Below are 91,334 nucleotides of genomic sequence, written 5' to 3'. Positions count from 1 at the left end.
GGAGTCTTTCCTACGGATACTTCTCTCTTAAAGATGGCTTATCTAGCAATAATAAATATAACAAAGAAATGGACAGTAAGAACCCTTGAATGGTCAAAGATCCTTACTCAACTTGTGATAAAGTATGAAAGATTAGCTAAGTACATAAGCTGATTCTTAAACCCATTACAAAAAAGGGGTTTACACAAAAAAAGAGACAGAACCTCTCGTGAGCGCAGCGAACGTCTCGACATTGCTCTTTCTCGATCGGATGGTCTTAGCGGTGAACGGGTACTTGTGCTTGGACGGCTGACGGAGGACCGCTCTTCCAGCGTACAGCTGCTCTTCTCGGGCGGTGGACGGCGAACCGTTGACGGACAACGTTGTCTTCGTCAGCGTTCAGCGGGTCCTTGTTCTTAAGCGTCCAGCGGTTCTTCCAGCGTTCAGCGGGTCCTTGATCTTAAGCGTACAGCGGCTCTTCCAGCGATCAGCGGGGCTTTCCAGACGACGATACGATGTAACGTCAACGATGGACCAATATCGCCTTTTGTCTTTGCCTTGTAAGGTACAATACAAAGGAGACATTCGGGGGGGTGAAAACTTTGCAGTTCAGGAAGATGAGGAGATCGGATAAGGAGCTGTCACTGAACGAAGCTAGTGAAATTCTGAAAAACGCTTCCTATGGGGTATTATCTACTGTAGGTATAGACGGGATGCCCTACGGGATCCCCGTGAACTACACGTACGAAAACAATTGCATTTTCTTTCACTGCGCCACCACCGGTCACAAGCTTGACAACCTTTCTCAAAACCCCAATGTTTCTTTCTGTGTTGTTGAGTCCTCTAAAGTGATTCCGGAGTCTTTTTCTACGATCTTTAGAAGCGCCATCGCCTTTGGAAGGGCCTCGATACTGGAAGACGATGGGGAGAAGACAGAGGCCTTAATGAAGCTCCTTTCAAAGTATGCGGCAGATTACGTTGAGGATGGAGTAGAGGAGATTAAAAACGCCTTGAAGGCCACCTGTGTTATCCGTATCGATATCCTTCATTTGACAGGAAAATCATCGATAAAGTAGTTCGCAGTCGTTCTCTGGTTTTTCTTGCTCAGTAAAATGGATTGATCGGGTTTGCCCGTATTAAGTATTCTGTCCATTCATCGGAAGCCTATCTAAAGGTTCAGGTATTTGATTTGAATACGTAAAGGCATCTCTTCTTGTTATAATTCCGATGAATGAACTAACTGGAGGCGATGGTTGATGAACAGGAACGCTCTTATGAGAACTATAATTGGAGCCATAATGATTCTGCTTGGGATCCTAATCATTTTTGTCAGATCGTTCACTTTCAATCTCTGGCTATTGTTTATCTGGATTCCTGGGATTTTCATGGAATACAGAGCATTCACTGGACGGGACAAGAATCTCTTTGTGCCTGCAGGCATTTTGCTAACGGTCGCTGTAATCCTGACTTTTAATGTTATTTTCCCGGGCTTCATAATGAGAGGCGGCTGGGTGCTATTCATAGCCGCTCCTGCTGTTGGCCTCTTTCAGTCGTATTTTGCCGGAGTTGAAAAGGATAATGGCGTTCTGGTTGCAGCATCGTTCTTATCGGCAATCTCCATGCTCTTTCTGCTCATAGCACTGGCGCCGAAAGTGCTTGGGATTTTCATAGGAATCTCGCTGCTTGCAGTTGGAGGGTTGGTAGTCTACAAAAATCTGAGATCTGTTAAGAGATAGGAGGAGTCTGGATGAAAGCCATGATTTTAGCAGCTGGCGCGGGGACGAGACTTAAACCGCTAACAAGCAGGCTGCCAAAACCGATGCTTCCCATTATTGAAAAGCCTGTAATCGAATTCATTGTCGAACTACTTGCAAAGTATGATGTGAAGGAGATAATGGTTAACGTCTCACACCTTGCCGGAGTCCTTCAGAGCTATATGAGAAGCGGCTACAGATTCGGTGTGAGAATAGGTTACTCCTTCGAAGGTCACTTTGAGAATGGCCAGCTCGTTCCGGAGCCCGTAGGTTCGGCAGGCGGACTGAAGAAGATTCAGGAAAAGTCTGGATTCTTCGATGAGACTTTTATTGTGCTATGCGGAGATGCTATTGTCGATTTCGATATCGCGAAAGCATACGAGTTTCATAAAGCGAGCAATTCTATGGCAACAATAATCTCAAAGGAAGTCGAGACGAAGAAGGTCTCGAATTACGGAATTATCGTTAGCGATTCTTCGGGAAGGGTTGAGTCCTTCCAGGAAAAGCCACCGATTGACAAAGCAAGGTCTAATCTGGCAAACACAGGTATATATATCTTTGAGCCTGAAGTCTTCGATTACATCCCAAGCAAACAGTTTTTCGACATCGGGGGAGAACTCTTGCCATTGCTTGTTCAGAAGAAGGAGCGGGTCTTCTCTCTGGACACGAAGATCGAATGGTACGATATAGGGCGGAATTCGGACTATCTTGAAATCCTTGGGATGGCTCTAAGAGGTCAAATAAGAGGTTTTGAGCCTTCTGGAAAGCAAGTTACCGAAGGTTTGTGGATAGGAACGGGTTCGGTTCTGGAGAAGTCTACGAAGATAATTACGCCCGTGTTTATAGGTGCGGGATCTCTCGTAGAGAAGAACGTGAAGCTTGAAGGGCCGGTAATGATTGGATCCAACTGCAAAATCCACAGCGGCGTTGAACTGAGTAACGTCTTTGTGGGAGACTATACGCGGATCAAACCCGGTTTCAAGGGAAAGAATTTATTGATCACATCTGAGTACTACGTGACAGTAGACGGGAGCGGGGGAAGTATCGCCGACTCGAATCTCAAGAATTACATTTCGGATGTGAGGTCTTTGGAAGGCAACTCCACTGTCCACTAGAGAGCTATCTTTAATCGTGCTACAATTGTCCATACGTTTTTTTGAGGAGTTGCCTTATGTTGAAGATAGTCAAAGTCAGGAGTCAGCGGGACAGGAAAGAATTCATAGATCTTGCCAAGAAGTTTTATTTTGATTTCCCGTTGTGGGTCCCTCCCCTAAGCCACGAGATTAAGGCGGTATTGAAGAGCAAAAGCTCACAGCTCCTTGCGAACGGTCCACACGATTTCTTCCTTGCCAAAGAAGGAAATATCGTTAAAGGAAGGATCGCAGTGGGCATCGAAGAGGTAATGAATAGTGCGAAATCTGTCGAGCATGCATACTTCACGCTCTTTGAGTCGGTAAACGATAGGGCCGTTGCCGACGCCTTGCTTAGGACTGCCGAAAGCTGGGCAAAGAGCAAGGGCATGAAGTATCTGAAGGGACCTGTTTCCCCTACTAACGGCGACGATTATAGAGGGCTACTGATAGATAACTTCGAAAATCCGCCTGCCGTTATGATGCCTTACAATCCCCCATACTATGTTGACTTTTTTGAAGACTTCGATATTTACTTGAAATATCTTGCCTTCAGATACGATCTTGAGCAAGTCATATCCGAGCGCGAGATAAAGTTTACCGAGATCGCAATGGATCGCTACGGGTTCCGCGTTGAAGAGGCCAATTTCAAGCGGCTAAAGGATGTCGCCGCGGATCTTCAGAAGATCATGGAAGAAGCTATTCCGAAGTGGGAAGAGGACGTTCTTCCTCCCACATATGAAGAACTGTGTGATATGGCCAAGACACTCAGGACGGTAGCCGATCAGAGAATGGTAATCATCGCGAAATCAGGAGAAAGGCCAATAGGGTACTTTGTTGCGCTGCCGGATTTCAGCCCGCTCATTCGCGAGATTGACGGCAAGCTATTTCCCTTTGGGTGGTACAAGCTGCTTAGTAAGAGAAAGTCTCTTGAACGGGTGAGGGCGGCGATACTCTTTGTCGTTCCCGATTTCAGAAACAAGGGCGTGCCTTCGGCCATGTTCTTGAGAGCGTACAGAAATATCCAGAATATGGGTTTCAAAGAGATCGAAGGATCATCCATCAGCTCAATGAACGCCAGGATGATCGCAAATGCCCGGCGCGCAGGAGGCCAGGAGTACAAACATTACATAGTCTACGGAAAGAGTCTGCTGAAGAGACCGCTTTCACTCAGTGAGATATACGGGATTGCTGCGAGCAAGTTTGTTCCAAAAGTCCAACAGACTCCTGAAACTCTTCTGCAAAGGATCTAAACTCGTTGGAAAGTTCCGATGTGCAGGGCTTCCGATCGTCTATGAATTCGAGAAAAACAAAGAGTTTCTTGTATCTGGTCAGGTACGTGAGATCCCTTTCGCTCTGAAAGTTATCTGCGCTGAACGCCGTAATGACTTCGTACATTAGAGTTGATGGCGAGTAGGGAGCCAGTCTATCGATCTGGAGAAAGGCAGCCATCTCTTCGAGCATTCCGGTAACGAGATGACAGGTTCTCGAGTAGGGCTGCTTCACAATGCTTTCCAGCCAGGGAATGAATTCCCGGTAGTAGTGGTATTCTGCCGTCTCGCCTTCGACACCTACAAGCCCCAGAAGTCTTAGCGCCTCAATTCTCGATTCTTCTTCTAGTGAAAGAAAATGGGCTCTCAAGGGATCCTCATCTCCTAGAATGAAATAGCTATCACCCCGCAGAACACCGAACTTCTTCATTGTATCGAGATAACCGCAAATAAGATACTTCTTCGAGACCTCAGGATCAAAGGTCATTACTGTCCCAAATTGCTCTGAAGGTTCTATCAACGTGACCTTCATTCCATCGGTGAAGATGTTTATAAAAGCGAGAGCTTCTCCAAAGTAGATTCCAATAAGGTCGACTGCGACAACCTCTTCGTGGCCTCTCTCCTTTGCCATGAAAAGAGGTAAGTTAGAATAGACGCCTCCGTCTATGAAAACCTCTCCGTTTATCTCTTCACGCGCGAAGGCGGGAAAGTTCGCGCTTGCCAGAACAAAATCGACCAGTTTTCCCTCCGGGATGAGGTCTTTGTACATTGCGTAAGGTCGCAAGCCACTGAGAGAGTAGAGAACGATTCCAAGTTCTATATTGCTTGCTCTCACCTTTTCCTCAACGATCATTTCTTTCATCTTGGTTCTCATGGGTTCTATGTCTATTCCATTTTCGGAGGTGAGAGTTCTCATTGCCGAAGCTAGCTCCATCGCATCGAGGCCCAGGAGATTTCCCTGGATCAGTTCGTACAAATGAGGAGAGGCATTCATAAGCTCTTGGTAATCTATGCTGCACCACACATCTCTCGCAGCCTCAAAGCCCTCACTGATAAGACCGGCCGCGTTGATTGCTCCGACAGAGGAGCCGTAAATGGCATCGATTTCCAAACCGAGATCAAGCATGGCTCCGTAAACACCGATTTCGTAAGCACCTCTACCTCCACCGCCAGAAAAAACCACAGCGACCGAGACAGCAGTGACCGCAAGTAGAACTACCGAGAAAACTAGAAGCGCTCTCCTCATTTCTCTTCCCCCAGATTTCTCCAAAGTTGTATGAAGAATTTGATGATATTATTATACATTGGAAAGGAAGAGACTCAGAATCCATATTTAATGAACCAATCACGAGTTCTCTCTCGAAATGGTGTATCATATTAAGTTAGTTTACCGGACTAGTGAGGCGATTGTTTTGATAAGAGACTTCCTGAAACACAACTGGCCAAGGTACCTTTATGGCGCTATTTTTCTTATTCTTGTCGATTTGCTAATGTTGATTACTCCAAGAGTGATTGGATTGATAGTAGATGAAATCAGAGGTGGTGCCCAGGACCTAGGTTTTGTCAGACTGCTTATATTTGCCGTTATCGGGGTTGCCTTCGGACTTTTTATAACGAGATTGTTCTGGCGGGTCTTCATAATGGGGGCGGCAAGAAAATTCGAGTACTACACTCGAAAGACTCTCTTCGAGAAGCTTCTGACGCTTCCACCAACCTTCTATGACAGGACGAGGGTCGGCGATCTTATGGCCAGATTTACGAACGACGTGAATGCCGTAAGAATGGCTATGGGTCCTGCGATTGTCATGATCATAGATGCCTTCTTTCTCGTAACTGTAACGATCTTTGCAATGGGGCTTTTCACGAACTGGAATCTGACATGGATCTCAATCGCTCCGCTTCCGGCGCTGGCTATCGTTTCAACCTTCTTTGGAAAGATGATTCATAAGAGATTCAAAATGGTCCAGGCATCCTTTTCCGATCTTACAGATACAATTGAAGAGTCCATCTCAGGAGTCCGGCTTATAAAGAGCTACGGAATCGAGGACCTTAGAAATGGAACGCTCTCCGATAAGTCAGATATGTATGTAGAGAAGAACATGGCTCTTGTAAGGGTCTGGGGAATGTTCTTCCCGTTGATTCAAACTCTCTCTATGCTTGGTACTGTGCTGGCGACATTGTTTGGAGGACGCATGGTAATACTGGGTCAGATAACTCTAGGAGAGTACATCACGTTCACTTCGTACCTGGGAATGCTGATCTGGCCGATGACGGCCTTTGGCTGGGTGATCAACATCATCCAGAGAGGACGCGCCTCTTACAGAAGGCTTATGGAAGTCCTTGAAGAAGATAACAACATAACTACCGATGACCCTGTAAAAATCGACGAATTTGAAGGTCATATAGTCATGAAGAACCTCACCTTCACCTACCCGACCGGAAGCAGACCTGCCCTTGAAAACATTGATTTCGAAGTCAGACCCGGCTCTAAGATAGCCATCGTCGGAACCACTGGCTCGGGAAAGTCGACGATTGCAAAATTGATCGCCAGGCTGTACCCCGTTGACGAAGGGATGCTGTTCATAGATGGAGTGGATATAAATAAACTGGAACCTAAGGCGATAAGAGAAAATGTTGCTTACGTTCCGCAGGAGACCTTTCTCTTCTCCGAGACCGTTGGAAACAACATTCGTTTCGGAGACATGGGAATATCCGACGAAGAAGTTAAAAAGTACGCGAGCATCGCCTCGATTCATGAGGATATCGAAGGCTTCAGCAATGGGTACAAAACCATTGTGGGTGAGAGAGGCGTGACCCTTTCGGGAGGTCAGAAACAGAGGATTTCTATAGCGAGGGCACTCATAAAGGAGGCACCGCTCGTTGTGCTCGATGATTGCCTTTCGGCCGTCGATACCGAGACTGAAACGGAGATTCTAAAATCCTTGAAGGACTCCGAGGACACCAGATCGATAATCGTCATCTCTCACAGGTTAAAGGCCGTGGTGGATTCCGACGAGATTTATGTGCTCCATGAAGGCAAGGTAGTCGAGAGGGGCGTACACTCCGATCTAGTTCAGGGCGGAGGCCTTTACCAGAGGATGTACGAGAGACAGATGTTAGAAGAAAAGCTCGAGGAGGAATAGCATGGCCGAAAACGTATACAGCGAAGTAGAAGAGAAACTTAAGGTTGAAGACTGGCGAGTCGTCTTCAGGCTGTGGAAGTATACGAAGCCCTATGTCGCTATTCTGATTCTCAGTTTGATTTTGATCGGAGCCTCTTCGGTGCTTGATCTCCTTCCACCACTCCTGATGAGAAGAGCAATAGACAACTACATGGACAATCAGTATTCGCTGGTCGTGGTTGAAGAAAACGGTTCCTTTAGCTTCGCTGAATCCGATGAAGGAGTTTTCTATCTCCAACAGGATGAGTCGGGTCTCTACAGTGTGACCGACGGTACGACAAGTTATCCGATAACCGAAGAACAACTCAGAGACTTGAGGGTGCAAGACCTTAACGGGATAGGTCAGATAGCAATCTTCATGATCCTGATCCTCGTTTCGCTTTTCTTCGTCAATTACGGGCAGGTCTATGCAACATCCTACATGGGACAGAAGATAACTCATGGTATCAGGGTGGACCTCTTCCGGCATCTTCTGAGAGTGCCGATGAGGTTTTTTGACACGAATCCCAGCGGAAGATTGGCGACTAGGGTTGCTAACGACACGCAGAATCTTGCCGAGTTCTTTACAAGCGTCATTACGTCGATGGTGAAAGACGTCCTCCTGCTGGGAGGAATCATCATAATAATGCTTAACCTATCTACTTACCTGGGATTGATCACAGTGGCCATTCTTCCGATCATTGCGGGAGCGATCTTCGTTTTCCGTTACTTCGACAGGATAGCCTATAGAAAGGTGAGAACGCGCCTTGCGATAATCAACGCCTTCCTTGCCGAGCATATCTCCGGCATGTCTATCACCCAGGTCTTCAATCAGGAAGTTAGGAAGAAGAGCGAGTTCGATTCGGTTAACAAGAGCCACCTAAAGAGCCTTATGGAACAGCTCTGGGTATTTGCCATTTTCAGACCGCTGTTGGATCTTCTTTATTATGTGACCATAGCTATCGTTATCTGGTTTGGCGTAAAAAGCATTCTGGGAAACACGCTGGCCTTCGGAGTGCTTGTTGCCTTCATTTCGTACATCGATATGTTCTTCCGACCGCTGCATGACATCGCAGAAAAGTACGACATTGTACAGAATGCGCTTGCCTCGGCCGAGAAGATCTTTAAGCTGATGGACGAGAACGAAGAGACATACAATCCCGATAAGGCTGCCACGAAGGCGCTCGAAGGAAGCGTTGAGTTTGAAAATGTGACCTTCGCGTATGACGGTGAGCACAAAGTGTTGAAGGACATCAGCTTTGGGGTGAAACCGAAGGAGAAGATCGCCTTCGTCGGCGAAACTGGAGCCGGCAAGACCTCGATCATCAGCATTCTCACCGGACTGTATAAGATTCAGGCCGGCCAGATAAGGATAGATGGCAAGAACATCTACGACTACAATCTCCAGAGTTTACGTAAGAAGGTTGGAGTTGTACTACAGGATGTCTTCCTCTTCTCAGGAAGTATTCTCGATAATATTCGTCTCTTCGACGAGACGATTTCGAGGGAGAAGGCTATAGAGGCTGCAAAGTACGTCTATGCTCATCACTTCATTGATCGCCTTCCAGATAAATACGATTCAGTAATCCTTGAAAGAGGGGGCACATTGTCTGCCGGAGAGCGACAGCTGATTGCGCTTGCCAGGGCCGTTGCCTTCAATACGGATATTCTTGTTCTCGACGAGGCGACTGCGAATGTCGACACAGAGACAGAGGCTCTAATTCAGAAGGCTATGGAGAGAATTTCAAAAGAGAAGACAATGATCACGATCGCTCACAGGCTCTCCACCATAAGAAATGCAGACAGAATAATGGTGATTCATAAAGGTATGCTTGTAGAGTCGGGAACTCACGATGAGCTCCTCTCAAAGGGAGGAATATACTCGGATCTCCACAGACTGCAGTACGAGCTTGGAGATATCGCTTAGGAGTCTGATCTCTTTTCCTGGTCAGCGCCGTCTTTGGGTTCTTCGGAAGTGTTCTCTTCGATGTCGCTTGTATCCTCCAGAGAGGCAGGCAGGTCGAGCTTCAAAGGCTCGTCCTCAGGTCTTCTCTTTTTAGGCCTGAGTTGAAGCATGGGGAATTCATACGGTCTCGTAGCCATTCTTCTTCCCACAGTAGACATGACGTTGAAGAAGACCTGAGGTACAGTCTTAATCTTTGTCGTCTGCACTCTCTTGAGAAGAAGAAACGCCATGAACCTGAAGAAGGAGCCCAGCAGGAAGATCACCTGAATGCCGTAGAAGTCTACTCCCAGTATCGTCATACTCTTTCCCTTCAAGTACGAAGCGACAAAACCTCCTAGGAGAGAGCCGGCCAAAGCACCCAGACCATTCAAGAATGCCTGAACGGCCACATAGGATTCCACCGAGTGACCCCTGATCATCCCCATCATCATGGTGAAGACACACAGGTTAATTGCACTCCAAACAACTCCCGTTACTACGGCATCGACAGGTATTAGTATAGCAGCCGTCTGAGGGGTGACAAAAATCCACATAAGAGCGAGAATCGTTGCTCCAAGTACTCCAAACTCCGCAACCGACTGGTGTCCTATCTGGTCGGATATCTTGCCCCAAACAACGTACATCATCATGGAGGCAAGTGAGGCGACTATACTCATAACACTCAGATACGAGTAGCTGATCTCGAGGTTCACAAGCTGGTGGTAGGCGTAGAAAGGTCCGGAGATAGTAATTGCAAAATTCCATACTACAGCGAACTTCAAGTACTGCCTGAATCTGAGATTGGCAAAAACTTCCTTGAATACTCTTCCCTGGCCAAACGTCTTCACTGGAGGAGCATAGTGGCTCTTGAGAAGAACAATCGTTATTACTGCAAATACACTTGCCATAGAAGTTACAATGACAAATCCCAAAGAACCCGTATAACGATCCAGTATAAACGAGTACAATGGAGTGATAAGCATTGTGCCCAGAGAGAGAATCAGATTACGTCTACCAAAATATTTGCCTGTCTTTTCGGGATCGATGACGTCTCCCATTATCGAAGCCCAGAAAGTGCCCACAAGAGAGTTACCAAACGCAACTGAAGAAAGGAGAATCAGCAGCAGCGATTGCGATTTGATCCCCAGGGCAAGTGTAACGGGAATAAAGGCAAGTGGTATCCTCCCGATAAGTGCGCTGAAAAGCATCGCCTTTTTCCTGTCCTTGAAAAACTTCATCACGAATGGCGCAAGCAGCTGAACTAGTTGAGCAAGCGTAGGGAGAACTCCAATTATGGCGATTAGCATCTCAGAAGCGCCGTATTCAAGAGCTAGACCGGTTACTATGAAGCCTTGAGTAACCAGAAAGGCCATGTTGAAGAACGACCCCTCGAAGATCGCACGTCTTCTAGTTCTTCTGTATTCCGGTTTGTTATAACCCAGGTAGTCGTCCATTGACTCTCCCGCCAGATCAAAATCAGCTGATTCACTTGAGAGTTTATCATTGAAAGCACCGCGTATGTGGCACTATCCCAAACTCTTTCGTTTCATTTTCTGTACACAGATAGTAAAGGGATGCAAGGCGCCGAGGAACATCGACGCACACAAGGCTGGCGAAGATCACACCGGGTCGCATTGCTGCCTTCGGCAGGAGGCGAGGCCCGAAAGAACATCCGGGGAAGTGATGCGGCGAAGAGCATCGCCGGAAGTGAGGCTCGCTAGCGCGAGGAAGTGATGCCCGGAGAAACGTCCGGGGAAGTGATGACGCTTCGCAGCAGGCCTCTCAGGTCAACCGTCAACGGTCCACCGTCCTCCGAGAAACGCATCAGTTGCAAGTTCCATGATGCAAGTTGAATAAGAAAGGTTATCCGTTATCGGTTCACCGTTCTCCGAGCAGAGCTTCAAGACCTATCAAGCTCTTTGGATGATGATCTTAAGTCCTCCCTTGAGGGAGTAGGGTCACGAAGTGGCGGAGGGTGTCTGTTTCAAAGAAGAGCATGGAGAGCACAAGAGGAGGAGAGAGTACGAGAAACAGGAGAGAGGGAGTTCTCGCCTTCTCGTGAGCGCAGCGAACGTCTCGACAGTGCTCTTTCCTTAAGAAAAAGGTTCTCGGGTTTGCTTTCAACAAAGTCGGCTCTAAACAGCGTTCAGCGGGTCCTTGATCTTAAGCGTATAGCGGCTCTTCACAGCGTTCAGCGGTCTCGGTCTTCTCGGAGGACGGCGGACCGTTGACGGACAACGTTGTTTTGAACAGCGTTCAGCGGGTCCTTGATCTTAAGCGTATAGCGGCTCTTCACAGCGTTCAGCGGGTTCACCGCTTTTAAGCGTTCAGCGGTCTTGGTCTTCTCGGAGGACGGCAGACCGTTGACGGACAACGTTGTTTTTAAGCGTATAGCGGATCTTCAGGGCGAGATCCCGTGCAGGTACCCTGAACAGGTGCACATCAGGGCAGGCTCTACGGGATGACTGTCCTTTCTTGCTTCAGGTCATCCTGGCAATGTTCAGGCCAGGATCTCGATCTTTGAAACAGTTGCAAGTTCCAAGATGCAAGTTGTGAGTTATAAGAACAAGAGCCAATAAACTCTATAAGTCTCTTGAAATGCTCTTCTTGGTCGGAGGACGGCGGACCGTTGACGGACAACGTTGTTTTGAACAGCATTCAGCGGGTCCTTGATCTTAAGCGTATAGCGGCTCTTCACAGCGTTCAGCGGGTTCACCGTTTTTAAGCGTATAGCGGATCTTCAGGGCGAGATCCCGTGCAGGTGCATCACGGGATGACTGTCCTTTCTTGCTTCAGGTCATCCTGGCAATGTTCAGGCCAGGATCTCGATCTTTGAAACAGTTGCAAGTTCCAAGATGCAAGTTGTGAGTTATAAGAACAAGAGCCAATAAACTCTATAAGTCTCTTGAAATGCTCTTCTTGGTCGGAAAACGGCGGACCGTTGACGGACAACGTTGTTTTGAACAGCGTTCAGCGGGTTCACCGCTTTTAAGCGTTCAGCGGTCTCGGTCTTCTCGGAGGACGGCTCTTAAAAGCGAAAAGCGGTTCTTCCAGCTCATAAGCTTCTTTGGCGAGCGATCTTACACAGAGGGTTTGGGGATAGGTTGACTCATGCGATGAATTATATGATCATTACCCACGGTCTATGAACCCGGAAGCTTTCGAACCTGACTTTTACCTTCGGGAAGTCTTCTCCGAGTGTTACAAACTCGGCCGTGCCGTCAGGATTAAGAAGTACGGTGTCTTCACTGAACAGACCGCCTATCCTTGGACAAAGGACATAGCTGGCAGGAGATCTCATCTCAATAGATGAGTTCGGAGCAAATGAAAATCTTTTCTGAATGTAACCTATGCTTCCCCCGGGGCTGAAGTATGTTATCTCATCTACCGCATTAAGAGCAATATATGCGTTTCTAATCTCTTCGTATACTTCGCCCATGCTCTTTGCCCTCATTATCGCAACAGCAGCCTTGGCGGCAACGCCGGAGGCTCTCTCGTGCTTCTCTTCAATTGAGTGAGGCACGGCTCCAAAGTGGAAGTATCTGCTGAGAGAAACGGAAAGTCCTTGCTTCCTTATTGTCGCCCTGAGCATCAAATAGCGGTCTATCTTTTTTGCTGTTGAAACCGGATAAGGAGACTTTGCAATTCTCTCATCGGAAGCTACGCACAGAGTTGGAGCTTCAAGTCCTGACTCGATGAAGATAGCCCTCAATACTTTTTCGATTTCCAGCTCCGCCATACCGGGCTGCAGTTCAGGTGCAAACTCGCACAAGATATTCTCAGTAAGTTTTCCAACTACTCTCAGACGCAATATCTCTCGATCGTCGAGAATCTGCATTTTCTCATAGAAGGATTTGTCCAAAGGAACATAGTTTGAACAGGAGAGGAAAAGTTCGCAATCTACTGCAGTCTTTCTGAACTTTTCACATATTTTGCTTATTGTCTCCCTGTAGTTTTTATATTCGTCGATAGCAAGTATCTCAATCCCCGCCGGAAGAATCTCGTCCTTGATTCTTTCAGCATCGTAACTTGGACTAAGTGCAACTACCATCGATTCCGTGACTAAAAGCCAGAAGGCTCCGAAGTCAGATGAGGTGTCTATTCTCGGATCGACCTCGCCTTTGAAGAACCACTGAATATTCGAGTTTCTTGTCAAGAGGACTGCTTCTACGGAAGCTTCCCCGATGTATTCTCTGACAACTTCGTGTCTAGTCAAACACACCCCTCCAGCTCACTTTAAACCTATTCTATCAGAGGGGACGAAGAATATTCAGCGAATATGCACTGATAGACTTTCATACTTTGGTTCCTTGTTCCGACGGAATTTGTAAGCATTCAAAATAGACTTCCGTTCTTAGTGATATGGTATAATTGCTGTGATTTCTATAGTTGTTGTATAGAGCAGTTCTGCAATGATTGCTATCGATTCCTTATATAGATTATCATGCGAGGAGGGGATAAAATGCAAATTGGTGAGTATGTTAAAAGCGCCGACTGGAAAAGCGAAAAACACGTGCCGGTTATTGACATCCCTGAAGCTATTAAGCCGGGTGAAGCCTTCAATGTAGAGATCACGGTGGGCAAAGAGATTTCTCACCCAAACACTATCGAGCATCACATCAAATGGTTCGATCTGTACGCAATCTATGATGATGGCCAGTTTCTGATTCATCTGGGTCACGTCGAGTTCACTCCTGTAACAACACAGCCTAAGGCAGTTTTCAATGTGAAACTGGAGAAGTCAGGTTCTCTAATCGCCACCTCTTACTGCAATATACATGGTCTCTGGGAGAGCAGTAAGAGAGTTGATTTCTGATTAAGGAGGTTGGCACGATGAAGTACAGATGCACTATCTGCGGTTATATTTACGATCCCGAAATTGGAGACCCCGATAACGGCGTAGATCCCGGGACCACTTTTGAGGATGTTCCAGAGGATTGGGTTTGTCCGCTTTGCGGAGCTAGCAAAGACGACTTCGAACCAGTCGACTGAGATGAGGCGGGAGAATCACTCCCGCTTTTCTTTACCTCAACGGGGGTGTTATTGTGAAAGATTATGTGATAGCCCTTTCCGGCGAAGCCGGGCAGGGGTTGAATACAATTGGCGATATGCTTGCACTAAGTCTCTTCAGAAATGGCTACTGCATCTTCACAGACAAAAGTTACCACTCAAGAATAAGGGGCGGAGAGTACGTCTACAGAATTCGGATCTCAGAGTCTCCTCTTCACTCGATGCGGCAGGAGTTCGATCTAGTAGTTTCTCTTAGCAAGAATACTACGCTTTCACAGCTCGAGTACTTCCACGATGGGACAACTCTTGTGTTCGATTCCGACTCAGATCGTGTAACACAGGAGGATGTCGATTTCAGGCTCAATGTGAAAGACTTTCCCTTCAAATCGATCGCCAAAGAGGCCGGGGAACCAAGAGCTCAGAATGTTGTTGCGCTGGGTGCTATCCTCAGCCTATTCAAAGTAAAAAAGGAGATTTCTTCTCGACTCATCGAAGAGGTCTTCTCCGGAAAGGAAGAGGTAATCAAACCAAATCTCGAAGCGTTGAAGAAAGGTTACGATCTTCCTCTGTCGATAGAGGTACCCGATTTTGACGTCCAGAAGCACGACTACTTTCTGATGAACGGAACTGAAGGCACAGGTTTGGGAGCGATAGCTGCCGGCTGCAGATTCCTCGCTGCATATCCCATGACACCAGGAACGGGAGTCATGACATTCCTTGCCGCAAACGCTGAGAAGCACGGAATTGTTGTTGAACAAGCCGAAGATGAGATTGCTGCAGTGAATATGGTTATCGGTGGCGCATTCGCGGGGGCTCGTTCTCTTGTCACGACTTCAGGAGGCGGTTTTGCGCTCATGCAAGAAGGTGTCTCACTTGCCGCGATGACTGAGACTCCTCTGGTTATAGTCGATGCTCAGCGTCCAGCTCCGGCAACTGGTCTGCCGACGAGGACGGCTCAAGAAGACCTCCTCTTTGTCGTAAACGCCGGACATGGAGAATTTCCGAAGTACGTTGTCGCACCAAGAACCCCCAAAGACGCCTTCGAGTTAACTGAAAAGGCGTTCTTCATTGCCGACAAATATCAGATTCCTGCGATCATTCTACTAACCGAATCGCTCGTAGACTCCTCGGCAACCGTAGAAGCACCTATACACAAAGACGAGTTGCTCGAGAGGTTCATTGTTGAAGGAGACGAAGGATACCGAAGATTTGAGATTACCGATGACGGCATCTCTCCAAGAGCAGTCCCCGGAGGTAAGGCTTTGGTTAGGGTAGACTCCGATGAACATGATGAATATGGATTCATAACCGAGGACCTCAATATAAGGAAGAAGATGGTCGAGAAGAGAATGAGAAAGATTGATACTCTGCTCGGTGAACTTGCCGCTCCCGCCAAGTTCAATCTCGATGCCCCCTTGATTCTAATAAGTTGGGGCGACAGCTGGGGAGCTATCGACGAGTTTACTGTTGGCAGAAAGGATATTGGTTACGTCCACTACACCGAAGTCTTTCCAATCGATCCCGAGATTAAGGAAGAACTGGAAGGGAAGAGACTTGTTTCCGTCGAAGGGAACTTCACGGGGCAGTTTGCCAGTTTACTGAGGTCGAAGACCGGTCTCCCTATTGAGCACATAGGTAGATACGACGGCCGTCCGATCAGCGCAAACTGGATAGAGAAGACGCTCAAAGAGGAGGGGATTATATGAGTTTTTTGAGAGAAGTTGACCCGGCATGGTGTCCCGGATGCGGGAACTTCCCCCTCAGAATGAATCTTGCGAGCACTCTCGAGGAGATGGGGGTAGATAAGTCTCATTTTGTGATGGTAACCGGAATAGGGCAAGCCGCCAAGATGCCTCACTATTTGGATATCAGTTTCTTCAACGGACTGCATGGAAGAAGCCTTCCAGTTGCCTTTGCAATAAAGGCAGTGAATCCGGAACTCACAGTTATTGCCGAGTCTGGAGACGGAGACATGTACGGTGAGGGTGGAAATCATTTCATTCATGGAATTCGAAGGAATTTCGACGTTACTGTTCTGATTCATGACAACCAGATTTATGGCCTCACAAAGGGGCAGGGATCTCCGACTACCGGTAAAGGCCAGAAGACAAGCTCTCAGCTGCAGGGTGTTATGAACGAGCCGTTGAATCCTCTCGCACTGGCGATAACGATGGACGCCGCCTTCGTAGGCAGAACTTTCACTGGTGACAAGGAACACTTCTTCAAGGTCGTTTCTGCTGCGCTCAATCACAAAGGTTTTTCCGTGGTCGATATAATGCAGCCCTGTGTGACTTTCAACAAAGTGAATACGCTCAAGTTTTACAAGGAAAGGCTTTACGACGTGAGTGAAGAGAACGGCAACTACGATCCCACCGATAAGCCAAACGCCTTAAAGAAGGCCCTAGAATGGGGCGAGAAGATTCCTATGGGAGTTTTGTACTTGAACGAAAAGGAGACGTATCACGAACTCCATCCTGTTCTCAAAAAGAAGATCGTTCTGGCAAATGAGAGAAAGCAGATTGATATTTCTGCTGAGATGGAAGCCTTCAGGTAAAGAGCATAGAGACCCAAGTAAATATCGGTGACAGAATCAGGGCCGGAAGAAAGTTTCCGACCTTGATTTCTTTTATTTCAAGCAGTCTGATTCCCAGCCCGAGAAGCATTAGTCCCCCAACACCGGAGAAATCTCCCATGTATTGAGGGGTCTGTAGAAAGCAAAGAACACCTGCAAGAGATACTAGCCCTCCCTGTACAAGGTATACTGCTGCTGCAGAGAGGAGCACACCCTTCCCGAGAGTCGCGGCAAGCATTACAGATGATATCCCGTCCATAAGGGATTTGATGTAAATAAGCTCATTCTCTCCCGAGAGACCTGCACGTAGCGATCCGATAACCGTCACCGGGCCTGCAACGAAGAGAACCGAAGCAGTTATGAATCCCTTGACGAAGTTTGCATCTTCGCTTCTCTTGCCCACAAGCCTCCCTATCTTCTCCTCAATATCAAAGAATTCTCCTACAGCCCCTCCGACAATAAGACTACCGAGCACGACGAGGACGCTGTTGGTATCGAGAAACATGCTAATTCCCAGACCCATTGTCAGGAGTCCTATTACTTGAAAGAAGACCTTTCTATAGCGCTCCTTCAGAAGTTTTCCACCGAAGAGTCCTAACAATGATCCGATGATTACAGCGACGGTATTGACAATGACAGAAATATTCAACATCTCTTATCTCTCCTAATGAATAGAATCAACTCTTCTTCGCTTTGAGGGAAGCGGCGGAAAAGTTTGTAGTAGTTTAGCAGATACCGCTCCTTCTCTTCAAGTCGCTCCCGATGAAGATTAAGGTCAACATAGTCAGCAACAGTAACAAAAAAGTCAATTCTTCCATCTTTGAGATTCATAACATGTGTCGCTAAGTCCATAACCTCTGCCGGCCAGTGGGTCGCCACTACGACCGTCTTGTTTTCACTCTTTTCTACGTTCAAAATCTGCCGTACGGTTGCGACCGCCTTTTCATCTAGGCCGGATGTCGGTTCATCCAACAAGATGATCTCTCTATCGAGCGCGATTATCGAGGCGATTGCGACAAGTCTCTGTTCGCCGCCGGAAAGAGATAGAGGTCTCCTCGTTCCGAACTCGGCAAGATCAAAGCCTATCGATTCGACTATTTCTTCCAGACGTCTGGAAGCATTTCTTCCCGATCTCCTGATACCGAACTCTATCTCCTCTTTCACCGTGGCGTTGAAAAAACAATCCTCGGGATACTGGAAGATCATCGAGGAGATCGAAGAGAGGTCGCGGGATTCGCAATCAATTGTTCCTTCATCGGGTTCGATGAGACCGCAGAGAAGCTGGAGAAGTGTAGTCTTACCGGCACCGGTCCTTCCAGTAAGTATCACGAAGTCTCCCCGCTTCAAATCAAACGAAATCTTCTCAAGAGCCGGAATCCTCGAGTCCTTGCCCGGTCCCCTATAGGCGAATGATGCTTTACGAACCTTCAGCATGACTGGACTATCTCAAAAGGAACCGACATCCCGGCTTCATAGAATACCGAAGGAGTCCTCTTGAGTTCTTCAATACCCCCGTCGAAGAGCTTTCTCCTGTTTCCGATTATCACGAAGCGATCAAAGCCCACGACTTCAGAGAACCTATTAGTTGCGAATAGTAAAGAAGTCTCTGAACCGACAATTTCTGAAACCGTTTGCAGTATACTCTCTCTATCTTGCCTATCCATCATAGAAAGAGGTTCATCAAGCAGCAGAATAGATGGTTCCGAAATCAAGGCGGCAGCAATGGATACGAGCTGACGCTGCCCACCCGAAAGCGTAAGGATGTCTCGATCCAAAATCTCCGTTAAGCCGAATTTCCTGGCAGATTGCTGGATTCTTTCGAAAATTCTGTTCCTGTCCAGTTGCAGAGATTGAAGCGGAAAGGCAAGATTCTCTTCCACGGTCGCGCCAAAAAGTGCAGACTCGGGATTCTGAAAGACCATTCCGATTCCGCCATCTAAAGTAATCTTCCCAGAACTGAATCTTTTCAGGCCGGCAATCGTTCTAAGAAGGGTTGTCTTCCCCGAACCATTTCGTCCAAGAAGCGCTACGCTTTCTGCCTTTGAAACATCGAAAGAAAAGCTTTCCAGGATCTTTCTTCCATCGGCATGCACGGTTACAGCTTCAAGAGACAGAAGAATATCACAGCTTTCTCGAGACATAGACTCTTATACCGCCTGATTTCGTCGTAGTAATAACATTTCCGAAAGTCGTTTTCATTATCCCTTCAAGTCTCGACCCGCCCTTATTATGATAGGCGACTATCTGAAGTCTTCCATTTTCAGTTAAGAATTTCGGCGCTTCACAAATCAGCTTTTCCCAAACCGCTTTACCCGCAGCCATGGGTGGATTAGAGAGAATCGAATCGAATCGAAAACCCTCCCATGGATCGTAGAGGTCGCCTTTGCGGATGTCAGCTAGCAGATTGAAGTCCCTCGCATTGATCTTCGAAAAAGTCACCGCCCTGGTATTAGTGTCACTCATGAAAAGCTTTAGGTCGGGGTTTTCAAGTTTGAGGGTTATTCCTATTGGCCCGTAGCCACAGCCCAAATCCAGAAGATTCTCTTGGCCGTCCAAAACGCAGTTTTCAATCAGTATAAGAGAGGCCCTATCGGCTTTTCCGAAGGCAAAGACGCCATCCGGACTCTTAAAGGAATACGAATGACCGTTCTTCAGCCTGAACGTGGCGGGTTTAACTCTTTCCGGAGCTTCCGTCTGGTCCGTATAATAGTGCCGAAAGTCTTCTCTCATCCAAGTCTGCCCAGCTTTCTTCCTCCGAGTATATGGAAGTGGAGATGCTCGACTTCCTGACCGGAATCGCTGCCTTGATTGACTATGAGCCTGTATCCGCTGCTTTTTATTCCTTTTGACTCGACGATCTCATTCACCAGTGAGAACAGACTCTTGACGGCTACTCCATCACATTCTGCCAGCTCTTCGAGTTTCGCGATATGCCTTCTTGGAACGATTAGAATATGGGCCGGAGCCGAAGGATTGATGTCGTCAAATGCCACGAAAGTTTCGTTCTCTGCAATGTAACTGCTCTTGATTTCTCCGTTGGCGATTTTGCAGAAGATGCAGTCCAATGATCTCACTCCCTATCAATATAGTGATTCTTCATTATCTCTACAAGTAGATCCGCGGACCTTCCCGAAAGATTCGCGAAGTTCCTGTCGAAGTCTCTATTGGACTGTTCGTCAGCTCTGTCGAGAATAGTCTTCAGGACGATAAATCCGCAACCGTTCTCGTAAGCGACTTTTGCGAATGGTGCCGAATCCATGTCAAGTGCAAGTCCTCCATATGAGGAGTGCACTTCATCTCTTATAGATGAGTTTGCAACTACTGCATCGCCGGATAGAATCTTTCCAAACTTTCCTGCCTTGAAATATACTCTGAGGAACCTCATAAGAAGACTGTCCGATGCCTTCATAACCATCTTACCTTCGCTGAGAGGAAAGACTGTGTCGTACTCCTCGAATTCAGTGCCGACTACAACGTCACCAATTTCCACGGACTCATCTATCCCAGCCGCACCCGAAGTAAGGACCGCAAGTCTTGGGCTGAATCGATCTATCATCCTTTGTGTGATCATTGAGACCTCGACTTTGCCCACAAACCCTCCGCAGGCCACGACTTCGTTATTGCCTATTACTCCTCTGCAGTAGTGCCTTCCAAGAATCTCGCCCGATTCGAGGACAAGCATACTGTCCATCACAGGTCTTACTTCTGGAAGAAAGACGCCGAGAGCAAGAATCATGTCAACACCTCCATAGAGGATTATAACAAATAGGGGACCTCCGGTCCCCTATTCTTCTTCGTCGTCCTCGTCCGATATCTCTTTCACGAGTTCAGCCCAGGATTTGTTCACCTCTTCGAACTCCTCATCTTCAACGGAATATAGGTAGGGATTCTCATCGTCATCGTATTCAACTCTAAAAACAATGTACCCATCTTCTTCTCCGGCCAGTGAGACATCCTGTCCTTCTTCATAGAACTCCTCGACGACCCAGTAAAGCTTTCCATCGCTCTCAAGCTCGGCAATTACGTCGAAATGATGTTCTACTCCTTCTTCATCTGTGACCGTAAATCTGTCAAACTCAGCATCCTCTCCATGATCATGATCACAGTCAGGATCTGTACATTCGTCGCAGTCATGCATTTCAAGTTCTTCTCTTTCTTCCATCATAAACCTCCATTATTTCGCGATTCGGTTCATACTAACATAGTAACGTTGAAGACGCAACTTGATGACCGATGAATAATCGTATACACTGTATCTGGAGTGTGAAGGCAGTGCTTGAAATCGAGAGAAAGTTCCTCTTTGGAAAAGATTTGCCAGTAGAAATTATCGAAGAGGCAGAAAGACACCAGTTGATTATTCAGTGGTATCTAGAGCATCCCGATAGGCGGAGAATAAGACTCGGAGTTGATGAATCTGAGATTTTTCTAATTGAGACCGTGAAATCTGGGAGCGGTCTCGTTAGAGAAGAGGAGGAAAAGTATCTCGATCCTGCCAAGATCACCGAGATAGCTGAACAACTCAAAACATCCAGGGCAGTTATTAAATCGAGGCATATTTTTGCTCGCATGCAAGTTGAGGGTGTAATTGACTGGTATCTTCTTCCCCAGATGGGGTATGTTTTTGAAGTTGAAACGTCCAGTCCATTTGTGAGACTTCCCGATCCATGGGAATACTGGATGCAGCCGCAAGAAGGGTTTAGAGAAGTCACCGAAGAACCATATTACACAGCTAGATCTCTCGCAGTGGTTGTTCACGACATTGAAAACATCTTTCCTATGAGTTTGCCACTGATTAGCAAAAAACAGATGAAAAAATTTGAGATGCTCCTGAAACTGATCTACTAGAGCCCTAGCCCTTATCTATTTGAAGTGCAGAAGTAAGCAGTTCCAGATAGCTCTTATCGCTGTTCATTGTACGGAGGGACAGATCCACGACGAAAACTCCATGCACTGAAATCTTCTTCCCCTTTGAATCTTTGTAGCCAGCTCCATCATGAATAGCGAAGAATCTCCCGTTGTCCTGACCGAGATAGATCAGCGTATGGCCCGGCATATACAGTGGATTTCCGGGTCTTAGGGACCGCAACTGAATCTTCCTTTCTTCTGAATTTCCCTCGAAGAGAATTTTGTTCTTGGATCCCAGCATTTCCTGAGCCCAAGCATCTCTGGGAAGTACGAGACCAAAAGAGGCGAAGATATCCTGAACGAATCTCGAACAGTCCCTCCTGTTGTAGAGGCCTCCCCAGCCGTAACGCTCGCCGAGCATCTTGAAGGCTTGATTTAATATCTCCCTGCCGGTGAGCTTCAAGTTCCCGATTCTTACATCTTCGCTCATTCTCACAAGGCCTTTTCGAAAACTCAGCGAGCCCAACCTCTCTCTTGCAGGAATCTTGACTGTGAAACAACCAAATGGTCCTTGCGCATGGAGATTCTCGCTTTCTTCGGGATCCTCAAGAGGGAGTTTGTCTCCCATTTGCAGAAACAAACCCGAAGAATTTAGTTCAAAGGGGTCAGGCTCGATCTCTACTCTGCTGCCAGTTGCAAGGAGGAAGTTACTCGACCGGTAGAAGTTCTGTACAGAGAGCCTGCTTTCCGTAACGGCAGAATCATTTGCCTTCAGCCAGCCTCTGTAACCTGGGGTTTGAACGAAAAGCCACGAAGTGTCCCTGCTGCGCGCTAGAACCACAAATGGTGTCCCAAGGCTTACAGAAGTCAACTGGAGGCGGTCATTGTCGATATACTCGTCGCAGGAAATGAAATCTGTGGGAAGCGCTCTCAGATGAGTCCTCCGAGTCACGATGCCAAACTTCTCGGCAATATCCTGATCAAGGATAGCGGTAGCATTGTCAACGATGTCTCCGCGAATTCCCGAAGGGACAATCTCTCCTTCATTGCTCAAAAGAGGAGTTTGCATGAAGTGCTCGGGAATTGAACCGTTGATCATTGCTCTTACTTCATCAAACACAAGTCTCAAAGGAAAGTTTTCGAGCTTACAGGCAAATGCAGCGCGACCAGAAGCTTCAGCGCGTGAGATAACCGATCCGTTGAAAGCATGAATCTCATCCTCACTCAGCCACTCTTCATCTGGATCTGTCATCTTCTCGCACCAGAAGTTCGATTGCTGCATCTCTTTTGAAACGTTCTCCGGAAAGACCATGTACCGCTCAGAAGCCTTCTTCATCTTCGAAAACACCCCTTCCCGCTGCCTATTTGATTGCTCCCACTGTAATTCCTTGCAGGAAGTACCTCTGGAAGGCAAGGAAAACAATGATCATAGGAATTGCCGAGTAAGTAGCACTGGCCATTAGATACGAATACTGCATTGGAACCTGTTCCTGCAAGAGAGAGAGTCCTGCCTGAAGAGTTCTCATCTCCGAAGTGTTAGTAACAATCAGCGGCCAGAGAAAACTGTTCCACTGCCCCATGAAAGTGAAAATCCCCAGCACCGCCATTGCAGGCTTTGAAATAGGCACGATTATCTTCGTGAATGTCCTGAATTCGCTTGCACCATCGATTCTCGCCGCCTCGATGATCTCGGTTGGAACAGAGACCATAAACTGTCTCATCAGAAATACTCCGAAAGGAGCAGCAATCGCAGGCAAGATCAGCGCCTGATATGTGTCTACCATACCCATTTTCGAGATCAGGATGTATAGAGGCACAAGTGTTACCTGCGTAGGTATCATCATCGATGCAATGTATATAGAGAAGATCACTTTGCTTCCTGGGAATTTCTTCTTTGCAAGGGCGTAACCGGCCATGGCACAAACAAAGATCTGAGCAAGTGTGACCGTACCCGCAACTATGAAGCTGTTCAGAGTCCATCTGAATATTATCTTCCTTTCGAAAAGGTCCTTGAAGTTCTGGAGAGTAGGATTCTTTGGTATGATATCCGGAGGGAACTTCATGGTCAAAGATGGCTGAGTAAAGGCAGTGGCCACCATCCAGTATAGAGGAATGAAGGCGAGGGAAGCGAGTACTCCGAGAATCACCAAAGAGATCGCCTTTTTTATATTAGTCTTGGTCTTTGCTTTCATAACCGATCACCTCAATACTCCACATTGGATCCCAGCCACTTGAACTGGATTATTCCAAGTACAACCAGGATTGCGAACATAACCATTGACATTGCAGAAGCAAGCCCAAGGTTATAGTTCTTGAAGGCAGTTTCATAAATCAAATAGGCAATTGTCGTTGTTGAGAACTCTGGACCACCGCTTGTCATAATGTAGATATTCGAAAAGGTCTGAAAGTTCGCGATCGTTCCCATAACGAGAGCATAGAGGATAGTTGGCTTCAACAAAGGCACCGTGATCTTTCTGAAGACCGTCCATGAGCCTGCGCCTTCCAGTGTGGCAGCCTCAAAGTAGTATTCGGGGATCGATGCCATCGCTGCCGAAAGAAGAACTATAGTCGAACCTCCCCCCATTATTACCTGCATAATTATCAGCGATGGCATTGCCGTCAAGGACCTTCCAAGCCATACTACCGGTTCCAGCCCGAGAACGGTCATAAAATAGTTCAGAAGTCCGAAGTTCGGATTGAAAACCCATAGCCAGATCATTGAAATGATGACGGTAGAAGTTACATGCGGCAGATAGAAGGCCGCTTTGAAAAAAGTTCTTATGCCTTTTCTGAACGGGTAGATGAGCACTGTAACAAGCAAAGCCTTTCCGAGCCATAGAGGAACAACACCGAATGTGTAAAAAAAGGTATTCTTAAGAGATTTCAGAAAGAGCCAATCGCTCAGAATGCGTTTATAGTTGTCGAACCAGATAAATGTCTGTGAGAAGACGTTGTACTTGAACATACTGAGGTACATGCCCCAGCCAACCGGTACAAGAAAGAATACTGCAAACAGGGCAAAATGCGGAAGAATGAAGAGATATCCCGATCTACCCCTCCACACGTCGTTCAAGGTAGTTTTCCGTCTTATTGGTTTAACTGGAATCTGCTCCAAATCGATCACCCCATTAAACGGGAACAGCCCCGTGCCCTCAGGGGCGGGGGGCTGTTCCCTTCAACTCATCTGCTCAAAAATAGTAAGAGAGCGCCCGGTTCGCCTCGGTCACAAAACTATCGAGGGCCTCCTGAGCGGTCTTTGTCTTACCAAAGGCTCCCTGCATAGAACTGGTGAAGAACTTGGATATCTCCGACCAAGGGAAGCTCTGAGAACCAAAGAAGTCCATACCTGTCTCATCCATTATTCTTGCAAAAGTCTGAGCCTGTTCGTTGAGATAGTCGTCGTTCTGGAAGAGTATCGCATTAACGGACTTTCTCGCCGTAAGATAAGTCAAGCTTTCCAGCAGCGCCGTGTTCTCCTTGTTTGTCAGGAATTTCGCAAACTCCATTACGGCGTCCCTCTTTGCTTTGTCGTTCTGCTTGAAGACAACAAAGCCGCTGGCAGTAGCGTATGACGCACCCTTCTTTCCTTCAACGTGAGGGAATGGGGCAATTACCGGATAGAATGACTCTGTGAGCTGACCGGATTTTACGTATCGTGTGATTCTACCGATCTCGTAAGGACCGCCAAATCCGATGCTCGTTCTGTGAGAATGGAAGTTACCTATAACATCATATACTCCCATCGCTTCAACGGCACTAGGAGCGACCTTGTGTACTTCAACTAGATCGAGAAGGAACTGAAGACCTGCAACTGCCTCAGGAGTATTGAAAGTAACCTTCGTCTCATCTTCATTAGTCAGTTTCGCTCCATGTGCATAGATGAAATTCATAAGGTTGTGCGTGTCCTGCGCTCCGAAGCTGATTGCATAATGGTCAATCTTGCCGTCGCCGTCGGAATCCCATGTAAGCTTCTTGGCGATTTCGACAAACTCTTCCATTGTCCAGCCCTCTTCTACTATCTTTCGCCAGTCGACGCCGGCCTTCTCGAAATCGGGAGTGTAGAGAAGCATGCTGGTTCCCATGCCATTCGTCCCGAGGTTCCATGGCCAGATGTAGTGCTTACCGTCGACATAACCTGTCTCGAGAGCAAGATCGTAGAAGTCTTCAAGGTCTTCGGGAGAGATGTAATCATCGATCGGCTCGAGCAGTCCCGCTCCTACCCATCTGTTGTCCCAAACGGGGCCTTTGAAGATGTCGGGCTGAGTTCCGGTCGCGATGGCCGCAGCCATCTTCTGTGAATACTCCGTGTTTCCGACAACTACGTACTTAACCTCAACGTCCGGATGAAGTCTCATGAACTCCTCGGCAGCCCACTTCGGGAAGTCCTCTTCCGTCGGAGCCTTATCGGCCGGGAAGCCTGGAGGTGCAATTCTCCACGGGTTGATCCACCAGGTGATTGTGATCTTCCCGAGCGCAGAAATTGGAACAGCGAGCATCAACAATACAAGAAGAATAACGCTAAGCCTTTTCATAAAAACACCCCTTTCGATGTGAAGTTAACTCAAAGGTACTCCTTGAGTCTTTCTCGTAGACTCGATGGATCTGTGAATTGAAAAGCGATAATTCCCATATCTGCCGCCGCTTTCACATTTCTTGCCGTATCATCTGTGAAGAAAGCCTCCTCAGGCCCGCAATCCTCTTCATGAAGAATATGTCTGTAGAATCGTCTATCGGGTTTCGCAAACCCAATAATGTGCGAGGCGTAGACCCTGTCAAAGATGTTGTAATCGCCTCTTGACCTATGTACCTCGTAATGTGGTTCAATTGTGTTTGTTCCGGCAATCACTCTATATCTCTTACGCAACTGCTTAATTATTTCTATGGTCTCTTCAACTGGGGTGGGCTTGAAGAACATCTCCCAGATATTCCCCGGAACCGGTCTGCCCAGCTTTCTGGAGAGAGAAAAAACAAACTCCCCAACAGTTATCCTTCCGGTCTGCAAGGCAGTAAGGTTTTCCGTCTCGGCAATTTCGACGAAATCGTGTTCAGAAATCCCCAAGAAGTTTCTAATAGCTGGAACTACGCTGGTATTATCGGCTATTACTCCTCCCACATCGAAAACAAAAAGCTTCAAGACGACCTCCCGGTAATGTCTTTACAAGAGTACAACGAATGGACATTAACAGCAGAAAATGGCTATAACTCCCATTCGTAACAACCCTAAAAAAGAAGATACCAAAGTGTACTTTAATATAATACTATTTTGAGGGACGAGAAATCAAGTTTTCGCGTCGATGGCGACTGGAGAAGGGCGCAAAAAGCAAAGGGCTTTGGTTATAATCAAGATGAATCAACATTTTACGGAGGTGTTTCTTGAACCCTTTAATCTACAACCTCGGTCGATGCGGTCTCTTTGATGGGATAACAGTGGGACAGCTTGAGAGGATATTTGGTTGTGTGAGACACAGAGTAACCTTCTTCCTGCAAGGGGAGTTGATCGAAGAACAGAATGCTCTCTGCGATGAAATGTTGATACTTCTTCAGGGTAGTACCAAAGCTCAAATGCAAGATTTCTCAGGGAAAGCAATAACCATAGAAACGATGGAAGCACCCTCAATTCTTGCATCTGGCTTTCTCTTCGCCACAAAGAACGTAATACCGGTCGACATAGTCTCAACCGACAAGAGCGCTGTTCTGTACATTGAAAGGGATGGAATAATCTGGCTCTGTAGAGAGTATGAGGTTTTTCTGAGAAACCTGCTGAGAGACATGGGGGACAGACTCACCACACTGGCTGAGAAAATCTGGATGCTGTCTCTCAACACGCTTAACCAACGGCTCGCTAATTTCCTTCTGAGACAAAGCGAAGACCTGGGTAACGAGTTTGAGCTGAAGAGCACTAAAGAAGAGCTTGCCGATGCTCTGGGAGTTGCCCGTCCATCTCTTTCGAGAGTATTCGCCAGTTTTGTCGGTGAGAATATAATCAGACAGGAAGGCAAACTGATCAAGATATTGGATAGAGAAGCTCTGAAGAGAATCACGGGCGCTGTTTGAGGAGCTGTTCGATTTACCAAGCGGTTGAAGCAGTATCAGTTATGCTCTTTCCGCATTTTTAGGATCGCAGATCTAACTCGTAGCGTTCTGGGCCTGGAGTTTCCTTAAGGTCGATCGATGTTTCTAACATGATTTCATTCTGATAGTATTGATGTGTCAAGAGGAGGCGGTGTTATGGAAATAGGGATTTTTGGTCTGCCATTGAGTGGAAAGAGTACACTGTTCACCCTCCTAACCGGTGTTGAACCCCATTCAAGTCACAAAAACGAGGCCCATACAGCTGTTGCTAAAGTCCACGATAGGAGAGTAGACGAGCTTTCGAAGATCTTCAATCCGAAGAAGACTGTATATGCAACCGTTTCATTTACGGACATTCCTGGATACGACCTTTCCTCCAACCAGAAGGAAAAGAATCGAGTTCTCCAGTTCATACAGAACTCTGAAGCGGTTCTTGCAGTAGTAAGGGCGTTCAAGGACGCCTCAGTTCCCTGGCCAACCGAAGCCTACACACCTGTCAAGCAGCTGGAGACCATAGTGACAGAGCTTCTGGTTCGTGATATGGAGGTAGTTGAAAACCGGCTCGCAAGGCTTGAAGAAGCAAAAAAGAAACGAAAACTTTCAACAGAAGAGGAAAGAGAGATAGAACTTCTTCACCTGATCGAAAAGGGCTTTGAAGACAACAGCTTTGCCTCCCAAATCGATTTTGCAGAGGAAGACCTGAAGTTGCTCGGTTCGCTCGCCCTCTTCACAGCCAAGCCTATCATCGTTGCAATAAATCTCGATGAAAATCAGTTCTCCTCGGGTGAATATCCAGAGAGAGATTTGCTGCTCTCGAGAATAGACGAGAGTGGATTCGCGCACATAGAACTCTCTGGAAAGATTGAAGCAGAACTTGTGGAACTTTCAGATGAGGACAGGGAGATGTTCATGGAGGAACTCGGAATCTCCGAAAGTGGTATAGAAAGGCTTTCGAGAGTCGTGTATCGACACATGGGACTTATTTCCTTCTTGACCGTCGGCGAAGACGAGGTGAGAGCCTGGACCATAAAGAAGAACACCCCTGCAAAAGCTGCGGCTGGAAAGATACACACAGATCTCGAAAGAAGCTTCATAAGGGCGGAAGTGATACCATACGAGGAATTCATGACAGTGAGGAGTATGCAGGAAGCGAAGTCCAGGGGCATGGTTAAGGTTGTTGGAAAAGAGGAGATAGTCAAGGATGGTGACATCTTCCATGTCCTGGCCAATGCCTGATTTCACCTCTCTGAAGCTTGTAGATACTCACGCTCACATTTCCTTTTCTCAGTTCGACCATGACAGAGGAAGGATAATCGACCAGATAGAAGAGGACACCATCTCTCTTCTTATAGAGGTTGGAACCAATGTAAAGGACTCTCGAAGGGCGTCCGACACCGTGTGCGGTTTAAAGAACGCTTTTTTCTCCGCCGGGGTCCATCCCCACGACAGCAGCGAGCTCGATGAACAGGGAGTGCTTACACTTGAAAAACTCCTCTCTCATCCTAAGGCCGTCGCTCTAGGAGAAATGGGCCTCGACTACTTCAGAAACCTGTCTCCAGTCGATGCGCAGATCAACGCCTTCGAAATACAGCTAGAGCTTGCATCGAAACTGGGAAAGCCCGTAATTATTCACGTGCGCGATGCATACAACGAAGCCTACGAGATAATAAAGTCAACAGGATACTTCAACGGAGTAATTCATGCCTTTTCCGGTGATCTCGAGTTTGCCAGGAAGTTTGTCGATCTAGGCCTGTTCTTGGGAATAGGTGGACCGGTGACGTATAAGAAGAACGATGAACTAAGAAGAGTTGCGAGAGAGATTCCCCTTGAGAGGCTTCTCTGCGAGACAGACTGTCCGTATCTTCCACCGGTTCCCTTAAGAGGAAAGCGGAATGAGCCATACTACGTGGGGTATGTTATCGAAGAGATAGCCGCTCAGAAGAATATTCCGGCTGTAGACTGTTCCGTAAAGCTTTTCGAGAACGCTCTCGAGCTTTTCTCACTAAAATCATAGGGAGGTACTATGGGAAGACTCGAAGAGTTCAGGCGTTTCCGAGAGAAAATGAATAACAGAATTCTAGAAACTGGTAATATTGAGACGAAGCGTTTTTTCTCGCTCGATGGAGCCGTTTACAAAGACGGGGCTCTCGATTCGAAAACGAAAGAGCTTATGGGATTGGTCGCTTCTGCAGTACTCAGGTGCGATGACTGCATTGCGTATCATATAATCCAGTGTAAAGCTACCGGTTCAAGTCGTGAAGAGATTATGGAGGCGCTCAATGTCGCACTAGTAGTCGGAGGCTCAATCGTCATACCACATTTTCGCAGGGCAGTTGAGCTGCTAGACGAACTGGAGGCAGAGTAATGCCCGGAAGACTGTTCTTATTCGATGGAACCGCGATTTTCTACCGCGGTTATTATGGAATTGATGTCACCCTCACTAATTCGAAGGGAGAGCCGACCAATGCTCTCTTCGGAACGGCCAGGATGCTTTCGAAGTTCACGAAAGAGAGAATGAAGGAAGGCGACTACGCAATCTTCGCCTTTGACAGAAAAGAAGAGACGAAGCGTCACAAGGCATACGAGGCCTACAAAGCTACAAGAGAAGCGATGCCTGATGCTCTTGTTGCACAGTTGAGGGATATTCCCGAGCTCGTCGAAGCGTTCGGAATCAAGTTCCTTTCGATTGCCGGGCTTGAGGCCGATGATATAGTTGCAACAGCGGCAAAACGTTATAGAAATGACGTCGACGAAGTGCTGGTCATTACGGGAGACAAGGATCTTCTTCAGCTTGTAGATGATAAGATACGCATTTTGCGTTTCGTTACAGGCCTTACCGATCTCGAGCTTTATGACAAGAAGAGAGTGCTGTCGAAGTTCGAACTCGAGCCAGAGAGGCTTCACGCCCTTCTATCTCTTGCAGGGGATTCATCCGACAACATCCCCGGGATTCCGGGAATCGGAATAAAGACTGCTCAGAAGCTTCTGAAGGAGTATGGCGATATCGACGGCATTTACGAGAACATAAGACAGTTGAGTCCGGGACTTAGGAAGAAGCTAATTGACGGGCGAAACTCGCTGGAATTGTCGATGGAACTCGTCAGACTCTTAGATGATGAAGACTTGAAGATCACTCTGGATGATATAAAATACCAAGGCTACAGAAAGAGTGATCTTCGGAAAGTTCTGCTCAAGTTGGAGTTCTCCTCGATAATCAATGAGTATAGTCTGATCGATGAAGCAGATGACTCGCTTTTGGATATAGACGGATACAGACTCTTGAAGAGCGAAAAGGAGCTCGAAAAGCTGTTTGCCAGGATGCGCGAAAATCCTCTGTTCGCGATTGACCTCGAGACTTCCTCGCTGGATCCTCATTCAGCCGAGATAGTAGGCATTTCTGTCTCTTTTGAGGAAGGGACCGGGTACTATATACCAATCGCTCACAAGTCAAATGAATGGCAGGCTGACAAAGATAAGGTTCTCGAGAGACTAAAAGAGCTGCTCGAAGACGAAGCGACGAAAGTGATCGGTCAAAATCTGAAGTTCGACTATTCGGTACTGTCGGTAAACGGCATTCATCCGGTCGACCCTGAGTTTGATACTATGATTGCAGCTTATCTGCTCTCTCCGGATACAAAACGCTTTAATCTTGACGAACTGGCGCTGAAGTTTCTTGGATACAAGACGATCAAATTCGAAGACCTTATGAAGAGGAACCAGTTGGGCACTGATTTTTCAAAAGTGCCGCTGGAAGAGGCGGCACGTTATTCTGTTGAAGATGCAGACATCTCTCTGAGGCTTTCTGGTGTTTTGAGAAAGAAGATATACGAACAGGAGCTCGAGGAGATTCTCAGAGACATAGAGTTGGCTTTGATTCCTGTGCTTGCCGATCTAGAATTGAACGGAGTGTACTTCGACATTCCCTCGCTCAACGGCCTGTCAAAGAAGTACGGAAAGATTCTTGACAAGATTCTTGAAGATCTCTTCACTTTGACCGGGGAGCAGTTCAATCCTAACTCTCCTTCTCAAGTGGGTCGTGTCCTTTTCGACAGACTGGGACTCGCTCCTTCGAAGAAGACCAAGAGCGGCTCTTATTCAACAAGCGCGTACGCTCTTGAAGAGCTCGCAGGGGAACACCCGGCGGTTCAGAAGCTTCTTGACTACAGGAAGTACCAGAAGCTGAAGGGAACGTATCTCGATTCGCTTCCTGCTCTTGTGAACAGCGTGACGGGAAGAATACACACAAGTTACCATCAGACGGGAACGGGAACGGGAAGGCTTTCAAGCAGTAATCCAAATATGCAGAATCTTCCAATAAGAGATGAAGAGGGAAAGGAAATAAGAAAGTGCGTTGTTCCCCAGAAGAAAGGCTGGAAAATAGTCAGCGCAGACTATTCTCAGATTGAGCTCAGAATTCTCGCACATCTTAGCCAGGATGAGCAATTGCTAGATGCCTTCAAGAACGAGAGAGATGTTCACAGCCTCACTGCTTCAAATCTTTATGGAGTCAAGGGAAGCGATGTAACAGAAGAGCAGAGGAGAATAGGAAAAATGGTGAACTTCTCGATAATTTACGGCATCTCTTCTTACGGACTTGCAAATAGGCTGAAGATCCCTTCCAATGTCGCCGAGGAAATGATTTCCAATTACTTCAAAGCCTATCCACAGGTAAGGTCCTTCATTTCCAATACCATCTCTGAGGCCAAAGAGAAGGGCTTTGTCAGAACTATGTTTGGAAGAAGGCGAGAGATACCGCAGTTTAAGACTAGGAATCGAAACGTCATTCAGGAAGGCGAGAGAATTGCCATTAACACTCCTATTCAAGGAACAGCTGCAGATATAATGAAGATGGCTATGATAAAGATCTATAAGCTTCTCAACGAAAACAGCATGGAGAGCTTTGCCATTCTTCAGGTCCACGATGAGATGGTTTATGAAGCTCCCGAAAGTGAGCTTGATAGACTCAAAGAGATTCTGAAGGAGGGAATGTCAAAAGTTGTAACTTTGAGTGTTCCTCTGGATATCGAAATCTCTGTAGGTGACTACTGGTGTTGATAAGGAGAGCAAATACAGTTGAAGGATAAGAGAAGTAAGATCGACTGGACGGCTCTCTCATCGCTCTATCAGTTTGCAGTTATTGTAATTGCTAATATAATGGTCTCAGGAGGTATTGGCTACCTTTTTCATAAGTACGTCGGAATGAATAGACTCTGGATTTCGTTTTTCATGCTTTTCGGAGCTTTTTCAGGCATATATAATGGGATTAGATATTTGATGAAAGAGGCAGAGAGATATGACAGAAACAAGGACAATGATGATCAAGACATCGATAATACTGGCAGTCCTGGCAATGGTTGAAAGCGCCGTCCTTGCATTAACACCTCTGGGCGAGTCAGAACTGGGTGTCTTCTACGGAACATTGTTTGCCATGATCGGTTTGCTCCTGCTAAACTATGATGCACACACTCTAATCAGGGAAAAGAAGAGGGTTCCCGCTGGCTTTATTGCAAGATACGTGCTGTACGGTATCTGTTTTGCAACTGCAGCCACCATCTCCCTCGAGTTTTTTCTTGGAAGCTTTCTCGGAGTGATGAATCTGAAAATCGCCGCAATTGCTTTTGGGGGGTGGCTCTGTGAAACTTAATCTCACTAAGTCTGACAAGATCTTCCTCGGGGTTGTCTTTGGCGGATATGTTGCAGTGATTATCTATATAGTTGCCACGGGCTACAAGTTCCAGCTTGAAGGCGTTGGGCAGCGATGGATATATCAACTGCCGTTTGGAGAAGGGCCGCTCAGCAGGATCAATCCACTAACAATAATCATGACGTGGGTGGTAATGGGGATAGTGATCTTCATGGCAACCAGGGTGAAGGTTTTCAAGCTCGTGCCCGGCAAAAAGCAAAGTCTTCTGGAGGCGTTGCTCGACTATATCTACGATCTCGTGAAGGATTCAGTTTCGAGAAAGGAGTTTGTGAGGCCGATATTCGATATTGCAGCCTCTCTGTTTCTGTTCGTAATCGTCTCAAACTTCATCGGAAGCTTCCCTGGAATAAACGCCATTCCTCTCGAAAGTGGAGGAGTGAAGTTCACAATTCTTTCAGACAGCTGGTACGCTCCTACCTCGGATCTGAACATGAATCTTATGCTCGCCTTCTTCGTTTTTGTCATGAGTCACGTCTACGCGATAAAAGTGAAAGGGTGGAAGAGTTGGGGAAAGAGTTTCTTTGAACCAATATGGTGGATGTTTCCCATTAACATCATCGGAGAAATCGCAAAACCATTATCACATGCTTTGAGGCTTTTCGGAAACATCATGGGCGGATCGATACTGATACTTATTCTTGGCTATCTTGTGAAGTACTTTGTTTTGCCTGCAGCTCTGTGGGGTATTTTCGGACTCTTCTTCGGGGCGATCCAGGCGCTTATCTTCACAATACTCGCAATTGCATATATTAGCTCATTAATAGAGTAAGGAGGTTTTCACAGTGGATATTGGAGAAGGCTTGATGCTGATGGGAAAGTTCATTGGTGCCGGACTGGCAATGGGCATAGGTGCTATCGGTGCCGGTATCGGTGAAGGTAGAATCGGTGCAAGTGCTATGGAGGCAATGGCAAGACAACCGGAAATGATCGGTACTTTGACCACGAGGATGATTCTTGCAGACGCTATCGCTGAAACAACTGGAATCTATTCGCTTGTTATAGCGTTCATGATTCTTCTCGTAGTCTAAATATCTTCCCCTGAATAGAGGAGGGGTGATAACTTGATTGAACTTAATCTGACGGCCATATTGTCGATACTGAACTTTTTGCTGCTCTTCTTTGTTCTGAAGAAGGTGCTATTTGACAAATTCTTCGACATCCTAAGACAGCGAAAAGAAAAGATCAGCAATGAGATAGCTGAGGCCGAGAAAATGCGGACTGAAGCCAACGAACTCAGAAGAGAATACCAGGCAAAAATGGAAGAGGCGCGTTCTGCTTCAGACGAAATCGTAGCACAGGCTGAAAAGCTAGCGGAAGAGATCGTAAGACAGGCAAGAGAAGATGCACAGGACGAGATACAGAGAATGTATAAGTCCGCCGAGCTTCAGATTCAGCGTGAGCGGGAAGAAGCTGCCGATGAGGTAAAAGGAGCGATAGTAACTGCCGCAGTAGCCATAGTAGGAAGGTTTCTTCAAAAGGAAATGGACGAAAACGCAAGGAAGCAATATGCAAAGAGGATTTTGGAGAGCATGGGTGATAAGGAGTGAAGAGAATTCTTTCACTTTCGGCAAAATACGCCAACGCTCTCTTCTTAAGCCTTCCCGAAGAGGCTAGAGAGCAAGGGCTGAAACAGCTCCATGAGCTTTCTAAAAGTGTTTCTAACATCGACCTTTCGAAATTCCTATTCGACCCAACTCTCGATGCAGAGAGAAAGGTAAGGATCTTCCTTAGCTTCGTTGAAAAACCTCTGGAACAGATTGAAAGGTTGATTTCGCTTCTGGTCTCTATGAAGAGGCTTGAATTGCTGGAAGATATCGTGATCTCCTTTGGTGCAAGGCTTTTGCTTGAAAGCAACAGGATTGATGTTGAAGTCGATTCGGCAGTAGCTCTCAGTTCTGAAGAGAGAGTTGCCATTCTCAAGAAAGTGAGAGAAAAGACTGGAATGGAGGGGGTTATGAAGGTCAATATTAATCCATCTCTCATTGCAGGATATGTAATTAAGTTCAGAGACGAAGTAATAGACACAAGTCTCAGCGGTCGTTTAAAGAGAGTGAGCCAGGAGCTGGGCTCGGGCCCTCGGGAGGTGATTGAGTGAAAATCAGTCCATCTGAGATTACGAAAGTCATACAGAATCAGCTAGAGAAGACTGACATAGAGTTTGATTATTTCGAAGCGGGAAAGGTAATACAAATAGGTGACGGCATTGCGAGGGCATACGGCCTCAAAGGTGTAATGGCAAATGAGCTCGTGAAATTCGAGAATAACGTCTTCGGTCTTGCATTGAACCTTGAAGAGGATAATGTAGGTATAGTTATTCTAGGGGAATACAAAGAGATAAAAGAAGGCGACCTCGTCAGAAGGACCGGCAGGATCATGGAGGTCCCCACAGGACCTGAGCTCCTGGGAAGAGTCGTGAATCCTCTCGGAATTCCACTAGATGGAAAGGGGCCTGTTCAAACAAAGAAATTCAGGCCAGTTGAAGTGAAGGCGACTGGAGTTGTAATGAGAAAACCGGTCGACACTCCTCTACAGACGGGAATAAAGGCAATAGATGCGACGATCCCCATTGGAAGAGGACAGAGAGAGTTGATAATTGGGGACAGGCAGACCGGGAAGACGGCCCTAGCAATCGATGCGATAATAAACCAGAAGGGACAGGGCGTGAAGTGCATCTACGTCGCAATTGGTCAGAAGACGGCCGCCCTTGCCAGGATCATCGATAAGCTGAATCAGTTCGGGGCAATGGAGTATACGACGATTGTCTTTGCTTCGGCTTCAGATACGGCATCTCTCTCCTATCTCGCTCCGTATGCGGGAGCTGCAATGGGCGAGCACTTCATGTTTGAGGGCCAGGACTCTCTTGTCATCTACGATGATCTTTCCAAGCATGCATCCGCTTACAGAGAGCTTTCATTGTTGCTGAGAAGGCCGCCTGGAAGGGAGGCTTATCCCGGAGATGTCTTCTATCTGCATTCCAGATTGCTAGAGCGGGCTGCAAGGCTCAACGAGAGTTTCGGTGGAGGCTCTCTCACCGCCTTACCGATCATCGAGACGCAGGCAAACGATGTATCGGCATTCATACCGACTAACGTAATATCCATAACGGACGGACAGATTTATTTGGATCCCAACCTCTTCTATGCGGGAAATCGACCTGCAATCAATGTCGGCCTCTCGGTTTCGAGGGTTGGAGGGGCTGCGCAGATTAAGGCTATGAAGAAGATTGCAGGAAGTCTGAGAATCGAGCTTGCTCAGTACAGAGATTTGCTCTCTTTTGCTCAGTTTGCGACCGAACTCGACAAGGCCACCCGCGACCAACTCACGAGGGGAGAGAAGCTTACGGAACTTCTCAAGCAGGATCAGTACGTCCCAATGCCGGTTGAAGAACAGGTCGCTGTTCTTTACACCGGAACAAAGGGTTATCTTGACGAAATGGAAACTTCGAAGATTTCGAAATTCGAGGCCTCTCTACTCAAGACGCTTCGCAGCTCTTACAGTGATGTACTATCTTCAATAAGAGAGAAGAAGGTCATAGAGGAAGGTATAGAGACCCGTCTTAAGCAAGCTATAGAAGACACCAAGAAGCAGCTTGAAGAGCGAGGTTGATTGACGGTGAGCAAGGGTAAACTGCGTACGATTAAGAAACGCATCGAGTCAACGAACTCGACGATGCAGATTACCCGCGCCATGGAGATGGTCGCGCGGGCCAAAATCAACAAAGTTCAAAAGGGACTGAAGTTCGTCAGGCTATACGAAAGAGCTATGGAGCGGGCTCTCATCAGAGCTTATTTTGGAGATTCGAACCATCCCGACTCCGGGGGTGAAGGAGAGATTCTTCTCGTAGTCAGCTCAGATATGGGACTTGCGGGAGCCTTTAATGCAGAGATAATGAAGGCAGCCGAGCGCGAAGTTGCAAAGTCAAACGTCATACACATCGTTACGGTGGGAATCAAGGCCGAAAGTCATTTCAAGAAGAGCGGAGTACCTATTACTCCTTTCAGTCATTTCTTCGATACTCCCGATCTTGACGAGGCGGCAATTATCGTTGACGATATTGAAGAAATCATGGATAGCAAGAACGCGTCCGGCTTGAAAATGGTTTTCAGCAGTTTCAAGAATCCGCTCGCTCAGATACCGAAGACTGTCAAGCTTCTTCCCGTTGAAGATTTTGAGAAGCCAGACAACGACTTATTTGATTTCGAACCTGAAATCGAGGTTCTGTACGAAGATGTGCTTAATTCGTGGCTTGTAGCCAAAGTTCTTCAGGGCTTATATGAAACGAAGGTCGGGGAACTCTTCTCCAGACAAGCTGCAATGAAGAACGCAACCGAGAATGCAAAGAACATGATAGAGCAACTGACTCTGGTTAGGAATAAACTGCGCCAGTCGAATATCACACAGGAAATAATCGAAGTCGTAAACGGCGCTGAAGCGCTTAACGGTTAATTGATTTTGGAGGTGTGAGTGTGCCCGACAAAAAGGAACAAAATATTGGGAAAATAATCGCGATAACTGGTCCGGTCGTAGACGTATCATTCGAAGGAGCGAGGCTTCCCGACATTCTGAATGCCCTGAAAGTAAAGAACGAATTCTTAGATAAAGAGATAGTACTCGAAGTTGCCCAGCTGATTGGAGATAACAGCGTCAGGGCAATTGCCTTGGACAGTACAGACGGACTCGTGAGGGGCCAGGAAGTACTTGATACTGAAAAGCAGATCACCGTACCTGTCGGAGAAGAGATTCTCGGAAGAATGTTCAATCTTCTCGGCGAACCGATCGACGAACTTGGAGAGGTAAAGTTTGCCGATCACTGGGAGATACACAGAGCGTCTCCTTCAGTCACCGACCAGCAGACCGAAGTCGAGATACTTGAAACGGGAATAAAGGTCATCGATCTTCTTGCGCCATTCAGCAAGGGCGGAAAGATTGGCTTCTCCGGAGGTGCCGGAGTCGGAAAGACGGTTCTCGTTATGGAACTCATAAGAAACTTCGCAATCGAGCAGAAGGGGCTTTCTGTCTTTGCCGGAGTCGGTGAGAGAACTAGAGAGGGAAATGATCTTTGGCTCGATATGCAGGAGGCCGGTGTCATTGAAAATACCGCTCTCGTTTTTGGGCAGATGAACGAACCTCCTGGAGCAAGATTCAGAATCGGTCTCTCTGCTATAACCATGGCTGAATACTTCAGAGATGTTCAGAAGAAGGACGTTCTCGTATTCATTGACAACATCTTCAGATTTGTTCAGGCCGGTTCAGAGGTTTCGGCTCTCCTTGGAAGAATGCCTTCAGCGGTTGGTTACCAACCGACATTGGGGACTGAAATGGGAAACCTGCAGGAGAGGATCACCTCGACGAGATCTGGTTCTATTACTTCCGTCCAGGCAATATACGTTCCTGCGGACGATTTCACTGATCCGGCGCCTGCTACTACCTTCAGCCATCTCGATGCGACCGTTAACCTTTCGCGTTCAATAGCCGAGCAGGGGCTGTACCCGGCCGTTGATCCGTTGGATTCGACGTCGAAAAATCTTGATCCCGTAGTTGTGGGCCAGGAACACTACCAGGTCGCAAGAAGCGTCCAGGAAGTTCTTCAGAGATACAAGGACCTTCAGGACATCATTGCGATTCTGGGTATGGAAGAGCTGTCTGAAGAGGATCAGCTAGCCGTTCAGAGAGCGAGAAAGATCCAAAGGTTCTTGACGCAGCCGTTCTTTGTCGCTGAGAAATTCAGTAACATGGATGGGAAATACGTCCCCATTTCCGAAACGATACGTGGGTTCAAAGAGATACTCGAGGGCAAACACGACTCTCTTCCTGAACAGTCCTTCATGATGGTTGGCACGATTGATGAAGCCGTTGAGAAGGGCAAGAAGCTTACGAAGGGTGAATGACTTGGCATTGAAGACCACGATAATCACGCCTTATGAGATCGAGTGGGAGGGAGAAGCAGATTACATCTCCTTCCGCTCGACCGAAGGGGAGATAGGCTACCTGCCTGAAAGAGCTCCAGCTCTTATGAAGTTGACCGTTGACGTAATGGAGATAACGTCAGGTTCTAAGACTTTGCGGTTTGCCGTTCACGGAGGATACGTTCTCCAGGAGAGAGACAGCTTGACTATTGTGACCGATGCCGCCGAAACTCCTGAGGAGATTAGCGTAGAAAGAGCAAAGCAGCGGCTAAAGAGAGCAGAGGAATTGCTGGAAGTAAGTAAATCCAGGCGCGAAAGGGCTAGAAACGAGGCCAAACTGCAAAGACATATGCTTAGAATCAGAGTGGGGTCTGGGGAATAGCTGCTCCTCTTGAAGAGCCGTCCTCCGAGAAGAGCATCAGTTGCAAGTTCCCTGTTGCAAGTTGCAAGACTTTGAAGAAGCCAGTCTGCTTAGGCAGGCCAGTCTTTGCTTCGCAAAGGCAAGTTCCGCTTCGCGGGCAAAAGAGCCGCTGGACGCTGGAAAGAACCGCTTTGCGCTTAAGAGCGGAGAACCTGCTGATCGCTTTGAAGAGCAGTCCTCCGTTATGCGTCCCAGATCATGGACCCGTCCTACGATAAGATCAATCGAGGAACTGCGTTGTCGAGACGTTCGCTGCGCTCATTAGAAGGCTCCAATTGACACGTTAACCGTTGACGGTCCGCCGTCCTCCGAGAAGAGCATCAGTTGCAAGTTCCCTGTTGCAAGTTGCAAGACTTTGAAGAAGCTAGTCTGCTTAGGCAGGCCAGTCTTTGCTTCGCAAAGGCAAGTTCCGCTTCGCGGGCAGAAGAGGCGCTTGACGCTTAAGAATAAGGACCCGTTGATCGCTGTGAAATGCGGTTCTCCGTTGACAGTCCAAGGGCATGGACCCGTCCTGCGATAAGATCAATCGAGGAAGTGCGTTGTCGAGGCGTTCGCTGCGCTCACGAGAAGGTGGGAGAAAAGCCAGTCACTGCTGAAATAAGACGCAATGCCGCCTTCGGCGGGACGCAAGGCGCCGAAGAGCATCGGCGGACGCAAGGCCCGCCTCACCGGATCGCAATGCCCGGAAAGGCATCACTTCCTACTTTTGAAGAGGTCTATCGATCTTTCATTTAATTGCGTTTTCTCTTGAATGCTTCTATCAAATCCGTTTTTCTCTCTTCGCCTCTGAGAAGAGCGGCGACATTCTTCCGGTGTCTGAACAGAGACAGCCCGAAGAAGGCGAGCATCCAAAGACCTACGGCGTAGCCTTCAGTCAGGAAGAGGATGCTAGATAAAATCGCCAGAGCAAGAACTGAACCAAGGGAAACGTATTTAGTGAGCAGAACGATCGGTACCCATATTCCAAAGAAGACCGCAACATACCACGGTAATGTCCCTGAAAGCGTCCCCACCGTGCAGGCAACGGCTTTGCCACCTCTGAATCTGAGGAAAATCGAATAGCTGTGGCCCACTGCTGCAAAGAAACCGATCATCATACCTTCGGGCAATGAGACTCCAAAGACAGCTCTAGCGATTATCACGGGAATGAAGGCCTTCACCCCATCCAGAATCATGGCGACGGCACCAGCATAGCCCCCCATGCTTCTAAGAACGTTTGTTCCACCTACGTTTCCACTGCCCACCCTGGTAATATTCACGCCCTTAACAAGTGGCACAATGAAACTGAAGGGGATGGAACCCATAATATATCCAACAAGAGCAAATACTACGTACCTCATCTCTTCCTCCTGAGCTTCAAGAAGATTGGAGTTCCGTCGAATGGATCGAAATTAAGCCGAATCGTGTTTCTAATCCCTCTAAGATAAGGCTCGGTAAAGAGCGTAGGGTCGTTTACATTCAGCATTATTATCGGCGGCCTGCTTGAGATCTGGGAACCGTAATATATCTTGCCTCGCTTCTTCCCCTTGCCGGGTGCCGGCGTTCCCTCCGAGTATCTCTGAATGAGAGTGTTAAGAAGGCCGGTCGGAATTCTTAGGTCTATCTTCTTACTTACAAGCCTAATGTTGTCGATAAGATCGTCCATACCTTCACCGGTCTCGGTTGAGGTGAAGAGAACGGGACTGTAGTCTATGAAGTATAGGTCCTGTTTGAAGGTTCGCAGCAACGCCTTCCTGCGTCTATCATCAGCAAGGTCCGATTTGCTGAAGACAGCAATGGTCGCCTTACCGTTCTTTTCAGCGAGTCCAGCGATGCGCTGGTCTTGATTGCCAACTCCGTCAGCCGAGTCAATTACCATTAGTATGATATCGGATCTCTCCAGAGCGTCAATTGCTCTCATTACGCTGTAGTATTCAACATTCATTACCTTCACCTTAGACTTCTTCCTCATTCCTGCAGTGTCAATGAAGGTCATTGGTATACCGTCTACAACGACAGTCTCATCGACTGTATCTCGGGTTGTCCCCGAGACTTCAGTTACAAGGCTTCTTGGACTGCCGACTATCCAGTTGAAGATAGAGGACTTTCCCGCGTTTGGCTTACCGACAATTGCTATTTTCAGATCGCTTTCTTCGCCACTTTCCGCTTGTATCGAGTGTCCCAGCGAGGTCAATCGATCGAAGATCTCGTCGAAAAGCAAATCGATGTTAAGACCGTGGGCCGAGGATACCTTTATGGGATCTCCAAAACCAAGTGAAAAGATCTCGTTTCCCATACTTGAATAAAAGTTATCGGGGTTCTCAACCTTGTTGGCAACGAAGATCACTTCAAGTCTCTGCTTTCTCAAGTAATCTGCGAGTTCGATATCGGCACTTGTAAGCCCGCTTCTTCCATCGACAACAAAAAGAATGAGGTCTCCCTCACTCAGAAGCTCAAGGGTGACCTCTTTCATCTTTTCTTCAACGATGTTTTCTGGATTCTCAAATAGTCCACATGTGTCTACAAGCTGAAAGGTTCTCTGTTGCCAGTTAACTCTCCCTACCGTGAAGTCACGGGTAACCCCTGGAATGTCATCAACTATAGCTCTCCTACCACCAACAAGTCTATTGAATAGAGTCGACTTTCCAACATTTGGTCGTCCGATTATCAGGACGGTGGCCACTAGAGGCTTTCTCCTTCTTCCTCAAGCTGATTCTTAATCATTTCTCCAAGGCTGTTGGAACTGACGGTTCCATTATCGTTGAAATCCTTGAGAACTTTCTCGGTCTCGGCCGCTTCTTTATCTTTTATGAGCTGCCTTATCGACACAACCATGTTTCGAGTGTCGTTATCCGGGTCGTAAACCAAACGGATTATCTTGAATTGATCATGCTTACCGACTTCAACCGAGTCCTCGATATTCTCTGTCCGCTCAAGAGATACCTGCGAAACGGGCAAGAAGGCCTCAACACCGTATGAGTCGACCATGATTATTGCTCCAGACTTCGTGAGTCTTGTCACGGTCCCACTAACTTGATCTCCCACAGAAAGCTCTTCGGAAACCTTCTCCCAGGGATCGGGAGTTGCCTGTTTTATGCTAAGCCTCATCCTCCTGTTAACTGTATCTATAGAAAGTATCTTTACCTCTATTTCTTCTCCTTCTTTAACAACATCCTCGATTCTATCGACGAAGTTCCACGAGACCTCAGATACCGGAACAAATCCAGATACGTACTCTTCAAGCTCGAGAATTACCCCGGTAGGCAATACCTTTGCCGTCTTAGCCTTTAGAACGTCTCCCTCTTTGTACTTGTCGCCGATGTTTTCCCACGGGTCGCCCAGGGCTTCCCTGTAAGAGAGTGAAAGGGTCCGCTTTTCTTCGTTTATCTCCTTGATGTTCACTTTGACCTCGTCTCCAACTTCTACAACGCTCTTGAGATCCTTCTTGATGTTTCCCCAGAATACTTCTGAAATGTGTACTAATCCTTCCACTCCGGGCTCAAGCGATACGAAGAAACCGAACGGGGTGATGTTTTTTACCGTTCCAACGACCGTAGAACCGACTTCGTATTTTTCCTTCAAGGTCGACCAAGGGTCTTCCGTCATCTGCTTAAGCGAGAGAGATATCTTCTTCTCTTTTTCATCGATTCCAATTACCTTTGTCCTGACCGTCTCGCCGGGCTTCAGTAGATCGCTTATCCTCACACTTGGATCCCAGCTCATTTCAGATGCCGGAATAAGCGCAGTTACATTGTCGTTTAGCTTCACGAAGGCGCCGAAATTCTTTATTGACTCGACTTTGCCTTCCAGTTCCTGGCCGACTTCGATTGTCTTGAAGTAGGCATTTATTGCCTCTTCCTGAAATGCTTTTAGCGAAACTACTACGTTTATTCCATTTCGTTGTCTCTTAAATCTTATGACCTTGAACTTCATTGTTCCTTCTGGAGCCGGATCTCCCTTTCGGATTCCCGACTCTGAGCCTGGAAGAAATGCGGGCACCGTCTTCAAAAGCCGCACATTGTACCCGGCGTTCGTCTCCGAAACTATCTTTCCGTCAATGGCTTTGCCTTCTCTGTAAGCCTTCTCAACCTTGCTGACCGCTTGCCTGGCATGGACTCTCTTTTCAGAAACAGTGCTTCTTCCTTCCTCTTCGTTGGTCTTGATGACCATGACTTCTATCTTATCTCCAACGTTGTACTCTTCTAGATCATTCACTAACTGGTCCGCAGGAACGAACCCATCGAGCTTCCCGTCCATAATCACCATCAGTCCATCAGGCTGGACGGAGAAAACCTCTGCATCCTTTCTATTTCCTTTCCTTGCCGAGGAAACATCCATCTGTTCAAATATTTCCTCCATGCTCAGGTTTTCATCTTGCTGTTTCATTTTCTCTTCCATTGTTGGTTACCTCCCTCATTTTGTCTATGTAATCCAGTATCTTCTGGATTTGTTCGTACGGAGTTGATGTACCGCTAATCAGAGCAACCTTCCCCATATCACCTTGAGGAAGATCCGATAGATCTGTTGCATGAAGCGCCTTTTTACCGAGTCTCTCTACTATTCTTACAAGCTTCTTTGTATTTGAACTGTTCTTTCCACCTATCACAATAACCGTATCAACTACGCTTGCAAGTCGTTCTGCCTCAGATTCTCTCTGAATTGTGACCTTGCAAATAGTGTTATGAACGGTTACACGACCCCGAAGCTTTTCCTTAACAAACTCTGCGAACTCCTCGAAATCGCTGTTGCTCATCGTAGTCTGCGAAACGATCGCAACACGTTCAAGGCCTTCAAGCTCTTTCAATACTTCGTTATAGTCATCTCCCGGTTCCACAATGAGATACTTGTCAAGCCTACCCGAAAGAGCCGTAACTTCCGGGTGGTTCTTCTTGCCATACACCACAACAAAGTTGCCTTGCTGCTCGAGATCGACCGCCAGGCTAAATACATTGTACACTATAGGACAAGTAAGGTCTATTACTTCATCGAAAACGTGTCGTAATTTCTCCTCCGAAGCCGGATCTACTCCATGAGCCCTTATTACTGCAACGCCATCATGTTTTTCATTCAACAGTCTGTCTTCGATTACTTCAAGACCCAGCTCCCTGAGATCGTTCATCACCTTCTCATTGTGAACGATCTCTCCCGTCGCGAAAACTTTTTTTCCTGATTTTAGAAGCTTAATCGTTTCTCTGACTGCCCTGTCGACTCCGTAGCAAAACCCTACAGATTTCGCAAGGTGCACTTTCTGCCTCTTCTCTGCAAGGGTCACTATGGTAGAAACTACTTCCTCGATACCCATCTTCGTCGTATCTAACGTAATGGCATCCGTAGCAGGCTTTAGCGGCGCAACTGATCTAGTTGAGTCATTGTGGTCTCTACTTTCGATTTCGGCTAGTATCTCCTCTAAATCAGCGGCAATTCCGCTCGATCTGAGTTGTTCCAGCCTTCTCCTTGCCCTCTCGATCACCGAGGCTGTAAGAAAAATCTTCAACTCCGCTTCGGGAATAACCACTGTTCCTATGTCACGGCCTTCCATGACTACGTTGCCTTGTCTTGAAAGACTTCTTTGTTGCTCCGTAAGGAAGTCCCTGACATACGAGTACCTAGCAATGTCCGAAGATAGAAGAGATACCTCTCTCGTTCTTATTTCATCGCCGACCGGAGTGCCGTCTAACGTTATGCCTGAATCAGAGAGCGAAAAATATGTATGACTCATCAACTCCGTCATCGATGCGAGATCGGAGAAACATACACCGGCCTCTCTTGCCTTGAGGGCAAGCGCTCTGTACATCGCACCGGTGTCTATGTAAGTGAAATTCAGTCTTGATGCTACAAGTCTAGCTACAGTCGATTTTCCTGATCCGGCGGGACCGTCGATCGCAATCCTCAAATCTAGTCCCCCGCGTCCCTTACCTGAAGCTTCAGAAGATCCAGTTGATTGCGGGACACCTCGGATGGAGCAGATGTCATTAAATCGGCACCGCTAGCTACCTTCGGAAAGGCAATAACCTCTCTTATAGATTGAGCTCCGACGATTATAGCAACTATTCTGTCTAGTCCAGGTGCGATTCCCGCATGCGGAGGCGGACCGTACTTGAAGGCATCAAGCAGGTAGCCGAACTTCTCCTCCGCCTCTTCACGCGAAAGACCTATGAGATCGAAGACCCTGCTCTGAATGTCTCTTCTGTGTATTCTCACAGATCCACTGGCAACTTCGTATCCGTTGAGAACCAGATCATAAGCCTTGGATCTAACTCTTAGCGGATCGGTTTCGGCGTACTTTTCGAGGTCTTCTAAATCAGGCATAGTAAAGGGGTGGTGTTCGGCCTCAATCCGTCCTTCCTCCGAGTTGTAGGAGAACATCGGAAAATCAGTAACCCAGAGGAAGTCAAACCCCTCTACCGAAAACTCCTCTTCCTTAATAACCTTTCCTCTTATCTGCCCAAGAGCTTTGGAAAGTGCAAGACTCTCGCCAATAGAGAAGAGCACTAGATCTCCTCTTTCCGCTTTGAAGAAGGAAATCACTTTCTCGAGTTCATCGGGACAATGCTTCAGGATAGAGGATTTCAAACCGTCACCCTCTACCTTTGCCCACATCAGACCCCCCAGGGAACTATCTCTTGCCAAGGCGGTATACTCGTCCAGTTTCTTCCTCGAGAAATGGTCTGCCTTACCTTTGACAAGCAATCCCTTTACACGTTCGCCTCTATTTATCGCTTCATTTATGACTCTGAACTCAGTTCCAGCAAAAACCTCCGTGATGTCTCTTATCTCCATCCCATATCTGGTGTCTGGCTTATCGCTGCCATACAGGTCGACAACCTCTTGATAGGTGAATCTCCGGAATGGAGTCGGAATATCTGCCGAGACAGCCTCTGCAAATGCATGCTTCATCAAACCCTCGGCCATAGAGAAGACATCCTCTTCATCTGCAAAAGACATCTCAACGTCTATCTGCGTGAACTCAGGTTGCCTGTCGGCCCGAAAGTCTTCGTCTCTGAAGCACTTTGCGATCTGGTAGTACCTGTCGAAACCAGAAACCATCAGCAACTGCTTGAAGATTTGAGGAGACTGGGGCAAAGCGTAGAACTTCCCGGGTTTCAACCGCGAGGGTACGAGAAAGTCCCTGGCCCCCTCAGGCGTAGATTTCCCGAGAATAGGAGTCTCCACATCCACAAATCCATTTCTGTTTAGATACTCCCTTGCCGCCTGCACAAAACGATGCCTGGTCAATACATTGCGCTGCATCTTCGGGCGTCTTAGATCGAGGTATCTATACCTGAGATGCATCTCTTCTGAGGACTCTTCGTCTATGTTTATATAAATAGGCGGTACTTCTGCATCTGAAAAGAGTTCCAATTCGGAGGCAAACACTTCGATTTCTCCTGTGGGGAGCTTCTTATTTACAGCATCCTCAGGCCTCTTTCTCACAGATCCAGTTACCGAAATGCAGAACTCGTTTCCCAGCTTTAAGGCCTGGCTATAGAGGTTAACATTCTGAGGATCGAAGACAACTTGCGTCAAGCCATACCTGTCCCTAACTTGAACGAACTTGATACCCCCAAGATCCCTGATACGATCGACCCAGCCGTTGAGTGTTACTGCTTTTCCCGTGTCGGATGCCGTCAATTCGCCACAGGTGTGCGTCCTTTTCTTCAACACCAACACCTCCCACAGAGTTAATATTACCATGCCACTTTCTAGGATGGAATCTCGATTTGTGGTAGAATCATTTAGAATATTTCCTTCGGGGAGGTGTAGAAATTGAAAATGAAACTTTTACTTGCCTCACTGCTTATTTTCGGTCTGGCATTCACTTCAGCTTTCGCTGCCGTCAATTATGTAGACGTCAGTTCAAATCACTGGGCATACGATGCGGTGATGAGACTTTCTGACCTAGGCATTCTGACAGGTATTGTTCAAGCCGATGGCAGGACTTACTTCAATGGAAACGATCCACTCACAAGATATCAGACAGCGGTAATGCTGAAGAAGACACTCGATTATGTTGAGCTGAATTTCGCAAAGCATGGCACTGTTCAGCAGTCAGGTACTGTCGATGGAACTATCATGTCCCGTCTTGAAGCTCTCGAGCTTGCCCTTACCGATTCTAGCGGAAGGCTAATCGATACCATGGATCTTCAGTTACGGATCACTGCTTTGGAGAACAGAATCACTTCTCTTGGAATCTCCACCAACGGGAGCGTATCTCAGAGCACCGTTGAATCCTTGAGGCAGCAGATCATGAAGTTCGTCGAGGACCTTTCTCTGACTACGAAGAAGCTCGATACTCTGGCCGTTGACGTTCAAAACGTTCAGAACTCCATGTCAAATCTTGCCGTCATGGAATCGAGAGTCAACGATGCTGTGAGAAGAGTTGATACTCTTAGCGGAAACATCAGCACAATCCAGAGTTCGCTTTCTTCAAACGAAAGATCTATATCCACTCTAGACTCTGCTGTTCGATCTCTCTCGTCTTCACTAAGCGACTACGATGCGAAGCTCAGTACGATTACAAACAGAGCTTCTGCAAACGCTATTGAGATCGCATCTCTAAAAGAATCAATGGCGACAGTGACTGCAAATGTGGCGACTGTTAGGGATCTTCAGAACAAGATTTCTTCGCTTGAGAATCAGATCGCAAATGTGAGGCTTCCCGCCGATGCTGTAAGCAAACTCGATGAGCTTTCTGCGAGAATCAATGCGATTTCCTCTGACTACGCGAAGATCGGTGATTTGCAGAACTATGTGACGAAGACCGACCTAAAGGCGAATTTGAATCTCTACGCAGGTGTTGACGAGCTTGCCAAGGTAAAGAATTCGAACGAATTGCTTACCAAGGATATCGAGACTTTGAGAAAGGACTTCACTTCGGAAACCGGAATCATCAAAGGCGATATCGGCAATCTTCAGAGAAGCATAAACGCGATAAATGAAATCGTCACTATTCACGAGAATGAACTGGCTGGACTGAAGTCTTCTGTCAGCACAGTATCCTCTCTGAGAAGCGACTTGAATGCACTGAATACGAAGTTCAACGCCCTTACCGATCAACAGTCCAAGAACTTCGCTGCAAGTCAGGCGAGTGTTGCTGAACTAGAGGCTAGGATGAATGAAGCAATGGATATGCTGAACGTCTCGGTAGATGCAAACCTGTCAAAGATTTCTCTCAGCATGGATACTATCAATACTCAGCTTGGAAAGAATGAGAGCGAAATCAAGGCTCTCAAGACCAGAACAGACTCATTGGAATCAAGACTGAATGCAACTGTGGTGAACCTCGAGAGATATGTAAAAATAAGCGATCTGGAGACCCAGCCAGTAATCGTAAACCTCTCTGAGAGAGTAGCCGAAATCAACAGCGCAACGATTGATGCAGCCACAAAGCAGGATGTAGAGGCTCTTCAGAAGAAGACTTCTCCTTGGTTGATTCTTTCTACTGTGAGTTCTCTGGCAGCTCTAGGAATATCCATCTGGGTTCTTATTGCCTCAGGCATAATATAGTAGAAGAGCTATCGTAATGATTGACCCGGGGTTTAGCCCCGGGTTTTTGCTATAATTGAAGCTGACGAGTTGTTGCTGGAGGTGCTTGATGAGAGTCGCAGAGATTTCTTCACTTAGTAAACATATAAACGAACACGTACAGATAAGGGGCTGGCTTAGAAGAAGGAGATCGAGCGGGAAGATTCAGTTCCTCTTCTTGAGGGACGGCTCGGGCTTCATTCAGGGCATCGTCGAGAAGTCAAGCGTCCCAGAAAGCGTATTCCAGGTAGCGGCTTCACTTAAGATGGAGTCAAGCGTGATTGTTTCGGGACTTGTGAAGGCAGAAGAAAGAGCTCCAGGCGGAGTCGAACTTTTCGTGGAGGATCTTCAGATAATCCAGATTCCCGAGAAAGACTTCCCGATAAACAAACCGGATCATTCAATCGATTTTCTGATGGACAACAGGCATCTGTGGCTAAGAACTCAGCGTCAGACCCATGTGCTGAAGATTCGTCACGAGATAATCCGTGCCGTAAGGGAGTTCTATAACGATCGAGGTTTTGTGCTTATCGATACGCCTATCTTCACCGGCTCGATTGGCGAGAGCGCAGGCAATACATTCGAGATAGACTACTTCGATTACGGGAAGGCTTACCTCGCTCAGACGGGGCAACTTTATCTTGAAGCAGCAGCCATGGCTCTCGGAAAGGTCTACAACCTTGGCCCCACTTTCAGGGCGGAGAAATCGAAGACCCGCAGACACCTTATTGAGTTCTGGATGAACGAAGCTGAAGTCGCCTATTATGGTCACGATGACAATATTAAGCTGCAGGAAGAGCTAGTAACTTATGTAGTGAAGAGCACTCTGGAACGCGCCGGAGAAGATCTTAAATCAATCGGAAGAGATACATCGAAACTGGAGAAGATCGAGACTCCATTCCCAAGAATAACTTATGACGAAGCAGTGAGACTTCTACAAAACAAGGGATTCGAGATTAATTGGGGCGACGATATTGGGGGTGATGAAGAAACGGCGATTGCAAATGAATTCGACAAGCCGATCGTTGTGGAGCGTTATCCGAGAATGATGAAGGCCTTCTACATGCAGCCTGATCCAGAGAGACCTGAAGTAGTACTCTGCGATGACATGCTCGCTCCTGAGGGCTATGGAGAGATAATTGGGGCATCTGAGAGAATATATGACCGAGACTTGCTTATTGAGAGGATTAACGAGTATGGTCTAGACGTTTCTTCTTATGACTGGTATCTTGATTTGCGCGATTATGGAACGGTCCCTCACAGCGGTTTTGGGATGGGTATAGAGCGTATCGTTGCCTGGATAGCAGGACTTGAGCACATCAGAGAAGCGATACCCTTCGCCAGAACCCTTTACAGAATTCATCCGTAGGAGGCACTATGGAAGAAGAACGTTTTCTTACTCCAGGTAAGGTCCAAGAGGATAGTTCAATAAAGAGCCTCAGGCCGAAAAACCTTGGGGAGTATATCGGCCAATCGAAAATCAGGCGAAGACTTAGCATAGCAATTGAAGCAGCCAAGGTACGTCAAGAGGCCCTTGACCATGTTCTGCTTGCAGGCCCTCCGGGTTTGGGCAAGACCACCCTCGCACATATCATTGCGAACGAGCTGGGCTCGGAGATCTATGTCACATCTGGACCGGTTATTGAGAAACAGGGCGATTTGGCCGCTATCTTGACCGGGCTGGAGCGGAACGATGTTCTTTTCATAGACGAGATTCACCGGCTGAATAGAACCGTTGAAGAGATTCTTTACTCTGCTATGGAGGATTTCCAGCTAGATATTATGATCGGCAAGGGTCCCAGTGCCCGATCGATTCGTCTTGATCTGAACCCGTTCACCCTTGTCGGAGCTACGACGCGCAGTGGTTTCATAGGTGCGCCTTTGAGAAACAGATTTGGAATGATTCTAGAGATGGAGTTCTATCCCGATAAGGATCTGAAACAGATCATTATTAGATCGGCAGCGCTTCTCGGAACATCGATAAGAGAAGACGCGGCAATCCTTCTTGCCCGAAGGTCGCGTGGAACGCCTAGAATTGCAAACAGGCTCCTGAGAAGAGTCAGGGATATCTCCACAGTTGAAGGGGGAAAGGAGATTACAGTTGATACTGTTCAGTCGGCAATGACGCTCCTTTCTATTGACGAGGAGGGACTAGATTCGATGGACAAGCGCCTCTTATCTGTCTTGATTGAGAGTTATAATGGTGGGCCTGCGGGCGTCAAGGCAATCGCGGCATCAATCGGGATAGAACCGGAGACAATCAGCGAAGTCTACGAGCCGTTCTTGCTGCAGAACGGCTTCCTGGTAAGGACAAACCGAGGAAGAATGGTTACGGAAAAGGCTTATCGCCATTTGGGATTCCCATTTGAATCACGTAATTCACCTCTTTGGAACTACATTGATCAGAGAGAAGGGGATGAAGACTAATATGACATTCGGGCTTGATCGCTCAATCTGTTGTGCTGATTTAGATTTCTCTTCGGGCTGATCACAGTTTTCCAATTCAATGTATTCTTTGTAGTCGTTTTACGAATCTGGTAGTCGTTTTTCTTTGTTGTGGGGTGAGAGTTGTGAAGGCAGCGGTGTTCTATAACAGAACGAGAATCTCCTCTGAAACACTGAACTGGCTTTCAAGGGAAATTGAATCTCACGGAATCGCTACTTCGTTTTGTGAGGATGGTACTTCGTGCTTACCGGCAAGAACAGAAGTAATTCTTACCTTCGGTGGCGACGGGACTGTTCTCAAGGCAGTGCCTCTGGCAGTAATGAACGATCTGCCGATAATGAGCTTCAGAGTTGGTAGTGTAGGCTTTCTCGCAGCCTTTGAACTCAGTATGCTCCACACTGCACTTGATCTACTTCTCCTCGGAAAACTTGAGAGCGTCACAAGACATGTAATGGAGATAGAAATCGGAGACTCTATCAGATATGCTCTTAACGACTGCGTTGTAGAACGTTCTTCACCAAGCAGGACCGTTTCTTTCAGTGTGAATGTGTGTGGGCAGAGCAGTTATCCCGTTGTTGGTGACGGTATTGTCTTCGCGACAAACACTGGTTCAACTGCATACTCGATGGCCGCCGGGGGTGCTCTGGTAGATCCAGATGCCGGCTGCTTTCAGGTTACTCCCATATGTCCTCATAACCCCTTCGTCGGATCGGTCGTTCTCGCCGCTTCGAGAAGAGTTCTAATGGAAGTGAGGCAAGACAAGGGCTATCCTATTGAGGTCTACGTTGACGGAACATTTGTTTCGAATATCAGGACGGGAGACAAGATCAACGTCGGTCTTTCAGAAAAGATAGTGTCTCTCCTCAGAGAAGGAAGCTTCGATTTTGTTGCTCTTCTCAAGAAGAAGCTGGCCTTTGGAGGTCGACTGAAAGATGATATCTAAAGTTGGTCTCGAAAGAATAGGAAACCTGAGAATTGAGATTCTCAGAATGGCGCGATATGTCCAGAGCATATTTAACAAGACATCTGTTGCTGTTCTAGAGAGAAATGAACACCAGGCAAGAGATGTGATTTATTCCGACTCTGTGATAGATTATCATCAGGTGGAACTACAAGCAATGATAATCGGCCTAACCGGAATACTGACGCCAACAGGAAAAGAATTAAGACTCTTGACTCTCTCGATGAATATCGTCAGCACTCTTGAAAGTATAGGCGACAAGTGTGTGTTTATATGTGAGAGGGGATTGTCACTTTCAAAGCGTCCGCCGATAGGCTATCATGAAAAACTGAAGACGATGTTCGAATCTGTCTCCGTAATGACAAAAGGCGCAATAGACAATTTGGTTGACCCCTCTCTTTCTGAAGCTGTAAGATTGTGTAAGAATGACGATTTCGTTGATCGAATTCAGGAAGAGGTAAAGACCGATCTCGTTCGCTACTGCGAAGAATCGCCATCAATAATCAGCAGAGCACTAGACTTAATGATGGTTTTCGGAGCTCTGGAAGAGATAGCAGATCATTCGACTGAACTTATGGAAGCAGCAGTGTATATTGAAACCGGCAAATACTATAGATGTGTTAATGACGGTTTCCAACCCATTGATTTCAATGCCCAGAACAACAAGGGGTGATTCTTCTTGAAGACTCTTATAAAGTACATAGGAGCTCAAGCATTAGGTTCGATTTTTATTGGTCTGGTTGGGTTCATAATTTTCGTGAGCTTAGAGTTACTCTACTACTTGTCTGACATGATAATAAGATACAAGGTGGGCATAGATAAGCTCTTCTTGCTCATTTATTACAATCTTCCCGAGTTCATTGTTCTTGGAATACCGGTGGGAATACTCCTGGCTATCTTCTGGGTACTCTCGAGAATGAGATCGGACAACGAACTGATTGCCCTGCAGACGCACGGAATATCTCTCAAACGGCTCGTAATTCCCTTCCTGCTTATTGGGGTTCTTTTCAGCGGCTTTGCTTATCTGCTTAACGACTATCTTGTCCCCACGGCCTCAACAAAGGCAAGTGAGGCAATGGCAAGATTTGTTTACAGACAACCTGAAGTCACGCTGAGAGAAAATGTTTTCATGCAGGACGGTCAGGGGAGAATGATATACGTAAGAAGAATAGATCAGAAAACAAAAGAGCTTAAGAATGTCTCGATTTATGAGGTCTACAGAGGTCAGGTTACGTTGACGACTGCTGAGAGTGCCATCATTGTTCCAAATAAATGGATATTGAGTGATGCCAAGATTTACCAGACAGATGAGTCAGGCTTTCTGGGAGTTGAGATGCATTTCGGTACTGCAGAATTTGAAATTGATGACGACATTGAACGATACCTGGCGAGCTTCAAATCTCCGAAGGAGAAAACTAGTGCCGAGCTGAGAGAAGACATAAAGGCGTTCAAGAACACCGGCATAAATACTTCTTCGCTCGAAGTCGCTCTGCAGGAAAAGTATTCGATGTCGATCGCTCCTCTCGTTATTGTCTTGCTCGGTGTTCCGGTTTCGCTTATGTTCAATCTTCAATCGAAGTCTTGGTCGGTTATTCTGACCTTCTTGCTCGTTGTCATATATCAAGGATCGGGTGCATGGCTTAGCGGTATGGGGAAGGAGAATCTGATTAACCCCTCTCTTGCCCCGTGGATTCCGAATATCGTCTTTTCTATCCTTGGTGTCGTAATCTACTCGCTCATAGATACGAAAGCCAGTTACCGGCTTTCGGAATTCTTCACGAGAATCCTGAAGGGTTCCGCCATTGTTATAATCCTGCTTGTTCCAGGCTTACTCGAAGGATCAAATGTGAGGATCGTGGGGGGAACGATCGCTGGAACGAAAGACGGCAGAGAGATACTCATTGGAGACGGCGTGAGAGTAGAGTACTTCAGTGAGACTATGACGGCAACTATAGATGCGTCGAATGCCTCTATACTGAATATCGACTCCACACCGGAATCGATCTCATTCTGGGGTAACGTGAAGATGGTAAGTGACGAGACAACTATAGTCTCAGATAGATTGATTCTTGATCTAACGAACGAGAGAGTCGAAAGTATGCAGGTGTTCTCGCGCACTGAGATTGAAGTGCCAGCGTCCAGAGGCGATACATCCAAGACAGCTTCGAAAGTCCCGTTCTATGTTTACGGCGATTATGTTCAATCGACTATGGAAGCATCACCTACCCTGAACATAACGGACGGCTACATAACCACTTGCGATAAATCTCACCCCCATTACAGATTCAGGGTCTCATCGGCAGTTGTGACGCCTGGAAAGGGGATGTCGGTGCAGAACATGCTGCTGTACATCGGCAATATCCCGGTATTCTATCTGCCGTACTACTACTTCCCGCTAGACGACCCGGACAGACGTCCCTTCGATGTCGATCTTAGCGGAATTGCAGATGCTCAGACACGGATAACCGTTCGTTACCTGGAAGTCGACTGGCTTCTTCTTCAAGGAACGTGGTACAGAGATTGGATGTCTACCGAAGACGCCTTCACAGCAAAGTCTGTACTCTATACACCTATAGGTGAAATAGAATTCTTCGGTCAATTCGGCCAGCAGAAAGAGACAAGCTACGGCGCTTATGTCTTGCTAAAACCTTCTTTTGATCAAATAAGAATGCAGGGAGGCGCTCTATACATTAGCGGGCCTCCGTTAAAGGAACTTCAGACCCCCTTCACAGGCATTAACTTGGGAGAAAGCATTGTCAAGAACAAAGTAACTCAGCTTGATCCTTTCGCCGTGAAAGAGACGATGGGCGCGACCGAAATGCAGCTCGCTTATGTTCAAATACTCTCCCCCGAAGATTGGGAGTTGAAGCTAGATGTTATCGGAGCTTTCGCAAGATATGACGATAAGAATCTCTGGATGGTCAACGTTCAGAATCTAACGATTCCTTCGGATGAGATTATCGATGCTGGTTTCTTTAAGCTCAGTACCTCGGAGTTCAGAGTCAGCGGTCTTTTCGGCCAGCGATACATAAACAAGAATATCCTGTATTCTCTGAGAGCCAACGCTTCCGCAGTCAAGACTGAGGGAGCGCTGTTCGGTGCAGATTTTTCCGTTCAGTCTTTGAATTTCAAACTAGCATCAAACGCCGCTACTCTTACAGAACTTTTCAGTCCCTCCAATATGGAAGATTTCGTGCTTGAGGTAAATAAGTATCTCTTCGCTGCTGGGAATCTAAAGATCGGCGGCGACGTGAAGAGCACTTTCGACGCTTCTACTACTGAGCTTAACATTACTATGCCGGCAGATAACAAGGGTATCGGCCGCAACTATCTGACCTTTGCATCAGAAGACGGTAAATTGAAAATCAACGGAAGATACGCCCTGGACTACAATTCTATTCATGAAAAGAATAAGGATAGATTGTTCTGGATAGATCCCTTTGACATTGTATATGATGGCTTCATCTCTCTTGAACTGAAGTTCTATTTTGAATCGCGATACGACGGCTCTTTCAAGTTTGAAGGGAAGAAGTTACGTGTATACAAAGACATTGAACTGTACAAAGGTGAATGGGGACCGCTTTCGGTTGGAGTGGTCCTGGAGCCCGCGTATGAAGTGGGCTTCTACTATGATTCAGATGAAGGATGGAAACTCACTAAGAACGAGATACCTGTAACGCTCAAGAACGAGCTTACCTATAGACCATTTGACTGGTACTACGTCAGTGTGCAGTACAATCCAGTGCTAACCTATGACTTCCTGAAAGAGGAATGGCGCCTCGACCACCCGGGAAAGCTGCTGACTGGAATTGAGACGGAGGTCCTCAAGGCCGATTATGTTCTTGAATTGGACTATGAAGAACTGGTGGCCAGTCCTACCGAAATGAATTGGCTGGGAAAGGGCCTTCTTAAGACCGAAGGAGAAGTTGAGTTCTGGGGTCTGAAGTTCGGTCAGAAGACAGAAACAATTTTCATGCCTGTTACTTCCAAAGCCTCAGAGACTGCCTACTCCTTCACTTTCGATTCGAAGGTCTTCTCACATAAGACCGAGAGCAAAGTATTCTGGCAGAGTGAAGACATGTTTGACGACTTCGTCAACAAGGAGAGATTGACCCTCGAAATCGCTACCGAAACAAAACTTGAATTCACTCTCGACTGGACTTTCGATGCCTCGCCAAATGTTGCTGAAGATGAAAGAATGCTGAAGGATCTGGTCTTTGGTTCCTCTATCAAGATCAAAGATTTCGCCTCATTTGGAGTGAAGTTCAGATATCCTTATCTCTCAGGCTCAAGAAAGATGTACGACAGATTGAAGTTTGAGGTGAATGACCTCTCGGTGGGAGAAGTCTCCTGGAGGGCAGCTTCACTGGACTTCACGACGGATTTCACGAAGTTCGATTCAAAGTACAAGTATCCCGAAAAGTATTTCACTAAATCAGAGTCTCAGGCTAGATTCCTGATATGGCAGTCAACAAGGCTGACTATTTCAACTTTCTCGGTCAGCGAGTATTTTATCGCGACCTCTACAGCGTCTGAAACAGGGTATTCAGCATACTCGTTTGGAGTCTCCAATGTCAAACTCGATAACAAGACTATCCTTGGGGGAAGAACGGCGAAATTCGAGGAGTTTGGACTCTCGATGGAGCTCCGTAAAGCAGAGGATTACTACTTCACTATGCACATCAACGAGCTTTTCTTCCCTATGGGCACGCTCTCTGATACTCCAGGAGTTCTCAACAGGCTCTCTCTGGGAATAGACGGAAGCGGTAAGAGGAGCTTCGTAGAGATTGGAACCTATGCAGGAGATGTCTCACTCTGGGATGAATCGATAACGAAGATTTCACCGATGTACTTCGATCTGCACTGTATGGCTCTGGAGCTTGTATTGAGGTTGGGCTTCGGGAGCGAAATCAACACGTTCCAGGACTCCCTTGAGACAATTGCACTAAAATTCTATATAAAGGAACTGAAGGATAGGTATCTTGTGATTGGACTTCACAAGGGTGATCCATACTTCAGGTTCAGATTCTGAGGTGAGAATTGTTGACCGATTACGTCAAAAGAAAGGAATTGCTTCTGGAGCTCAATTCAAGTATAAGTGATTGCTCTCTTTGCCCGCTTAGCTCTTCGAGGACAAACACAGTACCCGGTGAAGGCTCAATCGAGACACCCGTTGTATTTGTCGGTGAAGGGCCAGGTGCCGATGAAGATGCTTCTGGTAGACCATTCGTGGGCAAGGCAGGCGAGCTTCTCACTAAAATACTGGACTCAGTGAAGCTTTCAAGGCAGGACGTCTTCATCACAAATATCGTTAAGTGCAGACCCCCAAAGAATAGAGTTCCGTCTGCAGAAGAACAGAGAGCTTGCTCCCCATATCTTCTCTCACAACTGGCTATAATAAAACCTAAATTGATTGTTGCTCTGGGCGCCACTGCACTTTCGTATTTCGTTGAAAGAGATGGACTCCAGATAACGAAGGTGAGGGGGCAGCTCTTCGATTGGATTGGAGGTATAAAAGTATTCGTCATGTTCCATCCAAGTTATCTGCTTAGAAACGCATCAAGAGCCCCAGGTTCACCAAAGAGTCTTACTTGGGAGGATATCCAGAAAGTCAGAAAGATGTACGATCAACTACTGGCTGGAGAGGAAATTGACATATAGGAGGAAAGCATGGCCGAAAACTATTTGGTGACAGGAGGAGCGGGATTCATAGGTTCACATGTTGTGGATGAGCTTATAGCCGCCGGTAAGATTCCAATCGTTGTTGACAATCTTTCGAGTGGGAAGATTGAGAACCTGGATCCAAGAGCACTGTTCTATGAGCAAGACATCACAGACCAAGAGATGATGGAAAAGGTCTTCATGCTTCACAGACCTGTCGCTCTCTTCCATCTGGCAGCCCAAATAAGCGTTTCTAGATCGGTAAGAGAACCCGAAGAAGACGCGATGATCAACATAATAGGAACCCTGCGACTTCTGAAGATCGCTGCAAAATACGGAGTCAAGAAAGTCGTCTTCTCATCGACGGGAGGAGCGATCTATGGTGATGAGGTCAAGAAGATACCTACAGATGAGGAAGAGCTTCCGAAACCGCTTTCTCCATATGGCATTGCGAAGTTCTCAACCGAGAACTATCTGAGGTTCTTCTCCAATGAGCTTGGCATGAATTATGTGGCTCTGAGATACGCGAATGTTTATGGGCCCAGGCAGGACCCATACGGAGAAGCTGGAGTCGTCGCGATTTTCTCCGAGAGAATGCTCCGAAATCAGGAGGTCGTCATTTTCGGTAACGGAGAATGTGTAAGGGACTACGTTTTCGTCTCTGATGTTGCAAAGGCGAATCTTCTGGCACTCGAAAAAAGTGAAGATTGCATAATGAACATAGGAACCGGAAAGGGAACCTCAGTCAACGAGCTATTCACACAAATGAAGAGAATCACTGGCTATGCAAGAGAAGCCATTCACAAAGAACCGCGTCCGGGCGACCTGAAGAAATCGATTCTAGATGCGAATAAGGCTAGAAACCTACTAGGATGGGAGCCTGAAGTGAAGCTTGAAAAGGGGCTTGAGAGTACAATTGAGTATTTCAGAAATGAACTGGTCTCCTCTTAGTGAGAGATTACGACCGCGAGAGTTCGACGATGTAGTAGGACAGGAACATCTTACAGGAAAGAAGGGAATAATTCGAGGTGCCGTCGAGAGCGGCAAACTCTTTTCAATGATACTTTACGGCCCACCTGGAACCGGAAAGACAACTATCGGAGAAATCATCAGATCAAAGCTGGGAAACCGATATCACTTCGAGTTCTTTAGCGCGAGTCTCCAAGGAACGGCTGATCTCAAGAAGCACTTTGAGCACGCCGAGAGACTGAAGAAAGTAGGTCAGCAACTTGTGCTCTTCGTGGATGAGATCCACAGATTGAATAAGAGCCAGCAGGACGTATTTCTTCCTGTTACGGAAAAGGGCTTGATAATACTGATCGGGGCGACAACGGAGAATCCCAGTTTCGAAGTCAATCCTGCGCTTCTCTCCCGCTGTCGTCTCGTAATTCTCAAGGGTCTCAACGAAAGCGATATTGACAATCTTCTGAAGAAGGCCCTTGAGAAGGACAGGGTTCTCAAGAGTTCGGGAGTGACCGTCTGCGATGAAGTAATCGAAGTGATTTCTCAGAGCAGCGGTGGAGATGCCCGGATTGCTTTGAACCTTCTCGATACTCTTGTGGAGAGCGCTGCGGCTCTTGACAGAACCTCTCTTGATCTTCAGGTTATGAACGAGCTTTCTGTACTTCCTTCGGGAAGGTATACCAAGAAGGGCGAGGAACATTACGATCTGATCTCCGCTTTCATTAAGAGCATGAGAGGAAGCGATCCAGACGCAGCTCTTTACTATATGCTGCGAATGCTAGAGGGAGGTGAAGACCCGAAGTTTATTGCCAGGAGAATGGTAATCTTTTCTTCGGAAGATATCGGCCTCTCCGATCCCATGGCGCTCGTTATTGCCAATGCCACCTTTCAGGCCGTCAGCAATGTAGGACTCCCTGAGTGCGTTCTGAATCTCTCCGAGGCCGCAATCTATCTCGCAGTCGCGACCAAGAGCAATAGAACCTGCAGCGCCATGATGAAGGCAAGGGAGATGGTCAAGGCTACACCTAATCTGGACGTACCTCTTAAGCTGCGCAATGCCGTGACGAAGATGATGAAAGAACTGGGATATGGTAAGGGATACAACTATCCACACACAACTGGAGGGTTTTCACGTGAGTATTATCTCCCAGAATCCATAAAGGAGGAAGTCTTCTATGTTCCCGGAACTAACGGAAAGGAACGATACGTTCTTGAGAGACTTAGGTCACTATGGAAGGGTATGAAGCTCTACCCGGACGAAAAATGAAAAGCTTCATTCTAGAGGATGAAAAGATCATTCAGCTCGAAATCTCCGACATAACCCAACAGGAAGTTGACGTTATTGTCAATGCAGCCAATGGCTACATGAGGCACGGAGGTGGAGTGGCAGGAGCTTTGGTGAGAGCAGGCGGAAAGGAGATTCAGCTTGAAAGTGACGCATATGTTAGGCAGAATGGACCTTTAGGGATCTCCGAAGTAGCCGTAACCGGAGCCGGCAACCTGCTAGCAAAGAATATTATACACGTCTTTGGTCCACAGTATGGAGAACTTGACTTGGAAAACAAACTCTACAATTCGTTCACTAATGTTCTTAACAAGGCTGCCGAAATGGGAGCTGTTACGCTCGCCACTCCGGCAGTCTCCACGGGCATATTCGGAGTTCCGGTATCTATTTGTGCAGATCAGTTTCTGAAAGCGGTTGTAGATCATCTATCAAACAAGTCATCATCGTTGAAACTGATAAAGATGTGCTTGATGGACAAGAAGGCCTACGACGAGTTCCTCAATATCGCTCTAGACTACTTCAGTTCAGAAGGATAACTCTGTAAACTCCTTCTTCGAGAAGACTTTCAGCGGTTTCCTCATCCTTCGTCAGCCATACAGTGAAAACGTCAACATCCTGACCGGCATACTCTGAAGCGATAGGGTCGTTTTCAAGCACGTAGTTGTAGTCTTCTTCGTTAACCCTAACTATCTTGGGCGTTCCAAAGTAATCTGACGGCTTACTTCGATAATCATCGATGGTCATCCCTTCGTACGATTTGCTGCCAATATAACGAAGTATCGGTACGAAATCGTTTGCAGGCACATAGCCGGGCAGCTGAGTCAATAACCCACCATCACTTGTGAAGAACCAGAAAGTAGGCGTTCCCCGTATTTGGAAGTGGGCGTATAGATCACCATAGGTCATCTCCCTGACTTCTTCTCCAACTATGTAAGAAGCCGTTCCGGGATTACTCTTGTAGATCTGAGAGAAAATGAAGCCTGCTCGAAGCAGTTCCTCAACAGTCTCATCAGCAAGCGTCTCCTTAATAAATCTCACGCAATACCCACAGGTGTTATCTGAAAACATTACTATAGCTTCCTTCTCCTGGATCTCTGCCAGTCGCAGTGTCTTGTCAAAATCATCTAGCATTCCGACATAAGATAAGATCATCACAGGTAGAATCAGAGCAATCACAATCAGCATCTTTCTCATAAAATCAACCTCCCGTTACGAACTGTAATAAATTCAGATTGCCTGTCATCGTAATAAGTCCGGCAGCCAATAGCACTACGAAGACCGATATCCTAATAACCATTCTCCACTTACTCTCGCCACTAAACGAGAGCTTGGAGGTAAGCTTCGCTACAACTCCACTGAGGGTAAGGAATGGGATACTCAGACCTAATGAATAAACCAGAAGCATCATGCCACCCTCCGCTATCGCAGACTGGTTTGCAGCCAAGACAAGAATCGAACCAAGAATCGGTCCCGCACAAGGTACCCACACCAGACCGAGAACGGCTCCGAGCACAAAGCCACTAACAGCAGATCCTCCGAACTTCCAAACGTTAAGGTTTACTCCCCTAATTCCTATCTCGAAGAGATAGAGGAAGCCAAAGAGAATGAAGAGGCTTCCAGAAATAACATTCATCAGGACTTCATTCTGCCTTATGAACGTGCCAAGACCTGTTGCACCGATACCAAGAATGAAGAAGAAGATAGACATACCCAGTGTAAAAAACGCTCCTCTTATGAAGCGCGCCTTTGCATCATTTGCTCCACCCATAAGAACTCCAAAGAAGACTGGAATAAGCGGAAGAATACATGGAGAGAAAAAAGAAAGCAATCCCCCTAAGAAGGCGCTGCCGTATGTCACGCTGGTTGTTACAATGGGACTAATCAATGGTGAAAGGCCGATTGTTCCGGTTGCTACAGAAGTCAATTCATTCATATTACCCCTCCCGGGTATATTATAAACTATTCTCGTTTTCCATGCAAATGAACTCTTTGTGAAGAAGTGTAGCATAAGGGCGGCATCAACCATCCGCCACCGAGAATGAGGCTTTACATTGAAGAGCAAGTTTTTTTGCGAATGAATTCTTAGGATCTCTGTTATCAACTCTTGATTCTCCGGGCAATGATGCGCTTTCCATGTTTTACTTGAGGAAGAGAGTACTCAGACTTTGTCTCTTTGCCATCGTTGATTCAAGAGCGATTAAGAGTAGCTTGGCGCTGCGCTCGGAAAGGTTTGTTCTGGAAAATCGCCGTGTTTCTTTGAGTTTGGTGGAACACGTATCAATGGAGGAAGTTTATGGAGGGAAGACTGAGCGTACCTGACGGAAAGATCTGGTATGAAGTCAAAGGCAAGGATCAGGAAAAGACTCCTCTGATTGCTATTCATGGCGGTCCCGGTGTTCCACACAATTATCTGAAGACAATCGAGTTACTGGCCGACGAACGACCGGTGGTTTTCTATGATCAACTGGGGTGTGGAGAATCCAATAGACCTGAGGAAAGGACTCTTTGGAGAATCGATAGGTTTGTGAAGGAAATCGAGTGTCTAGTTGCCGATCTCGGCTTTCCTAAACCTTTTCTTTTAGGCCAATCCTGCGGAACGGTCCTTGCCTGCGAGTACTCTTTGAAACATCCTGATCGCGTTAAGGGACTGGTTCTATCAGGACCCGCGATGAGCATTTCGAGGTTTGAGGAGGACGCAAGGTGACTCATGGTAACATTATCCGATGAATCAAGAGCTGCGATACTTGAGGCGGAAAAAAGCGGTGACTTCGGAAAACCTGGCTATCAGGATGCGATATCGGAGTTCTACAGCAAGTACGTATGTAGAATGGAAACCTGGCCCGAATGCATGAACGATGGTGTAGCAGGGATAAGTGGGAAGTATACAATTATATGTACGGTCCGAGCGAGTTCACTGTGACTGGTACACTGAAGGGTTACGATCTGAGCCCTCGCCTTAGTGAAATAGAGATTCCTGTTTTGCTGCCCTGCGGAGAATACGACGAGGCGACACCAGAAACAACATCCTTTTACGCAAGCAAATTTCGAAACGCAACAGTGAGGGTATTCGAAGATGCTTCTCACGAGCATCATCTCGAAAAGACAGTAAAATACATTCAAGAAGTACGCAGCTTTCTTGATCGTATCGAGAACTGATCAAGGGGAAAACGGTATCTCAACTCAGTGATTCTTCCGAGAGATCACCGCGTTCAGCACAGACTTATTCCTTCTGAACAGCAGGCCTGTATATGATCAGTTCCGAACCTGCAGGAATACGGTCAACCCTAATCAGATCGGGGTTGTATTTCATAATCTCAGAGGTATCGATACGGTACATTTCGGATATCGACCTCAGCGTTTCGTTCCACCCTATAGTATGGATAAAGCCCGTCCCCACCGACCAGTTGTTATCTACGGATGCGCTAACTACAAATCTTCCAAGCACATGATCGATGATCACTTCGGAAACCTCGAGCATGACATCCCTAACCACCGGCCTTCTCTCAAACATGCTGTACCCACCGCCACCGCCGGCCCGATAGCTGCTCATAACTACTTCGTACTTTTCATCCATATCGACAGGCTTTCCCTGATACCTGATACTAAGTACTCTCTCACCAACCGGTCTATCCACAGCAATTATGTATTCTATTCCTTCCCACATATCATAATCTCGACTCGTTAGCTTTGGAGTCAACCAACTTTCTGAGATGGATATCTTGTTGTCAGTACAAGTGAAGTATTCTGCGCTCCTTTCCAGGGCGGCTTTGATGTCTGAACCGGATACCTGAATAACCTTCAAAGTGCTTGACATGGGGTAGATCGAGATAAGATCCCGAATTGTTATTGGCCCTGTCTTCCAGCCTGTAATTTCGTCTGTACAAATGGCGGCACACGAGATCGTTGCACCGGTCGCTTCCATCTGAACTCTGTTTATGAACTGAGCAAGAGGATTATCCTTCATCTTAGCTTCAAGCGGATCTTCTATGAAGAAATCTCCAATAGAAAACCCGACCGGTCTTTCAAGCCATTTCTGGACTCTTGTTTCGAAGTCCTTCAAAGCTCCAACGACATAGTCGTCAGGATCATATGAAGCCATAGACACCTGCTCGACCGACTTTTCAACGATCTGCCAGCCGTCTTCTATTCTCTCCAGCTTCAAGTCAACCTTGCCGACAAACCTTCCGAGACTGGACGGTTGAGAGACAACTACTCCGTCTATTATCTCGGCGATAGTCCTATGTTGATGCCCCGTAAGAAGCACATCAATACCCTCGATTGTCTTTACAAGTTCAAAACCTACATTCTCGTCCGTAAGCTCCTCGGTTGGTTCTCCCGTAGTGAGATCTCTTTCAAAGCCTCCGTGATAAGCAACTATAAGCACATCGACTTCATCTTTGAGTTTAGGAACAAGTTTCTCTGCAACGTTCACAGGGTTAAGAAATGCAAGCCCGGCGATATGTTCTGGATCCTCCCATCTTGGGATAAGGTTCGTGGTTAGGCCGAGAATCGCAATTCTTACGTTCTCGCCTTCTTCTTCAAGAGTTATTATCGAATACGGCTGAAACACATGTTCAGCAGAGTCATCGAAGACAATGTTCGCTGAGAGAAAGGGAAACTCTGCCGAGACCATCGCGTCCTCAAGATTACGTGGGCCGTAGCTGAATTCGCAATTTCCTATCGTAGAGGATGTCAAATCGATCAAGTTCATAGCCCTTATAACAGGATTGATGCCTGAGTTGTCGATCTTCGCAAAGAAATACGAAAACGGCGTTCCCTGGATCAGATCACCTGTATCTATAACAAGTGTGTGTGGATTGGTATGTCTAATTTGACTGACGAAAGAAGAGATCTTTGCCAGACCTACGTCCGAAGAATTTCCCGTCACATAGTCGACAGGAAAAACGCTCCCATGTATGTCGCTTGTATGGAGAATTGTAAGATGAAAATCCGAAGCAAATGAAAGTACAAGAGAAGAGATAATGAAAAACGAAGTAAGGAGCCTTCGCACCTAAACCCCTCCTTTAGCCTCACACCTCAAATTGTGCAGCGAGAAAAGAAAGCGGGATGACAGGCATCCCGCAGAGATTCATCTTGCTGCTAACTTAGAGTCAATTGAGAAGATTCCGTTGATGTTATCGCCGACCATCCTCAGCCTCTTCACGACATCCCTGAAGGTCTTTTCCTCTTCAACCTGTTCAGTGACATACCACTGAAGAAAATCATTCGTTGCGTAATCCCCTTCTTCATCGGAAATCGTGACGAGATTGTTGATCCTTGAAGTGATGTATTTCTCATGTTCGAGTCCTTTTTCGAACACATCTAAAATCGACTTGTAGTTAATGGTCGGTTTCTCAATGCCTGGAATATCAACGGTTGCATCTACGTCCTTAAGGTAATCAATGAACTTCATTGCGTGTTCTTCTTCCTCTTTGGCCTGCTTCCACATGAAGTTCTCCGTACCGAAGTATCCGTTCTTGTGTGCCCACGCGGCCATTCCCATGTAGATAAAAGCAGACTCGAATTCAGCCTTTATTTGAGCGTTGATCTCCTTTTCCATTCTTGCAGTTATCATAGTTAGCCTCCTTCTCCATTCGGTTTAAGCGTCAACAGTTCCTTCATGATATTTTACCACCGCGAAGAGAACTCTCAAAGTATCTTAACGAGTTGGAACCAGCAGTTCACTCTCTGAGCTGTTCTAATAGACTTATACGAAGCAACCTATTCTTAGTTATTTGCTGCCTTTCGATTTGGAATGTCAATCTCATAAATGTATAATCTCTACATAAGGACGGCCAATTTCTCAACAAAGGGGGGTAATAACAATGAGGAAGATCTTCTTGTTTTTCTCAGTGCTGCTGATTGCAGCGGCGCTGATGGCGGCACCACTGAAAGTTGCTTTTGTCTACGTAGCACCGGTCGGCGATGGTGGCTGGAGCACCATGCACAATGAAGGTAGGCTTCATCTCGAGAGAGTTTTCGGGGATCAGATAGTAACTGATTTTATTGAAAGCGTTCCCGAAGGTGGAGAAGCCGAAATTGTGTTCAGAGGATATGCTCAAAGAGGTTATGATTTGATCTTCGGAACCAGTTTTGGCTACATGGACCCTATGGTAAAAGTATCTCAGTCTTTCCCCAACTCAACCTTCATGCACTGTTCGGGTTATATGACCACTGACAATCTCGGTACATATTTCGGAAGGATGTACGAACCGAGGTTCCTTAGCGGTCTAATCGCAGGAGCAATGACCAAGAGCAACATCATTGGCTATGTTGCTGCCTACCCGATTCCGGAGGTTATTCGAGGAATCAACGCTTTTGCAATGGGCGTTCAGTACGTGAATCCGGATGCAAAGGTTCATGTGGTCTGGTCGAATACTTGGTTTGACCCAGCAAGAGAGAAGGAAGCTGCGGAGTCCCTACTCGATATCGGTGCAGATGTCATAACACAGCATCAAGACTCTCCTGCCCCACAGCAGGCTGCAGAAGACCGAGGCGCGCTTTCAATAGGATACAACAGCGACATGACCGCCTTCGCTCCAAACGCATTCCTCGCAGCCCCTGTATGGAACTGGGGTCCTTTCTACGAGTACGTAGTGAGAAGAGTTATGGACGGTACCTGGACCAATGAGCAGTATTGGGGCGGTATTAAGGACGGAGTAGTCGATATCTTCGTTGGCGACCTAGTACCCCAAGGAGTGGCAAAGCTTGTGATGTCGATGAGAGAGGCGATAATCGAGGGTATTATGCACCCGTTTGACGGACCGGTGTATGACCAGTCTGGAACACTGAGATACGGCAAAGGCGAGAGGCCATCGGATAGTGATCTTCTCAGTATGGACTGGTTCATCAATAACGTTGTAGGTAAAATACAGTGAAAACACTGAGGGGCCTTCTGGCCCCTCAATTTCTTTCTTTGGAGTGATATTTCTTGGCTGATCTTTCAGTTCTCGAAATGAGAAACATCACTAAAGCCTTTCCAGGAATTCTTGCAAATGATAACATTTCGTTCGATCTCCGAAAGGGAGAAGTGCACGCTCTACTTGGAGAAAATGGAGCAGGCAAGACGACCTTAATGAATATCCTTTTCGGAATTTACAAGCCCGATGGTGGAGAGATTCTCATTGAGGGAGACAGGGTGTCGATCTCTTCACCTCATAATGCGCTGAAGCGGGGAATAGGAATGGTGCAGCAGCATTTTACTGTAGTTCCCTCCTTCACGGTTGCCGAGAATGTTGTTCTCGGCTTGAAAGACATGGGCTTCTTTGTAAACACAAAATCAGTTGAATCGAGCATAAAGAATCTGGGAGAAAGCTATGGCCTACCCGTGAATCCGAAGGCAAGGGTCTGGACTCTCTCGGTCGGAGAGAAACAGCGAATCGAGATTCTAAAGTTGCTTTATACCGGCGCGAAAGTCATCATTCTTGACGAGCCAACGGCAGTCCTTACTCCTCAAGAGACTGAAGTCTTGTTCAGAGCAATAAGAAAGCTCGTGAGTGAAGGCTCTTCAGTGATCTTCATAAGTCACAAACTTGACGAGGTGCTCCAAATAAGCGACAGGGTTACGGTATTGAGAGGTGGCAGGTTTGTTGGAACTGAAGAGAGAAGTTCAATTGATAGAAGATCTCTCGTAAGAATGATGGTTGGAAGAGACGTTTTGCTGGACTTCGAGAAATCAACAAAGGAACCTGGTACTACTGTTCTGGAAGTTGAAGACTTGACCGTGAAAAATGACAAGAATCTTGAAGCGGTGAAGAGCTTGAGTCTGAACATCCGCTCTGGTGAAATACTAGGCATCGCAGGGGTCGCGGGTAATGGGCAAAGAGAGCTTGCAGAAGCCATTTATGGCCTTAGAAAACCTGTTCACGGTACGATTCGCTTGAACAGCAAGACTCTTCGTCACACGGATGTCGCTCAAAGAATTCGGGCAGGCGTGGCATTTGTTCCCCAGGACAGGAGAGCTCTGGCTACATGTCCCTCGCTGTCAATTACTGAGAACATGTTTATGAAGAACGCCCACACGAAGTACATTCCTCAGTCTCCGTTCAACGTAGATTTTCGTGCAATGCAGAAGGCCACGGAGCGACTCGTCAGCGAGTATTCGATTTCAACTCCGTCGACCAAGACTCAGGCAAGATTTCTTTCCGGAGGAAATCTTCAAAAACTCGTACTCGCGAGAGAGCTGTCAACTAAGCCAACTGTAATCATTGCAGAGCATCCTACAAGAGGTTTAGACGTGGGAGCAATGGAGTTTGTCTATAAATCCCTTCTTGCTCATAAGGATCGAGGAGCGGCTATCCTGCTTCTAGCCGGGGAACTCTACGAGATATTCAGGCTTTCAGATAGGGTTGCTGTGATGTATGAGGGTCAGATAATGGGGTACACACCTCCTGATCCAAAGTATACAGAGGAAATTGGTTTCATGATGGCCGGTTCAAAACAGGAGGAGATCGCGTGAAGTTGAGAATAGAAAAGAGGCTAGCCGTCCCCAGATACTCCTCTATCCTTGTACCGATACTCTCAGTGGCCGCTGCGTTGCTGCTGATGGGAATCATTCTGTTGATCTTCTTCTACGGCCGACTTGGAACCCTGTCTCTTGCATTCAAAGAGACGTTTGAAGCATACAAGGAAATGTTGACTTGGCCCTTTGCGAACAGATACGGGATATTCAGTACACTAATGAGGATGGTCCCGCTGGCTTTCGTTGGGCTCGGCCTTTCATTTGCATACAGAATGAAGATATGGAACATAGGAGGTGAAGGCCAGCTCTATATGGGAGCATTGGCCGCTACCTGGGGAGCTCTTTACTTATTCAAAGATGTCACTTCGCCAGTACTTATGATTCTCCTAATTTCAGTTCTAGGAGCGGCAGCGGGTGGCATTTGGGCCTTAATTCCTGCATTAATGAAGGCATTTGCAAAGACCGACGAGATAGTGGTAACTCTTATGCTCAACTATGTCGCAATATTCTGGGTAGATTATCTTGTATACGGACCGTGGAAAGACCCGAAAGGTTATGGATTCCCGGGGACCGCGCCTTTTCCTCAGCAGGCAAGATTTCCGACTCTCTTCGGAGGCGAATTTCACATTGGCTTTTTCCTGGCAGTCGTGTTGGCGTTCATTCTCTTCTATGTGTACAGAAGGACAAGGTGGGGAATGAACTCGAGAATCGTAGGGGACAATGCGCAAGCAGCCAGATACTCGGGAATCAGCATAATAAAGTACACGATCATTGCGCTCGTTGTTAGCGGAGCAATAGCGGGCTTGGGAGGGGCCGTACAAATGATGGGAGTGCAACACAGACTGCAACACGGCTTCTCTCCAGGATACGGATACACTGCGATCATTGTAGCCTGGCTGGCCAAGCTGAACCCGATTGCAATTCTGCTTGTCGCATTTCTCTTCGGAGGACTACTCGTAGGAAATGATCAGCTTCAGATGTTCTATAAGCTGCCGATGGCTCTGATATCTGTATTTCAGGGGCTGGTACTTTTCAGCCTTCTCGGAGGAGAGGCTATTGCCAAATATAGATTGAGGGTATCGAGAGAGGAGGCAGTCACGAATGAATAATATCGAGTCTTTCATTCTCTCGACACTCAGCGCTACAGTCAGAGCGGGAACTCCTCTGCTGTTCGCGGTTCTCGGCACGATCTTCACTGAAAGATCGGGAGTGATGAATCTCGGATTAGAGGGTCTCATGCTGGTCGGAGCTATTGGAGGCTTCGTCGCCTCATATCAGACTTCAAACCTTCTACTTGCTATACTCGTCGCAATGCTTGCAGGAGCCGTTCTCGGCCTTGTTCATGCCTTCTTCACAGTAACTCTCAGAGTGAACCAGATCGTCAGCGGGCTCGCCATAACTATGCTCGGAACCGGTCTAAGCGGTTTGTGGGGAAGAGACTACATCGGGGTAATCGCAAAGCGTTTTCAGCCTATAAGAATTCCTGTATTATCGGATATTCCATATTTGGGTCAGATTCTTTTCAGTCACGACCTTCTCGTCTACATAAGTTTTCTGCTTGTTCCCGTCATGTGGTTCTTCATTTACAAGACACGACCCGGACTGACCCTAAGAGCAGTAGGCGAATCTCCCGATGCCGCAGATGCTAAGGGTATAAATGTATTCGCAGTCAGATACATCTACACTATTCTGGGAGGTTCAATTACAGCAATAGGCGGAGCTTATCTCTCGTTGGCCTATAACTCGATGTGGATCGAAAACATGACGGCCGGCAGGGGGTGGATAGCCATAGCTCTTGTGCTATTCGCAACCTGGGATCCTGTGAAGGCCTTGATAGGTGCATATCTCTTCGGAGGAATAACTGCCCTTGGATTGAGATTACAAGCAGTAGGAGCTCACGTCTCACCCGACTTTCTCAAGATGCTTCCATATTTGCTCACAATTGTCGTTCTCTTTTTCACTTCGACAGATACGCTGAAGAGAAAGGTAGGTGCGCCGACATCACTGGGAGTACCATATTCAAGAGAAGAGAGAACCTAAAGGAAACAATACGTTCGTTTTTACTGTTGATCCGTAACATTGTTTTGTGGTATAAATTTCCTATCAAAGATATTCGGAGGTTCAAAGTGATGACTCGAGCAGCATTCATAAGTTTTGCATACGCTTATTGGTTTAGGAGGAACGTCCTTTCTTCGGACTCCTCCGGTGTGTGCTTGAGTTAAAATACACTAGAGAGTATAAAAAGAGAGGACGTTGAGAAGCGTCCTCTCTTTTTATTTTAGGAGGGATGTAGAATGAAGCGGGTTCTTGTATGTGTATTACTACTTATTGGAGTTCTTGGTTTCTCAACGCAGACAGTCGGAATTACTTCGATCGTCGAACACCCAGCGCTAGATGCAGTTAGAGACGGAATTATCGATGTACTTGAAGAGAATGGTTTCAAGGATGGAGAGAATATCGTAATCGATTTTCAGAACGCCCAGGGATCGGTATCAACCGCAGTAACAATAGCAAAACAGTTCGTTTCTCTGAACCCTGCAGTGATGATTGGAATTGCCACTCCTTCGGCACAGGCGCTGGTGAACGCCTCGAAGACAATTCCAATAGTCTTCAGTGCCGTCACCGACCCAGTTAGTGCCAGTCTAGTTCCTTCATTTGGCAAAAACCCGGGAAATGTAGTTGGAATCAGCGATATGACGCCAGTCAAGACTCAGCTCCAGCTTCTCAAACTGACTCTGCCACAAGTTGAGACGGTAGGGATTATCTACAATTCAGGAGAGGCAAACTCTGTAACGATAAGGGAGTTTGCCAAAGAGGCTTGTGACGCTCTGGGAATGAGGTTAGTCGATATTACCGGTTCCACAACAGTTGAAATGGTCACCTCTCTTAACGCTCAGATCAAAGATGTTGATGCTATCTACATCGGTACCGACAACACCGCAGCCTCGAGCATCCAGTCGATTTCCAAAGTCGCTCTAAGAGAGAAGATAGCGATAGTCGCGGCTGACATTGACATCGCAAGATCGGGCGGCCTCATCGGCTTTGGATTCAACTACTATCAGGTCGGTAGAGCTACTGGAGAGCTTGTCGTTGAGATTCTTAAGGGTACTCCTCCATCGGAACTTGAGACAAAGATACTTGGACAGGATTCCCTGATTCTTTTCGTAAACACTGACATTGCAGAAGAAATCGGTATTGAGATACCACAGTCTGTTCTTGATCTCGCAAACATCGTTGTAACTAATGGTGTAGAGACGGAAAGGTAAGTCTATGGCGATTCTGGAACAGGGATTGATAATAGGCCTAATGGCCCTGGGAGTTTATATATCTTTCAGAATAGTTGATCTTCCTGACCTTACGACAGATGGATCCTTTGCCCTGGGAGCAGCGGTTGCGGTAAGGGCTCTGGTTTCCGGATTTCCTGCCTGGTTGGCGATAATGCTTGCGGCCGCCACGGGTGCTCTTGCTGGCAGCATAACTGGAACAATCCATAGAAAGCTCAAGATCAACGTTCTATTAGCCGGAATTTTAGTCATGACAATGCTTTACTCAGTAAATCTCAGGGTAATGGGCGGGCCGAATCTCCCTGTTCCTCGAGTCGTTCCTGAAAGGAGCACTCAAAGTTTTGAAGAGATGAGCGGCGGAACTGGTCTTGATGGCCTTTTTGGAGAGCTCGAGATCAATACTGAAAAACGCACAACAAAGACTACTGTTGTTGCAAAGAACATCTTCAACAACGATCTCGACGGATCCGACTTATTGCTCATAGTTCTCATAATTTCTGCTGTGGTTGTAGTTCTTTCGATTGTGCTGAAATCTGATCCTGGGATGACACTAAGAGCTTTTGGAAGTAATCCCTCGGGGGTGGTTTCTTTCGGTATCTCTCAGAATCTTCTCGCTATTGCGGGGCTTACCGTTGCGAACTGCATTATTGGGCTGAGCGGCGGTCTATTCGCGCTTTACAGCGGTTTCTCTGATGCCACAATCGGTCAAGGAATGGTCGTAACAGGACTGGCATCGGTAATAATGGGCGAGATACTTCTGGGAAGAGTTAAGCTCTTCTATGGTCTTCTCTCACCGATAGTGGGAGGTGTTATTTATCAGACGCTTCTCTCTCTGGCAATGAGGTATGGGTACAGAATCGGTTTTCTTGCAAGCGACATGAAACTACTCACAGCAGTCTTTATTATCACGGTAATTGGATTACGACAGCTCTCCTCGAGCGGAGGAAAACGAAAGGTTAAACAGGAGGTGAAGAGGTTATGGTCGAATTCAAAGATCTGACGGTCGTATACAATCAGGGGATGGAAAACGAAAGAGTTGCCCTAAGAAATGTGAGTCTGACAATCCCCGAAGGGCAATTTGTCACCATAGTCGGACCCAATGGAGCAGGCAAGTCAACACTTCTCAAAGTAATTCTTGGTGAAGTTCAGCCCACATCGGGTTTATATATAATCGACGATAAGACGATGAATTGCATGAAGCCTCACAGACTTGCTGAGTTCATCGGAAGAGTCTATCAAGACCCAAATACGGGAATATTTCCGGCTCTTACAATAGCCGAGAACCTGATAATTGCATCGAAGAAAGGCAACAGGCCCTTCAGGTTCAGTTCTGTCAAAGAAGAGGCGATAACTCTTCTTAGGGATCTCGGGCTTGGACTGGAAGACAGGATGAGAACGAAAGCGGGAGAGCTCTCCGGAGGGCAAAAACAGTCTCTGGCTATGGTAATGGCCATCTTGTCGAAGCCCAGGCTGCTGCTTCTTGACGAACACACGGCTGCGCTTGATCCAGATAGCGCCTCAAGAGTAATGGAACTGACAGCCAGAATCAACAGAGAGTACGACATAACTATAATCATGATAACTCACAACATGGAAATCGCCAACTCTTACGGAGAAAGGTTGATGAGATTGATCGATGGTGAAGTTGCAAACGATGGAATAAGAGAGATAATGTCCAGAGCGACTTCAGTTATGTGTTGAGCGGCTCTCGACTCCACCTGTGAAGAGACTCTTCAAGGTGAGCCAGTACGGACCTTTCACATAACCGCTCAAATAATTGATCAACAGTTTACCAGCCGTTTTTCCCTTAAGAAGATCTAGTTTCTCATCAAGATTCGCGTTGAACCTCTTCCTGAAGGCGTCTGCGATCTGCAGATGCCTCGCGATAGGGAAAAGCCTTTCCAGGTATCTTTCGTTTGCGGTCTTTCCCTTGTAACCATCTTCAACAATAGATAGGGCCGCCTGCCTTCCTGAATCAAGTGCAAAGTCAATCCCGGCACCTATCCAGTTATCGATAAGGCCTGCGCTATCGCCCGCAAATAACAGACCTCTTTCCAGGTTGTTCAGTTTCAGCACTACCTCACTGTCGAATGTAGGAATAGGAGTTCCCGAAAGTTCAATTTCCTCATCAAAGACTCTCTTAATCAGTGTGCTCATTTCTTCATAGGAAGAGACATTTTCACAATCAGGATAAATTCCCCCGCCTACTGAATCATACGACTCGCCAGGAAAACTCCAAAGATAACCGTTGGGGACAAACGTTATGGAGGCATTACCCGTTGGAGAGCTGTATCCGTGATATATGACACTGTAACAAGGAGGTTCCTGACCGACTAACTTTGCCCCGAAAACACCTGCGGAGATTATCACGTAATCCGAACTCAACTCTCTGCCGTCTGTCATTATCGCAAAGGCTTCTTTGACTCTCTTGACTTCTAGCACTCTCGAGACAACGAGCCGTCCGTCTCTCTCTAGAATAGATTTTAGAAGGGACTGGTCAAACTCCTTCCTATCGACCTTATTAAAGATAGGCCTCTTCGAAACCAAGGACACTATGTATTTGAAACTTCCTTCCGACAGAGCATTGACCGATAACTCGCGGGTTTCAAAACCCTGGATCTCCACATCCGGAAATACCTGCCTAAGGATTTTTAGTGCTCTTGGCGTCAGCCCGCCACCACAACCCTTTTCCCTCGGAAAAGTCCGGGAGTCCACAAGGACGAAATCAACGCCCTCTCTCAGCAAAACTCTTGATGCGGCCAAGCCCGCAGGACCAGCTCCAATGACAACAACCTTGCTATGCATCCTTTACCACCGCCTTGAGTCTAATGATGAGTAGCACCACAACGATCTCGAGGAAGATTAGAAACATGATGAAGAGAACGCCTGCCATCATGCCGAATTGATGCCCGAGAAAACCGACGAAGAAATTGGAGATAGCTCCACCTATTGAAGCTGCAACAGTAAACATCCCAATGGCAAAACCTATCCCGTCTTTCATGGTGGATATGAGAATCGCCTGAAGCGTAGGGAATGTTCCCGAAAAACCAAACCCGGCGAAGACCACGGCAATACCGATGGTAACTGGAGAACTAAGCAGTAATGCTGCTCCAAAGGAGACAAATGCAATGCTCACCATAAACAAGAGCGATAACTCGTAACCCAGTCGATCAACGAAAAAGCCTGCAAGCAATCTACCAATGAATATCCCCGTCCAGAGCAGTGCGGGAAAGACACTGGCATATCTCATCTCAATGCCCTTCGTCTCAAAAACAAAACTTGAAAGCCACGACGTAAAACCAATTTCATAACCTACATACAGGAGCACTCCGGCGAGTATTAGCCAGAAGACCTTCTTGGAGAACACTTCCTTCTTGAAGTGGGTTGCCTTCTGATTACTGCCGACAAAAGGAATTCTGAAGAGTAACGGAGCAAAAGCTACAAGAAATGCGCCACCGAAAAGAGCAACGAAGAATGGCTTCCACCAAGAATTATAATCAACAAGAAAAGCTGCAACAATCAATGGCGATATGATCGAACCTAGCGCAAATAGCGAGTGCATCAGATTCAATGCTCCGCCCGGTTTTCTGTAGTTCATTCCGGAAACGCCAATTCCAATCGACGTCTCCATCGTTCCTGTTCCGAAGCTTAGAGCCATACTCCCCAGAAGCAGCAGCCAGAATGACCTCCCGATCGAGAGAACTGTCAAGCCACCTGTAATGATTACTATCCCGCCGGCAAGCAACTTGAATGGACCGAACTTGTTCGAAAAAGCGCTCACAAATACCGCCGACAACATGAAAGCAAGAGTAGGAAGTGAAAGAAGTACTCCTGCTATCTGATGATCAATCCCAAAACTCTTCTCGATTGCCGGCAGCGCACTACCCAGTATTATCGATGTAAATCCAAAGAGAAAAAAACCACATGACGAAATAAGGCTGAAAGCTTTCTTCGTGTCCATGAGAGAATTCTATCACGATGAACGGATTGTTTGAACTAAAGGGAAACTCAAAAAAAGCGCAGCCCGTAAGCTGCGCTTTTGAGGTTTTTTCTTCACATGAAGAACGGAGTTACCGGGAAGAGTGAACCAAACACCAGAGAAACAACAGACATCAGCTTGATAAGAATATCCATCGACGGGCCAACTGTATCCTTGAGAGGATCTCCCACCGTATCGCCAACGACAGCCGCTTCGTGTGTTGGAGTACCTTTTCCGCCGAACTCTCCCGTTTCAATGTACTTCTTTGCGTTGTCCCAGGCTCCGCCGGCGTTTGCGCTAAATATTGCGATCATGATAGCGCTTGACAGTCCTCCCATCAACAGCCCTGCCACGGCAGATCGGCCAAAGAGAAAGCCGACAATGAATGGAGAAGCGATTGCAACTATTCCTGGGGTAAGCATTCTGCTTACGGCACCTTTGGTTGTTATCTCAATGCATCTCTTATAGTCAGGCACCGCCTCGCCCGTTCTGATGCCAGGAATTTCTTTGAACTGTCTCCTGATCTCAACAATCATAAGGTTTGCGGTATCGGCCACACCCTTGATCAATAGAGATGTGAAGAAGAAGGGCAACATACCTCCAATCAAAATCCCAATTAGAGTGTATGGCTCAACCAGGTTGATCACCGGATTGTTCACAATCTCGTCGGCAGTTCCCGCCGTACCCCAAATATACGAGACTATGAGGGCAAGGGCGGCAAAAGCCGCTGAACCAATGGCGAATCCCTTTCCGATTGCCGCTGTCGTATTTCCGACAGAGTCGAGCCTGTCGGTGAGCTTTCTTACCTTAGGATCGAGTTTGGCCATCTGAGCTATTCCACCTGCGTTGTCTGCAACAGGACCATAAGAGTCGACAGAGACGATGTATCCAACAAAAGAAAGCATCCCAAGGGCTGCGATAGCTATTCCGTAAACTCCTGCAGACCAGTAAGCGGCAAGAATTGCAATTGCAAGTGTTATTACCGGCCAAATGGTACTTCCCATTCCAAGAGCAAGACCGCCAGTGATATTTATGGCCACTCCGCTCTGGGTATCCTTTGCAAGCTTTCTAGTCGGCTTATATTCATCCGATGTATAGTATTCACTCAGCTTCGAAATGATTATTCCCGCGATGAGTCCGGCTGCTATTGCAAAAAAGAGTCTCCATCTGGAAACAAACTCAGGATTGATGATGAAGCTGTCCTTAAAGGCATAGTCCGGCGCCGCTACTCCAATCACTATGGCCACGGAGCCCAGAACAAGAGCCCCTGTAAAGAGGTTTCCAAAGCTCAAGCTCTTCTGAGCATCTTTGGTCTTCATATTCGCGACCACAAGCACGCCTATCAAAGAGGATAGTACGCCCGCGGCGGCTATTAGAACAGGCAAGATTATCAGGCCGTAATACTGTGCTTCGGTCATCGTCCCGTGATCCGCGAACTTCATGAAGATCGCCAGAACGATCGCTGAGACTATCGAAGCAACATAGGACTCAAGAATATCCGCACCGAGACCGGCGACATCTCCCACGTTGTCTCCAACGTTATCGGCAATGGTAGCCGGATTTCTTGGATCGTCTTCTTCTATCTGCTCTTCGATTTTCCCCACGAGATCGGCACTCATGTCGGCGGCTTTCGTATACATTCCTCCGCCGACCCTATCGAACAAAGCTATGAGACTGGCTCCTAGAGAGTAAGAGCTAATGATCATGATTCCATCAATATAGGATATCCTGCCGAAAGCTCTGGAGATATCCGTGATGTTCTCAAAAACAAACGAGCTCTTGAAAACAAGCATAACAAGTGCCAGACCGGTAAGTGAGAAACCGGCCACAGCAAGCCCCATAACAGACCCGCTTGAGAAGGCAACTTTGAAAGCGTTCGCTAGACCATGCTCCGCTCCCGCTGCAACTCTCGCATTTGCTCTTGTTGCAGCGTACATCCCAATAACTCCGGCCAGCTCAGAGACGAGCGCGCCAAAGAGCAGCACAACTGGATACTTGAACGACTGGAAGATAATCCCTAGAACTGCGGCCAGTACAATAGCCACAAGGAATATCTTTCTTGCTTCTTCTTCAAGGAATGCAGAGGCACCTTCCTGAACATACTTAGAAAGCTCTTTCATCCTATCATTACCTTGCGAAAAGCTCAGAGTCTTTCGCAACATAATGAAGGCAAAAACGGTTGAGATAATCCCTGCTACAAGTGGAAAGTACAATGAGTTCATTCGTTCTCCCTCCTAGTTGCTACTTTATTGGAACACATTTGACTTAGAAATCCCAACTTACATCCCAACGCTCGAAACAGTCTTTAGGCAACTTTTCCACGAAATCATGTCCGCTTCTGAAGACGTATCTGTTTCCTATCATAGGCCTTGATCTACCACCCTTCTGTTTGAGAATGTAAAGGTAATCCTTTGCTCTTGTAACGGCCACATAAAAAATTCTTTCTTCTTCGCTCAGAGAACCTTCTAGTATCGCCATTGAATTCGGCAGATCACCCGGATTCACGGCCAAAATGAAAACTACGTCCCACTCCAACCCCTTCGCCTGATGCACAGTTGAAAGCACAACCGCCGGTTGTTTTTCAGCAGACTCCCGTTCAATATCGATCTTCTCGCTAACGGCAAGATCCTCAAGAAGATCGGAAATCGACCTGTAGCGACCGGCAATCTCAATAAGCCTCTCAACATCCATCCTTCTTTCTCTCGCGTCCGGGAATTTGTCATCTAGATAGGCACCGTAGAAAACCTCATAAAAACGCCTTACAATCTCCGAAGGAGGTTCTTTTTCATCGAGATCACTGAAAAGGGCAGCCAACTTGTCAAGTTTCACCCTGTTGCTTACATGCGACCCAATTACATCAACCGGTTTGTGACCGTCATTAACTGCTGCGGTTATTCCCTGAATTATTCTAAGAGACGTTGCGCTTCCTACACCGGGAAACAGCCTCAAAGTTCTTCCCCAGGATATTTGATCCAGCGGGTTTTCGATAACCTTCAGTATTGCAAGTATATCTTTAACGTGAGCGGTTTCGGTGAATCTGGGACCCGAGTAAAGGGTGAAATTCATCTTTCTCTTGTCCATCTCCATCTGGAGCTCGAGAGAATGATAGTGTGAACGGTATAGAACGGCTATCTTATCGGGGTTTATACCATCGTCTACGTGTTCCTGGATCTTCTGAGCGACAAAAGAAGCTTCTTCCAGATTGTCCCAGGTCTCTGCAACGACCGGAATCGGTCCGTTCATTCTAACCGCCCGAAGTTGCTTTTCAATGGAGTCTTCGGGAACAATGGAGTTAACTAAATCGACAATCTGTGGGGTTGATCGGTAATTAGTCTGAATCTTAAAGATCTTTGCATCTTTGGTAGCAAGAAAATCATAGACGTTTTCGAACCTTGCTCCCCTGAATGAATATATCGACTGGGCATCGTCTCCGACAACTATCAGGTTTCCGTGAATGGAAGACAACATTTCGACGAGCCTGAACTGCAAAACATTGGTATCCTGAAACTCGTCAACAAGAACCCATCTGAAGCGCTCGGCCTCTTTTCGAAGAATCACGGGATTTTCATTGAACATCTTGAGAGCCTTCAACAGCAGATCGTCATAGTCAACACAGTTCTGAAGTGTCTTTTCTTGAACATACCTCTTCCAGATCTCTTCAATCTCGTCATATGAACCGAGAAACTTCCGATTCTGCCTCGCAATCGACTCTCTCAAAGACGAAAGCACGTTTACCGAATAAGAATAGATGCTTTGAAGAACTCCTGCTGAAGGTAGAGTCGAACTGTTGATACCTTCTCTTTCTTCAAGCAACTCCGCCCTACAATGCTTAATGAGATCTTTCGAATCCTCTCTGTCAAGGATAGTGAAATTCTCTTTCAACTCGGCTGCCTTCGAGTATTTTCTCAAGAAGTAATTGCACACGTGGTGGAATGTTCCTGAAAGCATTCCCTGGAGGCTTGATCCGCTGGTTCGCCTGGCCCTATCGATCATCTCTCTGGAAGCGGCCCTTGTGAATGTGACGAGAAGAATATTCTGCGGGCTCACCGAATTCGATACTAGATGCGCGATCTTATACGTAATCACACGGGTCTTTCCTGAACCCGGCCCCGCCACTATCAGTGAACGGCCGTTTGATTGGACGACAGCTTTCAGCTGTTCCTCGTCTAGTCCTTCGCTAAGAAATTCGGGAATCTCTGAACTTTTGAGAGTATATTTCTTCATCGACCACAGCGGCCCCCTTCTGCTAAGATTTTACCATAACGATGAAATCGCTTCACTGAGACTCTTTCGATACCCTGGAGGTAACAATGAATGAAGAAAGCGGTGGAATGAAGCAGATAGTTGTCTCTCTCTTGCTGTTGCTCTGTGTGTTTCTGATAGGAATCTTTGGATACTCAATAATCGAAGGATACCATCCTATCGATTCCTTTTTCATGGTAATGATCACGATCTCAACAGTTGGTTACAGCACCCCTACTGACCTGACTGAAGCCGGGAAGGTGTTCACCAGTATAATTATACTTGCGAGCATCACCATCGTTGTTTACGCAGTTTCAAACATAACGGCTTTTCTTGTAGAAGGAAGAGTCAATAAGCTTATCAGGAGGAGAAGGATATTGAAAACAATACAAAAACTGGAAAACCATTTTATTGTAATCGGAGCTGGCGACCTGGGATCAACAATTGCAAATGAGATATCTAAGAGAAACTATGACGTGGTGATTGTTGAGAAGAGAGAAGAAAGGCTCCGTGATCTGACTAAGAAAGAGGGAGGAAAGCTAATATTCATCTCCGGAGATGCCACAGAGGAAGAGACCTTGAAAAGCGCAGGCGTTGACAAGGCACAAGGTTTGCTCGCATGTCTTCCGGACGACGTAGACAACATCTTCGTAGTTCTAACGGCTAGAGGAATGAACAAAAACATGAAGATAATTTCCAAGGTAACCCATGGTGAGAACATCAACAAGTTGAGTTATGCGGGAGCAGACAAAGTAATTCCCATCCAGGAGATTGGAGCGCACAGAATGGTCGCAATGATGCTAAACCCAACGATCACTGGCTTTCTGGATAGTATCTCGCAATCAGGTTCACTGCAGTTGCGTTTTGAAGAAGTCAGAGTGCCGGAAAGCTTCCCCGAAAAAGGGCAGACATTGGAAGCGCTTAGAATACCACAGAAGATAGGCTTGATTATAATTGCAACAGTTACGGGCGGAGTTAGCAAGTTCAATCCAAGTGCTTCGACAGTAGTTAAGCCCGGTGACAGCCTTATGGTCCTCGGAGGGCATGAGCAAGTACTTAAGCTCCAAAGTTTCCTGAAGGGCGATCTAGAGGGCTGATTGCTCAGTGAGCCAATGTGATAGATCTCAAGGAATCAATGGCGCCTTATGAAAAGCGCCCGGCTTATAGAGATCTCCTATCTCTTATAAGATGAAATCATTATTCAGTCATTAGAGAAATTCAAAATAGGAGGAATCGGAATGGCAGACAAAGCGGTAAAATATTCGGCAAAAGGCATAGACTTCGCACCGGGAATAGCGGGATTCTCTGCGAAGGCAGTAGAGATCAACTCCCCGTTCTCAGGAAGACCCGAGGCTCACAAGTATCAGCATGACCTATATGTAGTGATTTCGGGAACTGCGAAGGTCAAAACTGGAGTGCTCAACGGTGACATAAAAGAAATCTCCGATGGCGAGTTCAGGAGTGAAGAAATGATTGTCGAAGAAGAACACATTCTCCAAATAGGAGATTCACTGCTGATTCCTACCGGGGTAGGCCACTCGCTAATCGTCGAATCCGGGACCTATTCGCAGTGGGTCTTCAAGATTGATAAGAAGTGATCTTGCTGATCAATCGTCCTCCTTCAGCTGTCCAAAAGCATGGACCCGTTCACCGATGAGATCAACCGAGAAAGGGCGTTGTCGAGACGTTCGCTATGCTGACGAGAAGGCGAGAGAAAAGCCAGTCACTGCTGAAGTAAGACGCAATGCCGCCTTCGGCGGGACGCAAGGCTGGCGAAGATCTTGCCAGGTCGCTATGCCCGGAAGAGCATCCGGGGACGCAAGGCTGCCTTCGGCAGGAGGCGAGGCCGACTTCGTCGGGAAGTGATGCTGCTGCGAAGGAAGCCTCTCAGGTCAACCGTCAACGGTCCACCGTCCACCGAAGATCCGCTGTGCGCTTAAGAGCGAGGACCCGCTGATCGCTGCTCAAAACAACGTTCTCCGTCAACGGGCCGCCGTCCACCGAGAAGAGCCGTTGAGCCTGCGCTGGCGCCCTTAGACCCGCTGGTCGCTTGCCAAGAGATCGGGTTGATAGGGGCGGGTTAAGAAATTCGGGTTGCTAAGAGCGGGTTATCAAAACCGGGTTATGAAGATCGGGTGTAGTAAGAGGAAGATTTGTTCTTCGCTCCAGAGCTAGGATTTGTTCTTCGTTCTTGGTCAAAACCATAACTCAGTAACGTGGAGATCCTTACCAGGAGCACGAGGATTACGAGGAAAGTAGATTCATGTAAAATAATCATGGCTGTCATCCCAAGTTACTCATACAAGCTCCTTCCTTTGTCATCCCGTGATGAATTTGCACGGGATCTGGTCTTGAGAACGATCCAAGAATCGAGATTCTGACCAGCATGTCAGAATAACGGGATGAGGTTAGGGAAGGGTTTCGACTTTGCGTCACCAGGAACGAGTTATGAAGATCGGATCTGAAGGATCGGGGCGCACGACTCTGCTTATGCAGACCAGTCGGGCTTTGCCCGACAGCATTGCACACAAATATACTAGTCAGTGCAATTCGTTTTGTTTCAATAGTGGCTGACTTCAATATTCTGGCCGTCCCGTGGGCGAAGCGAACTTCTCGAAAGGATTTCTCTCGTCTCCTCTCGATCTTATCGGTAAACGCGTCCTTGCTTTTGGACGGTCAACGACTCTTCATTTTCAGTGTCTGCTTAAACGAGTGTGGACTGCGACTGGAATGAAAACTCGCGTGCCTCCGAATTTTTCCTGAAGTGACTTACCTAATTCTTACGGTCTCGTCTCTATCGACATTTCCCTTGGAATCATGAATCACTAACTTGCCTTCAGGACTGCTGCCGGCTAACTCCGAAGCAGCGGTAATTGTATCGTCCTTTTCGTCAAACCGATGAATGATTCTCTCTTCACTTTCGTGATCGACTATCCAGGATCCTTCGTGGGGTCTCACATGGTAGATGTTTTCAATAATCTCTTCACTAATACTCGGAATCTTGCGTAGTTCTTCATGGTGATCCATGAAATGCACCTCCTACACATCACTGACAAATCATAGAACCGCGAAGTTCAAAAGCTCATCCAATGTCACTCTCGGAACTCGACTCTCTTGCGAACAAAGCGGCGCCGTAAGCTCCCATTATATCGGGTATTTCGGGGATGAGGATCTCCGTTCCAAACAACTTATTCAAAGCCTCCACTACCCCGGGGTTTCTCGCAACCCCTCCGGTGAAGACAAGAGGTTCTGGAGATCCCAATCTTGAATACATCGCTCCCACTCTTCTTGCTATCGCCTTGAATAGACCGGCCGAAATATCCTCAATTCTTTCTCCCAATCCTATCAGCGAAACAACTTCAGACTCGGCAAATACAGTGCAAACCGAACTGATCGAAATGTCCTTCTTTGATTTTCGGGCAAGCGACGACATCTCTTCGGTGCCAAGCTCAAGAGCAGAAGCCATCACTTCAAGAAACCTTCCCGTTCCGGCGGCGCACTTATCATTCATTGCAAAGTCTTCTACACTTCCCCCGGAATTCAATCGGATAACTTTGCTATCCTGACCGCCTATGTCGATGATTCCTCGGGCTTCGGGGTAGAGTTCGAAAACGCCTCTGGCGTGACATGAGATTTCTGTGATCTTATCACTTGCAGATGATACGAGCAGCCTTCCATAGCCCGTAGAAATGCACTTTCCAATTTGATTTCCATTCTTGCGGGAGAATTCGGTCATCTCCTGTATAAGAACTTCTGCTGTATTCGAGGCCCTAATTCCCGTTTTCAAAGTCTTCGAGAAGAGTATCCTGCCGTTCCCGTCAACCAGAACGCCATTGGTAGTCGTAGAACCTGAATCAACTCCTGCGTAAATCACCGTACTTCCCTCCTCAGCATGCGATACTGATCTGAAGTCGCTCTTCTCCATCAAAGCCCCGATTCTTGTGGTCAGTTGTCCATCTGAATTTAGAGGAAAATCGAGTTCAACTCTGTAACTCTTTCCGTTGTCGCCGGCACGAACAAAGTCGAAGAAGTCGCAAAACTTAGGAACCACAAAGACAGTCGCATCTGCTCTGTCATCTGAAGCTGGAAATGGCTCGGAGAAGCGACCACAAGGAGATCTCCACCTCAGCAGACGTTCGGCAATCGCAACAAGTGGTTCGATGTTATCGGCAGTCTTGCTAGAAAACGGTCTTCTTCCCAGGCAGGTCTCATTTGATACTGTTATTGCGCCGGCCTTCTCCACTGCATTATCGAAGCTTTTCAGATCAGTCACTCCGCCGCTAAGTGCAATCCGTTTTCCCGATCCATCGCTCTTGGCATTAGAAGAGCTTACTTCGGCTTTCCTGCCATCTAGCGCCGAAAGATAAAGCCTTGATAACTCCGTCCCTTCAACCAGCATTTCATTTGCCTGCACATACTCCACAATATCGTTGAATCGGTTTATTCCAGTATGCAGGTCAACTGTAATACCGGAGTTCTGGAGGAAAGCTGTCAGACCGACAAGCTCGCGGCAAAGAAATTTCACCGCGTCAGCGTCTCTCTTCCACGGAAGTCTGAGGATGAAAACCTTGGCTGACGAAAGCTCTGAGAGAAGATCTCCGACTCTGCGCATCGCATCACAAGAGTCGGCTATCAAGAGACAATCATCTGAATTCAGTTCCATCCCTTTTTTGTAGACGGTCTTTGCATAACCGCACAAATTGCATCCAAGTTCGTGACAAGAGGTCGGAGCAGAGGAGGTGATTCTGTGGAATTCACAGGCGCTTCCGAGCATCACTTCCATTGGTATGTAGCTGCATGAATAATAGATCATCTTCTCTTCTCCACAATTTCCAGGAATGCTTCTGTCCTAGTCCGCAGCTGCCCGGCTCCCTGAGATGAATGGTCAACACAGTCACCCGTCAACTCAAGAAAGGGAATTCTCTCCTCTTCGAATATACTCTTCAAGTAACTCACTCCTCCGGCCGACTGTCTGCATCCCCAGTGAGAAAAGTGGATCACTCCATCTACCCTAAAGCTGCGTGCAAGATCCAGGCAGAAGTTTCCACGATCGACCACGCTTCCACAAAGAGGATTATAGACAAGTTTCTCTGCGAGACTCTCAAGTGGTCGCTGTGGATCAACCGGATACATCCAGTCCCACATGAGCTCACTGGCAACCACGAGGTTTTTCGATCCCGGAACGAAGAGATTGAAAAGCTCATTATCGTAATAGGGAGGAATGTGAAGCCAGAGGATCTTCCTCGCGTTTTCGGGAATCGCTTCAAGCCTTTCGTGGATACCTCTGGAGGCCGCCGCAATTCTCCCATCCCCGGCCAGAGTATGAAGTACATACAACGAGTTCATGTGTTCATACAAGTGCTGAGGCAGATACGAGTCTTCCGTTCTGGCTTTCGACTCCTCGAGGTTTTCCATGAGTTCTCTTTCATAAGACAATCTCAACGACAACTCATCCATTTTGAAGGGGGCCCCTGTGATTTCTTCGATCGTACCGACAACTTCTTTCAGTTGCGAGAGAACGTATCCTACAGCCTCACTCTTTCGACCTCTTGGCACATCTATCAAAATGAAAGGAACATCGTATTCCTTGGCTATTCTTTTGAAGGTTGGAAGATTTCCATCGCAGAGAATGCTTGTCGTCATCACCAACTTTGGCGGGGGGAGAAGCTTTCTCATAGATACTCCAACAGAAGCTCTATGAAACGTACAGAGGGAGTCGCTTATTCCCGCCTGTGAAGAATATGCTATCGCCGTGTCCTCAAGATGCATCGACGAAAGCGCTCCAGAAATGCCTTCGGCAGAGACGGGGTTAAGACCCGCAGAAAGAAGAAGCTCAGAAGGGGCCATGAGATTCACCCACACGGTACTGATACCCTTTATTGCAAAATAGACTTCCTCAAGCGCTAGATGATTGACCGTATTGACAAATCGAGGTCGACCCCTGTCTGGAAAATGCCTTCTTCTGAGGTTCTCAAATTCCATGCCTAACTGAAGCCATTTCTTGAACTTTTCGGTATCATCTATGTAATTTCTTAGAAAGCTTCCGAATTTCACACTCTTTCGCGACATCTACTATACTCTCGCTCCTGCCACAATGAATTGCTGTTATCAACCCATTGTCCCTTTGAGTCGGGATATTTGACTGAACTCAATTATAACCTCTTACGAACAAAGAGTCTGATAGTTCACCGGTCAGCTACTTCGCGCCCGCGATATGCTTGATCACTCTGAATCTCTTTCTGCATGACTGGGCGATATTGACCCGCTCTCTCCAAACAGGGCAAAGGAAAGGGATTTCCGAAAGTGATAGCCGTATATCGCAAATTCCACCGACAGTGGGAAAAGCGACGGCTTAAAGAAGGCCGTCCACAGTAACAGTAGCCAGTAGTGTATTCTGCCTCTTTCACGGATTCCAAGTACCCATAGGGACTTCAGAAAAGCCTTAAGACTATCGGAAAGGGGTCTTACATGTCTAGGTGTATTAGGTTTATAGTTCTTAAGAAAGGTAATGACTCTCTGACGGTAAGGTTTAGGAGCGTAGATGCTCTTAAGTATCTCATAGTAACCGTCTTCAAGGTTCTTGAGTCCCATCTTAGGAACTATGTTAGTCAGAATGCTTGTGTTATTTCCAGAGAACTCCGATGCGATCCTGTTCTCTTCTTTCAACCTCATGAAGAGTCTTGTACCTGTAGGCGCAGTGAGGACACCAACCATTGCCGTCACTATACCGCTCTTCTGAATGAAATCGATCATGTTTCTGAATACCGAAGGCTTATCGTGATCGAAGCCCACAATGAATCCGCCCTGAACCTGCAGCCCAAACTGCTGCATCTTCTTTACAGATGAGAGTAAATCTCTGTTTCGATTCTGATACTTACCGCATTCAAGAAGGCTTTCCTCCTCGGTAGTCTCTATGCCGACGAAGACGGTTCCGAAATTTGCGTCGACCATGAGTTTCATGAGTTCATCGTCATCCGAAAGATCAATTGAGACTTCTGTATTCAGTACAAAAGGATAATTCCTCTCTTTCATCCATTCGGCTACTGCCGGAAGAATCTCTCTCTTCAGCTTCGTCTTGTTGCCGATGAAATTGTCGTCCACAATGAAGACTCCCCCGCGCCAACCAGCCTCATATAATGCTTCCATTTCGGCAGTGAGTTTTTCCGCGCTCTTCGTCCTGGGAATTCGTCCGTTTAGCAGAACAATGTCACAGAACTCACAATTATAAGGACAACCTCTGGAATATTGAATGTTCATTGAAGAGTACTTTCTCATGTCAAGAAGCGCCCAGTTTGGAATGGGGCTGGTTCCGATATCTGGAAAGCCGTCAGATCTGTAAATGTGCTTAGCCTGGCCTTTCTCTAAATCATGAAGAAACGGCGCCAGAGTCATTTCTGCCTCGCCAAGAACAAGATGATCGACTTCACTGAACTCCTCGGGTCTGGTTGTGAAAAGCGGCCCGCCCGCTACAGTTTTGACACCAAGCTCTCTGCACCTTTGAATGACCTTCTTTGCCGAGTCAAGCTGAATGTCCATCGAGCTAATCATTACGTAGTCGGATTCTGTGATATCTTCATCACGCAGAGTGTCCGTGTTCATATCGATGAGCTTCTTCTCCCATTCTTCGGGCAACATGGCAGCAACGGTCATGAGACCAAGTGGGGGATACGCCGCTTTTTTAGAAACAAACTTCAAAGCATGCTTGAAACTCCAGAATGTCTCCGGGTATTCAGGGTAAACCAACAGAACTCTCAAGATCTCACTTCCTTTTTTCTTAAGATACCCATGACTCTGTTTCCGTAATAGAACGTTCGCGCGAAACAGTTCAATCTGCGGGATAAGAGACTGCGAAAACTGCCGTGACATTACCTAGAGTTGATTTGGCATCATTTGTTCAGCTGTCGGTCTAAGCCACTTTGCCGTAGTTGTTATAACGAAAGAGTATTCTCATTGAAAACATGGACTCGATTACTTATCCCGCTGTAATATCAATTTTATCACGCAGGCTAGTCAAGAGAACTCGCGAGCAGACATGAAGCACTTTGATCTCAGCGAATTCATGACGAGAATCCTTGGGTCATGACGAGATGCGGCTTCTTTGACATCGTCCTGGTCGAATGGTTAAAATCCTCAGGAGCTGCTGCATGACGGCGAGAATTGCGCAATCAATAAGGACCAGTTTATCTCGGCATCTCTCTCTGTTCAACAAGAACGACTCATAGAACCCACCCCTTACTATTTCGTGAGAGTCACCCAACCTGGCTACAAGAGACTTAAAGGTTTCGGTTTTCCAAGACCTCGCACAAAGCCGAATTGTCAAGAGAGGCTTGTCCAATTGCCTAGTTTTTGTTTCTTAAATGGTGCATCAGACCATTCCCGCCTCGCGAAATTCTCGGCAAATGCTTCACTTACATTGAGTTTCTTGGATTCGCGCTCCCGGTTCAAACGAGAAGCCTATCCCCTGAAAAGGTCTCCACTCAAATTAAATCCACGAACTCTTCTCTCGCAACGAAGAGCGCGGGCAAAGCTTGATCCTAAATCGCATCAAATAATTCGATATATTTACAGAAAGCGTTTATCAAAGATCGCTATATACTTCTTCACCTTCAATGAATACTCTCTCTGTCTTCGCCGAAAGGTTAAATGGATGATCAGTCCAGATAGCAATATCTGCGTCTTTTCCAACTTCAAGTGATCCAACTCTCTCATCTATCTTCAAAATCTTCGCAGCATTTATCGTCACCATCTTGAATAGATCGTCCTCTTTGGAGCCGTAACGTAAAGCCACACCGAGTTGAACGTTCGTATTTTCGAGAGGAATGACTGGATGATCACACATGAAAGCTGCCAGGACGCCTTTTTCGTTGAGTATTCTTGGCGCATCGTAACTCATGTCCTTAAGCTCGAGTTTCGTTCGAAAACCGAAAATAGGTCCAAGAACAACCGGAACATTGTTACTCTTGAGAAAATCTACTATCTTGTAGCCTTCAGTTGCGTGCTCCACAACAAGATCAAAATCAAACTCCTTTGATAGCCTTACTGCAGTCAGAATATCATCCTGTCTGTGAGCGTGAATTCTTGCGGGAATTTCCTTCTTGAGCACTTTTTCTCCTACCTCAAGTTTCGGGTCTATATCCGTGAAGGGCTTCCCCTCTTTCTCAGCAGCCTTCTTCTTCTCAATGTAGGCCCTGACTTTTGTGAAGTAACCACGGATAACAGCTGCCGTTCCCAGTCTAGTGGAAGGCGTTTTCTTGAAACCTTCTCCGTAGACTCTCTTGGGGTTCTCTCCTGTCGCCATCTTCAAACCTGCTGGAGCGCGAACAACCATGTCGTCGACTATCAGGGTTTTCTTGAACTTGAAGATAGCGCCCTGACCCCCGACCGGGTTTGCACTACCGGGAACAACCATGACAGTAGTGACTCCTCCTGATAACGCGCGCTTTATTGCGGCATCCTGAGGATTAAACGCGTCAACGACTGAAACATCGGGAGTAAGAGGATCTGTCGCTTCGTTTCCATCTCCGTAATAGCCGCCTACACCCTCTTCATAGATTCCAATATGAGAGTGGGCATCAATGAAACCGGGGAAAATATACTTTCCCGAAGCATCAATTACCTCTGCATCAGGTTCCTCTATTCCCTGGCCTATCCGCTCAATCTTTCCATTACCGATCAGGACATCGCCTTTGAATGGATCGGATGTGATAGGGTAAACTGTACCATTCTTTAGTAGTATTGACATGAAAGACCTCCTTAGTTCAGTAGTATATTTAGATTCTATCAGAAGTGATACGTAATGCACACTTATCGATATGCCATCTTGTTCTGGAGCCGACTGTCAGGAAGGAGTATATTATGCTTGAAGATGCTGTAGGAAGGGAGTATTCAAGAAACGATCTAGAGAGAAACTGTGCAGAGGCGATGGTTTACGGAGCAAACGAGGAATTCAATCTAAATCTTCCCAAAGAAGCGTTCGACACCATGGGTGCCTTCGGGGGAGGAATGAGAGTTGGAAGCGTTTGCGGTGCAGTAATGGGTTCCCTCGCGGTGATTGGCATTCTTTTCAACAGTGAAGAATTCGAGAAACAAGAGAAAATGAAACGTATCGCCGAAGAATTCCTTGAGGAATTCGAGAAGAGATACGGTCATCTTGATTGCAAAGTACTTAAAGAAAAGTACAGGGATGAAGTTATCGGATGTGAGCCAACCGTAAGAATGGCCGCGAAAGTGCTTGAAGAGATAATCGTCAAGTACGAAAGAGAAAAGACTAACTGATGACGATCAAATGAAAAGAAACGAGAGAGACCAACCGAGAGCTTTGCTTCTAGAAAAACCATATTCGAGAGTATTAAGAGCAAGGAGAGAAAGCAGATCCTGCATAGTAAGAAAAAGCAAAAGGCCCGGGTCGGGGGTTGCGGTAGGGATTGGAAAGAGCAAAGCGATATCAGTTGGCCGTTAAACGGTTCTCCTTTAGCCGAGGGAAAAACCAGTGCTTCGTTCCAGAGCGAGGATCTGTTCTTCGTTCTTGGTCAAACCAGAAAAGCTACATGAGACGAAAAAAGAAGGGTAAGACTCTGAATCAAGTTCAGATGACGCGTTGTGACATTTTTGCTCTTCCGACCTCTTGCCTCTGACCTCAGGCTCTTCCCAAGGACGGGTTCATGATCTGGGACGAAGGACTAAGGACGGCTCTTCACAGCGTTCAGCGGGTCTTTGTTCTTAAGCTTACAGCGGATCTTCGTCCAGTGTACAAAGGGGATTTCATACGACCTCATCTT

Annotated in this window: 82 protein-coding genes; 49 read left to right on the top strand and 33 right to left on the bottom strand. The window is 46.9% G+C overall.

Going from position 1 to position 91,334, the window contains the following annotated elements; all coding sequences use genetic code 11:
* The first annotated feature begins 581 nt into the window (after positions 1-581).
* From V512_RS12425 to V512_RS12410, 4 genes are all read left to right on the top strand, one after another.
* On the top strand, positions 582-1,055 hold the full coding sequence (locus V512_RS12425) for a pyridoxamine 5'-phosphate oxidase family protein (RefSeq protein ID WP_207759768.1): 474 nt from the start codon (positions 582-584) through the stop codon (positions 1,053-1,055).
* A 180-nt stretch (positions 1,056-1,235) separates the two neighbouring features.
* Positions 1,236-1,715, top strand: coding sequence for a hypothetical protein (locus V512_RS12420; RefSeq protein ID WP_243392430.1), 480 nt, complete (start codon positions 1,236-1,238; stop codon positions 1,713-1,715).
* Between the two features lie 11 nt (positions 1,716-1,726).
* Positions 1,727-2,848, top strand: coding sequence for an NDP-sugar synthase (locus V512_RS12415; RefSeq protein WP_099830773.1), 1,122 nt, complete (start codon positions 1,727-1,729; stop codon positions 2,846-2,848).
* A 56-nt stretch (positions 2,849-2,904) separates the two neighbouring features.
* Positions 2,905-4,116, top strand: a complete 1,212-nt coding sequence (locus V512_RS12410) for a hypothetical protein (RefSeq protein ID WP_099830772.1) — start codon at positions 2,905-2,907, stop codon at positions 4,114-4,116.
* On the opposite strand, the gene V512_RS12405 is transcribed toward V512_RS12410, so the two are convergent.
* The gene (locus tag V512_RS12405; protein ID WP_099830771.1) at positions 4,034-5,380 is read right to left on the bottom strand and encodes a patatin-like phospholipase family protein; all 1,347 of its coding nucleotides are present in this window, start codon (positions 5,378-5,380) and stop codon (positions 4,034-4,036) included. The two genes, V512_RS12410 and V512_RS12405, sit on opposite strands and share 83 nt — an antisense overlap.
* A 166-nt stretch (positions 5,381-5,546) precedes the next feature.
* Here V512_RS12405 and V512_RS12400 point away from each other — a divergent pair, with 166 nt between their 5' ends.
* Together V512_RS12400 and V512_RS12395 are read left to right on the top strand one after the other, a co-directional pair.
* Positions 5,547-7,277 (top strand): ABC transporter ATP-binding protein, encoded by a 1,731-nt coding sequence (locus tag V512_RS12400; RefSeq protein WP_099830770.1) that lies wholly within the window; start codon positions 5,547-5,549, stop codon positions 7,275-7,277.
* Position 7,278: 1 nt separating this feature from the next.
* The gene (locus V512_RS12395) at positions 7,279-9,222 is read left to right on the top strand and encodes an ABC transporter ATP-binding protein (RefSeq protein ID WP_099830769.1); all 1,944 of its coding nucleotides are present in this window, start codon (positions 7,279-7,281) and stop codon (positions 9,220-9,222) included.
* Here the strand turns inward: V512_RS12395 and V512_RS12390 are convergent.
* Together V512_RS12390 and V512_RS12385 are read right to left on the bottom strand one after the other, a co-directional pair.
* Positions 9,219-10,694, bottom strand: a complete 1,476-nt coding sequence (locus V512_RS12390) for an MFS transporter (RefSeq protein ID WP_099830768.1) — start codon at positions 10,692-10,694, stop codon at positions 9,219-9,221. The two genes, V512_RS12395 and V512_RS12390, sit on opposite strands and share 4 nt — an antisense overlap.
* 1,667 nt (positions 10,695-12,361) lie before the next feature.
* Positions 12,362-13,462 (bottom strand): M24 family metallopeptidase, encoded by a 1,101-nt coding sequence (locus V512_RS12385; RefSeq protein ID WP_243392429.1) that lies wholly within the window; start codon positions 13,460-13,462, stop codon positions 12,362-12,364.
* 240 nt (positions 13,463-13,702) lie between these two features.
* Here V512_RS12385 and V512_RS12380 point away from each other — a divergent pair, with 240 nt between their 5' ends.
* The 4 genes from V512_RS12380 to V512_RS12365 are packed head-to-tail and all read left to right on the top strand — an operon-like array spanning position 13,703 to position 16,804.
* A complete protein-coding gene (locus tag V512_RS12380; RefSeq protein ID WP_099830766.1) occupies positions 13,703-14,056 on the top strand; it encodes a class II SORL domain-containing protein in 354 nt (117 codons plus the stop codon).
* A 17-nt stretch (positions 14,057-14,073) separates the two neighbouring features.
* Entirely contained in the window at positions 14,074-14,232 is a 159-nt protein-coding gene (gene rd, locus V512_RS12375) for a rubredoxin (protein ID WP_099830765.1), read from the top strand.
* Positions 14,233-14,285: 53 nt separating this feature from the next.
* Positions 14,286-15,956 (top strand): 2-oxoacid:acceptor oxidoreductase subunit alpha, encoded by a 1,671-nt coding sequence (locus V512_RS12370; RefSeq protein ID WP_099830764.1) that lies wholly within the window; start codon positions 14,286-14,288, stop codon positions 15,954-15,956.
* Positions 15,953-16,804 (top strand): thiamine pyrophosphate-dependent enzyme, encoded by an 852-nt coding sequence (locus V512_RS12365; RefSeq protein ID WP_099830763.1) that lies wholly within the window; start codon positions 15,953-15,955, stop codon positions 16,802-16,804. Before V512_RS12370 ends, V512_RS12365 begins: the two co-directional genes overlap by 4 nt.
* Here the strand turns inward: V512_RS12365 and V512_RS12360 are convergent.
* From V512_RS12360 to V512_RS12330, 7 genes are read right to left on the bottom strand one after another with little or no spacing between them, the layout of a single operon-like run.
* Positions 16,797-17,474: a DUF554 domain-containing protein gene (locus tag V512_RS12360; protein WP_099830762.1), complete on the bottom strand. Its 678-nt coding sequence runs from the start codon at positions 17,472-17,474 to the stop codon at positions 16,797-16,799. The two genes, V512_RS12365 and V512_RS12360, sit on opposite strands and share 8 nt — an antisense overlap.
* A complete protein-coding gene (locus V512_RS12355) occupies positions 17,468-18,256 on the bottom strand; it encodes an ABC transporter ATP-binding protein (RefSeq protein ID WP_099830761.1) in 789 nt (262 codons plus the stop codon). Before V512_RS12355 ends, V512_RS12360 begins: the two co-directional genes overlap by 7 nt.
* Positions 18,250-18,963, bottom strand: coding sequence for an ABC transporter ATP-binding protein (locus V512_RS12350; protein WP_099830760.1), 714 nt, complete (start codon positions 18,961-18,963; stop codon positions 18,250-18,252). Before V512_RS12350 ends, V512_RS12355 begins: the two co-directional genes overlap by 7 nt.
* Positions 18,944-19,552, bottom strand: coding sequence for a methyltransferase (locus V512_RS12345; protein ID WP_099830759.1), 609 nt, complete (start codon positions 19,550-19,552; stop codon positions 18,944-18,946). Before V512_RS12345 ends, V512_RS12350 begins: the two co-directional genes overlap by 20 nt.
* On the bottom strand, positions 19,549-19,896 hold the full coding sequence (locus V512_RS12340) for a histidine triad nucleotide-binding protein (protein ID WP_243392428.1): 348 nt from the start codon (positions 19,894-19,896) through the stop codon (positions 19,549-19,551). Before V512_RS12340 ends, V512_RS12345 begins: the two co-directional genes overlap by 4 nt.
* Positions 19,893-20,558, bottom strand: coding sequence for a 5'-methylthioadenosine/S-adenosylhomocysteine nucleosidase (locus V512_RS12335; RefSeq protein WP_099830757.1), 666 nt, complete (start codon positions 20,556-20,558; stop codon positions 19,893-19,895). The genes V512_RS12340 and V512_RS12335 overlap by 4 nt, the downstream gene beginning before the upstream one ends.
* A gap of 48 nt (positions 20,559-20,606) precedes the next feature.
* Positions 20,607-20,984, bottom strand: a complete 378-nt coding sequence (locus V512_RS12330; RefSeq protein WP_099830756.1) for a DUF1292 domain-containing protein — start codon at positions 20,982-20,984, stop codon at positions 20,607-20,609.
* Between the two features lie 110 nt (positions 20,985-21,094).
* On the opposite strand from V512_RS12330, the gene V512_RS12325 reads away from it, so the two are divergent.
* Positions 21,095-21,667 carry a hypothetical protein gene (locus tag V512_RS12325; protein ID WP_099830755.1) on the top strand — a complete coding sequence of 191 codons (573 nt, stop codon included), beginning with the start codon at positions 21,095-21,097 and terminating at the stop codon, positions 21,665-21,667.
* Positions 21,668-21,671: 4 nt separating this feature from the next.
* On the opposite strand, the gene V512_RS12320 is transcribed toward V512_RS12325, so the two are convergent.
* The 5 genes from V512_RS12320 to V512_RS12300 all read right to left on the bottom strand — a co-directional run bounded on the left by V512_RS12320 (position 21,672) and on the right by V512_RS12300 (position 26,801).
* Complete coding sequence (locus tag V512_RS12320; RefSeq protein WP_099830754.1) at positions 21,672-23,003, bottom strand: SH3 domain-containing protein; 1,332 nt, start codon at positions 23,001-23,003, stop codon at positions 21,672-21,674.
* A gap of 25 nt (positions 23,004-23,028) precedes the next feature.
* A complete protein-coding gene (locus V512_RS12315; RefSeq protein WP_099830753.1) occupies positions 23,029-23,859 on the bottom strand; it encodes a carbohydrate ABC transporter permease in 831 nt (276 codons plus the stop codon).
* Positions 23,860-23,870: 11 nt separating this feature from the next.
* The gene (locus V512_RS12310; RefSeq protein WP_243392427.1) at positions 23,871-24,791 is read right to left on the bottom strand and encodes a sugar ABC transporter permease; all 921 of its coding nucleotides are present in this window, start codon (positions 24,789-24,791) and stop codon (positions 23,871-23,873) included.
* A 64-nt stretch (positions 24,792-24,855) separates the two neighbouring features.
* A complete protein-coding gene (locus tag V512_RS12305) occupies positions 24,856-26,199 on the bottom strand; it encodes a sugar ABC transporter substrate-binding protein (RefSeq protein WP_099830751.1) in 1,344 nt (447 codons plus the stop codon).
* Positions 26,200-26,228: 29 nt separating this feature from the next.
* Positions 26,229-26,801 carry an HAD family phosphatase gene (locus tag V512_RS12300; protein ID WP_099830750.1) on the bottom strand — a complete coding sequence of 191 codons (573 nt, stop codon included), beginning with the start codon at positions 26,799-26,801 and terminating at the stop codon, positions 26,229-26,231.
* Positions 26,802-27,040: 239 nt separating this feature from the next.
* Between V512_RS12300 and V512_RS12295 the strand changes: the two genes are divergently transcribed.
* The 15 genes from V512_RS12295 (at position 27,041) to V512_RS12225 (ending at position 39,731) form a co-directional block, all read left to right on the top strand.
* The gene (locus V512_RS12295) at positions 27,041-27,721 is read left to right on the top strand and encodes a Crp/Fnr family transcriptional regulator (protein WP_099830749.1); all 681 of its coding nucleotides are present in this window, start codon (positions 27,041-27,043) and stop codon (positions 27,719-27,721) included.
* Between the two features lie 174 nt (positions 27,722-27,895).
* Positions 27,896-28,975, top strand: a complete 1,080-nt coding sequence (locus tag V512_RS12290) for a DUF933 domain-containing protein (RefSeq protein ID WP_099830748.1) — start codon at positions 27,896-27,898, stop codon at positions 28,973-28,975.
* Positions 28,941-29,753, top strand: a complete 813-nt coding sequence (locus tag V512_RS12285; protein ID WP_243392426.1) for a TatD family hydrolase — start codon at positions 28,941-28,943, stop codon at positions 29,751-29,753. The genes V512_RS12290 and V512_RS12285 overlap by 35 nt, the downstream gene beginning before the upstream one ends.
* 9 nt (positions 29,754-29,762) lie before the next feature.
* Entirely contained in the window at positions 29,763-30,104 is a 342-nt protein-coding gene (locus V512_RS12280) for a carboxymuconolactone decarboxylase family protein (RefSeq protein ID WP_099830747.1), read from the top strand.
* Complete coding sequence (gene polA, locus V512_RS12275) at positions 30,104-32,794, top strand: DNA polymerase I (RefSeq protein ID WP_099830746.1); 2,691 nt, start codon at positions 30,104-30,106, stop codon at positions 32,792-32,794. The genes V512_RS12280 and polA overlap by 1 nt, the downstream gene beginning before the upstream one ends.
* An 18-nt stretch (positions 32,795-32,812) precedes the next feature.
* Entirely contained in the window at positions 32,813-33,097 is a 285-nt protein-coding gene (locus tag V512_RS12270) for an AtpZ/AtpI family protein (protein ID WP_243392425.1), read from the top strand.
* Positions 33,033-33,383 carry a hypothetical protein gene (locus V512_RS12265; protein WP_099830745.1) on the top strand — a complete coding sequence of 117 codons (351 nt, stop codon included), beginning with the start codon at positions 33,033-33,035 and terminating at the stop codon, positions 33,381-33,383. The genes V512_RS12270 and V512_RS12265 overlap by 65 nt, the downstream gene beginning before the upstream one ends.
* Positions 33,373-34,212, top strand: coding sequence for a F0F1 ATP synthase subunit A (gene atpB, locus V512_RS12260; RefSeq protein WP_099830744.1), 840 nt, complete (start codon positions 33,373-33,375; stop codon positions 34,210-34,212). Before V512_RS12265 ends, atpB begins: the two co-directional genes overlap by 11 nt.
* A 13-nt stretch (positions 34,213-34,225) precedes the next feature.
* Complete coding sequence (locus tag V512_RS12255) at positions 34,226-34,471, top strand: F0F1 ATP synthase subunit C (RefSeq protein ID WP_099772236.1); 246 nt, start codon at positions 34,226-34,228, stop codon at positions 34,469-34,471.
* Between the two features lie 33 nt (positions 34,472-34,504).
* Complete coding sequence (gene atpF / locus V512_RS12250) at positions 34,505-34,990, top strand: F0F1 ATP synthase subunit B (RefSeq protein WP_099830743.1); 486 nt, start codon at positions 34,505-34,507, stop codon at positions 34,988-34,990.
* Positions 34,987-35,538 (top strand): ATP synthase F1 subunit delta, encoded by a 552-nt coding sequence (atpH, locus tag V512_RS12245; RefSeq protein WP_099830742.1) that lies wholly within the window; start codon positions 34,987-34,989, stop codon positions 35,536-35,538. Before atpF ends, atpH begins: the two co-directional genes overlap by 4 nt.
* Positions 35,535-37,049 (top strand): F0F1 ATP synthase subunit alpha, encoded by a 1,515-nt coding sequence (gene atpA, locus V512_RS12240; RefSeq protein ID WP_099830741.1) that lies wholly within the window; start codon positions 35,535-35,537, stop codon positions 37,047-37,049. The genes atpH and atpA overlap by 4 nt, the downstream gene beginning before the upstream one ends.
* Before the next feature lie 6 nt (positions 37,050-37,055).
* Positions 37,056-37,889 (top strand): ATP synthase F1 subunit gamma, encoded by an 834-nt coding sequence (gene atpG / locus V512_RS12235; protein WP_099830776.1) that lies wholly within the window; start codon positions 37,056-37,058, stop codon positions 37,887-37,889.
* A 20-nt stretch (positions 37,890-37,909) separates the two neighbouring features.
* A complete protein-coding gene (atpD, locus tag V512_RS12230) occupies positions 37,910-39,331 on the top strand; it encodes a F0F1 ATP synthase subunit beta (RefSeq protein WP_099830740.1) in 1,422 nt (473 codons plus the stop codon).
* The gene (locus V512_RS12225; RefSeq protein WP_243392424.1) at positions 39,324-39,731 is read left to right on the top strand and encodes a F0F1 ATP synthase subunit epsilon; all 408 of its coding nucleotides are present in this window, start codon (positions 39,324-39,326) and stop codon (positions 39,729-39,731) included. Before atpD ends, V512_RS12225 begins: the two co-directional genes overlap by 8 nt.
* Before the next feature lie 770 nt (positions 39,732-40,501).
* On the opposite strand, the gene plsY is transcribed toward V512_RS12225, so the two are convergent.
* The 5 genes from plsY to aspS are packed head-to-tail and all read right to left on the bottom strand — an operon-like array spanning position 40,502 to position 47,444.
* The gene (gene plsY / locus V512_RS12220) at positions 40,502-41,110 is read right to left on the bottom strand and encodes a glycerol-3-phosphate 1-O-acyltransferase PlsY (RefSeq protein ID WP_099830738.1); all 609 of its coding nucleotides are present in this window, start codon (positions 41,108-41,110) and stop codon (positions 40,502-40,504) included.
* Complete coding sequence (gene der, locus V512_RS12215) at positions 41,107-42,432, bottom strand: ribosome biogenesis GTPase Der (RefSeq protein WP_099830737.1); 1,326 nt, start codon at positions 42,430-42,432, stop codon at positions 41,107-41,109. Before der ends, plsY begins: the two co-directional genes overlap by 4 nt.
* Positions 42,432-44,147: a S1 RNA-binding domain-containing protein gene (locus tag V512_RS12210; RefSeq protein ID WP_099830736.1), complete on the bottom strand. Its 1,716-nt coding sequence runs from the start codon at positions 44,145-44,147 to the stop codon at positions 42,432-42,434. Before V512_RS12210 ends, der begins: the two co-directional genes overlap by 1 nt.
* Positions 44,119-45,642, bottom strand: a complete 1,524-nt coding sequence (cmk, locus tag V512_RS12205) for a (d)CMP kinase (protein ID WP_099830735.1) — start codon at positions 45,640-45,642, stop codon at positions 44,119-44,121. The genes V512_RS12210 and cmk overlap by 29 nt, the downstream gene beginning before the upstream one ends.
* A 2-nt stretch (positions 45,643-45,644) precedes the next feature.
* Positions 45,645-47,444 carry an aspartate--tRNA ligase gene (aspS, locus tag V512_RS12200; RefSeq protein WP_180977952.1) on the bottom strand — a complete coding sequence of 600 codons (1,800 nt, stop codon included), beginning with the start codon at positions 47,442-47,444 and terminating at the stop codon, positions 45,645-45,647.
* 78 nt (positions 47,445-47,522) lie between these two features.
* On the opposite strand from aspS, the gene V512_RS12195 reads away from it, so the two are divergent.
* The 10 genes from V512_RS12195 to V512_RS12150 all read left to right on the top strand — a co-directional run bounded on the left by V512_RS12195 (position 47,523) and on the right by V512_RS12150 (position 61,126).
* Positions 47,523-49,256 carry an S-layer homology domain-containing protein gene (locus tag V512_RS12195; RefSeq protein WP_243392431.1) on the top strand — a complete coding sequence of 578 codons (1,734 nt, stop codon included), beginning with the start codon at positions 47,523-47,525 and terminating at the stop codon, positions 49,254-49,256.
* A gap of 88 nt (positions 49,257-49,344) precedes the next feature.
* Complete coding sequence (gene asnS, locus V512_RS12190; RefSeq protein WP_099830732.1) at positions 49,345-50,643, top strand: asparagine--tRNA ligase; 1,299 nt, start codon at positions 49,345-49,347, stop codon at positions 50,641-50,643.
* Between the two features lie 8 nt (positions 50,644-50,651).
* Entirely contained in the window at positions 50,652-51,701 is a 1,050-nt protein-coding gene (ruvB, locus tag V512_RS12185) for a Holliday junction branch migration DNA helicase RuvB (protein ID WP_099830731.1), read from the top strand.
* Positions 51,702-51,844: 143 nt separating this feature from the next.
* Positions 51,845-52,663 (top strand): NAD(+)/NADH kinase, encoded by an 819-nt coding sequence (locus V512_RS12180; protein WP_243392422.1) that lies wholly within the window; start codon positions 51,845-51,847, stop codon positions 52,661-52,663.
* Positions 52,653-53,354 (top strand): phosphate uptake regulator PhoU, encoded by a 702-nt coding sequence (locus V512_RS12175; RefSeq protein ID WP_099830729.1) that lies wholly within the window; start codon positions 52,653-52,655, stop codon positions 53,352-53,354. The genes V512_RS12180 and V512_RS12175 overlap by 11 nt, the downstream gene beginning before the upstream one ends.
* A 6-nt stretch (positions 53,355-53,360) precedes the next feature.
* Positions 53,361-57,713 carry an LptF/LptG family permease gene (locus V512_RS12170; RefSeq protein ID WP_099830728.1) on the top strand — a complete coding sequence of 1,451 codons (4,353 nt, stop codon included), beginning with the start codon at positions 53,361-53,363 and terminating at the stop codon, positions 57,711-57,713.
* A gap of 11 nt (positions 57,714-57,724) precedes the next feature.
* Entirely contained in the window at positions 57,725-58,342 is a 618-nt protein-coding gene (locus V512_RS12165; RefSeq protein WP_099830775.1) for a uracil-DNA glycosylase, read from the top strand.
* A 9-nt stretch (positions 58,343-58,351) separates the two neighbouring features.
* Entirely contained in the window at positions 58,352-59,293 is a 942-nt protein-coding gene (locus V512_RS12160; protein ID WP_099830727.1) for an NAD-dependent epimerase/dehydratase family protein, read from the top strand.
* Positions 59,259-60,572, top strand: a complete 1,314-nt coding sequence (locus V512_RS12155) for a replication-associated recombination protein A (protein ID WP_099830726.1) — start codon at positions 59,259-59,261, stop codon at positions 60,570-60,572. The genes V512_RS12160 and V512_RS12155 overlap by 35 nt, the downstream gene beginning before the upstream one ends.
* Positions 60,569-61,126, top strand: coding sequence for a macro domain-containing protein (locus V512_RS12150; RefSeq protein WP_099830725.1), 558 nt, complete (start codon positions 60,569-60,571; stop codon positions 61,124-61,126). The genes V512_RS12155 and V512_RS12150 overlap by 4 nt, the downstream gene beginning before the upstream one ends.
* Here V512_RS12150 and V512_RS12145 read toward each other — a convergent pair.
* Both V512_RS12145 and V512_RS12140 read right to left on the bottom strand, forming a co-directional pair.
* A complete protein-coding gene (locus V512_RS12145) occupies positions 61,110-61,784 on the bottom strand; it encodes a thioredoxin fold domain-containing protein (RefSeq protein ID WP_099830724.1) in 675 nt (224 codons plus the stop codon). The genes V512_RS12150 and V512_RS12145 overlap by 17 nt on opposite strands.
* A 4-nt stretch (positions 61,785-61,788) precedes the next feature.
* Entirely contained in the window at positions 61,789-62,523 is a 735-nt protein-coding gene (locus V512_RS12140; protein ID WP_099830723.1) for a cytochrome c biogenesis CcdA family protein, read from the bottom strand.
* 360 nt (positions 62,524-62,883) lie between these two features.
* On the opposite strand from V512_RS12140, the gene V512_RS15180 reads away from it, so the two are divergent.
* From V512_RS15180 to V512_RS15170, 3 genes are read left to right on the top strand one after another with little or no spacing between them, the layout of a single operon-like run.
* Complete coding sequence (locus V512_RS15180; protein WP_243392420.1) at positions 62,884-63,294, top strand: alpha/beta fold hydrolase; 411 nt, start codon at positions 62,884-62,886, stop codon at positions 63,292-63,294.
* Between the two features lie 3 nt (positions 63,295-63,297).
* Entirely contained in the window at positions 63,298-63,510 is a 213-nt protein-coding gene (locus V512_RS15175; RefSeq protein WP_243392419.1) for a hypothetical protein, read from the top strand.
* The gene (locus V512_RS15170; RefSeq protein WP_243392418.1) at positions 63,483-63,746 is read left to right on the top strand and encodes an alpha/beta hydrolase; all 264 of its coding nucleotides are present in this window, start codon (positions 63,483-63,485) and stop codon (positions 63,744-63,746) included. The genes V512_RS15175 and V512_RS15170 overlap by 28 nt, the downstream gene beginning before the upstream one ends.
* A 64-nt stretch (positions 63,747-63,810) precedes the next feature.
* On the opposite strand, the gene V512_RS12130 is transcribed toward V512_RS15170, so the two are convergent.
* Positions 63,811-65,601 carry a 5'-nucleotidase C-terminal domain-containing protein gene (locus V512_RS12130; protein ID WP_099830722.1) on the bottom strand — a complete coding sequence of 597 codons (1,791 nt, stop codon included), beginning with the start codon at positions 65,599-65,601 and terminating at the stop codon, positions 63,811-63,813.
* Between the two features lie 78 nt (positions 65,602-65,679).
* Positions 65,680-66,165 carry a ferritin gene (locus V512_RS12125; RefSeq protein WP_099830721.1) on the bottom strand — a complete coding sequence of 162 codons (486 nt, stop codon included), beginning with the start codon at positions 66,163-66,165 and terminating at the stop codon, positions 65,680-65,682.
* Between the two features lie 250 nt (positions 66,166-66,415).
* On the opposite strand from V512_RS12125, the gene V512_RS12120 reads away from it, so the two are divergent.
* From V512_RS12120 to V512_RS12090, 7 genes are all read left to right on the top strand, one after another.
* Positions 66,416-67,468 (top strand): BMP family ABC transporter substrate-binding protein, encoded by a 1,053-nt coding sequence (locus tag V512_RS12120; RefSeq protein WP_099830720.1) that lies wholly within the window; start codon positions 66,416-66,418, stop codon positions 67,466-67,468.
* Between the two features lie 53 nt (positions 67,469-67,521).
* Positions 67,522-69,048: an ABC transporter ATP-binding protein gene (locus tag V512_RS12115; protein WP_099830719.1), complete on the top strand. Its 1,527-nt coding sequence runs from the start codon at positions 67,522-67,524 to the stop codon at positions 69,046-69,048.
* Positions 69,045-70,160, top strand: coding sequence for an ABC transporter permease (locus V512_RS12110; RefSeq protein WP_099830718.1), 1,116 nt, complete (start codon positions 69,045-69,047; stop codon positions 70,158-70,160). Before V512_RS12115 ends, V512_RS12110 begins: the two co-directional genes overlap by 4 nt.
* Positions 70,153-71,091: an ABC transporter permease gene (locus tag V512_RS12105; protein WP_099830717.1), complete on the top strand. Its 939-nt coding sequence runs from the start codon at positions 70,153-70,155 to the stop codon at positions 71,089-71,091. Before V512_RS12110 ends, V512_RS12105 begins: the two co-directional genes overlap by 8 nt.
* A 254-nt stretch (positions 71,092-71,345) precedes the next feature.
* On the top strand, positions 71,346-72,317 hold the full coding sequence (locus V512_RS12100; RefSeq protein WP_099830716.1) for an ABC transporter substrate-binding protein: 972 nt from the start codon (positions 71,346-71,348) through the stop codon (positions 72,315-72,317).
* A 4-nt stretch (positions 72,318-72,321) separates the two neighbouring features.
* Positions 72,322-73,335, top strand: coding sequence for an Inner-membrane translocator (locus V512_RS12095; protein ID WP_099830715.1), 1,014 nt, complete (start codon positions 72,322-72,324; stop codon positions 73,333-73,335).
* Positions 73,314-74,036 carry an ATP-binding cassette domain-containing protein gene (locus V512_RS12090; RefSeq protein ID WP_099830714.1) on the top strand — a complete coding sequence of 241 codons (723 nt, stop codon included), beginning with the start codon at positions 73,314-73,316 and terminating at the stop codon, positions 74,034-74,036. The genes V512_RS12095 and V512_RS12090 overlap by 22 nt, the downstream gene beginning before the upstream one ends.
* Here V512_RS12090 and V512_RS12085 read toward each other — a convergent pair.
* The 4 genes from V512_RS12085 to V512_RS12070 all read right to left on the bottom strand — a co-directional run bounded on the left by V512_RS12085 (position 74,022) and on the right by V512_RS12070 (position 80,538).
* On the bottom strand, positions 74,022-75,140 hold the full coding sequence (locus tag V512_RS12085; RefSeq protein ID WP_099830713.1) for an FAD-dependent monooxygenase: 1,119 nt from the start codon (positions 75,138-75,140) through the stop codon (positions 74,022-74,024). The genes V512_RS12090 and V512_RS12085 overlap by 15 nt on opposite strands.
* Entirely contained in the window at positions 75,133-76,296 is a 1,164-nt protein-coding gene (locus V512_RS12080; protein WP_099830712.1) for an MFS transporter, read from the bottom strand. Before V512_RS12080 ends, V512_RS12085 begins: the two co-directional genes overlap by 8 nt.
* Positions 76,297-76,388: 92 nt before the next feature.
* Positions 76,389-78,536, bottom strand: coding sequence for a sodium-translocating pyrophosphatase (locus V512_RS12075; RefSeq protein ID WP_099830711.1), 2,148 nt, complete (start codon positions 78,534-78,536; stop codon positions 76,389-76,391).
* 43 nt (positions 78,537-78,579) lie between these two features.
* The gene (locus tag V512_RS12070) at positions 78,580-80,538 is read right to left on the bottom strand and encodes an ATP-dependent helicase (protein ID WP_099830710.1); all 1,959 of its coding nucleotides are present in this window, start codon (positions 80,536-80,538) and stop codon (positions 78,580-78,582) included.
* An 86-nt stretch (positions 80,539-80,624) separates the two neighbouring features.
* On the opposite strand from V512_RS12070, the gene V512_RS12065 reads away from it, so the two are divergent.
* Positions 80,625-81,653: a potassium channel protein gene (locus V512_RS12065; RefSeq protein WP_099830709.1), complete on the top strand. Its 1,029-nt coding sequence runs from the start codon at positions 80,625-80,627 to the stop codon at positions 81,651-81,653.
* Positions 81,654-81,794: 141 nt separating this feature from the next.
* Positions 81,795-82,154: a hypothetical protein gene (locus tag V512_RS12060; RefSeq protein ID WP_099830708.1), complete on the top strand. Its 360-nt coding sequence runs from the start codon at positions 81,795-81,797 to the stop codon at positions 82,152-82,154.
* A 1,171-nt stretch (positions 82,155-83,325) separates the two neighbouring features.
* On the opposite strand, the gene V512_RS12050 is transcribed toward V512_RS12060, so the two are convergent.
* From V512_RS12050 to V512_RS12030, 5 genes are all read right to left on the bottom strand, one after another.
* Entirely contained in the window at positions 83,326-83,583 is a 258-nt protein-coding gene (locus V512_RS12050) for a DUF2188 domain-containing protein (RefSeq protein WP_099830706.1), read from the bottom strand.
* A gap of 55 nt (positions 83,584-83,638) precedes the next feature.
* The gene (locus tag V512_RS12045) at positions 83,639-85,369 is read right to left on the bottom strand and encodes an acyl-CoA dehydratase activase (protein ID WP_099830705.1); all 1,731 of its coding nucleotides are present in this window, start codon (positions 85,367-85,369) and stop codon (positions 83,639-83,641) included.
* Entirely contained in the window at positions 85,366-86,625 is a 1,260-nt protein-coding gene (locus V512_RS12040) for a 2-hydroxyacyl-CoA dehydratase family protein (protein WP_099830704.1), read from the bottom strand. The genes V512_RS12045 and V512_RS12040 overlap by 4 nt, the downstream gene beginning before the upstream one ends.
* 153 nt (positions 86,626-86,778) lie before the next feature.
* Entirely contained in the window at positions 86,779-88,311 is a 1,533-nt protein-coding gene (locus V512_RS12035; protein ID WP_099830703.1) for a B12-binding domain-containing radical SAM protein, read from the bottom strand.
* Positions 88,312-89,134: 823 nt separating this feature from the next.
* Positions 89,135-90,298, bottom strand: coding sequence for an amidohydrolase (locus V512_RS12030; RefSeq protein ID WP_099830702.1), 1,164 nt, complete (start codon positions 90,296-90,298; stop codon positions 89,135-89,137).
* 113 nt (positions 90,299-90,411) lie between these two features.
* On the opposite strand from V512_RS12030, the gene V512_RS12025 reads away from it, so the two are divergent.
* Positions 90,412-90,831: a C-GCAxxG-C-C family (seleno)protein gene (locus V512_RS12025; protein ID WP_099830701.1), complete on the top strand. Its 420-nt coding sequence runs from the start codon at positions 90,412-90,414 to the stop codon at positions 90,829-90,831.
* Positions 90,832-91,334 lie beyond the last annotated feature (503 nt).

Source organism: Mesotoga sp. Brook.08.105.5.1, assembly GCF_002752635.1.
In the GTDB taxonomy this organism is placed as follows: domain Bacteria; phylum Thermotogota; class Thermotogae; order Petrotogales; family Kosmotogaceae; genus Mesotoga.
The sequence above is the reverse complement of the archived record's forward strand: the minus strand, read 5'-3'. Positions and strand labels throughout refer to the sequence as shown.

Excerpts from the sequence above, each read along its gene's own strand:
- V512_RS12420 (WP_243392430.1), top strand. The coding sequence starts at position 1,236 with ATGAACAGGAACGCTCTTATGAGAACTATAATTGGAGCCATAATGATT.
- V512_RS12415 (WP_099830773.1), top strand. The coding sequence starts at position 1,727 with ATGAAAGCCATGATTTTAGCAGCTGGCGCGGGGACGAGACTTAAACCG.
- V512_RS12410 (WP_099830772.1), top strand. The coding sequence starts at position 2,905 with ATGTTGAAGATAGTCAAAGTCAGGAGTCAGCGGGACAGGAAAGAATTC.
- V512_RS12405 (WP_099830771.1), bottom strand. The coding sequence starts at position 5,380 with ATGAGGAGAGCGCTTCTAGTTTTCTCGGTAGTTCTACTTGCGGTCACT.
- V512_RS12395 (WP_099830769.1), top strand. The coding sequence starts at position 7,279 with ATGGCCGAAAACGTATACAGCGAAGTAGAAGAGAAACTTAAGGTTGAA.
- V512_RS12390 (WP_099830768.1), bottom strand. The coding sequence starts at position 10,694 with ATGGACGACTACCTGGGTTATAACAAACCGGAATACAGAAGAACTAGA.
- V512_RS12380 (WP_099830766.1), top strand. The coding sequence starts at position 13,703 with ATGCAAATTGGTGAGTATGTTAAAAGCGCCGACTGGAAAAGCGAAAAA.
- rd (WP_099830765.1), top strand. The coding sequence starts at position 14,074 with ATGAAGTACAGATGCACTATCTGCGGTTATATTTACGATCCCGAAATT.
- V512_RS12365 (WP_099830763.1), top strand. The coding sequence starts at position 15,953 with ATGAGTTTTTTGAGAGAAGTTGACCCGGCATGGTGTCCCGGATGCGGG.
- V512_RS12360 (WP_099830762.1), bottom strand. The coding sequence starts at position 17,474 with ATGTTGAATATTTCTGTCATTGTCAATACCGTCGCTGTAATCATCGGA.
- V512_RS12355 (WP_099830761.1), bottom strand. The coding sequence starts at position 18,256 with ATGCTGAAGGTTCGTAAAGCATCATTCGCCTATAGGGGACCGGGCAAG.
- V512_RS12350 (WP_099830760.1), bottom strand. The coding sequence starts at position 18,963 with ATGTCTCGAGAAAGCTGTGATATTCTTCTGTCTCTTGAAGCTGTAACC.
- V512_RS12345 (WP_099830759.1), bottom strand. The coding sequence starts at position 19,552 with ATGAGAGAAGACTTTCGGCACTATTATACGGACCAGACGGAAGCTCCG.
- V512_RS12335 (WP_099830757.1), bottom strand. The coding sequence starts at position 20,558 with ATGATTCTTGCTCTCGGCGTCTTTCTTCCAGAAGTAAGACCTGTGATG.
- V512_RS12330 (WP_099830756.1), bottom strand. The coding sequence starts at position 20,984 with ATGGAAGAAAGAGAAGAACTTGAAATGCATGACTGCGACGAATGTACA.
- V512_RS12320 (WP_099830754.1), bottom strand. The coding sequence starts at position 23,003 with ATGAAGAAGGCTTCTGAGCGGTACATGGTCTTTCCGGAGAACGTTTCA.
- V512_RS12315 (WP_099830753.1), bottom strand. The coding sequence starts at position 23,859 with ATGAAAGCAAAGACCAAGACTAATATAAAAAAGGCGATCTCTTTGGTG.
- V512_RS12305 (WP_099830751.1), bottom strand. The coding sequence starts at position 26,199 with ATGAAAAGGCTTAGCGTTATTCTTCTTGTATTGTTGATGCTCGCTGTT.
- V512_RS12290 (WP_099830748.1), top strand. The coding sequence starts at position 27,896 with ATGGAAATAGGGATTTTTGGTCTGCCATTGAGTGGAAAGAGTACACTG.
- V512_RS12285 (WP_243392426.1), top strand. The coding sequence starts at position 28,941 with ATGGTGACATCTTCCATGTCCTGGCCAATGCCTGATTTCACCTCTCTG.
- V512_RS12280 (WP_099830747.1), top strand. The coding sequence starts at position 29,763 with ATGGGAAGACTCGAAGAGTTCAGGCGTTTCCGAGAGAAAATGAATAAC.
- polA (WP_099830746.1), top strand. The coding sequence starts at position 30,104 with ATGCCCGGAAGACTGTTCTTATTCGATGGAACCGCGATTTTCTACCGC.
- V512_RS12265 (WP_099830745.1), top strand. The coding sequence starts at position 33,033 with ATGACAGAAACAAGGACAATGATGATCAAGACATCGATAATACTGGCA.
- plsY (WP_099830738.1), bottom strand. The coding sequence starts at position 41,110 with ATGAGGTACGTAGTATTTGCTCTTGTTGGATATATTATGGGTTCCATC.
- V512_RS12210 (WP_099830736.1), bottom strand. The coding sequence starts at position 44,147 with ATGGAAGAGAAAATGAAACAGCAAGATGAAAACCTGAGCATGGAGGAA.
- aspS (WP_180977952.1), bottom strand. The coding sequence starts at position 47,444 with ATGGTAATATTAACTCTGTGGGAGGTGTTGGTGTTGAAGAAAAGGACG.
- V512_RS12195 (WP_243392431.1), top strand. The coding sequence starts at position 47,523 with ATGAAACTTTTACTTGCCTCACTGCTTATTTTCGGTCTGGCATTCACT.
- asnS (WP_099830732.1), top strand. The coding sequence starts at position 49,345 with ATGAGAGTCGCAGAGATTTCTTCACTTAGTAAACATATAAACGAACAC.
- ruvB (WP_099830731.1), top strand. The coding sequence starts at position 50,652 with ATGGAAGAAGAACGTTTTCTTACTCCAGGTAAGGTCCAAGAGGATAGT.
- V512_RS12175 (WP_099830729.1), top strand. The coding sequence starts at position 52,653 with ATGATATCTAAAGTTGGTCTCGAAAGAATAGGAAACCTGAGAATTGAG.
- V512_RS12160 (WP_099830727.1), top strand. The coding sequence starts at position 58,352 with ATGGCCGAAAACTATTTGGTGACAGGAGGAGCGGGATTCATAGGTTCA.
- V512_RS12150 (WP_099830725.1), top strand. The coding sequence starts at position 60,569 with ATGAAAAGCTTCATTCTAGAGGATGAAAAGATCATTCAGCTCGAAATC.
- V512_RS12145 (WP_099830724.1), bottom strand. The coding sequence starts at position 61,784 with ATGAGAAAGATGCTGATTGTGATTGCTCTGATTCTACCTGTGATGATC.
- V512_RS12140 (WP_099830723.1), bottom strand. The coding sequence starts at position 62,523 with ATGAATGAATTGACTTCTGTAGCAACCGGAACAATCGGCCTTTCACCA.
- V512_RS15180 (WP_243392420.1), top strand. The coding sequence starts at position 62,884 with ATGGAGGGAAGACTGAGCGTACCTGACGGAAAGATCTGGTATGAAGTC.
- V512_RS15175 (WP_243392419.1), top strand. The coding sequence starts at position 63,298 with ATGGTAACATTATCCGATGAATCAAGAGCTGCGATACTTGAGGCGGAA.
- V512_RS15170 (WP_243392418.1), top strand. The coding sequence starts at position 63,483 with ATGTACGGTCCGAGCGAGTTCACTGTGACTGGTACACTGAAGGGTTAC.
- V512_RS12125 (WP_099830721.1), bottom strand. The coding sequence starts at position 66,165 with ATGATAACTGCAAGAATGGAAAAGGAGATCAACGCTCAAATAAAGGCT.
- V512_RS12120 (WP_099830720.1), top strand. The coding sequence starts at position 66,416 with ATGAGGAAGATCTTCTTGTTTTTCTCAGTGCTGCTGATTGCAGCGGCG.
- V512_RS12105 (WP_099830717.1), top strand. The coding sequence starts at position 70,153 with ATGAATAATATCGAGTCTTTCATTCTCTCGACACTCAGCGCTACAGTC.
- V512_RS12100 (WP_099830716.1), top strand. The coding sequence starts at position 71,346 with ATGAAGCGGGTTCTTGTATGTGTATTACTACTTATTGGAGTTCTTGGT.
- V512_RS12095 (WP_099830715.1), top strand. The coding sequence starts at position 72,322 with ATGGCGATTCTGGAACAGGGATTGATAATAGGCCTAATGGCCCTGGGA.
- V512_RS12090 (WP_099830714.1), top strand. The coding sequence starts at position 73,314 with ATGGTCGAATTCAAAGATCTGACGGTCGTATACAATCAGGGGATGGAA.
- V512_RS12085 (WP_099830713.1), bottom strand. The coding sequence starts at position 75,140 with ATGCATAGCAAGGTTGTTGTCATTGGAGCTGGTCCTGCGGGCTTGGCC.
- V512_RS12080 (WP_099830712.1), bottom strand. The coding sequence starts at position 76,296 with ATGGACACGAAGAAAGCTTTCAGCCTTATTTCGTCATGTGGTTTTTTT.
- V512_RS12075 (WP_099830711.1), bottom strand. The coding sequence starts at position 78,536 with ATGAACTCATTGTACTTTCCACTTGTAGCAGGGATTATCTCAACCGTT.
- V512_RS12070 (WP_099830710.1), bottom strand. The coding sequence starts at position 80,538 with ATGAAGAAATATACTCTCAAAAGTTCAGAGATTCCCGAATTTCTTAGC.
- V512_RS12065 (WP_099830709.1), top strand. The coding sequence starts at position 80,625 with ATGAATGAAGAAAGCGGTGGAATGAAGCAGATAGTTGTCTCTCTCTTG.
- V512_RS12060 (WP_099830708.1), top strand. The coding sequence starts at position 81,795 with ATGGCAGACAAAGCGGTAAAATATTCGGCAAAAGGCATAGACTTCGCA.
- V512_RS12050 (WP_099830706.1), bottom strand. The coding sequence starts at position 83,583 with ATGGATCACCATGAAGAACTACGCAAGATTCCGAGTATTAGTGAAGAG.
- V512_RS12045 (WP_099830705.1), bottom strand. The coding sequence starts at position 85,369 with ATGATCTATTATTCATGCAGCTACATACCAATGGAAGTGATGCTCGGA.
- V512_RS12040 (WP_099830704.1), bottom strand. The coding sequence starts at position 86,625 with ATGTCGCGAAAGAGTGTGAAATTCGGAAGCTTTCTAAGAAATTACATA.
- V512_RS12030 (WP_099830702.1), bottom strand. The coding sequence starts at position 90,298 with ATGTCAATACTACTAAAGAATGGTACAGTTTACCCTATCACATCCGAT.
- V512_RS12025 (WP_099830701.1), top strand. The coding sequence starts at position 90,412 with ATGCTTGAAGATGCTGTAGGAAGGGAGTATTCAAGAAACGATCTAGAG.